Source organism: Planktotalea arctica (assembly GCF_002105285.1).
Taxonomy (GTDB): domain Bacteria; phylum Pseudomonadota; class Alphaproteobacteria; order Rhodobacterales; family Rhodobacteraceae; genus Planktotalea; species Planktotalea arctica.
On sequence record NZ_MUHR01000005.1, the window covers coordinates 228210 to 343552 of the forward strand.

A 115343-nucleotide genomic window follows, 5' to 3' on the forward strand; every position below is an offset into this window, starting at 1 on the left:
CGATGCAAGGCGCATCTGTGAGAGCGCCATTCTGGTTGCTGAGGGGCGCGCGCATGCGCCTGTGGCGACAGATGAATTGCTGCGCAATCCGCCAGAGGCTTTGCGCGTATATCTAGGCCAATAAAAAACCCCTGCCGGATTGCTCTGACAGGGGTTTCGTATTGCTAGCCGTGTCGGATGGAACTTACGTTTCCTTACGACCCTTGGCTTTGACGGGCGCCCAGATTTTCTTGTTCGTCAGGTAGAGCAGAACAGAGAGAACTGTCAGGAAGAAGACCGAAACGAAACCGGCCTGCTTGCGTGCCATCAACTTAGGCTCCGCCGTCCACATCAGAAAGGCCGCAACGTCCTCGGACATGTTGTACAGATCGTTAGAATGACCGTCTGCAAATTCCACTTGCTCGTCCGACAAAGGAGGCGCCATAGAAATCCAGCCGCCCGGGAAGGCTTTGTTCTCGTACAGAACTGTGCCTGCCTCTTCCTTTTCCTCGCCCGTGTAACCCGTGAGCAAGGAAGCGATGTATTCAGAGCCGCCCATGCCTTTGAAAAGCTGGTTCAGACCTGTGCCGTAGGGGCCGTGAAAACCTGCACGCGCCTTGGCCATCAAGGATAGGTCAGGTGCTCCGGCTCCGGTGTTGGCGGGAAAGTGATCCACGGGTGTGGCCGCGCGGAAATCTTCCAAAGCCTCGTCGTAGACTTCGAAATTCTGCTCTGCATAGGCGCGAACCTGATCTGCGGGCAGGTGAGGTCCGCCCTTGTCAGCGAGTGTGCGCAGAGGAACGTATTTCAGACCATGACATGCAGCGCAGGCTTCGGTGTAGACCTGAAGGCCGCGCTGAAGCTGGTTCTGGTCAAACTTGCCGAATGGGCCCTCGAAAGAGAAATCGAAGTTTGTGATTTCCGTGTCATAGCTCCCCGCCGCAAATGCGCCGGAGGTCAGGGCTAGGGCTGTGACAGCCGCGATGCTGAGTGATTTAAGCATTGTCCTCAGTCCTTTCTATTCAGCCGGTGTCGTGTCGGACTTGCCGTAGTGGGAGGCAAAGTCTTCTTCGATGGTGGCAGGCTGTGGCAGTGGTTTTTCGATCACGCCCAAGAGTGGCAGGATTACCAGGAAGTAGGCGAACCAATAGGCCGAGGCGATGAGCGAGAAGGTGGCGTAGGGCTCTTCCGCTGGCATGGCACCAAGCCACATCAACACGATGAAATCGACGACAAGAAGTCCGAACCACCACTTGAACATGGGGCGGTAGCGACCCGAGCGCACCGAGGATGTATCGAGCCAAGGGGCTAGAGCCATCACGATGATCGCACCGAACATCGCAAGCACGCCGAAGAATTTCGCATCTACAATACCGCCGGTGAGGAACTCAACTGCGATTACGACCCAGACCTCTGAGGTGAAGGCACGCAGGATCGCGTAGAACGGCAGGAAGTACCATTCCGGAACGATATGCGCAGGCGTCACCAGGGCGTTTGCTTCGATGTAGTTATCCGGGTGACCCAAATAGTTTGGCATAAAGCCGACGATCGCGAAGAAGACGACTAGAATCACCGCAAGGGCGAAGAGGTCTTTCATCACGAAGTAGGGCCAGAACGGTAGAGTGTCTTTTTCCGCTTCTGCCTTGGACGTGCGGCGCACTTCGACACCTGTTGGGTTGTTGTTGCCCGTGGTGTGGAACGCCCAGATGTGAACAATCACCAAACCGGCAATCACAAAGGGGAGCAAATAGTGCAGCGAGAAGAAGCGGTTCAGCGTAGCGTTATCGACGGCAGGACCGCCAAGCAACAACGTCTGGATCGATTCGCCGATGAACGGGATAGCGCCGAACAGGCCGGTGATCACGGTCGCACCCCAGAAGGACATTTGTCCCCAAGGCAGAACGTAACCCATAAAGCCAGCGCCCATCATCAGAACGAAGATAAGCATGCCAATGATCCATGTGATCTCGCGCGGGGCTTTGTAGGAGCCGTAATAAAGACCGCGGAAGATGTGCGCATAGACCGCAACGAAGAACAGCGAAGCGCCATTCTGGTGCAGATAGCGTAGCATATGGCCGCCGTTGACGTTGCGCATGATATGCTCAACCGAAGCGAAAGCCATGTCCACGTGCGGCGTGTAGTGCATCGCTAGGATGACGCCGGTGATGATCTGCATCGCAAGGCAAAAGGTCAGAATGATACCCCAGATCCACATCCAGTTCAGGTTCTTGGGTGTGGGGGCCATGATTGTATCATAGAGCAAGCCGACGATGGGCAAGCGGGAGTGAACCCACTTTTGGCCTTTTGTCTTCGGCTCGTAATGGTCGTGAGGAATTCCAGACATCTCTAAGTCTCTCCCTTAACCGAGTTTAATTGTTGTGGCATCGACGAATTCCGCAGGCGGAATCGGCAGGTTCGTAGGCGCTGGGCCCTTACGAATCCGCCCCGACGTGTCGTAGTGCGAGCCGTGGCACGGGCAGAACCAACCGTGGTAGTCGCCAGCGCCATCACCGAGCGGAACGCAGCCGAGGTGTGTGCAAACGCCCATCATGACGAGCCATTCACCAGCCAATTCAGTCTCTGGCGGCACTAGAAAGCGGTTGTCGTCCGCGCCGTCGCCGCCGTTTGGCAGGTTCGCGTTGCGAGCGTCGTTGTCGATCAGAGCGGCAAGATCAACGGCATTCGCCTCTTCGATCTCCGTTTCGGTGCGGCGACGAATGAACACCGGCTTGCCGAGCCACTTTACCGTGATCTGCGTGCCTGGCACGACATCGGTGATATCGACCTGGATCGAGGACAAGGCCCTCACATCGGCAGAGGGGTTCATTTGATTGACGAGGGGCCAAATGGCGGCACCTGCCGTTACTGCGCCGGCACTTGCTGTCGCATAATAGAGGAAATCCCTCCGGGTGCCTTCATGGTCGTCTGCGTGGGACACGAGGTTCTCTCCATATCTGGGCCGCCAAGCAAAATTCAGGTCGGCAAATACGTGTCAGACCGCAAGGAAATCTCACGGCCGGTTCGGTGCGGTTATTAGCGCCACCTATCGCGCCCGTCCAGCAAGCAAAGCACTGGATTGTAATTAGCGCCGATGTGTCGCGGTTGAGAAGCCACACTTGGCACCCTATACCTCAGTGCAACCCGACCGAAAACCACCCTTGACGCGTTTGCTACCGAATTGGAGTTTCCATGCGCAAAACCCTGTCTTTCTTGGCCGCATTTGCCATTCCGTTCCTGTCCCAGCCTGCTTTCGCAGAAATGGAGCTGAGCATTTATGGCGGCACGCAAAGTGCGCCGCACAGCCGTGTGAGCGGAAAATACCCCGGAACAGGCGCAAATTACGACGCTTTGATCGGCTGGGAAGGCAAAAGCACGGCCCCTCCCCCCTATTACGGTGCCCGCGCGACATGGTGGCACCGCCCTGATCTGGGATTCGGCGTGGAGCTGACCCATGCCAAAGTATACGCGCCTGTCGCCGAGCGCTCTGCGCTTGGCTTTACGCGTATGGAGTTCACGGATGGGCACAACATCCTGACCTTTAACGTCACGAAGCGTTGGAACGATCGATTCGGTAACTTCACGCCCTACACGGGCGCGGGTATCGGTGTCGCGATCCCCCACGTGGACGTCACATCCGCGAACGGGCATCGCAGTTATGGCTATCAAGTGACCGGCCCCGCGATGCGCCTCACGGCAGGTGCCAAATATGATCTCAGCGACAGCTGGGCGTTGTTCGGGGAATACCAGTTCACCTATTCCTCAAACAAAGCCGCACTGCCCGCGGGCGGAAGCCTGAGCACGGATATCATCACCAACGCGATAAACTTCGGCATCAGCTACAGCTTTTAAAGCCATGCGCCGAGCCTCTCCTTCTTTGAGTGGGGCGCAGGTTTATGTGCTATTTTGATCAATAGATGCTCTTCATGCGCGAGCAGACAGGGTTGTGGTGGTTTAGCAAGATGCAGGCGAAAAGGGCCTAGCCCTCCGGAGGGCGAGTGGCTTGCATCGCACTGCGCTCGCTGAAATTCGCATGCCACGTGGCCAATGTGTCATTGCCCTTGCGCCAATCGCGATGGCCATGGCGAAAATCAACGTAGCCAAGAGCGCAGGCGACGGCGATCTGCCCCATGTCCAAAGGCCCAGCAAGATGGCTCATCCAGCGCGTGTTGAGCGCCGCACAGGCCGAGGTGATCTTGCCGAACTGCGCGTCGACAAATTCCTCCATGCGCAACGCTTCGGGGCGCAGCCGCCCCTCGTAGGTCATCAGCAAGGCAGCATCCATGATCCCGTCGCCTGTTGCCTCGAGCGTTAGCGTCTCCCAGTGGCGGTTGCCGCTCGGGTATAATTTACCTCCCGCGCGCGCATCAAGGAAGGCGCAGATCACGCGGCTATCATACAACGTTGCACCATCGGGGCGTTCGAGTGCTGGAATTTTGCCAAGGGGATTTTTCTGGACAGTTTCCGGGTTAGGTGCGAGCGGCGTGCCGGATCCCCCGATCAGTTCGACATCTTCAAGCTGACCTGTTTCGTGCAGCAGGACGAGAACCTTGCGCGCATAGGGCGAAGCGGGGCTGTAGGCGAGTTTCATAAGCGGCGTCCTTTTTCGGGGTTAGCGCTATGATGGCGGAGTTTGCATCCAATCTGCAAGAGTTGATGTACCGCTGCCAAGGCCGTGCTGCGCAACATGGCTGGCGGCTGCGGTGCGAACATGCTCGGGTTTGTTTTGACCCAGCTTCCACGTGCTTTGCATATCGGTGATGGCAAAGCGTATCGGTACGATTGCGCGCATCATCTTTTCCATGATGCCTTCGCTCATCTTCTCTGCGGTCCATGGGGTTTTTGGCAGCAGTCGGTTTTCAAAATGTGCGCTTTGATAAGCGAGCAGGTTATGCAGGGCCGCATCAGGCATCAATTCGATCTGTCCCGTGAAAACCACAGAGACATAGTTCCACGTCGGCACTTGGTCAGCAGCTTCGTACCAATCGGGCGAGATGTAGCTGTCCGGCCCCATCACGCTTAGCGCCGCGTCGAGCGGCCCGTCCTTCAAGCGCCTCGCAATGGGATTGGAGCGCACCAGATGCAATCCCGCATGGGTGGCACAGTCGCTCAGCAGGAAGGGGATATGTGCGAGCAAGGGCGTCGCGGTGCCATTCACGGCAAGCGTTCCAAAGCTGCGCGCGCGAGAAAGTGTGAGGCTGTGCTCGGCATCAGTGCCGCGGAAAACAGGGTTTGGGTGCATGGTGTCCGCCAGTTGAGATCGGGAGCAGGAAAAGTCTTAAGGAAGGCCTTTGCAATTCTTTTCGCAAAAGAATTGTACCTCTTGGCTGGCCTCAAGCAGTCAATTGTGTGCCGAGCGCGCCTGTGATCCGTGCGCTCACGATCAGCCCCTCGCGCTGTTCGGTCTCAAAGCTGACTTCGGTGAACTGTTCCGTGCGCCCCATATGTGCGTTTTCCATCAGGATATGGTGCGTCTTGCCGCGCTGGGCCTTGAGATGTGCGCTGACCTTGGCGTCCCCTGCAGCGCGCAAAGCAGCTGCGCGGGTCTTAATGATTTTACCGTTCACCGCGGGCATCTTTGCTGCTGGTGTGCCGATACGCGCAGAATAGGGAAAGACGTGTAGCCACGTCAGATCGCAATCCTCGACCAGTTTTAGCGAGTTCTCGAACATCGCATCCGTTTCCGTTGGAAACCCCGCGATGATGTCGGCACCGTACGTCATATCGGGGCGCAGGCGCTTGGCCTCTTCGCAAAATGCAATCGCATCGTCGCGCAAATGGCGGCGCTTCATGCGTTTGAGGATCATGTCGTCCCCCGCTTGCAGGCTCAGATGGAGATGCGGCATGAGGCGTGGCTCTGTCGCGATGGCCTGCATGAGGTTTTCGTCCACCTCGATCGAATCAATCGAACTGATCCGAAGGCGTGGAAGATCCGGCACCAGCTTGAGAATGCGCATGACCAGATCGCCCAGCTTTGGCTCTGCCGGCAGGTCCGCGCCCCAAGACGTCAGATCGACGCCTGTGAGAACAACCTCGTTGTAGCCCTTGGCAACCAATCGCTTTATCTGCTCCACAACCACGCCCGCAGGGACAGAGCGCGAATTGCCGCGACCGTATGGGATGATGCAAAATGTGCAGCGGTGGTCGCAGCCGTTCTGGACCTGCACATAAGCGCGGCTGCGCGTGCCGAAGCCGTCGATGAGGTGGCCAGCGGTTTCTGTGACGGACATGATGTCGTCGACTTGCACCGCTTCTGTTTCACCAATGAAGTCTGCGGCGAGACCTTTCCACGTATCCGCCTGCATCTTTTCGGTATTGCCGATCACGGCATCGACTTCTGCCATGGCGGTAAACGTCTCTGGCTCCGTCTGCGCGGCGCAGCCCGTCACGATCAGCCGTGCATCGGGATTTTCGCGGCGCAGTTTGCGGATTTCCTGACGGGCCTTGCGCACGGCTTCTGCGGTGACGGCGCATGTGTTGATGATGACCGCGTTTTGCAGACCCGCCGCGCCAGACAGCTCTTTCATCGCTTCGGTTTCATACGCGTTCAGGCGGCAGCCGAGTGTGGCGAACTTGGGTGCGCTCATGTCAGTGCGTCCAGAAATTGCTTGGTGAGGATGCCGTTATAGGCGTGCATTGTTGCACCCGTCATCCATACACCATCTTCGCGCCAATCAATGTGCAGTGTGCCGCCGTCCAAATCAATTTGCACTTTGCGCCCTGTTAGCCCTCTGCGCGCTGCCGCCACGGCTGTGGCGCAAGACGACGAGCCGGAGGCAAGCGTAATGCCAACGCCCCGTTCCCAAACGCGCATGCGTATATGATCGCGGCCGATGATTTGCGCAATTTGCACATTGGTGCGCTGCGGATAGAGCGGGTGGTGCTCGTAGCGAGGGCCGAATTGATCCAACAGAATCGCTTCGGCATCCTCGACGAAAAAGGTGCAATGGGGATTGCCCATGCCGGTGGCGGTTGGTGCGCCCTCTATGGGTAGCTCAAGCGTGTCCATCTCTTCGAGCAGTGGGATATCCTGCCACTCCAGCTGTGGTGGCCCCATGTTCACCGACGTCAATCCACCGCCTGCATCCAGCGCGTGCAACGTGCCGCGCTCGGTTGTGAGTGTTAGGGCAGTTTTGCCCGTAAGCTCCATCAGATAGCGCGCAATGCAGCGGGTCGCGTTGCCGCACGCACCTGCGGTTGATCCATCCGCGTTGTAAAACGTCAGATGCGCATCACCCGTGCCCGTTTCAATCACCGCCAGTTGATCGAACCCGACACCACGATGCCGGTCCGCCAATGCGATTGCCAGCTCATGCGTCACCGTCACGTCGCCAGCGCGTGCGTCGATCACGACAAAGTCGTTGCCCAGCCCGTGCATCTTCATGAACGGCAGTGTTCGGTTCTCAAGAGTCTTCATATCGGCGCATATAGTAGGGCACGCAAAATGAATCTAGCCATAGAGCGCATTTACGTGATTTTCGGGGTTGACCCCATGGCCCCCACTTTCTAGATACCGCGCAATGTGGGCCGTTAGCTCAGTTGGTAGAGCAACTGACTTTTAATCAGTAGGTCGATGGTTCGAACCCATCACGGCTCACCACTTTTTCTTCCGCACATCAAATATTTGAAGCGGAGATATGATATTTATACCTTCCGGCCGTAATCTGGGTTGATACCTTCTTCTCTCACCGCTTGTTGTAAACAACTGCCGCGCGCGGCTCGAGCGATCGTGAGGGTCACTGGAACAGGCGCAATCCTGTCATGAAATCAGGGTCGGAGTAGGGTTGCGGCGTCTAGACGTCAGTTTTGGCGTAGTGGCTTGTTTACGTGCGCCAGTCGAAGAAGCCGGGGCCTGCCTCTGCGAGCAGTTTGGCTGCCATCGCACGGCCCATTTCTGCGCCGTCCTCAATAGTGCCTGTGACGTCGTCGCCGATTCTATCGGAGCCATCGGGACGCAAAACTTCGCCGCGTAGGCGCAGGCTTGTGCCGTCCAGTTCCGCAAGTCCCGCGATGGGCGTTTCGCAGGATCCATCGAGGGCCGCGAGAAAGGCGCGCTCGGCGGCAAGGCGTTGGCCGGTGGGTGTGTCATGGATCGCCCCGAGCATTTCAGCGGCGCGCATATCATCAATGCGGCGCTCGATGCCGATGGCACCCTGGGCAACGGCTGGAAGCATTTCAGTGGTTTCAATCGCGCTTTTTGCGACATGCGCCATATCAAGGCGGCGGAGACCCGCCATGGCGAGGAAGGTGCAATCGGCAACTTTGTTCTCGAGTTTTTTCAATCGGGTCTGCACATTGCCGCGAAATTCCACCACATTCAGGTCAGGGCGAAAATGCAAAAGCTGCGCACGGCGGCGCAAGGATGAGGTGCCGACACTTGCACCCGCAGGCATGTCCGCGAGCCGCGCATGATGGGGCGACACGAACGCATCGCGGACATCTTCGCGCGGCAGATAGGTATCGAGCGTGAGGCCCTCGGGCTGCAAAGTGGGCATGTCCTTCATCGAATGGACCGCAATATCAATCGCGCCGGAGAGCATGTCATCCTCGATCTCGCGCGTGAACAAGCCCTTGCCGCCGATCTCTTTCAACGGGCGGTCAAGGATCTTGTCGCCTGTGGTTTTGATCACGATGATTTCGAATGCGGCCTCTGGCAGATCAAATGCTGCACACAAACGACGGCGCGTTTCGTAGGCTTGCGCAAGCGCGAGCGGAGAACCACGTGTGCCGATTTTCAGCGGAGAAGCGGGGGAAGGAAGTGTGATAGCCATGGTTTACCTTTATTGGGGCGTCGGGTAGTTGACAACTGCCCTTGCCGCGCAAATTTGCACATAAGGGCAAGACGATACGCGAAAAGGGAAATTGCTATGACCACATCCAAAAAACTGCTGCGCGCACTGGCAGGCGAAACACTGGACACGCCGCCGATTTGGATGATGCGACAAGCCGGGCGTTACCTGCCCGAGTACCGCGCAACGCGCGCGCAGGCCGGTGATTTCCTCAAGCTATGCTACAATCCCGAACTGGCCGCAGAGGTTACGTTGCAGCCTATTCGTCGCTACGGGTTTGACGCCGCGATCTTGTTCGCGGACATCCTTTTACTGCCCCAAGCGCTTGGCGCTGACCTGTGGTTCGTCACGGGCGAGGGCCCGCGTCTGTCTATCATCAGCGATCAGTCGGGCGTGGATGCGCTGGGCAGCGTGGACAACATTCACGAGACGCTGAACCCGATTTACGAGACCGTGCGTATCCTGCGCAAAGAGTTGCCCGAGGAAACGACGTTGATCGGTTTTGCGGGCGCGCCCTGGACCGTGGCGACCTATATGATTGCAGGTCGCGGTACGCCTGATCAAGCGCCTGCGCACGCGATGCGTGTTGGTGCGCCAGAGGCGTTCGATGCTCTGATGGAGCGGATCACGCTTGGCACGATCGAATACCTGTCCAAGCAGATCGATGCGGGAGCGGAAGTGGTGAAAATCTTTGACAGCTGGGCAGGCTCGCTCAAGGGCGAAGCGTTCGACAAATACGCGATCGAGCCGACGCGCCAGATTATTGCAGCGCTGAAAGTGCGCCATCCGAACACGCCCATCATCGCCTTCCCGCGTGAAGGGGGCGACAAATACATCGGTTTCGCCAAGGCAACAGGTGCGGATTGCGTCGCGTTGGACAATTCTGTCGATGCCGCGTGGGCGGCGCAACATGTGCAAGTCGATGGCTGCGTTCAGGGCAACCTTGCCTCGCGCCATATGGTGACGGGCGGACAGGATTTGATCGACGATACCCGAGCGATCGTGAAGGCCTTTTCCAAGGGGCCGCATATCTTCAACCTCGGCCACGGCATCACCCCCGATGCGGATCCTGAGAACGTGCAGTTGATGATCGACACTGTGCGAAACGGCTAGGGATCAAAGCGCAATGAACATTGTCGCACTTGGCATCGATTTAGGCACCTCAGCGGTGAAATGCGTTTTGACGCGCAATGGGCAGGTCATTGGAACTGGCTCGTTCGATCTGCGCGTTAGTTCGCCGCAGGCAGGCTGGTCGGAGCAAGACCCGGCCGATTGGATCGACGCAGTTCAACGCGCGGCGCAAAGCGCAATTCAAGCGGCGAAGATCTCTGCGCAAGAGATTGGCGGGATCAGCCTGTCAGGACAAATGCACGGGGCGGTCATACTCGGCGCGGACAATGCCGTGCTGCGCCCTGCGATCTTGTGGAATGACAACCGCAGTATCGCAGAATGCGCCGCATTGTTGCAGCGGTTGCCAAACATCGGAGAGATTGCTGGCGTGCCGCCATTGCCGGGCTTTACCGCGCCGAAGCTCATGTGGTTGAAAACCCATGAGCCTGAGGTTTTCGCGCGTATCCGCACTATTCTTTTGCCGAAAGACTATATCGCGTTGTGGCTGAGCGGCGAGCGTTCCTGCGATCGCTCTGACGCGGCAGGGACGCTTTGGCTAGATCAGAGCGCACGTGCGTGGGGGCCAGAACTGATTGCGGCAAGCGGTATCGACGCGGCGTGGTTGCCACCCTTGCACGATGGCTGCGATCCTGTTGGCACGCTTACGCGGCACGCGGCAGACGCGCTTGGTATTGCGGCGGACATTCCTGTTTTTGCGGGTGGGGGCGATGCAGCAGCGGGTGCCTTGTCAATCGGGGCGGCCTCGGCGGGAAAGTGCTTCATTTCGCTTGGCACCTCTGGTCAGCTTTTGGTGGTAGACAATGCGTATCGTCCGAACCCTGGCCAATATGTTCACGCATTCTGCCACACTTTGCCGGGTCTTTGGTATCGCATGGCGGCCATGCTGAACGGCGCGCGGCCTTTGTCGTGGTTTGCGGGCGTCCTCGACTGCTCCGTCACCGAATTGCTCGAACAGGCCGAGTGCGCGAACCCCGCCCGCGTACCTCTTTTCCTGCCCTATCTCACGGGTGAGCGTAGCCCGCACGGTGATCCCGATATTCGCGCGGCGTTTTACGATCTCGATGACGCGACGGGGCGGCCAGAAATGTGCCGCGCTGTGGTCGAGGCGATCGCCTTCATGATGCGCGACGCGCGTGATAGTTTCGGCGATAGCTTTGCGCCCCTTGGCCCCATTCCCGTGATTGGCGGCGGCTCTCGCAGTGATCTTGTGCTGCAAACGCTGGCCAATGCGCTTGATCATAGCGTCGCGCGCACCAGCGGCGGCGCGGAGGGCCCGGCCTTTGGCGCGGCCCTTTTGGCAGAGGTCGGGCTAGGCCTTCGCAGCATTGACGCGCTGTCGTTCGACACGCCGCTGACAGATGTCTTCGAGCCTTGCTATGATCCATTGCTTGATCTCAGGCTCGCTCGCTACCGCAAGTTCTATCAGACGCTAAAGGCTGGAATTTAAAGTCCGCTCAAAGGGCTTAGCTCGCGTTTCATCGGACGGTTGAGGATTGCGTGAATTGCCTCTTCGAGTGTGATACGTTGGCTGAGCAATGCCGATACCATGTAAGTGACCGGGAGTTTGTCATAGGCATTTCGATCACGCGCTGTTTCCGTTTGAACAATTGCATGGGCGGTCATCACGCCCTCTACGGTCACTCCATGCTGCAAGGCTTCGCCAGAACCAAATGCAAACCCGTGACGAAAATTCCGCGATTGTGTCGATGTGCAGGTCAGTACGAGATCCCCGAAACCAGACAGGCCGTAGAGCGTTTCAGCGCGTGCGCCGCGCGCTTGCGCGTACCCTGTCATCTCGGCAAACGCTCGTGTCATGAGGGACGCGCGGGCGCTTTCACCAAGGCCGGCACCAATCACGATACCGGCTGCGATGGCGACCACGTTTTTCAATGCGCCCCCAAGCTGCGCTCCAACAAGATCGTCGGTCAGATAGAGGCGTAGGTTGGGCGTGCTCAGCAATGCCTGTAGCTGTGTGTCTGCCTGATCTTTTAGCGCGAGTGTCAATGCTGTGGGTTTGCCGACGGCGATATCGCTCGCAAAACTAGGGCCTGTCAGCAGGCCAACCCGCGTAGCGGGAATGACGTCATTGATCACTTCGCTCGGAAGAAAACCTGTGCCTTGCTCGATCCCTTTGCAACATGTGATAAGGACACTGCCCTTTAGCGCCTCGCGGTGCTTGCTTACATGCGCGCGCAAGGATTGCGTTGGAACCGCCAACAAAATCACATCGCTCTTGCTTGCCAGCGTAATATCGGGCGTTGCAATCAAGTTTGATGAAAACGTTGCGCCGGGCAAGTGCTTGCGGTTCTCGCGATCCCGTTGCATTGCGATTACTGCCTCAGCGTCGCGCCCCCAAAGCAAGGTTTTTCGCCCTGATGCTGCAAGCGACATTGCAATTGCAGTGCCAAAGGCCCCTGATCCAAAGACACTGATGGTTTGCATTTTTCTCTTCCTGTTTCGTGTCTGGCGGAGGGGCTATTTGCCCGTCACGGAAATGCTTGGGCCAAGTCTTCCACGTCCTGCAGTGGCGCGCAATGCGCCTGAATAGGTCTAGGTCAAGCGCATTGTCCCAGACCACACGCTCACCGCGCAGTTTTACTCTGGCGTTGACACACGAGCCTACAACAGTGTTTTGCATAGTCCTGATCGTCGAATGCGCGAACAAACCTACCACTCAGTTTGAATTTTGCTCAACCCACCCAAGGAAGCTGTTTGGACGTAGCGACCAAGTGATCCAAAAAAATCGCAAGCGCGTAGATTGAAATCGGTTTGGTGGAACCACAGAAAAAATCTCGCGATTGGGCCAAGTCGTAAAATTTGATAAGATAATTTGCAGGTTTTTGCTTCCCAAATGTTCTGAGACTTAGAAGATCGGCAAGATAACGACCCCAACATCTTGAAGAGCCGTGCACTACCAAACCGAAGCCTTGACCTGCGGTATCGACAAGGCGACCATCAAGGTTCACATCCAGTTCGACTTTGGTGTGCGGCACCGCGAAAGTGGCAATGGCAAGGTCTTTTGATCGTGCTTTTCAAAACGCAATGAAAACGAGTGCGGCAAAGCCGACTTGCCTGTCGGTCGAAAAGGCTGGGTTCAAGTTGCGGACGGATCTGTCTATGCGAACGCGGTCACTCTGAATAAAGGTGACAGCCTGGTGGTTGTCGGTCAGGCACTTTGACTTTTGACCAAGGCCAAAACGCCGAGTTCTTGGTCTTTGACCCGATGGGCCTTGCGTAGTCTATTGATGAGGGCGGCATAAACGTGCGCCCATACCCACATATCGATCTTGGAACTGTAACATATCTGTACGATGGCGAGTTTGAGCATTGCGATAGCATCGGCGCGCACCAGGTGACCTACCCTGGTGAGGTCAAGTGGATGACAGCCGGTAAAGACGTGACTAATTCCGAGCATACAAGTGAGGAAACACGTGCCTTTCAACAAATATTAGGGTCAATAGGGGTCAAACGCGCAGATCAATCTATGTAACCATTTCGGGTCGACGAGGCCTCAATTTATTAAGGACGTCCCATCATGATTGCTCTTCTTTTTGGCTCTATCGGGAGCATCGTTGAAACGTCAGACTTGCAACGCCGTGCGTTCAATATGGCGTTTGCAGAACACGGTCTCAGCTGGAGTTGGGACGTGCTTAGTTACAAGGCGTTGCTTGCGAAGGCAGGTGGTGCAGCGCGTATCCACGACTATGCGTCTGCGGCGAATGAAACGGTTGATGCCAAAGCGATCCATGAAACTAAAACGCGGTTGTTTTGGAAGCTGTTGGAACAGACGGATCTTGCGCCGCGCTCGGGTGTGATGGATCTGGTGTCGTTCGCCAAAGACAGCGGTATCAAAACAGGGTTCGTCACAACCACACAAAAAGCGACGACCGCTCTGATACTCGATAAACTTGGTCTTCCAGAATTTGATGTCGTCACACATCGCGGACTTGGGCTACCTGATAAGCCCGACCCTGCGATCTATGGTTATGCGTTGAATATGTTGTCGGTGGCTCACAACCGGGCAATTGCTGTCGAGGACAATATCGATGGCGCGGCCGCTGCACGTGGCGCGGGTCTGACGGTCCTTGGCTATGCGGGCGAGTTTGGCTCCGCCGCTTTGGGTGATATCACTCACACGGTGAAAGATCTTGGACGTGAGGGAAAAAACGCGCTGCAAACCCTTGTCCGTGGCACGGCATGAGCGGTCACACGGCAGAATAGTCCGATCAATCGGGCACGGTGCTTCAGGCGCTAAGGTCCAGTTGCTGCAAAATCGAGGGAATGCTTTTTTTCATCTTGAAAAAGCCCTTGGTGGCGTGTGGCCAAGCAATTGTGTCAAACGGCCGGCGCACATGTTGAACGGTGATACCCGCTTTGTCCAGATCGGGGGCAGCGTTAGATAGGGCCGTCGCGACAGGTCCTACTGGCGCATAACCTGTAACGACTGTTTTAACCCCAGCGGTGCCGCAGGCCGAGATCAGCGCATTTGACCATACAGGCGTTTCAATAATCTCTGTGCCAGCGCAAGCATCTTGCATGGCTCTGCGCGCAAAGGTCTTTGCGGCCGTGCCCAACGGAAGGGGGGAGCGTGCATCTGTCGCTAACGCACCTCGTTTTGCGACCGGGGCATGGGGTAAAATATCCGCAATCTGCATATCTTCTTCGGTGATCAACAAAAGGTAATCACCTTTGATGTCTGTGGGGTGAATAGCGTTGGGGATGTGCACAAGCAGATGTTCGGTATCCTCGGACAATGCCGTAACATTCGTATTCAGCTGGTGCGTCGGGCAATAGCGTTTGTCCGTAAATTTCGAAATATTTGAAACCCGCGCGATATAAGGTCGCCCTTTGGTTTGCAAACCAGCGACCCAGCGCCACGCCAGCGTGTTGGATGCAGGGTCCCCGTCCATCAGGTTGCGCAGGAAAAAGTCTGCGCCCAACTCCCAAGGTAGTCGCAAGGTGAATATCCAGATCGAGGCGAACCACATGCGTGCGTGGTTGTGCAAATATCCTGTTTGCGTCAACTCATCTACCCAAGCATTAAAACAGGTGATCCCTGTTTGTGCTGCAATGGCCTCGTTGTATGACGCAGACAAACGACGGTCTTTTTCAAGACTGTTGATCTGGCGTTGCAGACCGGTTTGATAGGTGGGCCAAACGCTGGGGTGATGTTCTAACCAACCTTTGAAATAGGTCCGCCAGAAGATTTCATTTACAAACCGTTCGGCGGCCTCAAATGTATGACGGGCTAGAATAGTGTTTAAAACCTCGGTTTCTGTAATCAAACGATGCCGTATCCATGGCGACAAGGCCGAGACGTTTGTACGTTGCTGCGGCCCCAAATCATAGTTGCGGCAACGATCGTATAGATCGCCCGCGCGCTCGACAAACAGATCAAGCCGCGCAAGCCCTGCGGCCCGCGTTGGCGTAAAGTCCGCTCGTTCGGATGTGCCCATCATATCTGCAATAAAGTCGTTGGTTTTCACATTACATCCTTAGGTTTTTTTGCGCAGTATGCGGGGAATGGCATATGGAACATCGCGCTTATAATCCACGAATTGCGCGCCATACCGCCGTGCAAAACGCTTTTCTTTCAGACGGGGCGCAAGCAGGCAATAGGTGGTTAATGCCACTGCTAGGCACAGCTGATCGGGGGTCCAAACGGGAACGAACCACGTTGTTAGGGCGAAAGACACGTAAATGGGTTGGCGCATTAGGCTGAACAGACCCGCCGTTGGCATATCCGGAAATACTGGCTTGATGTTTTGTGCCAAAGACATCCATCCGAGCGCGCCAGATTGCACTTCAGCGCCCGCATCATAGCTTGCCCAGATCAACATCAGCCATGACAGGCCGTAACAGAAGCATATCAGCGTAAACGCGGCCCCGTTTGCCTGCCACCATATGATCCCGCTGGGTGTCCATAGGGTAAACAGTGCCAGCAATTGCATAGATGCTATGATGGCATAGGTCGTGGTGGACAGCGATTGTGCAAACGCGCGAGGTGCCAACTTTGCAAGGGCCCGGTTGCCGCGCGGTGACAATAGCAGCGAATGTGCCAGTGGGAATTGCACAATGAGGGCGGCGTTCGCGCCAACCGCCCAAAACCCCGGTGCTGTGCCAAAACTTTCAGACATCCCGAAAAACATAGCACTCATCATGGCAAGCACAGCAGCCGCAAACGTCAGATGGCAAATCACACCATACACAAACGCAACGGCGATACGCCATGCACCGGCAGGCGGGCGCAGTGTCCCGAGTGCGAGGGTCAGGAATCGGCGCAAAGGTTGGGTGTCTGTCGCTCTCATGATCCACGATCTAGCCGCGATGTCTCATCCGTCGAGAGCGATAGGCTGCTCCCATGGACCTTTGACAAGATATCTTGCGAGCTAGCTAACTAGAATATTTCTCGAGGATCGAAATGACAAAAACTCAACTCCGCACCGCAGATCTCGTGTCGCGTTACATGGAGCTCACAAAAGAGATCATGCCGGCTCTTGCTCGGACATCGCACACCTCTTGGCCTGTGCGCAACGATCACTGCTTTCAACGCATTGTGCTAGACACCGTTTGCCGCGGCACTTGGTACGAGCATATCGCACGCCCCGCCTACAAACATCTAACACGCGAACAAGCCGTACAGGCCGTAGCTCTATGCGATGATATCATATCTGGTGCTGTCGATTTGGCACAGTTGAACCGGCAGTCCTTGAATTGGCGCTGTAAAATAAGTGCGCCTGAATAGCAAATGCTAGAGGCAACGCCGTACGGCGAATTTAAATATGCAAATGATTTTGTCTCAGCGCTTCAGAAACACAGCCTGCTGATCCCAGCGGTTACAAATGCTGGCAGACAATTGGGAGCCACAGAAAGTCCTACCGGGGCTGCGAGAATAGCCCTTGATAGCCGCCAAAAGCTGATCGCGCATTAAAGGGTACACTGCTTTCGGGCTAAATCACTGCCAACAAAGCTCTCCTTGGTAGGTCTCCGCTGGCTGAATGGTTCCACCATCGACGTTAGAGATGTCTGGAATCGCTCAACCCGGGTCCGCTGCAGACCCGCCGTTGCCGCTTCTTGAAGCATAAAAATATCAACGTTCACCGCCGTGGTCCCGACTGCCAGATTGGCGTATATAAACGCTTCTCTGGTCAACAAATACCTCGGGGGAGGCTTAGCTTTGCTGAGACGGGGGCAGCGCCCCCAGCTACTCTGGCAAAACTTTCCCGGGATTCATGATGTTGTTTGGATCCAGCGCCGCCTTGATAGCCTTCATCGCCGCGATTGACACGGGATCCTTGCGCCGCGCCATCGATGGCAGCTTGCTCACCCCGATCCCGTGCTCTGCAGAAAAACTTCCGCCAAGTTTCAGCGTTTCATCCTCGACCGCCTCTGTAATTGCATCATGTACCTCGGGGTCCTGGCTTTTGCCCCAGACCGCGTAATGCACATTGCCGTCGCCCAAATGCGAGACGATCATCGGCTTCGCACCTGCATCAATTAGGGGCAAGCGCTGCTCCATGGCTTCGATAAATGTGGCAACCTTGTCCAGCGGCACAGCAATATCGTGGTTGATCAGTGGCTTGTGCGTTAGCGCGACCTCTGCCGCTGCTTCGCGCCGCTCCCACATGGCTTTGCGCTGGGCTTCGTTCTGCGCGACTGTGGCATCCAGAACCGCACCGCTTTCGAAAAGCCCTGCGAGGATGTTCTCGAACTCCGCCACGAGAGGCACTTGCCCTGCCGCATCGGGTTGCGCTTTGGCGGCGATCGTCGTTCCTATCTCAACCATGATATTGACTTCATGCGCGGCATCGAACGGTTCGCGCGCTGCGCTGTTCAGAGCCAGGTGCCGCTCGACATATGCCCGCGGCATGTACTCGAACGCCTCGACCGCGCCGCCCGTGGCGTCCTGCAACTGATTGAGCAGTTCCAGACCGTCGCCAATCGACGGTGCTGCGACCATCGCGGTGGCATAGGCCAGCGGTTTGGGGGACAGCTTGAGCACAGCCTTGGTAATAAGCCCAAGCGTACCCTCCGCGCCGATCACCAGATGTTTGAGATTATAGCCCGAATTGTCCTTGCGCAGCTCGGACATTAAATCCGCGATTTCGCCGTTTGGCAGGACGACTTCCACACCAAGCACCAGATCGCGCGTATTGCCGTATCGCACCACATTTGATCCGCCCGCATTGGTGGACATGCAGCCCCCGATTAAAGCGGTGCCACGCGCGCCGAACGTCAGTGGAAAAACCAGCCCTTCGGCCTCTGCCGCTGCGTGAATGTCCGACAGCACGACCCCCGCATCGACGACGGCAATGCGCGCGTCTTTGCGCACTTCATGGATTCGGTTCATTCGCTCCATCGAAACCATGATGTGACCTTTGCCCGATACACCGCCTGCAAGGCCGGTGTTGCCGCTGACCGGGATGATCGCGGTTTTGCGCGCATTGCCGAGTTTGACGATGGCGCCGACTTCGGCGCTTGAGCCTGGGCGTACGACGGCAATCGGATCGGAGGTATATTTGCCAAGCCAGTCCTGACGCCAGCGCGCGGTATCCGCGCCGCTCAGGACATGTTCGGGTCCGACAATGGTGCTCAACTCTTGGATCATATCGTCAGGCATCGGGCTCTCTTTCGCAGGATATAGATGGTTTTGGCGCAAGTTTTGGGTCAGGCGGTAAGGGCTGTCAACGCCGCGCGCAGCGGGGCGGCGTCCTCCCACTCCAAGCGCACAGGCACGGTGACGACTTTCTGGCGAAAAGATGCGGGCAGGCGCACGGCGTCCTTTTCGGTAGTGACAAGCTGGGCATCGCGCAAAAGTGCTTCGTTCTCCAGGCGCGCCATCAATGCGGGGGTCAAGGTTTGGTGATCGCTCAAGCCTTCTGCGCGCAGGATATCCGCTCCCATGTCGCGCAGCGTGGCAAAGAATTTCTCCGGATGGCCGATGCCTGCGAAAGCGATGCAGCGCATGCCATCAAAGGCGATTCCCGTCTGCAAGGGTGTAAGATGCGCGCGCAGGCGGTGCAGGGTGGTGGGCCATGCGGCATCAAAGCGCGCTTGCGCTGCGCTGGACCCGATGGAGAGCAGGAAATCCGCGCGCGCAAGGCCTTGCGCGACCGGTTCACGCAGCGGGCCGGCGGGTAGGCAGCGCCCGTTGCCAAATCCCTTGTCAGCATCGACCACGATGATGGACAGTGACTTGGCGACGGCAGGGTTCTGAAACCCGTCGTCCATCAAAATATGGCTTGCGCCTGCTTCGCTCGCTGCCTCGATCCCGCGGGCGCGGTCCTTGGCGATCCAGGTTGGCGCAAAGGCGGCCAGTAACAAAGGTTCGTCGCCGACCGCGTTTGCTGCGTCGCGCGCCATCACGCGGTGAGGGCCGTCCAGTTTGCCGCCATAGCCGCGCGAGACCACATGCGGCGCTGCGCCCATTTCGATCAGCATTTGCACAAGAGCGATGGTTGTCGGCGTCTTTCCAGTGCCCCCCGCGTTCAAATTGCCGATGCAGATTACCGGAACATCTGGTGTGCACTGCGCAGGCCGGGCGATGCGGCGCGCGCTCAGCGCGCCGTAAAGTGCGCCAAGCGGAGCGAGTGCGCGGGCGCGCCAGTTTGGCGCATCGGGTCGCGTAAACCAGAAATCGGGGGTCTTCATGCGCTGTTTTCCAACGCATCAAGGCGCTCTTGAATTGTCTCGATGACCGCATCGCTTGCCTCTGCGCCCTGCGATATCGCGGCCCAGGCGGCATGTGCCATGCTCGCTGTCTGGTCTGCTCCAAGCAGCTGCGCTATCGCGCGAGCGAGGCTATCTGCGTCCTTGACGATGCGCGCCGCTCCAACTGCGGCAAGGCGCGTGTAATTATCCATGTAGGGGCCTACGTTTGGTCCATAGATGATCGCAGAGCCGAGCGAGGCCGCAACATAGGGATCGCAGCCACCATGTCCCGCTTTCAGCGAACTGCCCAAAAAACAGAATGGTGCGATGCGATACCACAGGCCCATTTCCTCGGGTTCTTCTACAAAAATGACCTGCGTACTTTCGTCGATCGGGTCACCATCCTCCCAATGGCATACGCGCCAACCTTGGGATTTGAGCAAGCCGCGCGCCTCGACGCTGATCGGAAAAGAGGCGGCAACCAGAATTAGCGTCAGGCGATGGGTGATTTTGATCGCGGTGCGGTGCGCCTTGAGCACGTCTTTCAATTCATCCTCTTGCACCTGTGCAGCCAGCCAGACCGGTCTGCCATTGAGATCGCTGGAGACCTCTTCGAACACGCTCTCGTTGGCGCTGGGTGGTAGCACCGCATCTTGCAGCGGGCCTTGCACGGGAATGTTGTGGCGTGCGCCGTCCATCTTGCGCAACTGGCGCTGCGCGTTCGCATCATATGCGTTGATCACGCTGAACGCATCCAAACTCTCGCGCGCGAGCGAGGGTAGCCATCGCCAAATCGGTTGGTCAAGTAGCGCGGCTTGCCCGCTCAGCAGCGACATCGCAAGACCGCTCTCTTTGGCGCAGGCGATCAGCGCCGGGCGCAGATTGCCGCCAAACCAGAGGCATATGGACGGCTGCCAGTGATCTAGAAAACTGCGTGCCGCTTCGAGCGTATCCACGGGCAGGGGGTGACAGAATGTGGATTTGTGTTTCGGAACGCGCGGTGGCGTGTCGCTGTAGGTGATCAATAGGCAGCACGGACCGCGCAACATGCGCAAACGCTCCACAAGATAAATCAGCGCGCGCGCAGAGGCGTCGTCATGCACCACGCCCCAGACCATCGGCCCATCAGGGCGCGCGGGATAGCTTTGAGGTTGCGAAGCCTTGGTGCCGCGCGCCAGCGCCTTATAGGCAGTCAGGCTGAGCGAGTTCATGGCGCCTACCCGAGTTCTTCCGTGGACGACGCTTCGGCCTTTTCGTCGCGCAGGCGGTGCAAATGGGCGATAAAATAGCGCATATGCGCGTTATCCACGGTGCGCTGCGCTTCGGCTTTCCATGCGTTGAACGCGGCTTCGTAGTCGGGAAAAATGCCAACTACGTGCAAATCATCCACGTCCTTGAAGACGTTTTTCGTCGGGTCCACCAGTTCGCCGCCGAACACCAGATGAAGTCGTTGTACCATGAAACGGTCCTTTGATTGAATTGGCTTGAGGGTATCGGATGGGGTCGTCGTGGGTCAAGCGGATGCCAGTTCCTGCAAAAGTGGGCGATGTAACTGCGCGCCTGCTGCAACCACGCCGTTCAAACGTGGATCAAGGCCATTGAACCGCAGCGCACGCCCCGTCTTGTCGCTGATCCGGCCACCTGCTTCGGTGGTAATCAGCGCGCCGGCAGCGATATCCCACTCCCAGCTCGGCCGCAGTGTCAGCATCGCGTCGAACTTTCCCTCTGCGATCAACGCAAGGCGATAGGCGAGCGAGGGGCGATGATGGCGTGCAAAATCAGGGGCACCATCCGCTTTCCAATGTTTGCTCTCTAGCGTCGGTTTCGTGGCAAGCACTTGGGAGGCACCGATCTGCGACTGCCGCGACGCGGCGATGCGCGCGCCGTTCAGATGTGCGCCCTCGCCCTTAGCCGCCGAGTACAGCAGATCGCATACCGGTAGCAAAATCACCGCAGCGGTGATTTCGCCGTTGCGCGCGATTGCCAGCGAATGTGCCCATGTTTTCGCGCCCTCGATAAAGCTGCGCGTGCCGTCGATCGGATCGATGATGAACACATGTTCGCTTGATTGGCGCGCCGCGTTGTCTGTCGATTCCTCGCTTAGCCAGCCATACTCTGGGCGCGCGCTGCGCAGGGTTTGCTCAAGCAGATCGTTCACCGCGATATCGGCCTCAGTCACAGGCCCTGCGCCATCCGGTTTTTCCCAGATCTGGTGGTCGCTTTGAAAGAAGCCTTTGGCGATGCGGCCCGCCGCCTCCCCCGCACGGATCAGCAGGCTGAGATCAGTTTCCTGCAAGGGTCATCCCTTCGATTAATAGCGATGGAACGACGCGCGATAGATGCGTGCGCGCATCATTTGCCGGTGTCATTCGCATCAGCATGTCGCGCAGATTGCCGGCAATTGTGCATTCGTTGACAGGATAGGTGATTTCACCGTTTTGCACCCAAAAACCGGCGGCCCCGCGTGAGTAATCGCCCGTGGTCGCGTTGATCGTGGAGCCGATCATCGACGTAACCAGTAGCCCTGTCCCCATGTCACGCAGCAAGTCGTTTTGCGTCTTTGCGCCCTGGGTCAAGGCGACGTTCCACGAACTTGGCGAGGGCGGCGCAGAAGTGCCGCGCGCGGCGTTCGCAGTCGATGTCATCCCGAGCTTGCGCGCGTTGGCCAGATCGAGCGTCCACCCTGTAAGCACACCCTTGTCGATGATCGCACGCTTTTGTGTCGCCAATCCTTCGGCGTCGAACAGGCGTGAGCCGGGGACGCGGACGCGGTGGGGATCTTCGATCAGGCTGAGGTGTTCTGGCAGAACCTGCTCGCCCAAGGCACTGCGAAGCCATGACGAGCCGCGCGCGATCGAGCCGCCGTTCACAGCGGCAATCAAGTGCCCGATCAGCGTCGAGGAAATCCGCTCGTCAAAGAGGACGGGATAGCTTCCCGTGGGCGGCTTGCGCGCGCCCATACGCGCCAGAGTCCGCTTGGCGGCGATAGCGCCGATATCCTCGGGGCTGCGTAGATCGCTCTGATAAATACGGCTGTCACCGTCGTAATCGCGCTCCATATCCGCGCCTGTGCCGCCGATCGCGACGCAAGATATTGCACGGTCCGTGCGTGCGTAGCCGCCGGTAAATCCGTTGCTTGCGCTGATATGCACCTCGCGCGCGCTGTAGCCGGCGCTGGCGGATTGCACCTGGCTGATCCCCGTATGGGCCAGCGCTGCCGCTTCGGCGCGCATTGCGTCCTCTTGCAACATCGCGGGATCAGGTTCGGCGCTCGGATCGCAAAGTTCGAGGCCTTCCGCGTCGCGTGCATCTGACAGCATCGAAGGGTCTGCAAGGCCGGCATAGGGGTCTTCGGGGGCCTCGCGTGCCATGGCGATCGCGCGCTCGCACATGGCATTGATCGTCGTGCTTGACGTGTCGGAGGAGGATACGCAGGCTTGGCGCTGCCCGATCAGAACACGCAGTCCGATGTCGATCCCTTCGGAGCGTTCGGCCTGCTCTAACGCACCGCTGCGCACGTCGATTGATAGGGCTGTGCCTTTGACGGCCATCGCATCTGCGCTTTGTGCGCCTGCCTTTTTCGCGGCCAATAACAGGGCGTGGGTCAGTTCTTCCAGATTTTGAGACATTTGCGCTCCGCACTCAGGTTCTCTGAGGAGGTAGACCGCCATGTGCCCTGATACAAGGCTGCACGAAAAAGGCCGCGCAATGACACGCGGCCCCAGTGTTTAAAATTCAGAGGTTTTATCGAATGCGCTGACCGTTTGCAAGGATGTGACCTTCTGCATTGATCTCGATCTTCGAGGTTAGGCTGTCCTCGCCCTCGCCGGGACGCGCGAACAGACCCATCATCATGCGGGCACCCATCGCCTGTTCCTGTGGCAGCAGGCCCATTTGCACCAGCTTGTCCATCAAACCATTGCCACCGATCAGGGACAGGTCGATGCCGCCCGTTGGCTTCGGAAAGCCGTCAAAGCTCTCTGTGTCGCTGTTGTCGAAGGTGAAATCACCCGTGCCGGACAGCGTTGCACCAACCGCGGAGATGAGCAACTTGTTCAGCGTCAGCGCTTGCAATTCCGCCGGCATGGCCTCTCCGTCCTCTACCGCACTCATCTGTTCAGGATCGAAGAAATCGACCAGCATCTTCGCCTTTCCCGTCAGATCGAGCGATATCGTTGCTGGATCGCGCGGCAGAACATTTGCGGAATCGAGCATCGCCCAAAGTGCGTCCGAGGTTTCGAAATTGCCCAAGGTCAGCCCGAAGGCAAAATCGCTGGCGCTTTCGGATTTGGCGACTGGCATCAGCAGGTTGAACGCCACTTCGCCAAATTCGGCCACGATGGGCAAGGGGACTGAGCCGCCCACAATATTGAAGCGCGCGTCCTTGCTGCCGCCTTTGTATTCCAGCAAATCCTTGTTCAGGCGAACTTGGACTTCGCTAGAGGCGGCACCGACGGAGCCGCCCATGGTATCGCTGTCATCAGTTACGGAAAATTCGGTGGAGGAGCCTGTGTAGCTAAATCCGCCAACGATCGACATTCCGTCCCTCAAAGCGCTCGCCACGTTTTCGGGATCGACGCTGAGGGGGATCGACGTATCACCGGAAAAGCGCATGGTCTCGATCACACCGTTGAACACCATGCCATCGCTGCTGTCGGGGTCTTGAAAATTGATCTGATAGTTGGTTTCGCCCGCGCGCATGTTCTGACTGATCTTGCGCAGCGCGCCGGGCTCCATCACCGATTGCCCGCTTGTGTCATTGACTGTCAATGCGGCCTTAAGCGCGCCTTCGGGAAGGGTTTCACCGTCTACTGTAAGCGTGCGCAGGGTGATGCTCATTTGCTCTGCGGTGTGATCGTAGATCATCTTGGATGGATCACCGCTGGCGCGCATCTCCATGCCCTTGATAGTATACTCAAGCGAGCCGGAAACCGCTTCGCCTTCGGGGCCTTTTGCTGCAAATTGCATCGGTGTGACCTCGGGGAACACCACGTTCACCGTGCCATCGCCATTCTCGACAAAATCGATTGTGCTCATGCTCATCGCGAAACTGCCCGCGCCGTCGGGCATGGGCACGCGCATGGTCACATCGTTCACGGTCAGCGTGTTGCCACTTATAACTTCCTCGGCGTCCACGCTGTAGCCGAAAGCGGACATGTAGGACTTCCAGTCGTCCCAAATTTCTTTGGCTGTCACGTCGGCGGCGCTGGAGGTAGCCAAAAAAACAAATGATGTGGTGCTGAAAATTGCTGCCTTGAGCGACATGAGACGCGTCCTTTTGGAGATAATTCGCCTTGCAGCTTCAACCGAGCTTAGTGCAACGTCAAGCTAAAGTGCCGTTTGCTAGCCCAGGCGGCGATAATCCCCCAAAACACGAGGAGATGGGTAAATGCAGGATATGGCTGGAAAAACAGTCGTCATCACAGGGGCGAGCCGTGGTATCGGTGCCGCTACCGCGCGCCTGTTTGCAAGCAAGGGTGCAAACGTCGCCCTTTTGGCGCGCAGCACGGGTGATATTGAAGGGCTAGCGGCTGAAATCGGGCCGCAAGCGCTCGCGCTGGGCTGTGATGTCAGCCGCTTCGCGGATATAGAGCACGCGATCGCGCAAACGCGGGCGCGGTTCGCAGCGGTGGACATTCTGATCAACAACGCAGGTGTGATCGAGCCGATCACCCATCTGGCTAACGCGGATCCCGTGGCTTGGGCCAAAGCAATCGAAATCAATTTGACGGGCGTTTTCAACGGGGTGCGTGCAGTTTTACCCGCCATGCGCGATGCTGGACAGGGCACGATCATCACTGTCAGTTCCGGCGCGGCTCACAACCCGATCGAAGCCTGGTCCTCCTATTGTAGCTCTAAAGCGGGCGCGGCGATGCTGACGCGCTGCGCGCATCTGGAAAACGCCGCGCGCGGTTTGCGCATCATGGGGCTGTCCCCCGGCACGGTTGCCACGCAAATGCAGCGCGATATCAAGACCTCTGGCATTAACCCTGTTAGCCAGCTCGATTGGGAGGTGCATGTCCCCGCTGAATGGCCTGCTGAGGCGCTTGCCTGGATGTGCTCGGCGGATGCAGATGCGTGGCTTGGCGAAGAAATATCGCTGCGCGACGAGGCCATTCGCGCGCGGATCGGCTTGTCATGATTGCGCTTGCCAAAACGGGCGGGATCTGGACCGCGACCATCGATCGGGCTGAGAAAGCGAATTCGCTCACTTCGGAGATGTTGCGTGATTTGATCCGCATCGCCAAGGAGGCGCAAAGCGCGCGTGCCCTTGTTCTCACGGGACGCGGCAAAGTGTTCAGCGCTGGCGCGGACCTTGACGAGGCGCGCGCGGGTCTGGCGGTTTCCCCGCTCTGGGAAGAACTTTCTGGTGCGATTGCGGCGCTGCCTTGCCTGAGCATTGCGGCGCTGAACGGTACCTTGGCCGGGGGTGCGATGGGAATGGCGCTGGCGTGCGATTTGCGTTTGGCCGCGCCGCATGCCAAGTTTTTCTACCCAGTGATGAAGCTCGGTTTTCTGCCACAACCCTCCGATCCTGCCCGCATGTGCGCGCTGATTGGTCCTGCGCGCACCAAGCTGATCCTGATGGGTGGGCAAAAAATATTGGCGCAAGACGCCCTACAATTCGGCCTGATTGATCGGATTTGCGAGCCCAGCGCACTTTTGCCGGACGCATTCGAAATCGCCGCCGATAACGTTGCCGCCGACCCGGTACTGAGTGCGCAGATCAAAGCGCTCTGTAGCTAGTTGTCCTGGCGCGCGATATCGGTGACGAGCACGTCGTTAACGATATCGCCTAGCACCGCGACTGCGCGTTCCTTCAAAGAGCGCCGCATGCGGATCAAATTCTCGGTGGTCGCAAAGGCTCCGTCGAACCCGCCAAGGCTGGCGTGATCGAAAAGCGCCTGCAAAAATACATCGCGCAGCTTTGGCTCGACCAGATAGACTTGTTCCTTTGTTCCCATCTTCACCTCCAGGCTAAGCGCGACGATGGCGACTGAACTGACCAAATCGCCTTTGATGACCGGCACAATAAACTGGTTGTTCAATTTGACGTAGTCAAACGACACGTCCTGCGGGCGCTTGGGCGGGTCATCTTTCACGTGCGCCGTGTCCGCAATTTTTTCCTTATCGACGTTCGGATCATCACCGCAGGGACCCATTTCGCCATGTGTTTCTTTCGGTTTGGGCTTGAGCATATGGCCTGCGGCAATGCCCGCGGCACCAAAGATCAAGATTAACACGATGGGAAAAAGTTTCTTTATCATTTCAACGCTTTCTTAAAACGGCAGAATTGCTTCGAGGATTTGACGTCCGTATCTTGGCTGCTGCATGTCGGATATCTGACCTCGGCCCCCATAGGAGATGCGTGCCGAAGCGATCTTGTCGTAGGTGATTTCGTTTTGCCGCGATATGTCTTCGGGGCGCACATAACCGTTCACCAGCAATTCGCGCATTTCAAAGTTAACGCGCACTTCCTGCGTCCCTTCGATTGCTAGAACACCGTTTGGCAGGACCTCTACCACGGTCGCTGCGACGCGCAGGGTCAGTTTTTCCTTGCGGCGTACCGAACCATCACCCTTGGACTTGCTCTTGCTGGACAGATCTACGGCTTTTTCAGGACCGGAGCCATCCGGCCAACTCTTTCCGATGCGCTGCGGAACGCCGAACAAGTCGGGCACGCTCATGTTGTCAGAGCCCTCGCGCGAGCGTGATGTTGTGTTGGAAATTTCGGCCTTGTCGTCGATTTCGATGACGACCGTCATGATATCCCCTTTTTGCAGAGCGCGTCGATCCCCGAGCAAGGATTTACTATCCGCACGCCAAAGGGAAGATTCCGTGATGAAGGTCCGATGCTCGACGGTTTGCGGCAGGCCGGGGTAAACCATCGCGGAATGTTCGCGCGAGGCCATCGGCTCGGAAAACGACGGCGCTTTGCCCAAATGATCTGCACTGGAGCAGGCGGCAAGTAGGCTCGCTCCGAGAATAAGTGGAAAACGGCGCATGACGGGCGTTCCTTATTTGCTGACCAACACGGTTCCATTGTGCTGGATCGTTCCGAAAATTGATGCCTTGGAGGCGAGATTCATCACGCGTATGCGTTGTCCTTCTGCGCCGCGCCCAAGCGCACGGCCTTCGGTGCTCATGGACAGGCCATCGACCGCGTAGATCAATTCGATGATCTGATTGCGCTCTACGCTGGCCGCGCGCGTGACTTGTGAGGTCAGGATCGTGCGCCCCGCATAGAGCGCGACTTTTGCTTCGAGGCCGATGAGACTGTTGGTGTCGCCGAAACCATCCTGCACCTCACCGCGCATGAGAATTATATCGCTCGCCGTTAGGACCGCGCCGGGGCGAATGTTGCGCGCCGCGACAGCAATATCGGCGGCGAGCGGCACGGCGGCGCAGCAATAGAGCATGATATACAAGAACAAACGCATCAGCGGATCTGGGTCGTCGCGCCGAGCATTTGGTCAGCAGCGGTGATGACTTTAGCGTTAAGTTCATAGCCGCGCTGTGCCTCGATCAACTCGGTCACTTCGCGGACGGCATCGACGGAACTGTCCTCTAGATATCCCTGACGCAAGGTGCCGAGCCCGTCAGTGCCGGGCGTGGTAACGAGAGAGGGGCCAGAGGCTTCGGTTTCCAGAAACAGATTGCTTCCGATCGCCTCCAAGCCTTTGGCATTGGTAAAGCCTGCCAAGGTGATTTGACCCAAAAGCTGCGCTTCAGCAGTTTCGTCGAAATAGGCGAAGACCTCGCCTGCGCCGTTGATGGAGATGCTCTTGGCTTCGGGTGGAATAACGATTTCTGGCACAACAGGATAGCCGTCGTTAGTGACGATCAATCCCTCCGCGTCGCGTTTTAACCCGCCGTCGCGCGTATAGGCTGACGTGCCGGAGGGCAGTGTGACTTCCAGATACCCTTGGCCGTCAATCGCCAGATCAAGGTCGTTGTTGGTCGCTGACAACGAGCCTTGGGCAAGGTAGATGGATACAGATGCCGGGCGCACGCCAAGGCCAAGCTGCACACCTGTAGGCAGAACCGTACCGTCCGCTGCATTGATCGTTCCGGCGCGCGACATTTGTTGGTAGTGCAGGTCCGCAAACTCGGCACGCCGTGCATTGTATCCCGTGGTGGTCATGTTGGCGAGGTTGTTGGAAATCACTTCCACGCGCATTTGCTGCGCGCTCATACCTGTCGCCGCGATCTTTAAAGCTCTCATTTTGTTGCCTCTTTGTTCTGGTTTATTTGATAATTGTCTGCATCGCCTTGCGAATGCGTTCGTTCTCGGATTCCGCGAAACTCTGCCCCATTTCATAGGCGCGCTGCACTTCGATCATTCGCGCGATCTGGGTTAATGGATCGACATTAGATCTCTCCAGATATCCTTGGCGCACGCGCGCATCCAGATTCGGCTCGTAAGGACCGTCAGCGCGAAAATGAACGCCGTCGTCGCGCAGAATTTGGGTACCTTCGCTTGGCTTGACGATGCCGACCTGTCCCAAAAGCTGACCATTCGCGCTTATTGTGCCATCTGGGGCGATCGAAATATTGCCGGTGCCTCGCGGAATGAACAGCGGTGCGCCCCCGGAATCAAGTACGCGGTGCCCATCTACTGTCACCAGATCACCCTGTGAATTGGGCATGAAATGCCCTGCGCGGCTAAGCCGCTCGCCTTCAGAGGTTTGAATCAGGAAGAAGCCCTGACCGTCGATCGCCATATCGAGCGGTCCGCCAGTTTGCGTCATTGTGCCAGGCATAAGGGAGGTTACACGCGCACGCGCCGTTGCCATGGACAAGGATGGAGCATCATCAATGCTTTGCACGACTTCCGAGAACACCAATCCTTCCTGGCGATACCCTGTCGTATTGGCGTTCGCGATATTATTGGCGATCACGCTCATCTCGCGCATCAAACCTGATTGGCGCGTCAGTGTGGTGTAGCTAGCATTTTCCATAAGAACGTTTCAGCCTCCGGTGATTTGCGGGATGATCGAGCTGTGGAAATAGCTCACCAAAATTTGTGTCATGAAGCCCATGGTCATCCAAAAAACGATAACGATAGCCCCCAATTTGGGTACGAAAGTCAGGGTCATTTCCTGCACCGAGGTCAGTGCTTGGAGCAAACCGATCACTACGCCGGCGACCAGCGCCGCGCCAAGGATCGGAATGGACATGAGCACAGCCACCCAAAGCCCGTGTTGTAATGTGTCGAAGAAAACGGCTTCACGCATCGCTTAGACCGGCATCCGCAGGATTTCCTGATAGGCTTCCACGACCTTGTTGCGCACGGTGACTGCGGCTTCGACGGCCAGTTCGGTCTGTGCGAGGGCCTGCACCAAGGCATGCGGATCCGCGCCGCCTGTCATTGCGGCCTTAGCGATATTTTCGCTTTGTGCGAGGGTCGCAGAAAAGTCCTTGAACGTATCGGTAAAGCGCTCAGTGGCGCTGTGCTGCGCGGTTTGCCCTGGATCGACGGCTGGTTTGCTGGCTGCATAGCGCTGCGTTGCGAAGAGGGATTTCACATCCATATTCGTGGTCCTTTCGTGTGTTTCTGGGAATTATCGGCGGAGCAGGTCCATCAAACTGCTGGACATTTGCCGCGTTTGATCGAGCATCTTGAGATTGGCCTCATAACTGCGCTGTGCCTCGCGTGCGTCGGCGATTTCGATAATCAACTCGACATTGGAGCTTGCGTAATAGCCGGTCTCCCCGGCAAGCGGATGCGCCGGATCATAGATTTCGCGCAGATCGCTGGGATCAAGCGACAATCGCCCCAAAGAGACCTCTCCGGTTTCGCGCGAAAGATTGAAATCGACGACCTTACGTTGATAACCGGGCGTGTCCGCGTTCGCGATATTTTCAGACACATGACGTAAACGTGCGGATTGGGCCTTGAGGCCGCTGGTTGCGATGGAGAGAGCATTGGAAAAGTCATTCATAAGGGGGTTCCCGAGTTAAGAGCGGCCGATTGACGTGCGAAGAATGTTGAGCGACGAGCGGTAGATCGCGAGAGCGCGATCGTGCTGGCGTTTGGCATCCACGGAGAGCAAGATTTGATCTTCGATCGCTACGGAGTTTCCGTTTGGGTCGCTTTTCGCGCGTTCATCTATCTGCACTTGCGCCTGCGCACTTGGAGGGCCGTCTTGTGTGCTACCGTTCAGGTGCCCGCTGCGCGTTGAACGCTGTGCAACCCCCAGCCTCGCATTGGCGAGCGTGTCTTTGAAGGGCGTTAGGCGCTTGGCCTTGAACCCCGGCGTATCCGCGTTCGCCATGTTTTGCGCCGCCACCGATTGTAGGCGTCCAGCATGGCTCGCCATGGCATGTGCCACCTGAAAAATTTCTAGTTTTTGAAACATTACGCTCTGCCTCCGTCGAAAAAATCTGTCTCGCTTCAACCAAGGCTTAACCCTGATTCCTTTAGAAAAAGTTTTCATGGGATTTGAGGAGAGTTTGATGACAACGCTGGGACTAGACGGGCTATTGCAGGATATTCGTGATATTCACGCAGCAAAGACCTTTGGAACGATTATCCATGTGGGCGCGGGTCTGGTGCATGTGGGGGGCATCGAAAAACGCGCGCAGGTGGGCGATCAGGTAAGTCTTTTCGCAAGCTCCGGCGCGCGAATGGGCGGGGAGGTGCTAAGTCTTTCTCGCAACGAGACAATTATTCTACCCGATGCCCAACTCAATGGGGTCTCGATCGGTGATGAAGTGCTGCTGGACGGCCCTTTGCGCCTTGCGCCTTGCGATCATTGGATCGGGCGTATCATCGATGCGTCTGGCAGGCCGATGGACGGGCGGTATTTACCACCTGGGGGCGGTGCGCGCTCGGTGCAGGGAAATGCGCCGAATCCTGCACGAAGACGTGCGCTGGGCACGCGCTTGGAAACGTCGATGTCGATCTTCAACACGCTTTTACCGGTGGTGCGCGGGCAGCGCCTCGGCCTTTTTTCCGGTTCGGGCGTAGGGAAATCATCCTTGCTCGCACATTTTGCAGGCCACATGCAGGCGGATGTGATCGTGATCGCGTTGGTCGGGGAGCGGGGCCGCGAGCTTAGGAATTTCGTGGAGAAAGTGCTTGGCCCGAAGGGCATGGCGCGCACGGTGGTTATCGCCGCGACCTCTGATCAAAGCCCGTTGCTGCGCCGTCGATGTGCGTTGACGGCGATGACCGTGGCCGAACATTTCCGCGATCAAGGCAAACATGTGCTGCTCTTGGCCGATTCGATCACCCGCTTTGCCGAAGCGCACCGCGAAATTGCGGTGGCGAGCGGCGAAGCGGCAAGTTTGCGCGGCTTTCCCGCGTCGACCGCGCATACGATCATGTCCTTGTGTGAGCGCGCGGGGCCGGGGCTTGAGGGATCGGGCGATATCACGGCGATCTTTTCGGTGCTCGTTGCGGGCTCCGACATGGAAGAACCGATCGCGGATATGATGCGCGGGGTGCTGGACGGGCATGTGGTGCTGGACCGCGCCATTGCCGAACGCGGCAGGTATCCCGCGATTGACGCGGTGCGCTCTGTCTCGCGCAGCCTGCCCGACGCGGCGAGCGAGAAAGAGAACCAGTTGATCAGCACCGCCCGCCGCCTGCTCGGCAGTTACGATGAAAGCGCGCTGATGATCCGCGCGGGGCTCTATAGCGCTGGCAGCGATCCGGTTCTCGACATCGCGGTCAAGGCCTATCCCGAGCTCGACCGTTTCATCGGTGCGCATGAACGCCTTGATGTGTATAACAGCTTTCAGCGTCTTGAACTGATCCTCAGAAAAGCAGGTGCATTAGAACCGAGCGGGCCAATTACCCTAGCATAAGTGGCGCAGGTATCTATATTCTCGAGTAAGGGCGCGGCAGGAGTTCACGGTTATGGTTTTACGTTTCACTAAACGGCTTGCTGCCTTTGCAGTGGCGCTTTCTGCTGTATTTGGCACGTCTGTCGCTGCGCAACAAAAAAGCGAGCGGGCGTATGTTTTTGGCAATTCGCTCATCCATCACCTAAGTGACAGCGATGAAACCACCGTTCCGCATTGGATGGCTCTTATGGCGCGCGAGGGGGGGCACGAATTTGCCCTGAGCGGTCAATGGGGCTTTATGCGCGATTTTATGCGCACACTGCCGCCCCAGCCCAACTGGTCGTTCAAAGCGGTCAATGACGCCTGGAACAGCGAGCGGCGTCAATTCAAGGATGCGAGCCTGACGAACATCTGGATGGTGCCCGGCAATTTCATTCAGTACCAAACACCCGATGCACCCTATGACGGCGAAAATCCCGAAAACCTGTCCCCCGTCGATGCGGCCGCTGCAATCGTGAATTGGGTGGCTGATGCCGATCCGAATGTCGGTGTTTACCTGTTTGAGGGTTGGCCAGAAATGGCGGCGGTTTCGGGTGCTTTTCCCCCAAATGCCAACGGGCTACGTGCCTATCACGAGTTTGCGACTGGCGATTACGCGGCATGGTACGACGCGTTTGCATTGGGCATTTCAGGCGCAGCGCAGGGCCGCGAGATCACGTTGATCCCTGTGTCGCGCGTCTTGTCGTCGGTCATGATGGAGACGGCTTTGTCCGAACTGGCGGCAGAGACCTTTTACGAGGACGACGCGCCGCACGGCACCTCTGCGCTTTATCTGATGGCGGCGATGGTGACGTACAACACGATCTACGGTGAACCTGTCCCCGAGAGTTTCCGCCCTCCCAGCAGTGTCGCGCCTGAGTTGCGTGCGACCTTCCCGATGGTGCGCGATGCCATTTGGGAGCGGGTTTCTGCCTTGCCGCGCGCCCAAGCGGCGGCTGCAACGGACGCGCCAATGCAAGCGTCAATACAAACACCCGAGCCAATGCCTGAACCAGTGCAAAACGAAACACATCAGGCCCCTGCGATCACCTACGCCGATGGTGTTACTGCGCCTTCGCTGGCGATGGGTCTGAACGGTATCGCCGATTGGTCGGTGCAACATCCCTTCCTTGATCTGATGAAAACCGCGCGCCCTTGGGTCGGGCACACGAATGATCAATGGGGCGCGTTCGATGCCGAGGCATTGGAAGCTGGCGGCTATCTGGATGAATTCGGCTGGCCCCTGCGTTTGCCAGATGGCGCACGTGCGATTGAGGCGTTTATGCTGACAGATCAACCCGTTGAAGCAACGGCGCTTGCAGGGCGCTACGTGGCCACCTTCGAGGGTCAGGGCAAACTTGATATCGCGGGGCGGGCCAAGAACGTGCGCCGCTCGGAGGGCGAAATTCGCTTTGATTACACCCCCGGTGAGGGCCTGATCGCGATCGCCATCACCGAAACCGACCCGAGCGATCACATTCGTAACATCAAGGTATTCCGGGAAAGCGACGCCGAGCTTGTCGCTGCCGGTGTGATTTTCAATCCGGCCTGGCTCGCGCGGATCGAAAATCTGCGATCGCTGCGCTTTATGGACTGGATGTCGACCAACGGCTCCAAATCGAGCACGTGGGACAAGCGCGCCAACCTTGCCGACTATACATATGTGCGGCGCGGCGTTCCTGCCGAAGTCATGATCGAGCTGTCCAACATGGTCGGTGCGGACCCTTGGTTCAACATGCCCCACATGGCCGATGATGGCTATTTCCGCGCGTTTGCCGAGTTGACGGAACAAACCCTGCGCCGCGATCTGCGCGCCTATGTGGAGTATTCCAACGAGGTGTGGAATTTCATCTTCCCCCAAGCGGTCTATGCGAACGAGCAATCAAAGGAACGTTGGGGCCGCGCTGCAGGGGACGATTCATGGATGCAGTTCTATGGCATGCGCTCGGCGCAAATGGCGCAAATCTGGACGGAGGTTTTCGGTGAAAATACCTCTGACCGCCTCGGCACGGTGATCGGCACACACACGGGCTGGCTCGGCCTTGAGGAGGCATCACTTAACGCGCCGCTCTGGGTTGAAGAGGACCCTGATAAGAACTGGCCGCCCTACGTCTATTTTACCGATTATGCGATCACTGGCTATTTCGGCTTCGAAATGGGCAGCGATGAACAAGCGCCAACCGTTCTGGGCTGGCTCGAGGATAGCGAGCGCACGGCAGTTAACGATGCGGCGGTCAAAGGCCTTCTGGGCGCAGAGCGCGACGCCTACGTCGAGCAACACAAATATGTCGCTGCGAACAAGCTGGTGGACGCGGCCCTGCGCGAGGGATCGATCAAGGAATTGATCGAGGTGATTTTCCCCGAGCAAGCGAAGGTCGCCGAAGACCACGGGCTGCGCCTTGTCATGTACGAGGGTGGCACGCATGTGGCCGTTAGCGGAGAGTGGTCCACGAACGAAACGCTGATCGAATTCTTCAAACAGTTCAACTATTCACCCGAAATGGGCGGTATCTACGCCGATCTGATCACAGGTTGGAAGGATGCGACGGGCACGCTTTTCAATGCGTTCGTCGATGTGGCGAAGCCAAGCCAATACGGCAGCTGGGGCGCTTTGCGCCATTTGCAAGATGAAAATCCACGTTGGGATGCGCTTATGGCGTTTAACGCGAATACGCCTGCGTGGTGGGAAGAACGCCAGCCCGACGCCTTTGAGGGCGGGCGCGTGATCGTCGGTGATGGCGGCGCAAACGACATCAAAGGCACGCGGCGTGCGGATGTTCTGGTTGGCGGCGACGGTGATGATGTGCTGCACCCGATGGGCGGCAACGACAAGCTGCTCGGCGGCGGCGGCTTTGATGCGGCACTCTTGCCGGGGGGGCCGTCTTCGTACACGTTTTCGCAGATCGAAGGTGGCATTCGGGTGCGCAGCAATTTCGTGGATGCGGAATTGCGCGATGTGGAAATGCTCTGGTTCGAAGCGGATGAAGACCTTGCGATCATGGTCGAAGACCTGCGCTAGGCGCGGTTTGCCCTGATCCCTTCAATCAAAGTTTCTGCGCCCATGGAAGCATGGTAATGCGCCTCGATATGTGCGCGCCCTGCGGCGCTGAGGCGGAGCAATTCGCTTTGGTCCTCGCTCAATTGCAGGATTGCATCGGCCAGTTTTCCAGGTTCTTTGGGGGGTACCAGAATAGCGGTTTGCCCGCTTTTGATCATTTCCGTAACGCCGCCCGCATCAGTGCCGATCGTCGGCACGCCGCAGCTCATCGCTTCCATATAGGCGACGCCAAGTGGTTCGTGCCACGAGGCGAGAACGAACAGATGCGCATCGAGCAGCTTGGCTTTCACCGCCCCAGCGTCGATCGCGCCAAGCAGGCGCACGTGATCCTGCAGGCCCAATGCGCTGATCCGCTCTTCCAGAACGCGGCGATACCCGCTGCCACCCGCATCATCCTCGCCCGCAATTTCGAGATGCACATCCACGCCCTTTTGGCGCAGCATGTATACCGCTTCCATCGCATCCTGATGGCCTTTGACGATGTTCAAACGTGCACAACTGAAAACCCTAAGCGGCGCGCCATTTGCCGGGGCGATATAGGGCACCGTGCGTTTCAAAACCTCGGTGTCCACGCCCATTGCTCGAATGTAGATTTGCGCAGGCATCGTATCTCCCAAGGCCTCGCGCGCCTCTGCTTCGAGCTTGCGGGTGATGATTGTGGCAAAGCGCGCGGCGCGCCATTTGAGCGGTTGCGCGCGCCCGTAATCAGACATCGGCCCATGCAGTGTGACGCTATACTCCGGCCCGCCCATATGTTTGCACATGGCCGCGATCAACGCCGCGCGCGCGCAGGAATGCACGTGAATATGATCGAGGTTTTGTGCCTGCGCATAATCAAGTAAACGTGTGGCGGCAGGCAGGCAAATCGCGATATCCTTGGCGACGCTTGCCCCATCAAGCCGCATTTGCGCGATGAATTGAAACCAGGGTTGATGCAGCGCAGCGCGCAGCATGTTCAACGGGTTTTTTGAGGCAAGATAGGTCGTGCGCGCTATCGCCTCTTTTGACCACTCATGCGCGATAAGGCCAGTAGGGGGCGGCTGCGTGCTTAGTATATGGACATCGATGTCGCGCGCTTCCAACTCGGCAATCTCTCGCCAAAAGAAAATATGGGTCTGACCGGGGAATTGCGGCACCAGATAGCCTAGGCGCATAGGGTGGGCAGTGTTCATAACGACAGCTTCATTAGGGCGGTGCCTCGGCAGACATAATTTCAACAAATTGAACCAATAACGGTATCAGAGTACGTAGGAGCCTTGGGAACAAGGGACACTTAGTCATCTAACATGAAAAGATGTCCACAATTTGACCTGTTTGTTTGGAAGTTCGCAAAATGAGTGCCATCACCCCTGCATTGAGCCTGATTTTGCCAGCTAACAACGAGGCCGCCCATATCGGGCGTTGCCTTGACGCTGTCTTGGCCAGCGATTTTCCGCGTAACGATGCGGTTCAAATTATTGTCGTCCCCAACGGGTGTCGCGACGAAACCGCTGACATTGCGCGTAGTTTCCAAATGCGCGCACAGGTGCTGGGATGGCAACTGGATGTGATCGAGCTGGAGCACGGCAGCAAGCTCGCAGCGCTTAATGCTGCTGATTGCGCGGTCAAAGCGCCTTTGTGCGCTTATCTCGATGCGGATGTGATCGTCAGCCGAGCCTTGCTGGCAGAAATCACCGATGTGCTTGGTGGCAACAAACCTGCCTATGCCAGTGGCGCGGTGCGTCTGAGCCGTGCGAAAAGCTGTTTCACCCGCGCCTACGCGCAGTTCTATCTGCAAACACCGTTCATGAAGCAACCCGCCCCAGGATGCGGCTTTTTCGCGATGAATAGCGCGGGCCGCGCGCGCTTTGGCAATTGGCCTGCGATCATTTCCGACGACACTTTTGCGCGCCTGAAATTTGCACCGGATGAGCGTTACGAGGTGAACGCCGGCTATGACTGGCCTCTTGTTGATGGCATGAAAAACCTGATCCGTGTGCGCCGTCGCCAAAATGCTGGTGTGCATGAGTTGAATACAAAATTCCCTGACTTACTGCGCAATGATGCGAAGTTGCGCTTCGCCCCAAGCGCCGTGCTAAAGGCTGTTTTGCGTCATCCCATTGGCACGCTCGCCTATGGTATCGTCTCGCTTACCGTGAAATTAACCCCAAGCAGAACAAGCACTTGGGAGCGCGGCAGATGAGACGGATCACAGCGCTTTTTCAAGGCTCGAACTTGCGCGCGCGAGCGATGCGCAGCTCGTTTCTGACCGTTGGCGGCTTTGGCGCTAGCCAGATGATCCGCCTTGCGTCCAACCTTATTCTGACACGGCTTTTGTTCCCCGAGGCCTTCGGTATGATGGCCCTTGTCATGGTCTTTATTCAAGGCCTTTACCAATTTTCCGACGTCGGCGTCGGCCCCGCGATCATGCAAAGCAAACGCGGCGATGATCCGCGCTTCCTGAACACTGCTTGGACAATCCAAGCAGGGCGCGGTGTGTTGTTGTGGCTTGCGGCCAGTGTGCTGGCCTACCCCATGGCGCTTCTTTATGGCGAACCGCAGTTGATGCAAATCTTGCCTGTTGCCGCGCTGACTTTGGTTATCCAGGGGTTCAATCCGACGCGGCTCATGCTTGCCAACCGGCACTTGCAATTGGGGCGCGTCACGACCATCGATATTGTCACTCAATTGACTGGAATTGTCAGCGCAGTTGTTCTCGCATACTTAACGCAATCGGTTTGGGCGTTGGTTTTTTCAAGTGTTATCAGTTGTTTGGTGCAGCTTTTCCTGTTTTGGATATATTTGGTGGGCCACCGCGATCGGTTTGAATGGGAAAAGCCCGCCGCGCATGAGTTGATCAATTTTGGCAAGTGGATTTTCCTCAGCACGGTCGCGGGATTCCTGTTCAACCAAAGTGATAAAATGCTGCTTGGTGCGTATCTACCGCTCGATCAGTTCGGAGTTTACAACATCGGCTTTTTCCTCGCGAGCTTCCCTCTGCTCTTGGGCATTTCCGTCACTCATAAACTGCTGATCCCGCTCTATCGCGAACGCCCTCCACGCGAGAGTGCCGCGAATTTCGCAGCCCTTCGCAAGATGCGTTTTGTGGTAAGCGGTGGCCTTCTTTTCGGTGTTGCGATCCTTTCTTTTATCGGCGTGCCGCTTGCTGAATTTCTCTACGATCCGCGCTATCATGAAGCGGGCATCATCGTCGTGATCATCGCTTGCATGCAGGTGCCGCAGATCATCGTGCTGACCTATGATCAAGCGGCGCTGGCCGCGGGCGATTCCAGACGCTTTTTCGTGCTCGCCGCCACGCGCGCCGTCATCATGCTGGGTGCGATGTTTCTTGCGCTCGAGATGTTCGGGTTGATCGGCGCGCTGTTCAGTATCGGCATTGCGATGGCGGTGATTTATCCCGTCGTGGTCTGGCTTGCGCGGCGCATGGGCGCGTGGGATCCGCTGCATGATTTGACCTTTGCCGTGCTTGGCGCGGGCGTGGGATCCGCTGCGCTTTGGCTTAATTGGGATGGTGTCGTTCAATTGGCCGCATCAAGCTAGCCCCGAAACGGGTAGCCAGATACCGCAAAGCGACGTAAGTTTTTTACCGAATGCCTCAAAATCTTCTTATTCTTGCGGGATAAAGACCCCTGAAATGTGATGCTTGAGTGGTGGTATGTCTGAGTTTGACGCGTCCAAATCTATAATGTCTGGCGATATTGCTATCGTTGGAATGTCCGCGCAATTGCCCGGCGCTTTAGGGCTGGATGCCTATTGGGACATGCTGCGCAGCGGCACCTCCGCAATCAAGCGGCTCTCGGTTGAGGACATGATCGCCGCTGGCGTCGATCCGGCGACGCTGGCTGACCCCAACTATGTTCCCTTTGCCGCCAATCTTGAGGGCTACACAGAATTTGACGCTGATTTCTTCGGGCTTAGCCCCAAAGAGGCGGCCATCATGGACCCTCAGCACCGTAAGTTCCTCGAAGTCTCCTGGCATGCGCTTGAAAACGCGGGTCACATGCCCGAGAATTTTGACGGCCCCATCGGCGTTTATGCAGGCTGCGGCATGGGCAGCTATTTCTATTTCAACATCTGCTCCAATCGCGATCTTGTCGACAGCACAGGCATGTTTCTGCTGCGCCACACGGGTAACGACAAGGATTTCCTCAGCACGCGGCTTAGCCATTTCCTTGATCTGCGCGGCCCCTCCATTTCGGTGCAAACCGCTTGCTCCACCTCTCTCGTTGGCGTGCACTATGCGTCCGCTGCGTTACTAAACGGTGAATGTGACATGGCCATTGCCGGGGGTGTCACCATCGATCTGCCGCAAGGGCAGGGATATCTGTTCAAAGAGAACGAAATCCTTTCGCCGGACGGTCAATGCCATGCCTTCGATCATCGCGCAAAGGGCACTGTTTTCGGTTCTGGTGCAGGCGCCTTGGTGCTGCGCCGCCTTGAAGACGCAATCGCGGATCGCGACCACATCTGGGCGGTGATCAAGGGTACGGCAGTCAATAACGATGGCTCCGACAAGGCGGGCTACCTCGCACCTTCCGTGGGTGGTCAAGCGGCTGCGATTGCAGAGGCGCAGGCGATTGCGGGCGTCACAGCGGATAGCATCGATTACGTGGAATGCCATGGCACGGGAACATATTTGGGCGATCCTATCGAGGTCGCCGCCCTCACAGAGGCCTTTCGCGAGAGCACGGACCAGACAGGGTTTTGCCGCATCGGTTCAGTCAAAACCAACATCGGCCACCTCGACACAGCCGCTGGTGCGGCGAGCCTGATCAAGACGGCATTGGCGCTGCACAACAAAAAAATGCCTCCGAGTATTGGTTATGAGGCCCCGAACCCTGCGATTGATTTCGACACTAGCCCGTTCTTTGTGAACGATAGGTTAACCGATTGGACCGCGCGAGGTGGCCCGCGCTGCGCTGGTGTAAACTCCCTCGGCGTTGGCGGCACGAACGCGCATGCAGTGGTCGAAGAAGCACCTATACGCGCGGCGTCAGCGCCGTCCGATTGGCCCTTCCAGCTCCTTACTGTTTCAGGCCGTAATAAGGCCGCGCTTGATGCCAATACCTTAGCGCTCAGTGCCTTCCTTAGCGCGAATCCCGACGCTGATCTGGCCGATGTCGCCTATACCCTCAAGCAGGGTCGCCGCGCGTTTGAACGCCGTCGTGTGGTCGTTGCAGAAACGCCTACGCAGGCCGCTGATAAGTTGAACAAATCCGACCCGCGCGAGGTGTTCACCCACCGCGCGCTTAGCAATCCCGAAGCGGTTTTCATGTTCCCCGGCGGCGGCGCGCAATACGCCGGCATGGCGCGCGATCTTTACGAGACCGAACCGACTTTCGCCGAATGGATTGATGCGGGACTCGATATTCTAGGGCCGCGTCTCGACTATGACATTCGCGCGCTTTGGTTGCCCAAAGAGTTGGAGCGCCAGCGCGCCGATGAGGCTTTGAAAAAACCCTCAATCCAACTGCCGCTGATCATGATTGTCGAATACGCATTGGCGAAACTACTGGAAAGCTGGGGCGTCACGCCAAGTGTTCTGATCGGGCATTCCATGGGCGAAAACACTGCTGCTGCCCTCGCCGGTGTGATGAGTTTCGAGGACTGCATCGGCCTTGTCCACTTGCGTGGCCAACTCTTTGATACGGTTCCCACAGGCGGCATGCTAAGCGTTTCGCTATCCGCGGATGATCTGCGCGCGCATCTTGGCGGCAGGCTGGATCTCGCTGCGATCAACGGCCCGAACCTCTCGGTCGCGTCTGGCCCCCAAGACGCCCTCGATGCTTTGCAGTCCAAGCTAAGCGCGCTCGACATTGACTGCCAGCGCATCCCTATCGACATCGCCGCGCATAGCCGCATGTTAGAGCCCATTTTGACCCGTTTCGGCGATTATCTGCGCTCGATCCCACTAAATGCACCCCAGATACCGATCATCTCGAACCGCACGGGCCACCCGCTCACGGATGAGCAGGCGATGGACCCTGATTACTGGGTGCAACACCTGCGCGGCACGGTGCATTTCGCCGATGGCATCACGCATCTCGCCAGTACCGCGAACCGCGCATTTATCGAAGTCGGCCCCGGTAAAGCGCTTTGCTCGCTCGCGCAGCAATGCGAGAATATCCAGAGCGATCAAGTGATTAACGTGCTGCGCCATCCAGATCAGGATGTGGCGGATGATGCCTTCTTCATGTCTGTGCTTGGTCGTCTTTGGGCGGTCGGCCTTGACATCGACTGGCTGCAAATCTGGGGCGAGCACGCACGCAACAAGGTGGTTTTGCCGGACTATCAATTCCAGCGCAGCCCTTACTTCATAGCCCCCGCCGCTCCGCAAGAGACGCGCGCGCCAAGCCGTATCATGCGCCGCGAGGACATCGCCGATTGGGGCTATGTGCCCCATTGGCAAAAGTGCTATGCAGATTGCCCCCTAGATATCGAGGCGGACCTTGGCACCCCGATGACATGGCTTGTCTTCGCGGATGAGGCGGGTCTCTCAAAACCCGTGACCGGGCGGTTGCGCGAGGCTGATCACACCGTCATCGAAGTTGTCGCCGCAGACGCCTTTGCGCGCTTGTCCGAGGACCGCTACGCCCTTGCGCCCGAACAGGGCCGCGATGGCTATGATCGGCTGATTTCCGAACTCGTTGCAATCGGCCGCACGCCCGAGCGCATCGCGCATTTCTGGTCGGTGACGCAGGGCGAAAGCTACCGCCCCGGCTCCAGCTTTTTCCACCGCAATCAAGAGCAGGGCTTTTATTCCCTGATGTTCCTTGCCCAAGCGATCAGCGGGGAAGGTCTGCCCACACCGCTGCACATTTCGGTGATCTCAACCGATGCGCAAAGCCTTGCAGGCCAACGCGCGCGCTACCCAGAAAAGGCGACGCTCAATGGCCCCGTCAAAGTTACCCCCGCCGAATTCCCGGGCCTGACCGTCTCATGGCTCGATCTCGCGATGCCGGCGCAAACGCCGCAATCCTTCTTCGGTAAAACCACCGCGCGCGAAGATTTGACAACGCCCTTGCTCGAAGAGCTGCTAAGCGCGCCGAGCAACACCATTGCCGCGCTGCGCAAAGGCACGCGCTATGTGCAATCCACCAAGGTGCGCAGCCTGCCTGACCCTTCCGAGCCATGGTCCCTGAAACAGGGCGCAACCGTTCTTATCACAGGCGGTTTCGGCGGCATTGGTCAAAGCCTCGCGCGCGATTTCATCACCCGCTTCAAGGCGCGCATCGTGCTGGTGTCGCGCAAAGCCCTACCCGATCGCGAAATGTGGAGCAATCTCGCCCCAGCCGATCCCGCCGCGCACTACGTCGAAGCTGTGCAGGCGCTTGAGGCGCTGGGCGGCGAGGTTCTGTGCCTTGCAGGCGACGTGTGCAACGCCGAGGACATGCGCGCGGTGCGTAAGCAGGCCGAGGCGAAATTCGGCGCGATCACAGGTATTATCCACGCCGCTGGCGTGATCGACGATGCGCCGATTTTGGCCAAGGGCGCGGGCTCTGTCGAGGCGGTGTTCACGCCCAAAATTCACGGCACGCAGGTGCTGGGCAAGGTCTGGGAGGACGGCGCGCTCGACTGGCTCGTACTGTTCTCGTCCTCCTCCACCGTCACCGCGCCTGCGGGTCAGATCGACTATGTGGCCGCCAATGATTTCCTGAACGCATATTCCGCGGCGCGCGCATGCGACGCGACGCGCGTGATCGCGCTGGGGTGGGGCATTTGGACGGATGTGGGCATGGCTGCTGATGCGATGGCCGCGCGCCTTGGTGCGCCGCTAGAAATGCTCGTGCGCGATGTGGATCAACCCTTGCTCGACACGCTCACAGGCGATGGCGAAGGGCGGCATATTTTCGAGACGGAGCTTTCAGCAAAAACCCACTGGATTCTGTCCGAGCACCGCACCACAGAGGGCATGATCCTGATGCCTGGAACGGGCTATCTGGAACTTGCCAGCGAGGCCCTGCGCGCCCTCGGGATCACCAGTGCGTTTAGCATTCGCGACCTTTATTTCCTGCGCCCTTTGGATGTGGGCGAGAGCGACACACGCCGTATGCGCCTGCGCCTTAGCACGACGGATGCAGGCTTCGACATGGAGGTTCTGAGCGCAGTTGAAGTGCAAGGGCGCCCCGCATGGCAGTGCAACGCGCAGGCCAGCCTCGTCCTTAGCAAACTGCCCGAGCCTGAGTCGATCGACCTGACTGCAATCCGCGCGAACCTGCCTGAACCGACCCGCGCAAAGGCAGGCGAAACGCTCATCTCCCCGCAAGAGGCGCATCTCGATTTCGGACCGCGCTGGCGCGTATTGCAATCAACGTCCATGGGTCAGGGCACTGGAATCGCAGAGCTTTCCCTGCCGCAAGAGGCGCAAGGCGACACGAGGTTTGCCCTGCATCCCGCTCTCATGGACCTTGCGACAGGCTGGGGTATGCAACTCATCGAGGGCTACAAAGGCGATCACCTCTGGGTCCCCCTTAGCTATGCGGACATGCGGGTTTACCGCGGCCTTCCTGCGCGGATCGTGTCCTGCGTCAAGGCCGTCACACGCGACGGCGAGATCGTGCGCTTTGACATCACGCTTTGCACGCCAACGGGTGAGGTTTGCGTGGAAATCAATGGTTTCTCGATCAAGCGTATGGCCGACAGTGCCAGCCTTGGCCGCGCCCCTGCGCCCCATCCCAACGAGGTGGAATTCGAGAAAAGCGACAGCGCCCAGCCGCTGTCCGCTGCAGAAGAACGCCTGCACCACAACATCGCCCAAGGTATCCGCCCGAGTGAGGGCGCGCAGGCCTTTGCGCGCGTCATGGCGAGCGATGTTTCGCAGATTACCGTGTCCTCGCTCGATCTCGATGCGCTCAAAGCGCAAAGCGCGCTGGATATGGTGCAAAGCAGTGCCAGCGCAGGGTTCGAACGGCCTGATCTTGATAGCGATTACGCCGCCCCCGAAACTGAAATAGAGCGCACGCTGGCGTCCATGTGGCAGGACCTGCTGGGCGTGTCGGATGTGGGCATCGATGACAGTTTCTTTGATCTTGGCGGCCATTCCCTGATCGCCGTGCGCCTGTTCGCGCAAATCAAGAAAGCCTATCGCATCGACTTCCCCATCTCTGTTCTGTTCGAGGCCCCGAGCATCCGTAAAATTGCTGCGCTGATAGATGTGCAGATCGGCTCGCAAGACGTGGGAGACGATGCTCCCGCGCCAAAAACGCCCGAGCGCAGGTTCACCCATATCGTGCGTATGCACGAAGGCAATGCAGGACAAAAGCAACCTTTCTTCCTGGTTGCGGGCATGTTCGGCAATGTGCTTAACCTGCGCCACCTTGCGCATCTGCTCGGTGCGGATCGCCCGTTTTATGGCCTGCAAGCGCGTGGTCTTTATGGTGATCAAGAACCCCATCGCAGCATCGAGGCGGCGGCGCGCGATTACATCGAAGAGCTACGCCAAGTGCAGCCAAGCGGACCCTATATGCTTGGCGGCTTTTCCGGCGGCGGGATCACTGCTTATGAAATCGCGCGCCAACTGGAAGACGCGGGTGAGGTGGTCAGCCTGATCGTGCTGCTCGACACGCCTTTGCCGCTGCGCCGTCCTTTAGACCTTATCGACCGCCTCTATATCCAAGGCGCAGAGCTGAAGCGCGGCGGTATCCTCTATCCATTCCGCTGGATTGCGCGCCGCGTGGCGTGGGAAGTCTCAAAACGCCGCGCGCCGGACTTGGGTCAAACGCAAGAACACCAGTTCCACAATGCCGAAATCGAAGCGGCGTTTCTCGAAGCTGTCGGTGCCTATGAGGTGCGTCCATGGAACGGAAATCTGCAACTTTATCGCCCGCCGCTGGTGGGTCATTGGAGCGTGTCGGGCGGCAAACAGGTCAACTCTGAACGCGCCTATGTGTTGCACGACAACGACTGGACGCAGCATGCGCCGAACGTGCAAGTGAGCGAAGTGCCGGGGGATCACGATTCCATGGTGCTGGAACCTAATGTGCGTGTGCTCGCCGAGCGCATGAAAGCGGCGATAGAGGTGGCTGAAATGAAGCCCCACGCGCCCACGCAGATATTGGCGGCAGAGTGATCATGCCCAGCATCTTGACCATCATCCTGAACTACAAAACGGCGGACATGACCCTGCAATCGGCAGAGGCAGCCCTGCGCGAAATGACCGCTTTGGAGGGTGAGATTGTCATCGTTGATAACGCCTCTGGCGATGGTTCTTTCGAGGCGATGCAGGCCCATGCAAGCGCTCAAGGTTGGGCGCGCGTGCGCGTGGTGCAATCGGAACGAAATGGTGGCTTTGGCGCTGGCAACAATGTCGGCCTGCGCCTTGGTCTCAGCGATGGTTCCAAGCCGGACTACTACTATGTCTTGAATTCTGACGCCTTCCCCGATGCGGGCAGTATCAAGGCGCTTTTGGACTACCTTGAAGCCCATCCAAAGGTTGGTTTTGCAGGCAGCTATATCCACGGCCTAGACGGCGCTGCACACCTCACGACTTTCCGATTCCCTTCGATCGCATCAGAACTTGAGGGTGCTGCGCGCTTTGGCCCGATCTCGCGTTTGCTTGCGTCCAAGCGCGTGCCGATCGATGTGCCCGACCGCACGCGCGAGGTGGATTGGCTTGCAGGTGCCAGTCTGATGATGCGCCGCGATGTGCTTGAGGATATTGGTCTTTTTGACGAAACCTTCTTTCTATACTTTGAGGAAACTGACCTCTGCCGCCGTGCCAAGCTGGCGGGCTGGCCAACAGTGTTCGTGCGGACAAGCGAAGTGACCCATATCGGGTCTGTTTCTACGGGGATGAAAACTTGGGCGCGCATGCCGCAGTACTGGTTCAATTCGCGCCTGCATTATTTTACCAAGAACCATGGCTGGCTCTACGCTGTGCTCGCCGTGAAAGCCCATGTGATCGGTGGCCTGCTCTGGCGCATTCGCCGCGCGCTTCAGGGCAAACCGCAAGCTGATCCAGATCATTTTCTGCGCGATCTGATCGTGCATGATACCCGCCATCTGCTTGCGCGCGCGCGCCCTGCAAACGCGCCGCATTTGTGCGATTTAAAGAGTGTTGGAGACAGTTGATGAGTGCCCCCCTAAGCGTGATCCTGATTGGTTCTGAAAGCCTGACAATCGAAGCGGGCCGCCAAATGCGCGCGCGCGGTTACAATCTGCACGCGGTCGTCACCCATAGCGCGGATGTGCGTAAATGGGTGGCGGGCGAAGGGCTGGATGTGCTGGGATTCGGCACCGGGCTCGCGGCGCGTTTGGGCGATCCGGTCGACTGGATATTCTCGGTCGCGAACCTTGAATTGCTCTCTGCGGATCTGCTGGCGCTGGGTCGTAAGGGCGCGGTGAATTTCCATGATGGCCCGCTGCCGCGCTATGCGGGTTTGAACGCGCCGGTCTGGGCCTTGCTCAATGGCGAGGTTCAGCACGGCATCACATGGCATATGATCGAGGGCGGCGTGGATGAGGGCCGCATCATAGCGCAGGAAATGTTCGATATTCGCGCCTCCGACACGGCCTTCACGCTTAACACCCGCTGTTTCGAGGCGGGGGTGCAAAGTTTTGCGCGCGTGCTGGACGCGGTCGAAAACGGTGCCTCTCATGCTCAAGTGCAAAACCTCGGCGAGCGCAGCTATTTCGCATTGGCCGAACGCCCCGATGGCTATGGTTTTGTCGATCACACCCATCCGCGCGATGACGCCTTGCGCCTTGTGCGCGCGCTGGATCACGGTCCCTATTGGAACCCGCTGTGCACCGCGAAGCTGCGCATTGGCAGCGCGATCTTGCACCTTGGCGGGGCGGAGATCGACGGCGCGCAGGGCCGTGCAGGCGAAGTTCTCGCGCTCGGAGATCAAAGCCTGATCCTCGGCTTTCCCGATGGCGCGCTGCGCTTTACGGGCGTTTCGGGCGATCTGGCAAGCGTGTCTGTCGGCGATCTGGCTGCGCTTCAAACCCCCACTGATGCGATCCATGCGCAAATGGCGAAAGCGGCAAAGGCGGATATATTCTGGCGCAGGCGCTTTGACTACTTCACGCCTTGCAGCTTGCCCTTGGCACAGCAAACGGGCCTGCAAGGCTGGCAAAACCTGCGCGTTGACACCGACCATATAGCGCATTTGCCAAGGGCGCTTTTGATACTGGCCGAGCAGATGACAGGCGGGCCTTGCGATATTGCATTGGGCATTGCGCGCGATACGCCGTTGATCTGCGCATGGGTTCCCCTGCGCGATGTGACGCAAATCGACGCCAAGCGCGAAAAGGGCGGTTTCGCTGTTGATCTGCTGATCCGCGATACGGCCCTGAGTGCGATCAAGGCGCCGCCGCTTGGCCTTGCGGATACGCCGATCAAGGCGAGCGCTGCAACGCTCTGTGGCAGTGATTTGCACTTTGATGCGGCCCGCCTTAGCCCAGAGGCGGCTGCGCTCATCGTCGCGCGCCTTGCTCATATCGCGTCGCACCTCAGCCATGGCGCCGTGCCGCGCGACATCCCCGCAGTACCGCCAAGCGAAGCGGAGTTGCTCGCGTCTTGGAACGCGACCGAAATACCGTTCGATCAGACTTGCCTGCCGCAAATGATCGAAGCGCAGGTGCGCAAAACGCCCGATCAAATCGCGCTGGTGGTCGAGGATCAATCCCTCACCTATGCAGAACTGAACACGCGCGCCAATAAGGCGGCGCATGTGCTGCGCGAGATGGGGGTTAAAGCCGATACGGTGGTGGGGCTGTATACGTCCCGATCGCTTGACATGCTCATCGGTGCGCTGGCTATCATGAAGGCGGGGGGGGCTTACGTGCCGCTTGATCCCGCCTATCCCGAACATCGCCTGATGGGCTATCTTGAGGACAGCGGCGTCGCAGTCATCGTCGCTCAAAGCGCGATATCTTCCTTCCTGCCTGCGCACAATGCCGAGGTTTTGGAGTTGGACCGTGATCCACGTATTGCGAAGGCCAGCGCCGAAAACCCAAGCCCACTTGCAGGGCCGGAAAACCTCGCCTATCTGATCTTCACTTCCGGCTCCACGGGTCGCCCCAAGGGGGTGATGGTCGAGCACCGCAACCTGAGCAATTTTTTCACGGGCATGGATCAACGCCTTGCCCATGATCCAGCGGGGACTTGGCTTGCCGTCACCTCGCTCAATTTTGATATTTCCGTGCTTGAGTTGTTCTACACACTCGCGCGCGGCTTCAAACTGGTCGTGACCTCGGATGAAGGCCGCGCAGTGCTGTCCAATGGTCCCGTCCTCAGCTCGGACGCTGAGATGGATTTTTCGATCTATTACTGGGGCAACGACGATGGCGCAGGGGAAAAGAAATACGAACTTTTGCTTGAGGGTGCGAAATTCGCGGACGCGCATGGCTTTTGTGCAGTCTGGACGCCCGAGCGGCATTTTCATGCCTTTGGCGGCCCTTATCCCAATCCCTCCGTCACGGGTGCAGCCGTCGCAGCGGTGACGAAAAACATCGGTGTGCGCTCGGGCTCCTGTGTCGCACCGCTGCACCATCCTGCGCGCATCGCAGAGGAATGGGCGGTCATCGATAATCTCACGAACGGGCGCGCAGGACTTGCCATGGCCTCTGGCTGGCAGCCCGATGATTTCGTGCTGCGCCCTGAAAATACGCCCCCCGACAACAAGCCCGCGATGATGGACACGATCGAGAAAGTGCGCAAACTCTGGCGCGGCGAGGCGGTTGAATTCCCCAAGGTTGACGGATCGATGCACGCGGTCATTACCCAGCCGCGCCCTGTGAGCCGCGAATTGCCCGTTTGGGTGACCACCGCTGGCAATCCTGAAACGTGGAAAGAGGCGGGGCGCATCGGTGCGAATGTTCTCACGCATCTGCTGGGTCAAAGCATCGACGAGGTCGCAGGCAAGATCACGCTTTATCACGAGGCGCTGCGCGAAGCGGGCTTTGATCCGCGCGATTTCAAAGTCACGCTGATGCTGCACACCTACATTGCTGAAACCCGCGAAATTGCCCGCGAAGTCGCGCGCGAACCGATGAAGGATTATCTGCGCTCTGCTGCGGGCCTCATCAAGCAATACGCCTGGGCTTTCCCCGCATTCAAACGACCTGAGGGCGTGGATAATGCGTTCCAGCTTGATCTTGGTTCGCTGGAAGAGGAGGAATTGGAGGGCATTCTTGATTTCGCCTTCCTGCGCTATTTCGAGGATTCTGGCCTGTTCGGCACGGTGCAGGATTGCGCCGCCAAGGTCGATGCGCTGAAACGCATTGGCGTGAACGAGGTCGCCTGCCTGATCGATTACGGCATCGGAACAGCGCAGGTTCTGGAAGGGCTGCGGCCCTTGGCAGAGGTGGTGCGCCGCTCCAATGCTGTGCAGAAGATGGCGGAGGATGATTTCTCCATCGCGGCGCAACTGGTGCGCCACAAAGTCAGCCATCTGCAATGCACGCCTTCGATGGCGCGGATGATCTGCATGAACGATGAAGCGCGCGGTGCGCTTGCCGGCCTGTCGCATATCATGGTGGGCGGGGAGGCATTGCCGGGCGCTTTGGTGTCTGAATTGAAGGCTGCCAGCGGCGCTGACATCACCAATATGTACGGGCCGACCGAAACTACGATCTGGTCGTCAACGCGGGCCGCGACGCAGCAGGGCACAGTTCCCCTTGGCCAACCTATTGCAAACACGAAGTTTTATGTGCTCGACGTCGCTGGCGCGCTTTGCCCGATCGGCGCTGCGGGCGAGCTGTGCATCGGCGGCGCAGGCGTGACGCGCGGCTATTGGCAGCGCGATGATCTGACGGCAGAGCGATTTGTGAGCAACCCTGATGGGGACCGCATGTACCGCACGGGCGATCTGGTGCGCTATACCGCATCGGGTGAATTGGAATTCCTTGGCCGCGTCGATAACCAGATCAAACTGCGCGGCTACCGCATTGAACTTGGCGAGATCGAGAGTGCTTTGGAAGCGCAAGCCGGTGTCACCCAAGCTGTCGTGATCGCGCGCGAAGATACACCCGGGGACGTGCGTTTGGTGGGCTATGTCACCGGTCAAGCGCTCGCGCCCGAAGGTATGCGCGCAGCGATGAAAGCCAAGCTGCCGCAGCATATGGTGCCCTCCGTGATCGAGCCGATCGAACACTTTCCCCTGACCCCGAACAAGAAGGTGGACCGTGCTGCTTTGCCTTCTCCGAAACCTGTGAAAAAGCATGAAATTGTGGCGACTATGGCCGCGTCCAGTGCGTTTGGCCCTGATGTCACCGTGCAGATTTCTGCAATTTGGAGTGGAATTCTTGGCGTGCAAGGCATCGCGCCGAGCGATAATTTCTTCGACATCGGCGGACATTCCTTGTTGGCGGTGCAGGCGCATCGCGAAATTCGTGACAAGTTGGGTGCGCAAATTTCGATTACGGATATCTTCCGCTTCCCCGTCCTATCCGCTTTGGTGGAGTGCGTCACTGCAAGTGGCGGGCAGGCGGCCAATATTGCAAGCACACCGCTGGCCGCCACGGGAACCGATGGGCCAAGCGTACGTGCAGAAGGACGCGTGGCTGCGATGGCGAAGCGGCGCGCGATGCGCGCGGCGCGTTTGCGCAAATGAGTTTGTCGATGGAACTTGAAGGTTTTTTGCCTGCTGGCGTGCAATTTACCCTGCGCGATCCGAGGCGAAATTATCCGCTGATCGGTGCAGAGCAGCAGGCCGTTGCTCGTGCGGTCACCAAACGCAAAAATGAATTCAGCGCGGGTCGTGACGGCGCGCGCGCCAGCCTTGCCGCCCTAGGCGTTGCGCTTTGTGAAATCCCTGTCGGTGTGCGCCGCGCGCCGGTCTGGCCGGACGGTATTTGCGGTTCGATCACCCATAGCGCTCACCTTTGCATTGCGCTCGCTGCGCGTAAAATTGAAATCGCGTCCATCGGGATTGACGCCGAGCCCGACGCTCCGTTGAAGCCTGAACTGCGCAGCGCCATCTTGCACGAGAGTGAGTTGCATGTGAGCGGCGCGGAGGCGATCGCGCTGTTCAGTATGAAAGAGGCCCTGTTCAAAGCGCTGTTTCCCATTAGCGGTGAGATGATGGGGTTTCATGATGCCAAAAGTGATGGTGCCAGCACGTTGACGCTCACGCGTGATATCGGGGTGTTCAAAGCTGGGGAAGGGTTCAAAGTATCGACGCTGCACAGCGAAAACCACGTTATTTCGTTCTGCGCACTACCGGGAGACAATGAATGATTAGGCGCATTTTTGCAAAAATTCAACGTGGCCTGCGCAAGCGCCGCTTTCTTGGGTCGAGCGCGCTTTTGCTCCTGCTATCGGCCTGCGGTCTGGTGCGCTGCACGCCCGATCCTATGCCGCGCGCGGCGTTCGATGCGCTCTACGAGGTGCCGCTGAATGCACCGGAAAACGGTCTGCGGGTCTTTCATCTGGGGCATTCTCTGGTCAATCGCAACATGCCCGACATGATCCGCCAAATGGCGGAACAACGCGGGATTACCCATGTCTACGAGAGCCAGATCGGATGGGGCACGCCGCTCAAATCCCATTGGGAGCCGAGCGAAGAGATTTTCGGCTTTGAAAAAGAGAACGCCCATCCGCGTTATCGCGATGTGACGCAGGCGCTGCGGAGTGACGATTACGACGCTTTCATCATGACCGAAATGGTCGAAATCCGCGATGCGATTAAACACTTTGATAGCGCCGAATATGCGCATAAATTTGCCAGCCTTGCCCGCGAGGGTCGCAGCGATGTGCGTGTTTACCTTTATGAAACATGGCATAATGTCGATGATCCCGAGGGCTGGCGCACGCGTCTCGAGCAGGATCGTACGCGTTATTGGGAGGACGGAATTTTGCGTCTTGCCCTAGCTTATGACACGCCGCCCCTGCCGATTTACGTGATTCCCGTGGGGCAGGTTCTGGCCGAGGTCGCGCGCCGGATCGAGGCGGGAACGCTTGAGGGGTTAAGCACCGCCGAGGCGCTCTTTGCCAAGAACGAGGACGGCACGCTGGATACGATCCATGTGGATCATCTGGGGAACTATATCGCTGCGCTGACTCACTATGCGGTGCTGTATCATCAAAGCCCTGTCGGCTTGGGATATAGTGTTAATTTATACGATGAAAATGACCTGTTTTCAGTGCTTTCACCACTTTTGGCCCAACAGTTGCAACAAATCGTATGGGATGTTGTTCGCCTTGATCCGATGACTGGGGTGATGCAAAAATAGGGAAACAGTTCGGGTGGATTGTTTCTGTGAAAATGGGACAAAATCTTGGTAATTTTTGCCTTTTTGATATACCTTTGACGGAGACGTATCGGCTGCCACCGATTCCGTGGGGGACTTTGCTGGCAGACCTATTCATAGGTTTGCCGCATAGGCGGGGCAATTGCCTCGTGTGCGATGACGTCAGATCGGCAGCGAGTTTTGATGGACCGGGGGCTATTGATTGGCTCTTGCTTGGAATGAATAGTCATGGCCGCGTGTTTGGCTAAGGAGAGTTGCTTTGGATCAGATCAGAACCGTCGGCGAGTTTTTCGGTGTGCTCAAGCGCCGCTTCTTCTTGATGGCGCTCATTATCGGATTGGGAACTTTGGCTGCGATTTATTACGCACTCAACCAACCTAGCCTCTATGAGACACATGCGGCTCTGCAGATCGAAAGTGCGTCGGTGTCCAGTCAATCCTCTGGCGTGGCTGCAGGCAACAACGGCGCGGCGCATCGCCTGACTTTGATCGAACAACGCCTCATGGCGCGCGAAAGTTTGGTGCGCGTTGTCGAAAAGCTGCAACTGTTCGGGGACGGACCTTTGATGCCACTGAACGAGAAAGTCGACGCGCTGCGTTCGAGCGTTCAGATCGTGCAGATCAAGGACGGCGCACAGGCTTGGCAACCCAACATCACCCCATCTGGCATGCTGATCACGGTTACCTTTGGTGATCCGGTTATGGCGGCGAACATCGCAAATGAATTCCTCGGCGCGGTGCTTGAGCAGAACCGAAAGCGCAAGGAAGAGCGCACGCAGGGCGCGCTTGCTTTCTTCACCAGTGAAGAGCAGCGCATCGGTGCAGACATCTTGAAGGTCGAGGAAGAAATAGCAATCTTCAAAAGCGCAAACTCCGATGCTTTGCCAAATGGAATTGCTTCGCAGCGTGACCAATTGGGAACCCTGCGCGAGACAGAGCTGGAGATAGATCGTGAGATTATCTCAGCATCCAGCAATACATCGCGCCAGCGTCAATCCGTTGTCGACCTGCAGATCGCGCGCCTGGAAGAACAGAAAGCGCTGATTTCCCAGCGAATTAATCGAATCGAAGCGGTGATCGCCGCCGCGCCAGAAGTAGAGCGGGAGCTGGGTTCGCTGAACCGCCGACTACGCCAGTTGCAAGATCAGTACAGCGTCATCACCACGGGCCGCGCCGAAGCGGAGATGGGCCAGTTGCTTGAAACGGCTGATCAATCAGAGCGTTTCGTTGTTTTGGAAACGGCGCTTGTGCCTGAATATCCGGTCTCGCCGAGCCGCAAGAAAATTGCCATACTTGGCCTCATCGGCAGTGGCTTTCTCGCTTGCCTCGTGGCGCTTGGCCTTGAAATGATGAACCCCGCCATTCGCACTAGCGCGCAACTCGAGCGTCAACTCGGCATGCAGCCGGTTGTGTCGATCCCCTACGTGAAAACCACCTGGGAGCAGCGCCGCCGAAAACTGGTTTGGATTACTGGATTGCTTGCACTGATCCTATCGGCTGCATTGCTGCTGCGCAGCTACGCGGCAAAAGGGTTGGGTGGAATGCTTAGTGGGCTCTTCAATCGCGAAGCAAAACCCTAGACAGAAAAATGGTGCGCCTTGCATCGGGCGCGCCATTTGTAACGAGACAGTCTTCGGGTAATTAGTAGCTGTAGTGACTGATCGACAGGCCTTCGGCCTTGTTTAGAATGACACCTAACAGTGGTTTGTCATCGCCAAAACGTCGCTTGAGTTCGCGAATTTCATTTGCCTTCGTCGTTCCGCCGCCAACAACCAGCAAAACGCCGTCATAGTGTTCGCGAAAGGCCATGACGTCATCGTGGTACAGCGCGGGGGGCATGTCGTAGATCACAACATCCGGTTCTAGTTCCGCTTCCATCTGTGCAATTGCATCGGAGGTCGCCGAAGATCCAAGCATTTCAGAGGCATAGGGTTCACGCGTGCTATTGAGCCCAAACGCAACGTTGGACCCGATCTTGAGCATATTCTGTCCCATACGTTTGAAGTGCCCCGCAACAGGCACGTTCCCACGCAGGAAATCTCCCATATCTCCCGGTTGATCGACGCCCAAAAGCGGCGCGACCGACGGATTGCGTAAATCGAGGTCCATGAGAACCGTGCGCAGGCGTTCCTGTCGTGACAGGCTGATGGCGAGATTGGTCGAGATAAAGGTCTTTCCGCAGTCCTTTGTTGGTGAGGTGATAACGACCCGGCGCCACCCTTTTTCGGCAAGGCCTTGAACCAAGCGTGTGCGCAGCACATCGAAGGCAACATGCGCAGGATTATGGCGGCTTGCACTTATAATACGGTTCTGCTCCAGATGGGCTTCGTTCACTGGAATACTGGACAAGCGATCCCACGTATCCGGTGCCATCTCTTGCGGAGCTTGGGATGTCATCGGCTTGATAAGGCGGCGACGCATTTCGGCCGCTTCGGTTTCGGACAATCGCATGCCGCCGCTGGAAAACCTGCGACGGGTTCCAGTGTTCTGCGTTTCTAAATCCACACGTCTGGAATTTTCGTTGCTCATAACCTGCCTTCGTCCTTTTTTGCGCGCATCGGAAACGATACGCGCATTTGCCCTACCATAGTCTAAAAAATCAGGCGAAATCATGTCACCGCAAGGGGCAGAGCGTGAAACCTTGCGCAATTTCTTGTGAGTGTTGGCTCAATAGCCCAGCAAATTGGCCTCGATGATGCCTTTCCGGACAAAGGCGGTGCGATCACTTTCCGGCCGCCAGCCCAGTCGTTCCTTGCTTTGTCTGTTGTCGAAGGGGCTGAAATGCGCGCGCGACTTCCAATCCATTAATGAGGGGCGCAGCACGGCATGGCGGCGCAGCGCGTGTTTCTTCAGCTCGTATTTCACCGCATCCACGGCCCAGAAAAGGGTCGGATTGCCCCCTTTGACTTTGACCCGTGCCCCAAGCGCGCCGTAGATCGCATCGAAATATTCGCGCGCGGTGAACTGGATATCCCCCACCAGATTGAACGATTGCCCAAGCGCAGCGGGCGCGTGGCCCATGGCGATCAATCCCGCACTCACATCTTCGATCAGAACAAAGGGCAGCTTGTTGTTGCCCGCGCTCCAGAGCCGGACCGCGCCCGCGCCATGCCAACGCCCGATGCCCCAATGTTGCAGTGGCCCCCCTGCACCGATCACGATGCCGGGCCGCGCGATAGTCAAAGGCAGGCCGCGCTCAGTGTGCATTTTCATCAAGCGGCGCTCGCATTCCGCCTTGGAGCGCGCATAAAGATTGCGATCGGACATATCATCGTCAAACGCGGTATTCTCGCGAATGGTCACTGCCTCGCTCGACATATCGTAGGACGCGATTGTGCCGGTGTAGACCAACCGCTCGACGCCAGCCTCCAGCGCGGCTTCGGCGATATTCACCGCCACGCCGACATCATTTTGCAGGCACAGCTCCCACGTCGTATCCATGGATTTTGCAAGGCTGTAGACTAGTTCTATGCCCTTCATTGCCTTGATCAGTGCGGCTTTGTCTTTCAGATCGACGCCAACAGTTTCCACTTGATCGGGCAGATCGGGGAACGGTCCGCGTGTGCCGCGCGAGAGCACGCGCACATCATGTCCTTTAGCCACCAAAGCGCGGGTGAGATGCGAGCCGATAAAACCTGTGCCGCCGATGACCATCACATTAGGCTTGGGTTTTCGCGTTTGCGCCGGATGCACATGCGTTTCGGCACCTTGCGCAGGCAGGCGCTTGATCACCTGTTGCAAAGCGTCCATCACCCTCACGCCGCTCGCCGCGCTGTAACGTGGATCAATCGCAGATTTTTCGCGCAGGGCCGTGTAAAACGCATCGGTGATCCCGAGAAAACTAAGCCCGTAGGCGGACTTTCGGTTCAGCGACAGCGTTTGACGCACGGCATTCACCGCCCCCTCGCGCAAGTGCGCAAAAGACTGGGTTAACTGGCTCACCAGCGGGTTCACGATCAAGTCCGCCGCATTCTCAGAGCGGATCATCAGCGCATCCGCCGCATAATCATATCGCGCCATTCCGTTCGAGCCACGCAGCGTCAGCGAGCGATCGTCAAGCGTTTCGACCGTGCTCAGGTTCACCGTGATATCCACATGCCCCGCGCGCGCCAGAATGCGCCAGCTTTGCGCGCGCTCTGTGCCGCCCGGCAATTCAGTTGGATGGCTCAGATGCACATCCAGCACCTCGATCTCGCCAAACAGATCAGCGGCGAAGGCAAACAGATGCGGGGCAAGTTCCAGCAAAAGGTTCTTCGGTTCACGCAGCATCCACAGCCCGAACGGGCCCGAGCGCAGCGGCGCAAGTGGGAAGCACCAGTTGAACTCCGCCGCACTGATGCGCCCGATCTTGCCCGCCGCACGCGCGGCTTTAAGGCGCGCGTAGCCCGGCAAGCTCAGGAAATTATGTCCAACGGCCAGTAGGCTACCGCTCTCCTCGGAGGCCCGCGCCATTGCGCGCATTTCATCCGCTGAGACCGCGACAGGTTTCTCCACCAGCACGGCGACACCTGCGCGCAGCGCCCTTTCAGCCAGATCCGCATGGAACTGGGGCGGTGTCAAAATATGCACCGCATCCACCTTGCCGGAGGCGAGCATCGCATCGACGTCCGTAAATACCTTTGCGCCGTGCGGCGCCGCCAGATCGCGCGCAGCGCCTTGCGATACATCGCACACCGCCGCGAGCCGCACGCCCGCCGTCTGTTTGATCGCATCCGCGTGCCAGGTCGCGATATATCCAGCGCCGATGATCCCGGCGCGCAAGGGGCTACTCATAAAACTATCCTATTTATACTCGATAATGCGCATCGCGTGGCCTGCACGCTTGCGCCAATAATAGCGGATCATGCCCAGCATGTTGGGCAGTTTCGACAGCGACAAAAGCCCCGCGAGTTGATAAAGCAGCGGCCGCTCTATCACCCCTTCGCGCTTGAGGCCCAAAAGGGTGCGCCCGTAGGACAGCGCGTAGGCCAATATTACACCCAGCAAGAGCATGCCGGAAAACAGCAAGCCCAGCAGCGCAAGTGCGGGAAGGATCGCGCCGAACACCAGCACGCGTTTGCGCTCTCGGGTGAAGTAGGGCGGATGCAGATCACCGACCTGCGCAAAGCCGTGGCCGGATCGCTCCGCGCGCTTCCACCATTCGCTGAAATGCAGCATATTGGCATCGTGCAGGGTCATGTTTTCGGGAATGCGCAGCAATTGCCACTGCGCGCCCGCAAGGCGTTGGCAAAACTCGTCGTCCTCGGCTGCGATCACCGTCGGATCGAAGCCACCCACATCATCAAACGCCGCGGCGCGCACCATCATATCACCGCCGCAGGCCTTGATCAGCCCGACCGGACGGTTCCACTCCACATCGCACAGCGCGTTATAAATCGAATTGTCCGGATAAATCTCGCGCCGCCAACCGGTGACAAGACCAAGGGCGGGGTCGTCTCTCAGTTGTGCACTGGCTTTCGCGATCCAGTCAGGCTCTACGCCGCAATCGCCGTCGATGAACTGCACCAGCCCGCAATCGGCGATTTCCATCAACGCCTCGAATCCCTCATTACGTGCGCGCGCCGCTGTGAAGGGGGTTCGCGTATCAAGCTGCACGACCCGCGCGCCGATGGAGTGCGCGAATGCCACGCTATCATCGCGCGATCCGCTGTCCACATAGACCAGATGCGCAACTTGCGGCGCAAGGCTGGTAAGGCACCGCTTGAGGCGCGCACCTTCGTTGCGCCCGATGACGACGGCTCCGACAAGGCTCATGTGGTTCTCCTCACGGGTAGGTCTGGTGTTGGGCTTTTGTGATAGTGCGCCAGAATTTCCGCAAGCCAAGCGCCCTCGAGGGCGATGTTGAACTCTGCGCTGACCTTTTCGCGCCCTGCTTTTCCCATACGCGCGGCACTGTTCGGATCGCTCAGAAGCAGCGCGATCGCATTGGCGAGCGAAGCGCTATCGCCTGGCGGCGTCAATAGTCCATGCACGCCATGCTCGATCAATTCGGGAATGCCTGCCACATGGGTCGTGACCACCGGCACCTCGGCCGCCATGGCTTCCATCAACACCACGGGAACGCCCTCGGCGAAGCTGGGGAGCACGAAAATATCGGTGGTTTTGAGCGCTGTCGCCACCTCTGCCTGACTTTTGTAGCCGGTGAAATCTGTAATATCTGCCAAGCCCATCTCTTTCGCGCGCGCTTCCAGCATCGCCCGTTCGGGCCCGTCCCCGATAAAGGTGAGGCGCAGATCAGAGTGGTCCTTTTGCAGCGCACGAAGTGCGTCGAGCAACACAGGCACGCCTTTGACACCCGCCAAACGCCCGATAAACAACACCTCTTTTCCGCGTGTGCGCGCGCGCGGCGTGTAGCGTTCAGGCTCGATCCCGCAATGCACGATATGCAGTTTGGACCAATGTGCGCACTCAGAGAAATTCATCGCCTGCGCGCGGCAAAAATGGCTGATGCAGGCGACGAAACGCGCCGATGCAATCTTGGCGTCGAGCCGCCAGCGATGCGGCTCGAAAAAGATGTCGGGACCGTGCAATGTAAAACTGTAGGGAATTCCGCTTAGCGTGCTCGCCAGCATCGCGACGGTGCAGGATGCGGCGGCGATGTGGTTGTGCAAATGCGTGATCCCGCAGCTTTGCATGTGCCGCGCCAGCATGCCGGCCTCTGCGAAATAGATCATCTGATAAAGCGCGGCCTTGCCCCCCGGCGCGCGCGTATCCCAAGCCTGCTTCAACGCCCCGAAATACCGCTTCGGGTTTTGAGCGAAGAGGCCCACATGAGCGCCAAGGAGCCGCATCGGATTTTTCGCCGCCTCAAGCACATGAAACGTGCGTTCCGCCTCTGCGCGCTGCTCTGGCCCGACATGATGGCTGGGGTCCGTGCGCCGGATTGAGCAGGTTTCAACCTGCAGTCCAAGCGCGCGCAAGGCTGCGACCTCGCGCTGAATGAACGTGTCTGTCGCGCGCGGGTATTCACCGGTCAAATATGCGATGGGGCCAACTTCATTCATCGCGCATCGCCCGATTTATCAAGACCTCAAAGGCTGGCATCTTCACCTCATCGAACTGGGCGCGCATCAACGTATTGTCATAACCCAGTGGCTTCATGCGTGCATGCAGCACGCGCCGCCGTAGCAGCCCTGGACGCCTCTTCCAGAAACCCAGAAGCGTGCCGGGACCTACGAAAATCTGCCAGGGGCATGGGATAACCAGCTTTGGCCAGCCCGATGCGCTTAGCGCCGAAATAAAGCGGATACGATCGGGCAGATCGCTATCCAGCACATTGACCGCGCCACGCACTTTTTTCTCGGCTGCGCTGACGGCGATTTGCGCCGCAAGCTCCACATGCACCAGCGGAACTTGTCCGTGCGCAGCAAGGCGGAGCAGGATAGGTCCGAGCCCGATGCCCAGATGTGCGTTCGTGATCCGGCCTGCGCCATAGATCGCTCCGACGCGCAGCACGCTCGCATCTGGCCTCGCGTTTGTGATGATTTCTTCTTGCGTCAGCTTTGCGCGCACATAGCCATCGCGTTGTTCTGGCGCGGTCTCGATCGGGCTGTTTTCGTCGACGATAGCACCGACTTTGAGCGCTGCGAAATCATAGATCACGATGGAGCTGACATGCACCAGATGCGCGCCTAGCCCCTCTGCCAAGGCGCAGACAGAGCGCGCGGCAGGCAGGCTGGAGCGTTTATGCAGCGTCCAGTCGTCACTCATCTCCGAAGCTGCGTGTATCACTGAATCTGCGCTCTTGATCTGCTCGAGCAATGCTTTGGCTGCACCGTTCTCTGCAAGGTCCTGGGCAATGCCGCTTGCACCGCTGCGCACCACCTGCGTCACGCGGTGCCCGCGCGTCTGCGCCACCCTCACGATCGCGCGGCCCAGATAGCCCGCCGCGCCGGTCACGACGAAATGTTGCGCGCTCACTTTGCCCATGGCATCGGTTCCATCATCGCGCATGTGGTTTCCATTTGTTGAACGCCGTGCGTGCGCCCTGCGTTTTGTATCGCAAGTGTGACCTCGTTCAAATGCAGCGCAAAATCACCCGCAAGACGCGGCGCGCGCCCTGCCTCGATCGCTTCCAGCATTTCCATCGGGCCAAGCGCGAAATTCATCTCTGCCGCGCCCCAGCGTTTGACCTTGGGATGGCTTGCGCCGCCAAGTTTGATCCGCTTTCCAATGGGATGCTCCAGCAAGCGCCGCCGCAGGATCATGCGTTTGTGAAACTTCACGGGCGCGGAGTTGGCCCATGCTTTCTTGACGCTCAGAACACCCTTTTCACCGAACATCCGGATACGGTGATCATGTGGTGCGGTGATCGAACAGGTCAGGCGTACAGGCGGTCCGCCGTGCTCAAAAAACAATGTGGCGACGGAAAAATCGGCTGTGCCCTGTGCCCCCGGTTTGTCGGGAATCGTCTGTGCTGAGGCGGCGATCACCTCGGCAACGGGGCCGAACATCGCGATCAGCCAGCTCAGATAATAGCCCGCATGCTCCAGCGTGCAGCCCACGTGAAATTCATCGGCAAAAGGCCAGGGCGCACCGCTCTCGCTTTGCCAATCCTTATAGGGCGCTTGGGGGATATAGCCGTCATCCAACTCTGCATAGATCAGGCGAATAGCGCCAGCGGTCCCGCTTCGTGCGGCCTTGGCCAGTGTTTGCGCGGCTTCGCCCAAGACCGAGCAGGGCGCGCAGGCCAGATGTAGGTTCGAACGCGTTGCCAACTCCTGCAAATCGCGCGCATCGTTCATGCTCAAGGCGAGCGGCTTTTCCGAATAGGCGTGATGCCCCGCCTGCAAAATCGCGCGGTTGACGGCGCTATGGGCGGCGGGGTTTGTCAGGTTCAAAACGATGCTGCCTTTGGGCAAGTCATCCAGCAGCGCGCCTTGCGTCGATGCGCCGTTCAACGCCCAATAGCTACAAAACTGTGCCAAACGCGCTGAATTGGTGTCGTAAACGCTTGAAATCCGCTGATTTGGAAAGCTGGCAAAAGAGCGCATATAGAGATCGGCCACAAAGCCGCACCCGATGATCGCTATCTCCGTCATGCCCGTCACCCAAGAATTGCTGGTATCTGTTTACCATTTGCCCCAATCAATTCACCACACAATCATGGCCATTCTTGGGCCGATCTGGAAAAATCGGTACATTGGCGTGATAATTCTGGCGCAATTGGCCATCATAGGGTCAAACGCAGGTTCAAGAGTCGAAAAGGGGCGCATTTTGCGGCTGACTGGAAAAAATTTCGCGGTTGATATCAATGTCGCAACGCACGCCGATCTGATGGCGCAGGTCACGCACCGCTTTGAAGGCAAACAAGGCTTCGCGCTGGCCACGATCAATCTTGATCACGTGACAAAACTGGAAAGTTCTGCGCCGTTTCGCGTCGCCTATAGCGCGCAGGATCTGGTGGTTGCGGACGGCAATCCGATCGTCTGGTTGTCGCGCCTTGCCAAGGCTCCTGTCGATCTGATGCCGGGCTCTGAACTGGTCGTGCCCTTGGCGCGTCTCGCAGCGTCCGCTGGCGTGAGCGCCGCGCTCATCGGTAGTTCCAAGGCCTCGCTCGAAGCGGCTGGCAGGGCTCTCCAAGCGCAATCGAAGGGCCTGCAAATCGCCTACATTCACGCGCCTGAGTTCGGGTTCGACCCCACTGGAGAGGCTGCGCGCGCAATTCTGAAAGAGCTCGATGCAAGCGGTGCTGGGCTGGCTTTTCTCGCGCTGGGCGCGCCGAAACAGGAGGTGTTCGCGGCTTTGGGCCGTAAACTTGCGCCGCGCGTCGGCTTTGCGTCTATCGGCGCTGGCCTCGATTTTCTGTCAGGCACGCAAGTGCGCGCGCCCAAATGGGTGCGCAGGATTGCGATGGAATGGTTCTGGCGTATGGCTAGCAATCCGCGCCGCATGTTCATGCGCTACGCGCATTGCGCACTTGTCTTGCCGGGCCTTGCATGGCGCGCCTACAAGAGCCGCTAGATCGGGGTGATTGTCCGTGGCTTTGGTGCTCGGCTGAAGGTTAACGCAGCCTTTAGCCTGCGCTTCAAGCGGCTTCCGCCCAAAATTTCGCGATCCATTTCAAAGGTCGTTCCCGTCAGCGCAGGATCGTGCATGAGCGCCAGCGCCGCGCCCCATCCGGCAACCACCTCGGGCGCGAGACCATTCTCGATCCCCATTTGCGTCGCCAGCATGCCGGGCATCCAATCCCCGACGACAATATCGGGAAACCGATCGCCGATATCCGCGATCAGAGCGCGCGTGAAAATTCGCGCCGCACCTTTTGAGGTGCTGTATTCGCTGCTCATCGGCAGGGGCGACATATCGGCAAAAGTCGCCACATTCAAAATGCGCCCGACGCCATCGCCCACCATATGAGGCAGGGCCGCTTGCACTGTGTTAACCATGCCGCCAAGATTTATGCCCATCGTCTCCATGAATGCACCTTGGGGCAGATCGAGGATGTCGCGACGCGGATAAATCGCCGCGTTATTAACCAAGATGCGAACTGTGCCTAGCCGCTGCACGATCTGCGCTGTGCAGGCGTGAACTGCCGCGGCGTCAGCCACATCGCAAACAAAGGAATGGATCAGATCGGGATGCGCGCTGGCTGTCTCAAGCAGCGCTTTTTCCTGGCGCCCCATGATTGCGACGGGCGTGCCTTTTGCAGCCAACTTGCGCGCCAATGCGCGACCGAGACCCGAGCCTGCGCCCGTCACGATTGCAGGTCCGTTTGCGATGGTTTGCGATGGTGTCATGTGCTGGCCTCTTTCAGAATATGCTCGCCCACGCGCAACGCGTTCGCGGCGATTGTCAGCGATGGATTTACGCCGAAAGACGTGGGCATGAAGCTGCTATCAACGACCCAAAGATTGCTCAGATCATGGGCCTTGCAATTCACGTCAAGCACGGAGGTTTTCGGATCATTCCCGAACCGCAAAGTGCCGCAGGGATGGCCGAAATTCAATTCCGGTTGCAGGGATAAAAACAGCTTTCGGTGCACTCGGAATGCGCGCCTGATCGCACGGCGAAACGCACGACGACGCGCTTTGAGTTCAGGGGCGATGGTGTATTCGACGCGCAGATGATCGGGGCTTTTTGGGTCAAAAACAACGCGGTTCTCTGGGTAACCAAAGTCCTCAAGAAGGCCGACGAATACCTTTGCATTGCCAAGCATTCGAACCGCGATCGCGGCTGGAATACGCGTTAGGTCATGACTAAGCGGTACGTGGCGCAGGGGCGAGCGCGCCAGCATAAGCCTAAGATAATGCAGAATTTCACCGTAGCCTGCGCCGGTCCCCATGCTTTGCACCGTGCCAAAACGCGCGCCGCCTTGATGATAAAGATCGCGCAGGGAAATTGCCTTGCTCGCGCCGTCCCCCGCGTGCGCTACCTTGGGCCAAAGCGCAAACATTTCATTGAGGTGAAACATCAAATTGCGCCCCACCAGCCCGCTGGAATTTGCCAAGCCTGCGGGCTTGGAGGCAAGCATCAAATGGGCTGATCCAAGCGCGCCGCCTGCAAGGATCACACGTTTGACGCTCAGCGAGTGCTCCACGCCGTCACGCTTGATCGCAAGGCGCGTTGCACGCCCTTTGAAACTCTCGATCCCGGTGACTTCGGCGCGATCCAGCAAGGCCGCATTGCCGCTGGCAAGGGCAGGTTCGACCCCTGCGGACCGGCCGTCCATTTTACACGCCTTGGGGCATTTGGAGCCGAGGCACCCATGGCAGCCCTGCACATATTTGATCGCCGAATGCAGCCTGTAGGGATGCAGTCCCGCCTGCTGCATTTCGCCCATCAATCCCGCATCGCTCGCGTCCAGTTCCGGCGCTGCGCGCAGGGCCGCTTGGGGCTCGGGCGACAAGGGATCAGGCGCGCCGCAGACGTGATACATTGCCTCGGCGCGCGCATACCAAGGCTGCATTTCATCGAAACTGATCGGCCACTTCGCATGGGGGTGATCGTCCATATCATGCCGCTCCGGCCGCTCCAGAGTGGCCGCGTAGAATGCGGAACTCCCCCCGACGCCGGCCCCAAGCGGCGCGAAAAATTTACTCTCCTTGCCGTCAATTTTCGCGCGCAGCGGCGTCGGCCAAAACCCTCGCAAACTGCGAGCTTCAGGGGTGAACACCTTGCTATGCAGGGCTTGGCGTTCACTACGATGACCCTTTGGACCCTTCTCCAGGAAAAGTACCCTCATGCCGCCCTCGGCGAGGGCGCGCCCGATCGTGCCGCCGCCCATCCCCGTGCCGATGATCACTGCATCCCAGTCTTGATCAAGCAGGGCGCACGTCATTGCTGGGCCGCCAGCGCGAAGAGAGGCGCGAACAAGCTGCGAATGCGTATCGCGGCGGAATTGATGATGTGGTTGTTGTCGAAATATTGAGCCTTGCCGCCGTGCAGCGCTGAGCATGTGGTGTCAGAGCAAAAGAAGGGCGCAGGATCAAATAGGGTGACGCCGTCCGTCGCCATCGCTTCCAAAGCGGGGTCCAACCCCGCAGTGCGCGCCTTATGCGCGCTTAGGGGAAGGGTGGTCGCAGCGCTCAGATTGTCAGCTGACAATCGATTTCCTGCAAGCGCGCGTGCAACTTGGCGCGAGTCGTAATTGCCGATTTCAGGGATCGCCCGCAGGAGCGCAACGTCACTTCCAACTGCCTGCAGCGCACGCGTCGTCGCATGCAAACCCTGCGCAAATTGCGCATTTTGCAGCCCGTCAAACCCTAAGACTTCAAGCGCGACCCTATTTCCCGCGTCCAATCCTACACCGCCGCCATTCGTGTAATACCCCCAACGCCCGAGCAGTAGAACGCGCGCGAAGGGGCGTTCCAAAAGCGCCGTTTCGATCTGCGCATTGGCCTGCGTACAAGCCGTGTCTTGCACGGGCGTCGCGGTTGTTTCGTCCTTGATCAAGCCGAACACGGGCGCACATCCAGCGCGCCAGATCAGCAGGGCGGGGGCGTCTGCCTCATAAGCTGCGCGTTCCAAACCTTCCTTGAGCGCGCGTACATGGCTATCGCCCCAAATCAGGATTTTAGCCTCGCCCTCAGGTCCGATCGGGCAGACCTCCAAGCCGATCAATGGGCCGCGCTCTGGCACGGTGCAGCGCGACCAGTCTTGCAGGAAATCGGCTGATGCTTCGATATGGGTGCGCAGGGGTGGATCGAACCGATCCAGCATTCCGTCCTTGGTGAAAATAAAACCACCCACTGCGACAAGCGCGGCGCTAAACACCGCCGCCGCGCCAAATGTAGGCCAAGCGGTTATCTTCGAGCGGCGCACAGGGCGCTCGACAAAGCGCCACGACAGATAAGCAAGTTTGAGACTGAGCCCAAGCCAGAATGCGGTTTCCAGCCAGCCTGAATACCCCCCACGATAATAGCTGGAGAGCGTGAGAACAGGCCAATGCCAAAGGTAAAGCGAGTAGGAAATCAGCCCGATGCCCACAGGTAGCGGGCGCGCCAAGGCGCGATTGATCCAGTTGTTGTCCTGTCCATTGGCGATGATCAAAACCGTCCCAAGCACAGGGAATATCGCGTGCCAGCCGGGAAAACTGGCACCAGCCGGAACAAGTGCGATGCTGGCAAGGATCATCACAAGGCCAATGAGACTTAATGCTGGGGAGCGGGGGATCAGATCGGCGCGGCGCTGGGTCTCGATCGCGAGCAAAACGCCTGCCAAAAGCTCCCATGCGCGAAACGGGAACAGATAGAATGCAGCAGGTTGCGAGCGCTGGGTCATCCAGATGCAAGCGATGAGGGACAGCGCGAAACTTGCCCAAAGCACAGCGCGCAAGCCGAAGGGGCGGCGCATGAGCAACACCATAAGTATGGGCAGCACGATGTAGAACTGTTCTTCAACCGAGAGCGACCAGGTGTGCAGCAGCACTTTGTCCTCGGACGCGCTGTCGAAATACCCTGCCTCGCGAAAGAAATTGACGTTGGACAGATAGACCGTCGCCGCGATCAGGGATTTGCCAAATTCGCGAAACTCGAATGGCAAAAGCACGGTGTAGCCGACGATCAGCGCCGCAACGGCCATGGCGAAATAGGCGGGCGCAAGTCGCTTGATACGACGCATGTAAAAGCGTTTCAGATCAATCGTTTTGCGGCTCTGGGCCTCGCGCCAAAGCAAGCCGCCGATCAAAAATCCGGAAATCACGAAGAAGATATCGACGCCGACAAAACCGCCTTGCAGCCCAGAAACGCCAAAATGATAAAGCACGACCGCCAGTACCGCGATTGCGCGCAGACCGTCTATTTCGCGGCGATAGGGTGGAGGTATCTGGGTACTCATATGCACAGTCTAACAAGGGGCTCTCAGGGCGTCGCCTGTGAAATGAACGCCTTTTGTGGCGATTTCATGGAAGGGGTTTCGCAAATTGCGCGAAGCGCCTAGTTTGCGCGTGAACGAGTGAGACGCACGATGCAAGACAGCCCTGATTTGAATGTTTCGGCTAGTGTGCCGGATTGGAGCCGCGAGGCTGTGCGCGGATTTTGGGATCCGGGGCAGAAACTGCTGCGCTCGATCAGGCGCTATCAGGCGGCGCACGCGCGTGGTGGTGTGCTTGGAAAATTGACGTGCAAGCGCTGGGCGCTCTCGCATCTGTTCTGGTCGACGATCACCCAATGCGAAATCCATTTGAACACGCAAATCGAGGGGGGGTTGCGCCTCACGCATCCTACGGGAATCGTGATCCATCCTGATGCCAAAATCGGCCCGAACTGTATGATTTTCCAACAGGTGACCTTGGCAGGGGCGGTTGTTCTGGGTGGTCATGTGGATATCGGGGCAGGGGCGAAACTGCTAGGGCCTTTGAGCGTGGGCCATGATGCGCGCATCGGGGCCAACGCGGTGGTGACGGGGGACGTGGCCGCGGGTCAAACGGTCGTCGGTATTCCCGCACGTCCGATTTAGGGGGGGGGCGTCTTTTTCTAAAAAAATCGGGGCGCTTGGCCGGTGTTTTCAAGCCAGTCATAGACCTGCAAGATTTGCTCCGCTTTGCGCTCCCATGTGAAATGGCTTTGCACGCGTGCGATCGCCGCATCGCCCATTGCTGGCAGCGCGCTGTGATCTTTGCAAAGTGCTGTAAGGCGTGCTCTGAAATCGTCAACAATCTTGTCGCGCCTGCCAAGCGGCACTTTCATACCCCAAGCATCACTGACCAATTCGCCCGGGCCTGCGTAATCCACAATCAGGGGCACCGCGCCAAGCGCCATCGCCTCTAGAACTACCCCGCCGCCGAATTCGCGGATCGAGGGAAATGACAGCAGATGGCAGGTTTTCAGCACGCTTTGCACGTCTTCATGCGCCATCCACCCGCGCCACGTGACGCCCTGATCGCCGCGTGCCTTGAGCGGCTCCAGCATCGGTCCGTCGCCGATCATTTCGATTTCGAGCGCGCCGGAGGCAAGCAGGGGTGCTGCCGCGTCCAGCAGCATGTCAGGGCCTTTGTAGGGCACCATGCGCCCGATGAAGCAAGCGCGCAAAGGGCCGTCCTTGGGCGGAGCTGCACGCCCTGTGAAACGGGCAGGATCAATGCCATTCTCGGGCAGGTAGATACATTTTTCGCGATAGCGCGCAGGCACTTCGCTGGCGGTATGGTGCGAGCCTGTCAGGATCGCACTGGCATATTTTAGCGTCGCCTTGCGCCCCGGCATAGCCTTGTAGGCAGAGCGCAGATAGGACAGCCATTCGCGTTCGCGCCGCCGCTCGCTATCAAACCCCTTCGGCCATGGCACACCGCCATTGAGCGGGCCAAGTATGAACGGCACCCCCGCGCGCGCGCATTTGGCGGCGAGAGGGCTGGAAATCGTCGGGCTAAGGGGCGTGATGCGATGCACGACGTCATACTCGCCCGCCTTGATCGCGGCGCCGAAGCGCTGCCAGATCAGGCGTTCGAAATAGGGATAGCTTAGCGCGTTGATCACTTGCAGCGTAGTAAACCCCTTGCCTTGCCCCATGCGCAGCTTTTCCCCAAGCGCCCAGAGCGGGCGCGCGAAAGCCTCAGAATCGATTGCGGTGAAATCGACACCCTCGATCAAGCCCGCACGCAAAAACGCATCGCGGTTGCGTACCTGGGTGACGATATGCGCGTCGCATTTGGCGGCGATGGCTGTCGCTAAAGACCAGCCCACCAGCGGCACGCTGACCCATTCGGGGTTTGCCGCTTCGGCGATGATCAGGACGCGTTTCAAGCGGCTCATCTACAAAATCGTCCGCCAGCGAAACGGCTCCATCCCCGGCGTATTTGCGATGCGCTCTGCGCGCAAAGATTCCGCGTAGCCAATCAGGGCCCCCGAAAACAGCCAAGTAAGCGGGGTCAGCGTCGCGTTGGGTATCATGTCGAGCACGTTGATCGCCAGCAAAAGCGAAATCGCGCCCGCATAGGGCGTGATCGAAGCGCCGAAACTCGGCTTGGCTTCGCGCCAGATCATGAAAATCGGCAAGGTCAAAAGTCCGAACTCCGCAAGGAAGCCGACCCAGCCGTAAACGCCAATCGCAATGATCCAGCGTCCGTCCGTCACGGTCAGCAATATGCCGCTGACAGGATCAAGAATATGATTGCGCCCCCAACTGCCCCAACCGAACAGGGGTTTGAGCATGGCGCGCTCCATCAGGATAATTTCATTGTCGAAGCGAAACTTTAGCGAGGCAGAGCGATCCTCGCTGACGGCTGCGGCCTGATCCAGCATCCATTGCACGGGCACCACGTCAAACCCTTTGAGCAGTGGATAGCCGACGGCAAGCGCCGCAACGAGCGCCGCGATCTTGATCTGCGCATTGCGCTTGAATAGGAGGATCACGGGGATCAGGAACACGGCGAAAATCAGTGAACCCATGGATTTGCACAGCACCAGAACGACCAACATATAGGCGCCTGCGCAATAGGCCATCAGCCTTTCCTTGCCTGATTCCGCCTTGGCAATGGCAAGCGCGGCGATGACCACCGTCATGGCAAAAAGTGCGACCCAGAGGCCGTGATAAAGGAACACCAAGGGGCGATAGCCACCAAAGCGCACCGATTGGCCGAAGACGTGCTGGAAATAGCCGTAAATCCATGTGTTGAGTTGCGGGCTGAGGCGGATTTCAATCAGCATCAACAGCGAATAGGCGAGGCCGCTGAATACGAATATCTTGAGGATTTCTTTCTGGCTTGCCGCATCTACAAGGAACTTACGCGCGATCAGAAAGGGGATGACGGTGATGAATTGCAACATGCACAGCGCCAACATGTCCGTCATGCCAAGCCCGCGAATACCGACCTGGCCATAGAACACTGGCTCACCGTTGGTGAGAACCGTGAACATCGGGCTAAGTATGAACGTGCCAAGCACGATGCGCGGCAAAAGCGTGTCGGGCATCAAAGAACCGCGATGTCCATACATGAAAAAGCAGATCACAAAGACCGAAAGACTGGGAATCGTATCCTTGTCGAAGGCGGGCAATAGCGGGAAATCAAAGCCCGCAGGGGGTGGCGGCAAGATCAGATAGCCAGCGACGATCGCCCAGATGAACGCCTTTTCGACGGGCAAGCGGCGAAACATCACCAAGGTGACTAAGGGCCAGATGGCCAGCATCCCGAATGCGATGATATTCGGCATTGTCGCGCTTTCGTCCTTTTGCCTTGCGCAGATGCGCCCCGATTTCGTTATGCTTTATAGGCGCGCAAAAGCGGCGACACTATGACACCAGCACGGATGCGCGCAAAAGTGACCGAAGTTTCGATCTGGCCTCGCAAATGCCACGTTTGCCTCATAGCTTTCGGGCATGACAGATCGCTCTCTCAAAATCGCCTATCTTTGCGATATCACACCGCTCGATGCAAACCTGTATTCGGGTGGTAATGCGCGCATGTACCATGCGCTTCGCCGGCACGCGGGCGAGGTCACGATCCTGAGCAATTCATGGCATCTGGTAGAGCCTTTGCGCCGCCTTGTGCATCGGCTTCCTGAAGCGATTAACCTGCGCCTGCGCTGGCGCTTGCATTTGGTGCTGGGTCGCTTGATCGCCCGTGATTTGCGCCGCGAGCTAGCGCGCGGCGATTTCGATGTGCTGTTTTGCGCCTATTCGATCCAGTCGCTCGCAGGGCTTGGTGCGACGCCGAATATGGTCACAGCCTTCACCACGGATGCGACACCGACCACCTATAAGCGCTCGCTGGTGGGACAGAGCTTTGGCTCGATGCTTTCGATCTCGCGGTATTTCGATCCTTGGGTTGCTGCGCAGGAAAGGCGGATTTTAGCAGAAACGGACCTACTTTTACTTCCGAGCGATTGGCTGAAGGAGGGGATTGAGGAGAGTTTCGCCCTTCCCGGCGACGCGCATCACGTGGTGCCATGGGGCGCCAATATCGGCGAGGTCGCCGCATTGGACAAGATTGCTCCGTTGCGCGCGGATGCCGTGATCGAGCTTTTGTTCATGGGCCGTGACTGGCATGCCAAAGGCGGCCCGATCGCGCGCGATGTGCTTGATGCGTTGATTGCACGGGGGCACAAGGCGCGGCTGACCATTCTGGGATGTTATCCCGATGGGATGCAGGAAAGCGATACGATCAGGATCATTCCGCAACTGGATAAATCTAAGCCCGAGGAGATGGCCCGCTTTGCGGCGCTCTTTCGCAGCGCGCATTTCCTGATCAACCCCTCCTTCGAGAGCTACGGTTTCGCCTATTGCGAGGCTTCGGCCTATGGGCTGCCCTCGCTCTCGTTTCGTGTCGGCGGCGTTCCGGTGCGCGATGGAATAAACGGCCATGCACTGCCGCTTGGCACGGATGGAGACGGGTTTGCCGCGGTGATTTCAGAGTATATCGCAAATCCGTCCGCGCATAAGGCTTTGCGCAAATCTTCGCGGCGCGAATATGAAGAGCGTTTGAATTGGGATGCTTGGGGTCGGCGCGTCTCACAAATCTTGCGAGACGCGGTCAGGTCTAAGGGCTAGTATCCGGTTCCCGCGAACACGACGCCGACAGTCTTGACCATCACCTGCAAGTCCGTGCGAAGCGACATGGCGCTGAAATAGGACGCATCGAACGTGGCGCGCTCGGCAAAGCTGCTCTCGTTGCGAGAGGATGTCTGCCAGAAACCAGTGATGCCGGGGCGCATCGCATAATATGCGACGCCCGGGTAAAGCATGCGTTGGTCCAGCATCATGGGGCGCGGCCCAACGAGGGACATGTCGCCGCTGAAAACGTTGAACAGTTGCGGCAACTCGTCGATAGACGTTTTGCGAATAAAGCGGCCAATCGGGGTGATACGAGGATCGTTCTTCAGCTTTTGGGTCAGATCCCACTCACGGCGCGCCTCGGAATTAGATGCTAAATACTCCTCAAGCACAGCGTCCGCGTTGGGAACCATGCTGCGCAACTTCCACATTCTGAACGCGCGGCCGTTCTTGCCGATGCGACTTTGGCGGTAAAAAGGGTTGTGGCCGTCGCGCATAACGATCAAGGCGAAAAGAGCCACGATGATCACCGCAGGAAGCGCAATTACGAGCGCCAGAGCGAGATCAAGTGCGGGCTTGATAAAAGATGCGTAAATCGATTGCGTCTGCAATTCGGAAGTTGCCCGCGGCAGTCCGCTGATGATGTCGGCGTATGTGTTCAAACGCCTATCATGTGATGCCATGTGTCCGATCCCCTCAACACATCTTGCGGCTACAGTGCCGCATACTAAAAACATTGATGATTGCTTTTTGCTCGGCGGCCAGCAGCGGCTCGCAAGGCGTGATTGGGATAATGTCCAATCTGGGCAAACATCTTTTCACCATTCTGTGTGCAATAGGTTTGACAGCTTGCAGCTTTGAATAATGTGTTGAAAACTTGTCTCAACGTCTTATCAATTGCACGAATTCGACACTTTCGTCAATGTTTTGCTTGCGTTGTCGGGCTGCTCACGCAGATATGACGACCCCTAGAAGCGTGAATTTTTTTCAATTTGCTTCACAATTTTTTTGAAGTTTAGTCGTTGCGAGCGCACCTCCTGGTTGTTCTTGGCTGTATTCTGAAGTGCTCTGGAAATGCCGCGCATTGGGCCCGAATTGGAAACAGATGCGCTATGGTAGATTATTGTTTCTAAAAATGGTGCTGCAGGGCAGATTTACCTCAAACTCCGAGGTGGTTGCGTCACAATCTCGTCGCCGCTTTAGGTGCGCATAGTGCTTAGCCACTAAACTGTGTTTCAAGCTAGGGTTTCGTTTCATGGGCAAAGCGGGGAGCTCGAATACAGGTTATTAACCCTCTTGGGGAAATTTCGCAGCGCTGCGTCATTTTGGAGGTTTTACGCAAATTGTAGGAAAATGATGCGGATAAAACGAATCATTTTTTAGGTGGTCAGCCTGAACTTCAGCCGCTTGCAGTTAAGCCGAGGCCATAGGCCTGCTCGGCAGTGTAGGGTTTGATCGGGAATTGTGAGGGCCATGGTGCTGCTAGAGGGCATTGTAACCCTATATCTAGGGGTGCCTTGGTGCATCGCGCTTTCGCGTTTTGCGAGCTTTTAAAGGGTTTTGTTGCTCCTTGGTGCTTCACAGTACCCCACCCCATACTATATATAGAAGGGGGATAAAAAGGGGGATTGAGAAATGACCCATTCATTGCACAAGCTTGCGGCTCAGACAGTCAAAACCGCGAACGCTGGGAAATACTCTGATGGAGGGGGGCTTTGGCTCTACAAGCGCGAGGACGGTGGCGCGCAGTGGGTGTTGCGCGTTCATGTTCATGGCAGGCGTCGCGAAATGGGGCTTGGTTCTTATCCAGCAACGACACTGAAACAAGCGCGCGTTCATGCGGAGCAATGGCGGGTTGTCGCGCGCGAAGGCCGTGACCCGATCAAGGAACGCGCACAAGCCAAACTCGACAAAGCGCGCAACATGCACCTTCTTTCAGACATTGCGCATGATGCTTTTGAAAGTCGCAAAGCTGAGTTGAAAGGCGACGGCAAAGCAGGCCGTTGGTTTTCGCCGCTGGAATTGCACGTCCTCCCCAAACTTGGCAAAATTCCTGTTTCTGAAATAGATCAGCGCGATATCCGCGACACGCTTGCACCGATCTGGCATGACAAAGCGCATACCGCAAAGAAGGCCGCAAACCGTTTGGGCATCTGTCTCAAACATGCGGCGGCGCTGGGCCTGGAGGTTGATCTGCAAGCGGTGGATAAGGCCAAGGCGCTCTTAGGCCAGCAACGCCATGTGACCGAACATGTGCCCGCGCTGGATTGGCAGGACGTGCCAGAATTTTACCAATCACTTAATGAGGGCACAGTGACCGAGCTTGCATTGCGGATGCTCATTCTAACAGGCGTGCGCTCCAAAGGGGTGCGCTTTATGCGCCTTGATCAGATTGAGGGCGATGTTTGGACCGTGCCAGCCGAAAATATGAAAGGTCGCAAAGGCGCGACAACTGACTTTCGCGTGCCCCTCTCGACAGAAGCGCTTGCGGTCATAGAGCAAGCCAAGCCCTTTGCGCGCGACGGGTTCTTGTTCGCTGGCGTGCGTCGCGGCGTTATCTCGGATGCGACTATGGCGAAATATATGGACAGACGCGGATTAGAGGCGCGTCCACATGGGTTCCGTTCTTCTATGCGGGTTTGGTTGGCAGAGGCAACGAACGCGCCCCATGACGTAGCAGAGACATGCCTAGCGCATGTAGCAGGCGGCAAAGTCGAGCGCGCTTATAAGCGGACCGATTTTCTAGAGCAAAGGCGGGTGTTGATGGAGCGTTGGTGTGACTTTCTAGGCAATTCATGGTCGGACGTTCTTGGATTTGCCATCAAATGAATAATTATTTGGCAGCTACGACATACGTTTGCGACACTTTCGAAGAAGATATTGTTGATGGGCGGCTCAATTATCCGGAGAGCACGTTTGCAGAGAGCGTTTTTGGCGGCAGCGCACAACTTGATTTGCAAACAGGATATAATCTGAATCGTTTGCATCCAGATTATGAAATCTCAAAAGTAGAGTACTACGAACTCAAGTTGCCCGTCGCACAATATCTGGTTGCTTTGGCGCATTCAGATGGAGATTTCTATGACTTTTGCTGCAAGATTGCTGCTGCCAATTTGCGCGCAAAGCGAAGTATCCCAGAGCCTTTAGTTGCATTTGCGAGCCTCGTTTTGGAAGGCTTGGTTTCGAAGCCAAAGAAACGGAGCAGGCCGCGTAAAAAAGATTGGTCGGAAAAGTACAGCCTGTGGAACGTCACACTTCAAGTTGTTGAGAAGTTTGATTTGGAACTTACGAGAAACGACGAGACGGCTGGGCACATAAGCGCGTGCGACGCGGTGGCGGAGGCCTTGACCCTTTGCGGGAGGCCTACAACTTATGGGCAAATAAAGAACCTAATGGTTCATCCAGATCACTCCCGTCTGCGAAAAGAATTTATTGTCTCGACTAAGATCAAGTCACGCTGGAGAGACGTCAATCCGCCGCAAAACGCACTAAGTCCAAACTACTTCGACTACTGGTTTAACGCTGCAAAAACCGATGTGATGGATATATTGGGTACTTTTCCTAGCCAATCCAAGAAAAGTGACTGACTTAGCCAACATGCAGAACCAATGACGGTATGGGAGAAGTTTCCAATGCAACCATTGGAGCATCGACATGCGCTATCTCACTTTCAAAGACCTTCAAGATAAACTCGGTGGCCGTGGCCGCACGACGATATATAGGGACTGCGAATTGGGCCGATTGCCCAAGCCCATCAAAATCGGCTCTCGCCTGTATTGGAACGAAGCTGATATCGACGCCGCGCTTGCGGCACACGCGGGATAAGACCCGCCCCACCTGCGCAAGTGCGCTGGCGTTGGGGTGGGAATATATCTGGCATGATACTCTCAACACCTACGCCCAGTGCCTTCGTGGATCAAGAAGGATAGCTGAAAATGGCTAAACAAACTGACTTCAAATCTGCCCGAACTCAAGTTGCTTGGGCGTGCGATGCCTTAAGGGCTTGGCGTAAAATTTCACACCAAATGCAACAAACCGAAGTGGGTGGTTGGCGCTTGGGTTCGATAATTCATCGACTTAAGCATGACTTTGATTGGCCGATTGAGAAAGAGGAACGCGGCCCGCAAAACGTGGCATTCTATTTCTTGAAAGCTGGCACAGATCTTTCCAAGCTCAAGATGCCGCCTTCTGCATTGTCTCTAAGCGACGATGGTGCCGCATGAAAAAGCACATCTATAACCCCGCACCGCCCAGCGCTTTTGCGAAAGAGATTAGACGTCGCGCACAAGTCGCTACCGCATTGGCTCAAGTCAAAGCCGATCTGTTCACAGGTGCAATCTATGGCGACTAAACCTTATAAGAAGGGCAAGAAGGGGGCTGGGCGTCACGTCCAGCTTCCCGAATGGCTGCAAGCGTGTGAGGCGTGGGCAACGCTCAAACCCGGCCCGCGCGCGCTCTACGTCGAAATAAAGCGGCGCTACAACGGAAACAACAACGGGCGGATTGTTCTAAGCCACAGAGACGCGGCAAAGGCGCTGCACGTCCATCGCAACACTGTTGGGCCGTGGTTCAGAGAACTGGAAGAACGCGGTTTCATACGCATGACCCAAGCGCCCTATCTTGGCCCGTCAGGAGTAGGGCAATCGTCACATTGGGCATTGGATGAAATGCAAGGAGCGGACATGAAACCCGCACGCAAGGCGTTCATGGCGTGGCAAGTTGCCACGACCTTGTAGTTTCCCCAGTTGGGAAGAATCTGTTTAGCGCTAGAACTCATTCGCAAGGGAAAGCTTCGCCCATCGATAACCAGACCAGCATTCTCGCTGAGTGATGGCGACTTTGCGGATGTGTCCGCATGTAGTTCATGACTATGTCCGTTACTTGTTTGTTTGCCAGATTATCGGGAAAGCAAATATCCAGCGCTTTTCTCGCAAATTCGGTTGCCTCTTGAGCAGTACCGTTGCCGTCGGACGCCTGCATTTGAACGAGCGAAGCCCCGAGAGTTATTCCTTCCCAAGAGCCGATAATGTGGCCAAGGCAAAATGTTTGTTCAAAAATCTTTTCCGATGAACACGCTGCAAAAATCTCGTTGCCGCTAGCGTTTTGGGCAGTCAAGGGACTAGGAGGTGACAACAGAATGGCTGCCAAAGTGAAAGCTTTGCAAAGTTTGTAGATCAAAAAAGCCACTCCCTCAGTTGACGCTTTTCCAGTTCCACTCAAGCTAGCCAAAGTTCCTTTTCAATTCTAGTGTTAGAAAATGGTTAGAATTCAGCATTTACCAAAACAAAAATCCCCGCACAAAAGTTGGTACAGGCTGTCACAAAATCAGGGCATGCGTTAGTGGATCTACTCGCAAGGCAGGTGAAACCGTCCTGAAAATTGTGACGTGAGAGCGCGAATTGGGAAAATCAGCGTCATACAGATTGGGACATATATAGATATGCCAGGGGGAAGAGCTGTTGTGAGATTTCTTTTGATGGTCGCGCGCGTTTCAATCCAGTCACTTGGAAACCCCTACCCCCGTTTGCGCTGGGTCGCCCTGTCAACGAAGCAGGGGCATTCGGTTCCAAGACGCAGCAGGTGGAGTTTTGAAGCCCCCCTTTACGCAAGGGGTAGTTCAATCTTTACGCATGGTAGATCGAAACCACTCTACATCGTTAAATTATCGCGCCGTCAGTTCCAAGGCAAAAAGTTGGGAAGTGACCAGCACCGATAGACCCTAAAATTGCTTAATGATTTCGTAAAATATTGGAGACTCATAATGGGCGGATATGGCTCAGGACGACCAAGCCACAAGCAAAAGGCAGAGGATTGCCGCTCGTTAGATGTGAACCGTTTGCAGCGTGAGGGATGCTTGACGAATGGGCGCGCTGGGCATTGGGTTTGGCTTAGGAATGAAGAGGAAGTTGGTCGAATTGGGTACAGCTCGAACAATGGACGTTTGAACCTAGACTACCGTGTGCGCCTGTATGGGGGCGATTGGGAAAGCGTGAGCCAATCAATCTGCATCCACCAAGCAAGCTGCCACTATGGTGGTGAGAGGCCCTATTTTCGCTGCCCGGGCATTGTGAACGGAAGGCATTGCGGAAGGCGGGTCGGCAAGCTCTTCTCAGGTGGGAAATACTTCTTGTGCCGCCATTGCTACAATGTGGCTTATTCCAGCCAATCAGAACTACGCTATGACCGCATGTTACGCCGCGCGAACAAATTGCGGACGGAGTTAGGCGGTGAACCCGGCTCCGCCCATTGGATAGCGCCAAAACCTAAAGGCATGTGGCAACGGACCTACCAGCGCAAACGCTTTGAAATTCAGTGGTGCGAGAACCAAGCTGACCGACTGTTTCTTAGGAAGTTTAGCCACCTACTGAGCAAAAGCGAACAGGCGTTTCTGTTTGATTAGTCGGCTTTCGTGCATCCTGCTTTTCCAAGTTGTTTTTGACACGACCTGTGCCGCTATGCATTCTGAGCGTGTTTGAAACTGATATGCTTGGTATTTCTACGTGCTCAATTTATTTAAAGCCCTTATCCTCAGTATGCTTATTTGGTGCGCGCCTGATGATGCGAAGGCGCAAGATTTTGAAAGCCTTTTCCAAGACTTCAATGCGTCCAGTTTAACCCGATCCGAAAAGCGGTTCTTGCAAACGGCTCTAGCCTTTGAGGGGCACTATGTTGGCTTGCTCGATGGTGCATGGGGCAGGTTAAGTCGTGATGCGCTTGGGCGATATTCTTGGGCGAAGTTTGGGACTGGATCAGCAAATTGGCATATGGCGATGCTCGCGCATTCGTTTTTTAATTTCATAGAGCGCGATGGTTGGGACTATTTTTACATTGAGCCTGCTAGAATTTCGATTCTTTGGCCCTTTGACTCTATTGTGAGAGACGCCCCGACAGATGGTTTTGTGAACTATCGCCATGCAAAGTCGAGTCTGGGCATCTCAATCGCAATTCAGAGTCAAAAAGCTGCACAGAACTCGCATGACTACGTTCAAAGCAGGCATGAACAAGCAGATGCGCCCTACTCTGTTCGAAAGAAGCAACTCGCGATATCGACGTCTAAGCGTCGGGATGGTTTTATACTTTATGCGCGTTCGAACTTTGTAAATGGCGCATGGTCAACGGTTCTTTTGTCAGCGCAAAAAGAAGATGAAGCTCTGTTAACGACCATGGCCGCTAGCATGAAAGTAGGCAGGCTTGATAGCTTTAGAATCACGCGAAATGGCGAATTAGAAAAAGCGATCTACAAGACCGCTGCTTTGCTGGAGCAAGCAGAGCGGGATGCAAACGTGAATACTAAGCCTGTTGCTGGTTCAAACTCAGATGCAGAACAAGCTAAGCCACGAACTTCAGGGTCAGGCAGCGGGTTTGTTGTGTCATCAAAAGGGGTCGTAATGACGAACGCGCATGTCGTAGACGGTTGCACCTCTGTTTTCGTTGATAATGTACCTGCCAAAGTTTTGGCCGAATCTGATGATTTCGACTTAGCGTTGCTCAGCACCGATCAAGGGGCAGACAACGTTGCAGTTTTTTCCGCAGGAAGCGCAAATTTGAATGCAGACGTCACAGCAATCGGCTTTCCATATGGCGGGTTACTCGGAGGATTAAACGTCACCCGTGGGTCGGTGTCTGCTTTGAAAGGGTTGTCTGGTGATGCAACGACAATGCAAATTACAGCGCCTATTCAAAAGGGCAATTCTGGCGGCCCTGTTCTAGCCTCTGACGGCGAAGTCGTAGGTGTTGTCGTCTCAAAGCTTAACGCGCGTAGAACGGCGGAGCTTATGGGCGACACGCCTCAAAACGTAAATTTTGCAGTCCGAGGGGAAATTGCAAGATTGTTCATGTCCCAAAATGGCGTCGAACCTTTGTTGAGTTTGGAAAACGAAACGCTTGGACCAGAAGCGCTCGCCCAAAAGGCAGCTAAATTCACTGTCTTTGTTGAATGCAAATAAAATATTCTAGCTGCTTTTGGCTCGCATGAGCGTTTCGATAAAGGGGGATTAGAAGGGGGATTGATTAACTGATAAATAATCTATCAATTTGATATAATTATATTTTTTTGGAATTTATGGTGCTGCTAGAGAGAATCGAACTCTCGACCTCTCCCTTACCAAGGGAGTGCTCTACCTCTGAGCTATAGCAGCGCCGTGTGGGCGGCTGAGTAGACCGAATTTCGCACTCGCACAAGCGTAATCTAGACCCTTCTGGACGCCTGCGTTAGAGAAGGCGTATGACACAACAAAACGACCTCAAAAATCAAGCGTCCAAGCAGCCCTCTCGCGAGGAGAGGTTGAAGGCAGCGTTGAAAGCGAATTTGGGGCGGCGCAAGGCGCAGGCGAAGACGCGCGTCCAAAGTGAACAAGCGCCAAAGGTAAACACGCCTGAGGGCGATACATAAGAGTTAGGCAGGTAGATGGATTCAATTCTGGTCAGAGGGAATGGCGCGCTAAACGGGCAAATCCCGATTGCGGGTGCGAAAAACACAGTTCTTAAACTGATGTGCGCGGCGCTTTTGACAGAAGAGCCGCTGACGCTCACCAATGTGCCGCGCTTGGCGGATATAGGCACGCTGAGCGATGTGCTGGAATCGCTGGGCTGCGAGATTGCCCAACTCTCAAGCGGGCGTGTTCTGGCGCTGAATGCGGGAACGTTAACCTCGCATAAAGCCGACTATGATCTGGTGCGCAAACTGCGCGCGTCCTTCAATGTGCTCGGGCCTTTGCTGGCGCGTGCAGGCGAGGCGATCGTGTCGATGCCGGGTGGTTGCGCCATCGGCGCGCGGGCGGTGGATATGCACCTCGATGCGCTGGAGCGGATGGGCGCGGTGATCGAACTCAAGGACGGCTATGTCCACGCATCTGCCCCGAACGGATTGAAAGGCGCGGAAATTCCGCTGCGTTTTGCGTCGGTCGGTGCAACGGAAAATGCGATGACTGCAGCGACGCTGGCCAAGGGAACGACCGTGATCAAGAACGCCGCACGCGAGCCCGACACTAAGGCGCTGGCAGATTGCCTGATCGCTATGGGCGCGCAGATCGAGGGTGCAGGCACCGAAACCATTACCATTACCGGCGTCGATAAACTGCATGGCGCGACGCAGGCTGTGATCCCCGATCGTATTGAAATGGGCACTTTCATGATCGCGCCGATGATCGCGGGTGGCTCTGTCGAATTGCTTGGCGGTCGCTTTGATCTGATCCCGTCCTTCGCGGAAAAGATGCAAGAGGCAGGCGCAATCATTGAAGAAACTGCCCTTGGTCTGCGCGTCACCAAACCTGACGGTCCGATCAAACCCGTCAATGTCACGACCAAGCCGTTTCCGGGCTTTCCTACAGATCTGCAAGCACAATTCATGGCAATGATGTGCTTTGCGGACGGTGTCAGCGTGCTTGAGGAAACCATTTTCGAGAACCGTTTTATGCACGCACCGGAGCTTTTGCGCATGGGTGCACGCGTCGAGGTGCATGGCGGCACGGCGACAGTCACGGGCGTTGACAAGATGAACGGCGCGCAAGTCATGGCGACTGATCTGCGCGCCTCCGTGTCTCTGATCCTTGCGGGTCTGCGGGCCGAAGGGGAAACTCAGGTGAACCGCGTGTACCATCTCGATCGCGGCTATGAGCGGATCGAAGAGAAACTGCGCGCCGTCGGCGCCGATATTGAACGGGTCAAAGGATCATGAGCGAAGACGCACGTTTCGAGGACGGCGCAGAGCGCCCTTTGAACCTTGGTGCGCTGGAGGCGGGGGATCTGAAAGTGCTCTCTGCCTTGGTGCAGGACGCGGTATTTCCGGCATCCGAAATGCGCTACGTCAAGGCGGGTGGACGCTTTGCCTTGCTGCTCAACCGCTTTCGCTGGGAGGGCGGGGCGCGCGCGCCTGAGCGCGTTCAGTCGGTGCTGATGATCGCCAACGTCGACAAGGTCGTCAGCAGCGGCGTGCCGCGCGGCGACGGCGATACGATTCTGTCCTTGCTTTCGGTGGAATTCAGCGAAACGGACGCGCCGTCGGGCCAGGTCACCCTGACCCTCGCGGGGGATGGTGCGTTACGCCTTGATGTGGAAGCGCTCGATGTGACACTCAAGGACGTGACGCGCCCCTATCTGGCGCCGTCCAAGAAGACCCCGGATCACGGCGTATAAGGCCCGCTCGCTCCCAAGTGCTCTTGAGGCTGCCCATGGTGCGCGCTAAGTCAGGGCGCAAGCCATGAGGGATGCCTATGCCGCAATTTCTAAGCACCGCCGACGCCGATTTTGAAACCCGCTTTACCGCGCTTCTGAACGCCAAGCGCGAGGATAGCCCTGATGTGGACGCGACTGTTGCGCAGATCATCGCCGATGTGCGCGCACGCGGCGATGCGGCGGTCATTGATCTAACGCGCAAGTTTGATCGAATGACTTTGACAGCTGAGACTTTGGCCTTTTCATCTGAAGAGATTGAAGCGGGCTGCGCTAAAGTGCCCGAGGCCGAGCGCGCCGCGCTCGAACTCGCTGCTGCGCGCATTCGCGCCTATCATGAACGCCAGATGCCCGAGGATGCCAGTTGGACCGATGATGCTGGGGCAACATTGGGCTGGCGTTGGAGTGCGGTGTCCGCCGCAGGGCTCTATGTGCCGGGTGGCCTCGCCTCTTATCCATCCTCCGTTTTGATGAATGCGATCCCAGCAAAAGTCGCGGGTGTCCAACGACTTGCCATCGTCGTGCCGACGCCGGACGGCATTGCCAATCCTGCCGTTTTGCTGGCCGCGCGTATTGCCGGCGTTGATGAAATCTATCGTATCGGCGGCGCGCAGGCGATTGCTGCGCTGGCCTATGGCACCGAAACGATTCCGCCTGTGGACAAGATAACCGGCCCCGGTAACGCATTCGTCGCCGCTGCCAAGCGCCGTGTGTTCGGGAAAGTCGGCATCGACATGATTGCCGGACCGTCCGAAATCCTCGTGATCGCTGATAAGGACAATGATCCTGACTGGATCGCGCTCGATCTGCTCAGTCAGGCTGAGCATGACGAGAGCGCGCAGTCCTTGTTGATCACCGATGATGCTGGCTTTGGCCGCGCTGTCGCGGATGCCGTCACCAAACGCCTTGAGACGCTGGAGCGCCGCAAGATCGCGGGGGCAAGCTGGCGTGATTATGGCGCTGTTATTACGGTAGAAAACCTTGATGAGGCGGCAACACTTTCCAATCGAATTGCTCCCGAGCACCTAGAGCTTTGCGTCGCCGATCCCGACGCGCTCAGCGCCAATTGCATTCACGCAGGCGCGATATTTCTGGGTCAGTGGACGCCAGAAGCCATCGGCGATTACATCGGCGGACCGAACCACGTTTTGCCCACCGCCCGCTCCGCGCGTTTTTCCTCTGGCCTTTCTGTGATGGATTTCGTCAAACGCACCACATTGGCGCGCATGACGCCCGAGGCCTTGCGCGCGATTGGCCCATCTGCTGAAGTGCTGGCAACATCCGAAAGTCTCGAGGCGCATGGCCTTTCCGTCACCGCCCGCCTGCAAAAATTGAACGAGTAGCCCTATGTCCCGTATCGCCCATATTGAAATCGACGACAGTAACCTGCCAGTCCCCACGCCCGAAATCGAGCAGGAACGAAGGGTCGCCGTGTTCGATCTGCTCGAGGATAACTCTTTTGTTCTTCCGAGCCGCGACGAGCGTGCTGCGCCCGATGGTCCCTATGATCTGACGTTGGCGATCCGCGAAAAGCGACTGGTGTTCGACATTAAAACCGCAGGTAAAGAACCGGCTGCCGAATTCCACCTCTCGCTCGGCCCGTTCCGCCAAGTGGTCAAGGATTACTTCCAGATTTGCGAGAGCTATTTCTCCGCCGTCAAGAACCTGCCCCCCAGCCAGATCGAAACCATCGACATGGCCCGGCGCGGCATTCACATGGAAGGCAGCCGCATTCTGCAAGAACGCCTGGAGGGCAAGGCCGAGATTGACATCGACACCGCACGCCGCCTGTTCACGCTGATCTGCGTTCTGCATTTTGGCGGATAAGATGACTGGCGGCCTTCCACAGTCGGTTCTTTTTTGCTGCGATCACAATGCTGTACGCTCGCCCATGGCCGAAGGCATCATGAAGAAATTCTACGGCACGCAGACCTATGTGCAGTCCGTCGGCGTCTATAACGATCTGGAAATTGACGGTTTTTCCATTACCGTCTGCGCCGAAATGGGGGTGGAACTGCACCGCCACCGCTCGCGCTCTTTCGATGAAATGGAAGAGTTCGGTGATGATCTTAGTTCTTTTGACCTGATCATCGCCCTGTCCCCCGCCAGCCAGCATCGCGCTTTGGAATTGACCCGTGTGTTCCATCTGGAGGTGGAGTACTGGCCTATCGTCGATCCGACTGGCCTTGGGGAAACCCGCGAGGCGAAGTTGCATGCCTACCGCCAGTCGCGCGATCAGATCATCGCGCAATTGACTGGAAAATGGGGTACAGCGCGCGGTTAATCGGTTTCTGAAAGTGCGATCATTAAATCGGTCAGGGTTGCCAAGGGCGCAGCGCTCGCGCCGTCATCGCCATCGGCAATTTCCTGCAAGCCGATTAATCCTGCGTAAAACAGGCGCGGCAGATCGGGGTTGGTCAGCTTCATGTCCGCGAAAATCGCGCTCAATTGGGTCAATCGCGCTGCATCGACGCGCCGGACCGCTGGGGCAACGTTTTGATCGCTTTTGGCCCAGGCCCGGATCGCAGGCTCGGCTCCGATGCCGCCATGTGTGCCTTGCGGCTCTGTCGCGATCTGCGAAAGCGTACGCAGTTTTGAATCCGGCGTGGGCAGGGCGTCGAGCAATGTGATGATCTCGCCCGTCGCTTTTTCTTCCCAAAACGTGATCATCGCGGCCTGAAATGTGGGGACATCCTTGAAGTGCCAGTAGAACGATCCTTTGGTCGTCTTCAAATCACGCGCCAAGGGCTCAGCCTTGAGCGCTTGCGGCCCCTTGGACGCTAGTGCGCGAAATCCTGCGGCGACCCAGTCGCGTTGTGATAATCTGGTCATGCCTCAACATACGTAGGCGTACTGAAGAGATCAAGATGTCTGACATACGAAAGCGTATGGTCGCAAGATTACAAGATACATCGTGTAAAGCGGCGCACTCTTCCTGTTCTACAACCTGCCCATGCCCAGTGGAGTTTTCACATTATGCCATGGGCAGTTTTAGTAACGATCCCAGCGCTAGCGATGCTCATACGCTCAATTCTTCAAAACAGTTCAGCGCTTTGGCGGCGTACATCATCGAGGGCCCGCCGCCCATCTGGATGCTCATCGCCAGAACGTCGCTGATCTCTTCGCGCGATGCGCCAGTGCGCACGAGGGCTTCGATGTGTAGTGCGATGCAGGCGTCGCATTTGGTGGCAACGGCAATGCCGAGGGCAACGAATTCCTTGGTTTTGAATTCCAGAACGCCGCCTTCTTTGACGGTTTTGCTAAGCGCGCCGAAGGCTTTTGCCGTCTCGGGCATTGCCTTGTTCAAGTTGCGCAATCGATCGCGCGTGTCGTTCAGTTTCTCGCTCCAAGCCATGATGTGCCGCCTTTTGAAAATTGGTTTCGGTTGAGCTACATGCGGCGCACCTGCGTGGCTTTGATCTCGATCAGAAATGCGCGGCACCGCAGTCTGCTAAACTATAAAAAGACCCCCGGTGGTACGCACCGGGGGTCGCTCAAGGTTTAGGCTAGGATACACACGCTAACCGAGGAGGCGACGTGCGATTACCTGAGCTTGAATTTCTGCTGCGCCCTCGAAAATATTGAGGATACGTGCGTCGCACAGAATGCGCGAGATTTTGTATTCCAGCGCGAAACCGTTGCCGCCATGGATTTGCAGCGCGTTATCCGCCGCTGCCCATGCCACGCGCGCGCCTAGCAGCTTGGCCATGCCCGCCTCCAGATCACAGCGCCGGCCTTCGTCCTTCTCGCGCGCACTGAAATAGGTGAGTTGACGCGCCACCATGATTTCGACGGCCATCATCGCCAATTTGCCCGATACGCGCGGAAAATCGATCAGGCTTTTGCCGAACTGCTTGCGATCGATCGCATATTGCATGCCAACATCCAGCGCCGATTGCGCCACGCCAATCGCGCGCGCTGCTGTCTGGATGCGTGCACTCTCGAACGTCTCCATAAGCTGTTTGAAGCCTTTGCCCTCTTCGCTTCCCAGCAGGTTTTCGCCGCTCACCTTGAAACCGTCGAACGCCAGTTCGTATTCCTTCATGCCGCGATAGCCAAGCACTTCGATCTCGCCCCCTGTCATCCCCTCGGTCGGGAATGGGGCATCATCCGTGCCGGGTGTCTTTTCGGCCAGGAACATCGACAGACCTTTGTAATCGGACGTGTCCGGATCGGTGCGCGCTAGCAGCGTCATCACATGGGTGCGCGAAGCGTGGGTGATCCAGGTCTTGTTGCCTGTGACCGTGTAATCGCCATCCGCGCCTTTCACCGCGCGGGTGCGCAATGCCCCGAGATCAGAGCCTGTGTTTGGCTCGGTAAACACCGCCGTTGGTAGCGTTTCAGCAGAGGCCAGTTGCGGCAGCCATTTCTGCTTTTGTGCTTCGGTTCCGCCCGCAATAATCAATTCTGCGGCGATTTCAGAGCGCGTGCCAAGGGAACCGACCCCGATATAGCCGCGCGACAGTTCCTCAGAAACGACGCACATCGACGCCTTGGACAGACCGAAACCGCCGTATTCTTCCGGAATGGTTAGGCCGAACACGCCCATTTCTGCCAGCTCGTCGATGATTTCCGTTGGGATCAATTCGTCTTTGAGGTGCCACTCATGCGCAAAGGGTTCCACCTTTTCGAGCGCATAGCGGCGGAATTGATCGCGAATCATCTCCAATTCGTCGTCGAGGCCGGAGGCACCATACAATGTTGCGCCGGATTGCTCTTGCATCAACTCGACAAGCCGCGTGCGCGCCGCTTGTGTATTGCCGCCCTGCGTCAGCGCCATCACGGCAGGATCCATCATTGGGCGCATGTCGCCCTGACTCAGGCCAATATCTTGCAGGCGCAGAATCTCGCCCTGGTTCATCGGGATGCCGCCGTAGATCTGCCAGAGGTATTCGCCGAAAGCGATTTGGTGGATCAACTGTTCCGTCTCGCCGAACTTGCCATCCGCCTGCTGGCGCTCGGCCCAGCCCTGCATCTGGCGCAGGCTTTCCACATAGGTCGCTAGCCAGGCAAGGCCGTGGCTAGCCGTTTGATTTTCCTCGATAAGTGCACCTGAAATACGTCCACTTTCGGTGACCTGCGAGCGCAGTTTTTCGCGGGCGATCTCCAAAATGGCTTCGACTGGGCCGATTGCGGCTTTGGTCATTTGCAGTAGATCGGGAAGGATCACTGGTGTCTGCATTATCATATCCTGTCCATCATGGGCCATCGGAAGTCTCCTTGAAACGGTTCTGGTCCAAATAATCCTTTCGCAGCTGCAGCGCAACAAAAATACGAAATACATCAAGTAATTGTTTTTATATTACGCGCTCTGCTGTAACATTTCTGACCTACGCAGTTAGGGCGCGCGCTGCTAAGAGCAAGCATGGATATGCTTTTACAGATTCTTCCGCCCGACCTGCTGCTCGCTGCATTCGCGGTCGCGTTGCTTGCAGGGGTTGTCAAAGGCATCGTTGGGTTCGCGATGCCGATGATCCTGCTTTCGGGGTTGAGCATGTTCATGTCGCCCGAATTGGCACTTGCCGCGCTCTTGCTGCCTACGGTCGTCACCAATGGTATGCAAATCCTGCGCCACGGGCTGCGCGCGGTCTGGCAGGTCACGGTGCGCTTTCGCATCTTTCTTATGGTCGGCGGGGCCATGCTTTTTGGCGCGGCCCAGTTGGTGCCGCAATTGCCGGTACAGCTATTTTTACTGGCGCTCGGCGTCGTTGTAACAGGTTTCGCACTCTGGCAGCTTTCGGGCCTCGCGCCTGCCCCGGGCGCATGGCAGCAAAGCCGTAAACTCGATATTACAGTTGGGGCCTTTGCAGGGTTCGTTGGTGGTATTTCGGGTATTTGGGGGCCGCCCACAGTTGCCTATTTGACCGCCATGGGCACCGAAAAGCGCGCGCAGATGTTGGCGCAGGGGGTGATCTACGGCCTCGGCGCGGTGCTTTTGGTCATCGGGCATCTGCGCTCTGGTATTCTGAATGCGCAGACCCTGCCCTTGTCCGTTCTCTTGGTGGTGCCTGCGATCGCGGGCATGATGCTGGGCGGGCGTATATCGGACCGTTTCGATCAAGCGACGTTCCGCCGCGTGACGTTGATCGTGATGACCCTTGGCGGTTTGAACCTGCTGCGTCGCGGCATTTTCGGCTAGCGACCGCTGGAAAAGACCTGCAACAACTGATGCGGCGCGGTACGCGCGAGGCGAAGCGCCGGCCATGCCGCCGCGATAACTGCGGCGCAAACAGCGATACCGCTCAGGATCAGGTAGGACATCGGAAAGACGAACATCGGCAATTGCCAGCCAAACGCGGCGACGTTCACCACCGCAAGCAAGGCCCATGACAGCGCCAATCCCAAGGGGATCGCCAGCACTGTCACACAAAGCGCCAGCACCATCGAGCGGAGCAACTCCAGCCGCCCCAATTGCGCGCGCGTTACGCCAAGCGCCCAAACGGGTGCGAGCTGGGGCAGGCGCATCTGGCTTAGGGTGAGTAGGCTCATCATGATCGAGAACCCTGCCACGCTTAGGGTAAGGATATTCAGCGCCGCCGTCACCGTGAAGGTCTGCTCGAATATCCCGAGCGAAAGCGCCTTTATCCGCGCCTGATCTGCGATGGCGCCTTGGGGTAGGGAAAGCCGCGAGGTCAAAAGCTGGGTCACGTTCACGATATCACTTTTCGGCAGGCGCAAGCCAAAGCGGATCGCCTCCACCTCCGGGTATAGCGCGCGAAACGGTGCAAGGCCGATCATCATTTGCGGTGCGGGATTGCCGTAATCCGAATAGATACCGAGGATGCGTTGCCCCTGTGCGCCGGGAACCAGATCGCCCACAGACAGGTCAGCGCGCAGTGCGAGTTGTTCGTTGATCAAGGCGGTGCCGGGGGTTTGCAGCCTGTCCCAGACCTGCGGGCTCTGGCTCAGTAGGGGCCAGTTGTCGCGGTATGTGGCATGATCTTCGATTGCAAAGACTTCGCCCGCTTGCTCGTTCAATTGCACCACTGCGCTCATGATTGGCAAAACAGCTTCGACGCGCCCGTCCAGCAGTGTGCGCATCTGCGCCGCTTGCTCAGTGCTCTCAACCGTCACATAAAGCTCCGCCGCGAGCCGCTGATCGAGCCAGCCGGTAAAGGTCAGCCGGAAACTCGACACCATCGTGCTGACACCGACATTCGTCGCAATAGCCAAAAGCAGCGCCATCAAGGCCATCGACAGCCCCGGCACCTGACTGCGGCTGTCGGCCCAGAACCAATGGGGCAGTGCGGCGGTGCTGATCCGCTCCATCACGGCCAGTGCGCGATCAAGTAGCCAAGGCAGCAAGAACGCGGCCCCAACAAGCAGACAACCCAAAAGGATGAAGCCCTGCACCAAACCCGTCGCTGTGGAGCTCAAGCCTAGTGCGATCAGCAGCAAAAGAACACCAAGGGCGCAGAGCCAACCCATCACGCGCCGTGACGCACGCGCCCAGGCTTGCGGTGTGCCTGCTTCCATCAAGGGCAAGCGCGCCAATCGCCCGAGCGCACCTGCACTTGCGATCAAGGTACCGCCGATGGCCATGCCCAGCCCTGAAAGCCACCAGGACGCGCGAATTTGCACGGTTCCAGCAAGGTCCGCGCCATATAATCCCCGCAGTGTCGCCGCCACGTCCGGCAAAAGTGCCGCTGCGATCAGGTAGCCCAAGGCAATGCCGCACAGCCCTGCGATGCTCGCGAAGATTAGCAGTTCCGCCATGAGCAACCCGATGAGCGTTCTGAGGGAAATCCCCAAAGCGCGCAGGGTGCGAAACATCGCGCGGCGCTGCTCGAACGCCAGCCCGATGGCACCGTAGACGATGAACAGGCCGACGACAAAGGACAGCAGGCCAAAGGCGGTGAGGTTTAGGTGAAAACTATCCGTAAGACGCGCAATGTCATCGCCGCTGCTGCGCGCCGCGATGCGCTCCAGATGCGGCGCGATGGCGCTCAAAGGGGGGCGGCTCTGCGGTTGCTCCCGTAGCAGGATTAGCCGATCGACGGTATCACCGCGATCGAGCAAGCGCGCGGCCACACCGATATCAAGCAGCACAGTGCCGCTGGACAGGGACGGCTCGATGCGAAACGCCATGCCTAGATTTGTGGCGACCTCGCTCAGATCACTTGCCACCAAGGCGAAACCACTCGTGGAGAAGAACTGATCGAGCGGCAAGTCCTGTAAATTCTGGCTTGCGGTGACGGCGGGCGCTGTCAGCGGCTCGATCCCAAGGATGCGAAAGTTTTGCCCGGCCACGACGAGCGCGCCGTCGATCTGTGGCGTGACCAGCCAGCCGGCACGGCGCAGTGCCGCGAAGTCCTGCACACGCAGTTTTTGTCCCTGCGCTGCAACGATCTGGTCAAGCTGCCCTTGTGCCACGCGGTCCGCCGCTACGCCGTAACTCGCACGCGCTTCGGCGTTGATCGCCTGCACGCCGGACCACAGCGCCGTGGCCAGTGCCAGTCCGACCAGCAGCGTGAAAAGCTGCAAGGGATTGCGCCACCAATGCGAGAGCAGCGCGCGCAAGGCAGGTCGCCAGATCATTGGGCGATGATCCCGCCGCGCAGGGTCATTTGTCGATCGAGCGCGCGGGCATGTACCGCCGAATGCGTCACCATCAAGACCGATGTGTCGGTTTCGCGCGTGATCTCTAAAAGCAGGGCCAGCACGCTTTGCGCAGTGTCCTCATCCAGATTGCCGGTCGGTTCATCCGCCAGCACCAGTGCCGGTTTTGCCGCCAGTGCGCGGGCGATCGCGACGCGTTGTTGCTGCCCTCCCGATAGCGCTTCGGGATATTTCGCCAGATGGGCATTCAGCCCCATTTGCGTGGCCAGTTGTGTGCACCAGACTGGGTCATGGCGCCCGGCCAATTGCGCCTGAAACGCAATGTTGGCGGCGACGGTGAGGCTGGGGATCAGATTGAATTGCTGGAAAATAAGGCCGACCAGATGACGCCTGCGCTCTGCGCGTTTGCTGTCGCTTGGCTCGGACATGATTTGCCCGTCCAGGGTGATCTGCCCGCTTTTTGGCACATCAAGACCTGCAATCAGATGCAAAAGTGTGCTCTTTCCTGAACCGGATTCGCCCATGAGCGCAAGGCTTTCACCGCGCTCCAGCGTCAGTGAAATACCGCGCAGAACCGCGGTTTCGATGCCGCCTGCGACGTAGCTTTTGTGAAGGTTTTCGATGGTCAAGAGCATAGGTGCCTCCGTGGCTTCCTCGGTCAATAGATAGGCGCATGCGGCGGGTTTCAAGCGAAGCTCTGCCAAGGGGTGCAGGCAACGTTTACGAGCACGGCCAATTCGTCTAAAAGCCAGCAAGAGTTTTCTAACCATCTGTGTGGATTTTCGATTGATCAGGCCCTTTCTAGTTTTTGCCACCTGCACAATTCTTGTGGGCTGCGGCGATCCTCTTGCCGATGTGGACAGGTTGTCCTCGGTTGATCTGGCTGATGATGTGGCCAGTGTTGGCGCGTTACAGGCCCCTGAAAGCGCCGAAGAGACGCGTGGTCTGCTCTCGGGTCTGTTCGGGCGGCGTAATGCGCCTGCTGCGATAAGCACGGACATTGCCGTTGAAGCTGCGCCAGCCAAAGACGGTGACGTCGCCCCCGCTGTTGAGACTGCGCTTGTGACTGCACCGGTGCGCGAACGCCGTGGTCTTTTCGGGTTCATGCGCGCGAAAGAAGTCTCTGCTCCGGCCATGCCCATGATTGAGGCCAGCGCGCCTTTGCCGGATGCGCCCTCTGATGGGTTGATCGAGCAAGCGGTCGCCGTCGCGCCGGACAAGGCGCTCGACGTTACGCAAGGCGCGCCCGAGGCCAACGCCAGATCGCGCAGGGGTCTGTTCGGCCTGCTTGCCGGTGCGCGCGCCAAGGATCAAGCGGAGACAGCGGGCGTGCAGACCGCTTCGCTCGGACCCGTGCAAGCCCCTGCGCGAAACAACGATAAACCTTCGCTTTTCGCCAAGCCGCAACGCGCACACAAAGGCCCTGATGCGCAGATCGTACCGTTCGGCACCACTTTGCCTGCCGGCGCGGTCGCGCGCGTCTGCGATCTCCCGAAGGGGCGTCTAGGCAAGGAAGTCGGAAAGTTCCCAGAGCGCGGACGCGGCTATAAGATGTTCGATAGCAATTCCGGTGCTTCCGGCGCGCGGCCCTTTTACGTGACGGGCTTCGACGATGGTTGCGCACGCACGTTTACCGCCGCTCTTGCCCTCTTCGGCAGCCCGACCATGCACGAGCAACTGCGCTATGGTCTGCCAAGTACCGTGCAGCCCTACAGCACCACGGACAAGGCTTATGAGGGGATCAAACAGTCGATCTGCGGTGTTGCGCGCAAGAAAGCTTGCGGCGCGAAAATCGGATTGCTGGAGAAAGACACAGCTTTCATTTCGATCTATGACCGGATCGGCAGCAACTCCAAATGGTCAAATTTGCTGCTGCACAAGGGCTGGCTACTGGCCGCTGATCGCAAAGGGTGAGCAGCGCTTGGAAAAGCACCAGCGGAGCTTTTTAGCCGCGAATGGACGGAACTCCGGCGCAGCGCGCCTTGCCCTAGTAATGTGGCGGACGTTCATCTCCGAGAACGATCCCGCCGCCGCCTTGCGCGTCGCGCTCGCCCTCGCGTGACATCAACATTTGGACGCGGTGGGTCAGCACTGCAATTTCGCGTTCTTGACGCGCAATCACATCCGACAATTCATCGGTTGTTTTCAGTAGCTCCGCTACCTTTTCTTCGAGGGTCTGAAGGCGTGTATCACTCATGAGGCCCGCGCTATCATGGCAACCGCGCTTGCGCAATTCGCGCGTTGCTGTTGCCCCCTTCGCCTGTGGGCGGTAAAGGGCAGGCAACAAGCTGGCGAAAGTGAGATCCATGGCCAAAGTGAAAAAAGCCCCCCGTCCCAAGGCGCAAGCGCCGAAGGGATTTCGCGACTATTTCGGCGCGGAAGTTACGCAGCGCAACGAGATGCTGCAAAAGATCGCAGGGGTTTATCATCGCTACGGGTTTGACGCGCTGGAAAGCTCTGCCGTCGAGACGGTCGAGGCGCTGGGTAAATTCCTTCCCGACGTGGATCGTCCGAACGAGGGTGTATTTGCGTGGCAAGAAGATGAGACAGCCGATTGGCTGGCGCTACGCTATGATCTGACGGCGCCTTTGGCACGGGTTTACGCCGAAAACCGCAATGAGCTACCGACGCCCTATCGCCGCTATGCGATGGGCCCCGTTTGGCGCAATGAAAAACCGGGTCCGGGGCGGTTTCGCCAGTTCTATCAATGCGATGCGGATACGGTCGGGGCTGGTTCTGTTGCGGCAGACGCAGAAATTTGCGCGATGCTCTCTGATACGCTCGAAGTCGTCGGGATCGAGCGCGGTGACTATATCGTGCGCGTGAACAACCGAAAGGTTTTGAACGGTGTGATGGAAGTTTGCGGCATCGCAGGTGACGATAAAGAAGCCGAACGTGGCATTGTTCTGCGGGCGATTGATAAGCTGGATCGCCTTGGTGAGGATGGCGTGCGTGCGCTGCTTGGCGAGGGCCGCAAGGATGAAAGCGGTGACTACACCAAAGGTGCTGGGCTAAGCGCTGATCAAGCCGAGATCGTCATGGGCTTCATGTCTGCGAAACGCAGCAGCGGCGCTGAAACTGCTGCGCGTCTCAGCGAATTGGTTCAAGGGTCCGCGATCGGTGAGGCAGGTGTTCAGGAATTGCTGACGATTGCAGAGTTGCTTGAAGCGCAGGGTTATGGGCCCGATCGGATCGAGATTGATCCATCTGTCGTGCGCGGCCTTGGCTACTACACAGGTCCCGTTTTTGAGGCCGAACTCACTTTTGAGATCGAGGACGAAAAGGGCCGCCCGCGAAACTTTGGTTCTGTCGCGGGGGGGGGGCGTTATGACGATTTGGTCAAGCGCTTCACGGGTCAGGAAGTCCCTGCCACAGGTGTTTCGATCGGTGTTGATCGTCTGCTTGCGGCCTTGCAGATGAAAGGGCGTTTGGAGAGCCATTCCGCCGGGCCCGTCGTGGTCACTGTCATGGATAAGAACCGCATGGCTGATTATCAGGCGATGGTTGCGGAGCTGCGCAGTGCAGGCATCCGCGCGGAGGTGTATTTGGGCAATCCCAAGAACTTCGGCAATCAGCTTAAATACGCTGACAAGCGCAACTCCCCCATCGCGATTATCGAGGGCGGGGATGAAAAAGAAAACGGTGTTATCCAGATCAAGGACTTGATCCTTGGCGCGAAGATCGCTGAAAGTGCGACGCTGGAAGAGTGGAAAGATCGCCCAAGCCAATACGAAGTGCCGCGCGGCGACTTGGTTGTGAAAGTGCGCGAAATTCTGGAAAGCCAAGGCTGATGAACGGGGTTACAGCAAGGGCTGGACAGTTGCGTGCGCGCTTTGAAGCAGCGGGCGCAGTACATGTAGAAACGGCGATTTTGCAACCTGCGGACACGCTTCTAGACCTTTATGGAGAAGATATTCGCGGGCGCGCTTATGTGACGTCCGATGCACTGCGCGGGGAGCAAATGTTGCGCCCAGACTTTACTGTTCCGGTCGTGCAAATGCACATGGCGGGCGGCGCTGATCCGGCGCGCTATACCTATGCGGGCACCGTGTTTCGCCGTCAGGAAGAGGATGAAACGCGCGCGAATGAGTATGAACAGGTTGGTTATGAGGTGTTTGATCGCGCCGAGCCGATTGCTGCAGACGCGGAAGTTTTCGCGCTGATCGCGCAGGCCTTGAGCGACGCGCCTGTGCGTGCTTCTACGGGGGATATCGGGATTTTGGTTGCGGCGGTTGCGGCGCTGGAAACGTCGGAGGGTCGCAAGGCGGCGCTACTGCGTCACATCTGGCGTCCTCGCAAGTTTCGCGCACTGCTGGAGCGGTACTCAAAGCCCGTGATTGTGCGAGACGTTCTGACGGCGAGTGATCCGTTTAAAGGCGCTGGGCCAGAAATTGGGCTGCGTAGTAAACGCGACGTTGAAGAGCGCCTTGCAGCGCTTCGCAAGGATGTTGAGACTCCGCCGGTTTCCGCTCGTGAAATCGAGTTGATAGAGGCGCTGTTGAATGTGCGCGAAATGCTGCCGTTCGCGCTTGAACAACTGCGCGACCTCGCGGTTGATTTGCCCGCGATCAGCCCTGCGGTGGAACGCCTTGGCGCGCGCATGACGGCGATGAAAACGCGCGGCATCGACGTGTCCAAGCTGGAGTTCGAAACCAGCTACGGGCGATCCTTGATGGAATACTATGACGGTTTCGTTTTCGGCTTTTACGCTGAAACGCGCGCTGATCTGCCACCTATCGCAACGGGTGGGCGCTATGATGCGCTCACGCGTCGCTTGGGGCAGGGCGCTGAAATTCCAGCGGTGGGGGGCGTGATTCGCCCTGATTTGTTGATGCTTTTGGAGGGCGCAGCATGAGTATCAAGCTGGGTGTGCCGTCCAAAGGCCGTTTGATGGAAAAGACATTCGAGTGGTTTGGCGAGCGCGGTGTCGAGCTTAGCCGGACAGGCTCGGACCGCGAATATGCGGGGGCTGTGAGCGGCGTCGAGGGCGTCGAGTTGGTGTTGCTCTCTGCAGGGGAAATTCCGCGTGAGTTGGCGGCAGGGCGTATTCATTTGGGCGTCACGGGGATTGATTTGATCCGCGAGAAATTGAGCGGCTGGCAGCAGCGGGTGAGCGAGCTGGCGCCACTTGGCTTTGGCCACGCTGACCTTATTATTGCGGTGCCGGACTTCTGGGTTGATGTGCGCACGCTGGATGATCTTGATGCCGCCGCCGCAATGTTTCGCGCGCGAAACAGCTTTAGGCTGCGCATCGCCACGAAGTATCACCGCCTGATGCGCGAATATCTGCGCGCGAATGGTGTGGCGGATTATCAATTGGTAGACAGTCAAGGCGCGACCGAGGGCACAGTTAAGAACGAAACGGCAGAGGCTGTGGCGGACATCACTTCAACAGGCGAAACGCTACGTGCAAATCATCTACGGCTGCTTGATGATGGGCCCGTTTTGAAATCGCAGGCGACTTTGCTGCGTTCTAAAACAGCGGAGATGAGCACCGCAGAGCGCGCCGATTTGGCCGCTTTGTTGAAGCAGCTAAAACTTACCTGACGCCGATTTCGGCCAACGCGGCGCTGAGTTCGGCGGGCAATGGTTCCTCATGGGATTTGCCCGCGGGAAGATCGGCAGGGGCGTCTGCATGGGTGAGATAACGCCAGCCTTGGAATGGTCGTTTCAGGGCGTGCTGAGTGAGAATAAGGCCCGGTTTCATCACGATGGCGCAGCGGCGGATACCGTCTGGGCCAGTAACTTCATCAAGGCGTAGAATGGGTTGGCGGGCCTGAATGATGCCCTTGATAACCCAGTAAATTGAGCCGCCGTTCAGGATTTCCTCCCCACGTTTGGGCCACATACGGGTAACATGACGGTGCAGCCCGTCCGTCGCGGCCGCGCGCATCTGTTGCCAGCCTTCAAGATCCTCGACAGTTTCGGTGCCGACGCTGAGTTTGACTATATTGATATATTTAGACACAATTTTCTCTCTTTAGACACAACATGTGGTATGAGGTGGTATATTTTCATCAAGGGGTTGTGGTTTTGAGCATATCATTTTATTCGCTGAAAGGAACGCTGGTATCGCATTGTTCGCCAAGGACCATGAATATAGTAGTCTGACTTAATCAATCGCCAACCAAGGGAATCGCCTGATGAACCGTTTTGCTGCCCCAATCGCCGAGCAAATTTGGGATATGAAGTACCGCTTTAAGGAAGCGGGTGGAACACCCATTGATACAACGGTCGAGGATACCTGGGGACGCATCGCGAAAGACCTTGCGCGCGTGGAAAATGATTCGGCACATTGGGAAGAGCAGTTTTACGCGGCACTTGAAGACTTTAAGTATCTCCCCGCAGGTCGAATCACCGCAGGCGCGGGCACAGCGCGTAATGTGACGCTGTTTAATTGCTTCGTCATGGGCACGATTCCCGATTCCATGGGTGGCATCTTTGAGATGTTGAAAGAAGCGGCGCTAACCATGCAGCAAGGTGGCGGCATTGGTTATGATTTCTCTACGATTCGTCCCAAGGGCGCGGATGTGAAGGGCGTGGCGGCGGATGCCTCCGGGCCGCTGAGCTTCATGGATGTGTGGGATGCGATGTGCCGCACGATTATGTCAGCCGGCTCGCGCCGCGGTGCGATGATGGCGACAATGCGCTGTGATCACCCAGACATCGAGGATTTCATCACAGCCAAATCAGACGCCGCGCGTTTGCGGATGTTCAACGTATCTGTGTTGATCACGGACCCCTTCATGGAAGCGGTGAAAGCAGATGCCGAGTGGGAGTTGAAGTTTGACGGCGAAGTGTTCCGTACTGTGCGCGCGCTCGATCTGTGGAACAAAATCATGCAAGGTACTTATGATTATGCCGAGCCAGGTGTGATCTTTATCGACCGCATCAACAAAGCCAACAACCTTGGTTATTGCGAAACGATCGCGGCAACAAACCCATGCGGTGAGCAGCCTTTGCCGCCCTATGGCGCGTGTTTGCTGGGCTCGATCAACATGGCACGCCTTGTTGCGGACCCGTTTGAAGCGGAAGCATCGCTTGACGTTGTTGCGCTGAACGAATTGGTCGCGACGGCCGTGCGCATGATGGACAATGTCGTTGATACGTCGAAATTTCCGCTGGAAGCGCAAGCGCGTGAAGCGCAGGCGAAGCGCCGGATCGGCCTTGGCGTGACGGGTCTTGCGGATGCGCTTTTGATGGTTGGCCTGCGCTATGGTTCTGAGGAAGCGGCACGTCAAACGGACGAATGGTTGCACGCGATCGCCCGTGCCGCATATCTGGCGTCGGTCGAATTAGCCAAGGAAAAAGGCGCGTTCCCGCTGTTTGACGCTGAGGCATATCTGGCCAGTGGCGCGATGATGGACATGGACGAGGATGTGCGCGAGGCCATTCGCGAGCATGGCATTCGTAATGCTTTGCTGACCTCGATTGCGCCGACAGGTACGATCAGCCTCTATGCGGGCAACGTCAGCTCTGGCATCGAGCCTGTGTTCGCCTACGCCTACACGCGCAAGGTTTTGCAGAAAGACGGATCGCGCACGGAAGAGGAAGTTGTTGATTACGCTGTGCAAATGTGGCGCGACAAGTTTGGCGATAAAGAGCTGCCCGACTATTTCGTGAACGCGCAGACGCTTGCCCCGCTTGATCACGTACGTATGCAGGCGGCGGCGCAGAAGTGGGTCGATAGTTCCATTTCCAAGACGATCAATTGCCCTGAGGACATCAGCTTTGACGACTTCAAAGAGGTCTACATGGAAGCGTGGGATACAGGCTGTAAGGGTTGCACCACCTACCGCCCGAATGATGTGACCGGCTCTGTTTTGACTGTGTCCGAGACGAAGGACGCGCCCGAAGTGATCGCGAACACCGACGCAGAGCCGATGCGCCCGCACGGCGATGTGGTCTACATGACAGAGCCTTTAGATCGCCCGCAGTCCTTGGAAGGTGCGACGTATAAATTGAAGTGGCCCGATAGTGAGCATGCGATTTATCTGACGGTGAACGATGTGATCGTTGGCGGTCGTCGCCGTCCGTTCGAGGTGTTCATCAACTCCAAAAATATGGAGCATTTTGCGTGGACTGTTGCGCTCACGCGGATGATGTCAGCAGTATTCCGTCGCGGCGGTGATGTGACATTTGTTGTGGAAGAGCTAAAAGCGGTGTTCGACCCGCGCGGCGGCGCTTGGGTTGGCGGGAAGTATATCCCCTCCATTCTGGCCGCGATTGGCGGGGTGCTGGAACAGCATATGATCGAAATCGGCTTCCTCGAGGGCGAAGGCATGGGTCTCAAGACCGATCCGCAGGCGCAGGTCGTCGGGATGACGCCAAAGCGCGGCAAGTCTTGCCCAAGCTGTGGGCAATTTGATTTGCGCATGGTCGAGGGCTGCATGACGTGTGGCAGTTGTGGTCATTCGAAGTGCGGCTAGTTTTGTGATCTGAAGTGCTTGTGTGGGATACTCCATAACTTGGCCATTCCACACATACCAAAAAACCACCGACCTTTTTAAGGTTGGTGGTTTTTTAATGTTTTCAGTGGGTTGTGTGGTTTCTGCTTTCGACCGTCTACAACATCAGCTCTATAGGCATGGCGCCGCCGCGAGCTTGCGTTGTCACTTCGTTTATTCCTTAAATGTTCCACAGATTCTGGAACCTTTCATAACTCATAAGCCCGACAGTTCCGAATTGTTGGGCGGCAGCGCAAGGCCTACCTTGCGCGATGAAAGGTAACGACATGACCACCGCCCAATCTACGATTCCGTTTCACAAGCGGACCTTCAGCGATGACTTGCCTAAGCTGCGAGATGTTGAGAAGCGATTAACATCCTTCCTCAAGACCACCTGCGAGCGGGCCGAAAGTACCGAGATAGAGGCGGGGCGCATGGAGGACGAAGATTGGACTTATCCGTACGATTTGGTGGATGAAGAGGACATGCGTCGGATCAAGCGGCGCGAGAAGGGCTGCCTGGGCTGCGTTTCAATCCGCTGGTTTAAGTTGGATCCCCTGGTATCGGCAAAAGCTATTTGGCGCACCGCGTTGCACACCATCTGACGGTGCAGACGACTCTCATTGATGCTACGGGTGAGCCATCAACTTTTGCGTTGGTTGGCGCTCAACGAGGGTGGTCCAGCGCCACGCCAGGAAAGCTGATACAGACCGTCCGGAGAGATCGTCGTTCTGGCCGATCTGCACTACGACACGTGGCGCCGCTTCGCGCTGGTTCCGTCTGACGTCTGGGGTCTGCAGGATATGGTCTGGAATGCTGACGCAAAGCGTTTGAATGATGCGGCGCACTAAGCGCGCTCGCTTTATCGGGCGCGATTTTCGTTTTGCGCGCGTTCGATATCGAGATGGGCGTGGTTTTCGGAAATAACGCGGCGCAAGTGACAGTCTTGTGGCAGTCCAAGAATGCTACTGGCATATTTTTGGTGGGCCCCGAGATGAGCGTCGCCGAGATTATGTGCGTCGAATGTGAGGATCAAAAGTTCTTCGGGCGAATAGCGCGGCGCAAGCGTGTCAAGCGCGATAAGAGATGAGCTAATGAAGGGCTTTTGCGTGCGTGCGGCAAGGTGGTTTTGCCAATAGGAGAGAAAGCCGCAGGAGGTAACGATTAACTCTCCACTTGCGCTGTGCAAAGCAGCTTCAAAAGGCGCGATGTCGATGTCCTGTGGTTTGTTTGTGACCACTTTCGCCACTGTCGCAGCTTTGATGCGCAAGATTTCGATGTCGCCCAAATAGGTCTTTCGTGCGCCGACATCCCCCGCGATACGGGGGAAATCGGTATCAAGTTGCAGAACCGTTAGGGCATGGGGCATCGTTATTGTTTTAGATTGTTCGGCAGCCACGTCGCCAGTTCCGGGAAGGCGACGAGGATGATGACCATGAGTAGCATAAGGCCGACCATCGGGATCGCGGTTTTGGAGGTGTAGCCGATCTCGTGTTTGGTCATGCCTTGCAACACGAACAGGTTGAAGCCGATGGGCGGTGTAACCTGCGCCATTTCCACGACGACCACGATGAAGATACCGAACCAGATTACGTCGATGCCGGCTTGGCGGATCATAGGCACTACGATTGCCATAGTTAAAACGACTGATGAAATTCCGTCGAGGAACATTCCGAGAATGATGTAAAACACGGTTAACGCCGCGATCAAAGTGATCGAGGAAAGTTGCATTTCGTCGATCCAGGCAGCCAGTGCGCGAGGCAAACCGGTAAAGCCCATTGAGAGCGACAAGAAAGCCGCGCCCATAAGGATCAACGCGATCATCGCCGATGTGCGCGTGGCCCCATCAGGCTTTCCAGGAACACACCAGCGGTCAGAGAGCGTTGAAAAGCGGCAAGGGTGAGCGAGCCGATAACACCAACGGCGGCGGCCTCTGTTGCGGTTGCCCAACCGAAATACATGGAGCCGATAACCGAGAAAACGAGCAACAGCACGGGGATCAGAAACCGGCTTTCTGCGAGCATATTTGCGGAGCTCATTTTTGGCTCAGGTGGGGGGCGTTGATCGGGGCGTAAAAAGTGCCAGGCCATGATGTAGGCCATGAAAAGACTGGCGAGAACGAGGCCCGGAATGATGCCTGCTATGAACAGTTTGATGATGCTTTCATTGATCGAAACGCCGTACACGATCAGGGTTAACGATGGCGGGATCATCAGGCCCAGCGTTGCGGCCCCCGCCAGCGTGCCGATAATCATATATTAAGGGTAGCCGCGCTTGCGCAGCTCTGGGATCGACATTTACCAACCGTTGTGAGGGTCGCAGCGGACGAGCCTGTGACAGCTGCAAAGATCGTGCAGCCAGCGATATTGGTGTGCAAGACGCCACCAGAGAGCCAACGCATCCACGGCGCCAATCCGCGAAACATGTCTTGGGATAACCGTGTTCGATAGAGGATTTCACCCATCCAGATGAACAGCGGCAGTGCGGTTAATGTCCACGAACTCGACCCGGTCCAGATGGTGGTGATCATCGCGTCTCCAGCAGGGCGCAGGGTGAACATTTCCATCCCCACCCATGCCACGCCCATAAGAGCGAGGCCAATCCAGATAGACGATCCGAGCAGTGTGAACAGCACGAACAGAAAGACGATTGTGGCATATGCTTCGGTCATTCGACGGCCTCCGAGACGATGGGGTTCTTGCCAGTGACAAGCAGGCGAATGAGCGTGTCCCAAAGCGCGAGCGCTAATAGAATTGTGCCGATGGACATGGCAAGTTGCGGAATCCACACGGGTGTGAAGACCAGTTTCGTGCTGCCCTCCAAAGCGCCGGAGATATCGAGCTTGAAGAGACTGACCAACCATTCAGGGATTTGATCTTGCCCCTGTGTGCGGTCATTCAGCATTTCGGAAAAGAAATTGGTTTTGACAGCGTAGCGGGCGAAATAGGTGGCGATCACGGCGGCGGCGAAGACGGCAAAGATATCGAGCCATTTTCTCAGGAAGGCCGTGGAATTAAGGATGATCGACACGCGGATATGTGCACCGCGTATCATCGCGTGGCTAAGCGCGAAGAACGATGTCGTGGCCATGACGTAGCCCGCAAATTCGGTTGTTCCGGGTAGGGCGATGCCCGTCCAGCGCGCGACCATTTGCGCAACGATTAGCAAAAGAATTGTAATCATAAAAAAGGCAGCGACTACGCCGCTTGCAAAATACACACCGTCCAATGTGCGCCAGATCGGTCGCAAGAACCGCTCGAGCCGTGGGCCTGCGAGGAAGCAAAGTACAGCGATCAAGCTGGGAAGAACGAAGAGCCAGACCCAAAGGGGAAGGCCCATGACAGGCGAGCAGTCGCGCATGATAAACTCTTGAATTTAGAAAAAGAAATTGCCAGCATCAGCGCGGTGCAAAGGCTGGCAAAAACGCTTAGTTTGCGTTGTATGCGTCGAGGATCTTCTGACCGCCAGCGCCAGTTGTTTCCAACCATTCAGCCGTCATTTTCGCGCCGTTTTTCTCAAGCTCTGCAAGGAACTCAGGGCTCGCGTCTTCGACTTTCATGCCGTTCTTGGCCAATTCGTCAAAGTAGAAATTCGCGAGGTCCGCAGATTTCGCAGCGCAGCTTGCAGCGGTTTCGTCATCTGCTTTTTGGATGCCTGCCTGAACCTCTGCATCAAGGCCTTCCCAGACCTGGGTGTTCACCATCACATAGTTGCGCGGCAGCCATGCGTTAACCTTGTAGTAGTTCGACACATGTTCCCAGAGTTTAATGTCCTCCCAAACTTTTACGAGTGCGAAGAGAATTTTCGCGGATCAAATGGGGCCAAATCTATGTTTGGCTTTTTACCATCAATCAGATCAGCGATGATTCGGCCCGTTTTAGGCCCACCTGTCAAGCCGACGTGTTGATGGCCAAAGGCGCTATAGCTTTTTCCGCCCACATCATTGGCCCCGATCAGCGGCAGGCTATCGGCGGGGGCAGGGCGGTGGCCCATCCACTCAACCGTGCGGTCATAGGAGATATCGGGCAGAAGGCGCGCGATCTGACGTTTGAGCATGTCGATGGGCGCTTTGCTTGGGCCTGCGTCCAGCCCGCCGAATTCGACGACGCCAGCGGCGCGCAGGCGTCCCTCCATCGGGGTCAGCACGAATTTACCGGACGCGATCATCATCGGGTTCTTGGGCATCACCGAGGGGTTGATGAATTCGATGTGATAGCCGCGTTCGCTTTCAAAGGGGACTTTGACGCCAAGCTTATGAGCGATCGCTTTGGACCACGGGCCAAGCGCGAGCACGATGCGATCTGCAGTAAGGCGGCCTGCGCAGGTGTCGAGCGCGATGATCGCTTTACCCGAAAGTTCCACGTCATTGATCGTGGCGATTTTTAGCGTGCCGCCCTTCGAGACGAAATGATCGGCGAGCGCTTGTACATATGCGCCCGGATCGGAAATACGACCATGGTTCTTGCACCTCACCACGGTCTCAAAGGACTTGCCGAAGATTGAATCTTCGCGCGCGTACTCTTCCCCTGAAACGATTTCGAACACCGCGCCTGCCGCACGCCGCTTGTCCCAGCCGTAGCTGTCAGCAAGGAAATCGCCATGGGTGGTATAGCCAAAGCAATAATCCTCTGCACCGACAAAACGCGCAGCGGGGGTGCCCTTGGCAAGGTCCATGTGCTGGTCATAGGAATCGTGCAAAAGCGCGGACATGGCGTGCGCGTAGTAATCCACATGCGCATCGGTGGCATAGCGCATGTATTTGACAAGGAAAGGCAGCAAACTTGGCAAGTAGCCCCACCTCAGAAACAGGGGCGAGTCGCGGCGCAAGAGCATGCCGGGCGCAGATTTGAACAGGCCCGGAGTCGTCAGGGGGATGATGGCGCTGGCGGCCAAGACGCCGGCATTGCCATGGCTCGTGCCGCTTGCGGGGCCTTGGCGGTCTACGATGGTGACGTCGTGTCCCGCACGTTGCAGCCAGATCGCGCTGGACACTCCGACAATGCCCGCGCCTGCGACGATAATTTTCATGAAGGTGATCCTGTGCTGCGTTTCCGCGTTAAGAGGATCATGTTTTCCGCGAGCTTTCAAACGCGCATATGGGCAGGGTTTGAAACTGCCCTTAGAGTGCGACGCCCAAGACTGCCGCGCAATCGCCGAGTTGCACCAGCCCCGGATGATGGCGCGCGATAAGAATACCATCGCGCTTGGCAAGGATCATCTTGGGGGCGCCGCCGTTGCGGCTAATGTCCCAGACCTGCGCCAGTTCCTGACCGCGCGCAACGCTCTCGCCCAGCTCGACGTTGAAGGCGATCATCCCATGCTCCATAGCAAAATGAAAACAGGCATCATCGGGCTGGGTCATTTGCACGCTTGGTCGCAACTCTGGCTCGCCCGCCAGAATGCCCGCGTGGATCAGCACGTTGCGCAAGCCGCGCCGGGCGATTTCGATCGTGGCGGGGCGCGCAGTGCCGCCGCCGCCAAGTTCCGTCGTGACAAAGGTTTTGCCCTGCGCCTCGGCCGCGTGGTCATACATGCCAAGCGCATCGATTTCGCGCATTTCAACGCTAAAAGGCGCATTGAAGGCATCACGCGCGGCGCGGCAACGGGCCTCTTGCGCCTTGTCGTCCAGCACGTGATGCGCGGCGAAGGGCAGGAAATCCAACGTTTTGCCGCCAGAATGGAAGTCGAGCACGAGATCGGCCATGGGCAGCAAGATGCGCTCGAAATAATCGGCGATCTTTTGTGATGCCGTGCCATCGGGAAGGCCTGGAAACGCGCGGTTCATATTGACGCCATCAATCGGCGATACACGCGTTCCGGCGCGCACAGCAGGGTAGTTCATGTAGGGCAAAATAAGGATTGTGCCGCTCACTTGCACGGCGCTGAGTTCATGGGCGAGCGCGGCAAGAGCGATTGGACCCTCGTATTCATCACCGTGATTGCCGCCGGTGAGCAGCGCGCAAGGACCGCTCCCGTTGCGGATTACGCTGATCGGAATCTGGATTGCCCCCCAGGCGCTTTCATTGCTGGAATGGGGCAGGCGCAAATGGCCGTGTTGTATCCCGTCTTGGGTAAAATCGACGGTGCTGAATATAGGATTGTCGCGCATGCTTTACCCTTTGATCACGAGTTCACGGGGGGTATTGCACAGGCACTCATAGCCTGTTTCCGTGATCACCAATGGTTCCGTGATCTCCAGCCCACCATCATCGAGCCAGAGTGCAGGCATGAAATGAAAAGTCATCCCTTCCTGCAAAACCGTCTTGTCGCCTGCGCGAAAAGACATGGTGCGCTCGCCCCAATCAGGGGGATAGCTGAGGCCTATGGCATAGCCACAACGGCTATCTTTTTCAAAGCCCAGCTTGTTGAGCGCCGCGTTGAAGGCGAGTGCGATATCCTCGCACAGATTGCCGGGTTTGGCTTGCTCTAGGCCCGCGTCCACGGCTTCCAAAACGGCCTTTTCCGCGTCGAGATACTTCTGCGGCGGTGTGCCCAGAAAAAGCGTGCGTGACTGCGGGCATTGATAGCGTTTATGCGCGCCTGCGATCTCGAAGAACGTGCTCTCGCCAGCCTTCAGCGGGCTATCATCCCACGTTAGATGCGGCGCGGTGGCGTCCATGCCCGAGGGGGCCATGGGCACGATGGCGGGGTAATCGCCCCAATGCCCGTCCGCGCCTGTGACGGAGGCGTGATAAATGTCGGCGATCAAATCGTTCTTGCGCATGCCGACTTCTGCGCGCTCGCGCACGACTTCGTGCATGCGCTCCACAATGCGCGCTGCGCGGCGCATATAGGTGATTTCCGTCTCGGATTTAACCGCGCGCTGCCAGTTCACGAGGCCGGTTGCATCATTGAAACGCGCCGTTGGGAGGGCTTTGGTCAGGGTCATAAAGGCGGAGGCAGTGAAGTAGTAATTGTCCAACTCTAGCCCAATTGTGGCACGCTCGGGCCCATGTTCGGCAAGCACGCGTGCGAGGTCCTTCATCGGGTGTTTGGCGGGGTTCTGCACATAGGTATCATCGTAGCCACGAATATTGTCATGGTTCAGATAGGTGGTGCGCTGCGCCCCGATCGCGTCCATTGCGCGGCCCCACCAGATCGGCTCGCCCGAATGGGTCAAAAGCACGCCCTGATGCACGTAGAAGGACCAGCCGTCATAGCCTGTCAGCCATGCCATATTCGATGGATCGGTGATGAACAGCGCGTCCAGATTGCGGGCGGCCATTTCGGCGCGGGTTTTGGCAAGGCGGGCGGCATATTCTTCGGGGGCAAAAGACAGGGCGGGCATGGCGAATCCTTGATTGCGTCCCTCAAACCCTACCTGTGGTTTGAAAATCCTATGTTCGGTTTTCGCCTAAAAAATGCAAAAGGGCGACCTGTTTTGCAGGCCGCCCTTGAGAAGTGTCACTGCTTCGCTCCAATTAGGATGCGCCGATGAGACCCATGCTTTCCAGCTTCAAGAGCACCTGATGAGCGCAGTTGTCGACTTCGATATTGATGGTGTCGACACTGAGTTCCGGGTCCGCAGGAACGTCATAGGGATCGGAAATCCCGGTGAATTCCTTAATTTTGCCTTCGCGCGCTAGCTTGTAGAGGCCTTTTCGATCGCGCTTTTCGCATTCTTCAATCGAGGTTGCGACGTGAATTTCGACGAAAGCACCGAAGGCTTCGACATCTTCGCGCACCGCTCGCCGCGTCGTTGCATAAGGGGCGATAGGTGCGCAGATCGCGATGCCGCCGTTCTTGGTGATTTCAGACGCAACATAGCCGATGCGGCGGATGTTCAGGTCGCGGTGTTCTTTGGAAAAACCCAATTCTGAAGACAGGTTCTTGCGAACGATGTCACCATCCAGCAGCGTCACTGGGCGGCCACCCATTTCCATCAGCTTAACCATCAGCGCGTTCGCGATGGTGGATTTGCCCGAACCGGAAAAGCCTGTGAAAAAGACGGTAAAACCTTGCTGGGAGCGTGGCGGTTTGGTGCGGCGCAACTCTTTCACGACATCAGGGAAGGAAAACCATTCAGGAATTTCAAGACCTTCGGACAAGCGGCGACGCAGCTCTGTGCCGGAGATATTGAGGATCGTGACGTTGTCCTTGTCCTCGATCTCGTCAATCGCTTCATATTGCGCGCGCTCTGCAACCCAAACCATGTGTTTGAAGTCAACCATTTCACAGCCGATTTCGGACTGGTTCGCGCGGTAGAGGTCTTGCGCATCGTAGGGGCCGTAGAAATCTTCGCCCTGCGAGTTGTTTCCGGGGCCTGCGTGATCGCGGCCAACGATGAAGTGAGTGCAACCATGGTTCGCGCGGATCAACCCGTGCCAAACCGCTTCGCGGGGACCGGCCATGCGCATAGCAAGGTTCAGAAGGGACATCGAGGTTGTGGAGCTTGGATATTTATCCAGAACCGCCTCATAGCAGCGCACGCGGGTAAAATGATCGACGTCACCGGGTTTGGTCATGCCAACGACAGGGTGGATCAACAAGTTTGCTTGCGCTTCTTTTGCAGCGCGGAACGTCAGTTCCTGATGTGCGCGGTGCAGCGGGTTACGTGTCTGGAACGCAACCACTTTGCGCCAGCCCATTTTACGGAAATAGGCGCGCAGCTCGTTAGGTGTGTCGCGGCGAGCGCGAAAATCATAGTGAACCGGCTGCTGAATGCCTGTGACAGGGCCGCCAAGGTAGATCTTCCCAGCGGTGTTGTGCAGGTAGTTGACCGCAGGGTGCGCATCGTCGTCGGCGCCGAATACTTTTTCGGCTTCAAGCGCCTTATTCGGCTCCCAGCGGTCGGTGACGGTCATCGTGCCAAGGATCACACCCTCTTGATCGCGCAGGGCGATGTCCTGACCAAGCTCAATTGAGGCCGCAAAATCTTCGGAAACATCAAGCGTGATGGGCATGGGCCAAAGCGTGCCGTCAGCAAGGCGCATATCTTTGACAACGCCGTTGTAATCGTCCTCGCCAAGGAAACCTTTGAGCGGGTTGAAGCCGCCATTCATCAACAGTTCCAGATCGCAAATCTGACGTGGGGACAGATCATGCGAGGTCAATTCAGCCGCTTCGACCTTCAGCTTTTGCGCGCTGTCGTAGCTGACGTAGAGTTCCGGGATGGGGGCAAGGTTATTTTGCATAAGTTTGGTCCTGTGCTTGAAAGGTTCCAGTCCGCTCGTCGTACCTGTCAGTTCGGCGTGAAGAGCGTCATATTCCGCGAATTTTCGAGTTAGAAATTGATCGGTGAGGCGCATTTTTTCGGCTGCGCCCTTTAAAGTGATCTCATAGGCAAAGCGTTGGCGTTTGTCGGGGCCGGCGCGCTGGCTAACTTTGATGTAACCTGCATCGCTGGCACCGCGCAGCAGTGCGTTGAGGCGACCAAGCGAGATGTTGAGCGCCGCCGCAGTTGTGCGCTGCGGTGCATCCGGCGCCAGATCAAGCTGGCGCAGAAGGCGAAAGAGCTGATCCTCTTCCTGTGGCGGTGTTTTCAAATCGCTTGAGTACATCGGGCTTGCTCTTAAGTGTGTTCATTTGTGAACATACTTCGTATCGTGCAAAATACAGAACACCGCAATAAATCAAATGGGGCTATTTCTGGGCGTGACCGATCCGCAACAAAAAAGCGCCCGACCGTGCAGGCTGGGCGCTGTCCTTGACTTTAATTCAATAGGTTAAGCGCTACTCGTCGACCTCGGCAAGGAAACGCTCGGCCTCAAGAGCCGCCATGCAGCCCATACCGGCAGAAGTCACCGCCTGGCGATATTTGTGATCCGTCAGATCGCCCGCTGCAAAAACGCCGGGAATCGACGTCGCCGTACTGTCGGGCTGTGTGACCACATAGCCACCCATATGGGTTTCAAGCACGTCGCTGACCAATTCGCTTGCCGGAGCATGGCCGATCGCGATGAACACGCCCTTGCACGGCAGGTCAGTGATCTCGCCAGTCTTGGTATGTTTGACCTTGACGCCTTCGACGCCTAGCGGCGCATCGGTGCCATAGACCTCCTCGATTTCATGGAACCAGAGGGTTTCTATCTTGGGGTTCTTAAGCAGGCGGTGTTCGAGAATTTTCTCGCTTCGCAGCTCGTCGCGGCGATGCACAAGCGTTACTTTGGAGGCGAAATTGGTGAGAAACAGCGCTTCTTCCACGGCCGTGTTGCCGCCGCCGACCACAACGATTTCCTGTCCGCGATAGAAGAAACCATCGCAAGTGGCGCAGGCCGAAACGCCAAATCCTTTGAACCTGTCCTCGCTCGGAAGGCCCAGCCATTTTGCGCGTGCGCCCGTCGCCAGGATCACCGCATCGCAGGTATAAAGCATACCACTGTCGCCCTTGGCCTTGAACGGGCGTTCGGACAGATCGAGATCGGTGATGATATCGCCAACGATTTCACAGCCCATTGCCTTGGCGTGCGCTTCCATACGGATCATCAGATCAGGGCCTTGCACTTCACTGTCGCCGGGCCAGTTTTCGACTTCGGTCGTGGTGGTCAATTGTCCACCCGGCTCGATCCCCTGTACCAAAAGCGGCTCAAGCATGGCGCGGCTTGCATAGACGCCGGCGGTATAACCTGCGGGACCGGAGCCGATGATGAGAACTTTGACGTGACGTGTATCGGCCATGATGGATGCCCTTCGCTGAATTTCGCCCCTCCTATAGCGGCGAATCGAGCGCGCTAAAAGCGCCAAGCGCGAGGTTCACAGTTTTGCGAACGTCGCAGCAGTATCTTTTGTTTTGGATAATTTTCTTGCGCAATTGCGAAAGATTATTGCGTATCCGGTGTTAAACGTAGTAGATCGCGCAATGCAAATAGGGGAACACGGATGGCTGGTACGCGCCTTGATCCGATCGATCGGAAAATTCTAGCAGAGCTGCAAGCAGACGGGCGCATGACCAATGTCGAGCTTGCCAAGCGCGTTGGCATTTCCGCGCCGCCGTGCCTGCGCCGCGTGCGCACGCTGGAGGAAGCGGGTTTCATCAAGGGCTACCACGCGGACGTCGATGCGCGTGAACTTGGCTTCGAAGTGCAGGTTTTTGCCATGGTCGGTCTGCAAAGTCAGGCCGAGGCTGATCTCAGCGCGTTCGAGCAGCAATGCCGCAACTGGCCGCTGGTGCGTGAGTGTCACATGCTCAACGGCGAGGTGGATTTCATCCTGAAGTGCGTCGCGCCCGATCTGAGTTCGTTTCAGAGCTTTCTAACGTCCGATTTATTGACGACGCCTAACGTGGGCAGCGTCAAAACTTCGCTGGTCATTCGGGGTGCCAAGGATGAACCGGGCGTGCCTTTTGATGTGCTCGAAGCGCGGTTAAGCAAAAGCGAATAGGCGGGCCGTCTAACTGCGGGTCAGGCTTTCGAGCGTCTCTTTGGACATGCGCGGATAGGCGAGGGGCCCGAAGTCTTCGAAGTTCTCGATGTCGGGAAAGAGCGACAGGAACAGCGTCCGCATGTTCTCGCCCAAAAGATCCTCGACGCCCTTCCCGGGATGATAGGTTTCCACAGGACGCCCGCTTGCGTAGATCGCAGTATGGCGCGGCAGACGCAAATGGAACAGGCGCACGGCGCTGGGCGGCGTGACGAGAAACGCGGAATGCCCGTCCTCCAGATCACGCACGGGCGTGAGCACGGATTTCACCCCGATCAACTGCTCCAGCGCAGGGCGCGATTGCAGTAAGCGCGCGTTTGGCCCTAGCATCAGATCACCGAGCGCTGCAGACTTGGAATAGCCATCTGCTATAAGTCGCATCAGGCCTTTGATCGACGTATTGGGTAGGTTTTGCGAAGGCGCAAAGCTGGTCGAGCCGATCCAAACCAGAGGTTCAGGATTTCCACCGACTGTGTCGATCAGATTACCAGGATAAAGGTCTTCGATGGCTACAGGTCCGCTTGGCGTGGAAATGAGCGTGCCGCGTGCAAAGGCGGAGCTACTCGCCTCGAAAAGATCCGTGGCAGGCGCAAGGTGATGAGAGGTGCGCGCCGCCCCGCAGGGAAGGAGAACAGCGATCTCGAACTTGCGCATGAGAGGCTGGGTGCGCTGAGATCGCTCTTGTGAATGAGCAAACCGATCGATCTTGATCGGGAGGGAATATGTGTTGTCAGCCCGCAATGCGGGAGAGAGGTCAATAGCCATGCGAATACCTGTCTCTAGGTAAGTCACAACCGCGTCGGCCCCCACCGACAACGACAGAAGGACAAGTCACTTCAAATCTGTAATATGAATGTACGACCGCAGTCGCAGTGTCAAAATTTATGAAAATTTTGTCATTATTGATCACCAATCTTACTCATTACACGCAGACTGTTTCGCCACAAAAAGGCAAAGCTGCCACAATCTTGCCCAAAAGTGGGCGATTCACACAAAAGGCAACGCCGAATCGCGGCGGTGCGTAGGCCCTGTTGCAGGGCTAATTGTCTAATGTCAGGCGGACTTGAGCGCTGGCGCGTCTTTCGTGCGCTTGGCGATGAAGGCCGTGCGACGTGCGCCGCGCGCAAATGGAAGGGCGGGCATTTCAGTTTTTGCCGTGTTGACGATCGATGCGATAAAGCGTGCCTTGGGTTTCATGACGAATCCTGCCTAATGCTGATTTTTGTTTACGAACTGGCATCAGTTTTGCCGCCCGATTGGGGCGCAAACGTGGCGGGCTTTGGGTGGATTTAGGTTAATAGCGCGAAAACAATGTGATTGTTCACAAACGGATAACAGAGATCAGGCGCCCGTAATCTGCCTCGTTAAGGTGCGTGGTCCGCCGATAAGAATAAAAGCGCGCATCGTCGCTATAGGTGCAATGGCCGATCCATGCGGTGTGGCCCACACCTGCCTCGCGCAGCATGTGCAGGCCGAAACCGGGCAGATCGAACTGCATGCGATCCTCGTTGCCGCCCGCGAAGAACTGCGAATAGCCATGGTCTTGCGCGATAAAATCCTCGAAGAACTCCGGTCCGACCTCATAGGCTTTTTGTGAAATGCACGGGCCGATCGCGGCGCTAATGTCTGCGCGCGCCGCGCCAAGCGCTTCCATTGCTTCAACCGTGCGCGAAAGGACGCCGTCAAGCGCGCCCTTCCATCCCGCGTGGGCTGCGCCGATCACACCAGCCTTGGGGTCGGCAAACAGCACCGGCTGGCAATCGGCGGTCAGAATTCCCAGCGCAATATTTGGTTGGTTCGTGACCATCGCATCGGCCTTGGGGCGGGCATCGCTTGGTGCGTCGATCACAACCACGTCCGCGCTATGATATTGATGCACGCCCACCAGAGCGGTCGGCGCAACGCCCATATCGCTGGCCACGCGGGCGCGATTGATCGCGACGATATCGCGTTGATCCGAAGATCCGACGCCGCAGTTCAGCCCTTGAAAGATACCAGAAGAGGCCCCGCCCTTGCGCGTATAAAATCCGTGCCGAACCGCGCCCAGATTATCGGCCTTGAGGCGCTCCAATATCATGTCTCATATCCCGCAGGTGGGTTCGCACCTTCAGGAAACAGCGCGAGGGTCTTGAATATCGTTCCCATTTCATCCGCATGGGTCAAGCGTTTGTGCGCGGCGATATGTTGATCCAGCGCCGGCCCGCTCAGGGATTTCGCAAGCGCCTGCGCGCGCTGCGTAATGCCGAGACGTTCGAGAAATATCCCCTGAAGGGTGAGCCGGGAGTGGTGGCAGTGCAGATCGGCGATCAGCGCTTCGAAATCCACATGCGCGCTTAGATCGCTTTGCCCGGGCCTGTGAAGCGGGTCGACCATTTCGTGGTCTCGCACGGCTTGCAGTGTATCGCCAAGCGAGCGCCAATCGCCGTAATCAAAGATCAGCGCCGCACCGCCATTGGCCTCGATCCGCGCACCAAGCGTTTGCATGATTGCGCTTGCCGCAGGGCAGTGCTCGACCAGATCGCCGTCTTTCGTATCCTCCAAACGATGCGCAAGCGCGTCTAACGGTGCCACCTCGCTCAGCCCGAAGGACAGCGTATCGCCCTCAAGCCCGATCATGCGCTCGCGCCAGCCATCGCCGTTGCGGATCATTTGACGGATCGGCAGCGCGTCGAAAAATTCGTTCGCAGCGCAGTAGATCGGCTGATCGTCGGGCAGGGTAGCAACGCTATCGTGCCATGTCGGAATATAGCCTGTCAGTGTGTTTTTCTGAGCGGCGCGCAAGTGGGGCGAAGCTTCGATCAAATGCACATCGCAAGCTGCGGCAAAGCCGGGGACCGCGCGGATGGTACGCAAGATATCTGCCATCAGCGTGCCGCGCCCGGGGCCAAGCTCGACCAAAGCGACTTTTGCAGCCTGGCCCTGATCTATCCAGACCTGCGCCAAACACAGGCCAATCAATTCGCCGAACATCTGACTGATCTCTGGCGCGGTAATGAAATCGCCGCCGGTGCCTAATGGATCGCGCGTACTGTAGTAGCCATGCTTGGGGTGCAGCAGGCAAAGGCTCATAAATTGCGCCACGCTCATCGGGCCTTGCGCGCTGATCTGCGCTTTCAGGATCGTTTCGAGGGCTGTCATGCTTTGCGCGCGCGCAGAATGAACCAGATGCCCAAAAGGATCATCGGGATCGACAAAAGCTGGCCCATGGTAAAGCCGTATCCGCCCGTTTGCAGCGCGAGGCCAAGGGGATTGTCGAGCGAAATGAATTGTGCGTCTGGCTGGCGGAAAAATTCGACGATGAAGCGCGCAAGACCGTAGCCCGCGAAAAACGTGCCCATGACGAGGCCCGGCGTTTGAAGTGCGCCGCGCCGCCATGCGAGCCATAAAAGCAGTGTGCCAAGCAACACGCCCTCTAATGCGGCCTCATAAAGCTGGGATGGATGACGCGCGCAAATCTCGATCAACGGGCCGCACTCCTGCGCCGCCTGTCCGGGGAAAATCACGCCCCAAGGCATGTCGGTCTGACGCCCCCAAAGTTCGGCGTTGATGAAATTTGCGATACGGCCCAGCAACAGCCCTGGCGCGACGGCCAGCGCCATCATATCCGCGGCTTGCAGTTTGGGCACACCGTTTCGCGTGCAGAAATACAGCCCTGCCGCGATCACGCCAAGCAGGCCGCCGTGAAAGGACATGCCGCCTTGCCAGATCATTAACGCTTCGGCAGGATGGGCGAGATAATAGGCAGGCTGATAGAAGACTACATATCCGATGCGCCCGCCGACGATTACGCCAAGGATAACCATGGTTAGCAAATCTTCGACCTGCGCAGTGCTCATCGGGGATTTGTCCTCGGGCCACAATCGCGCGGTTTTCACCGCCATCAAGGCGAGCCGCCAGCCGATTAGGATGCCGACGATATAGGCCAGCGCATACCAGCGCAGGGCGAAGTCGAGGCCGAAAAGTGTGACCGAAAAAATGTCCGGCGAAATGGGAGGAAATGGAATTGCTGCGCGCATATTTGCTGCCCTATACCTTCATGCGCCCAGTTGACGCCTTGTGACCTGCTACGATCAGGCCCATATATCACTCAAATGAATGGCCGGAGGCAACTATGCAAACGCGAAACAAAGTTTTGGACGATATCTCGCAGCTTATGACCAACGCTATGGGCGTGGCGCAGGGCGCCAAGAGCGAAGCAGAGACGGCGATGAAGTCTTTGGTGGACCGCTGGCTGGCCGATCGCGATTTCGTAACGCGCGAGGAATTTGATGCGGTGCGCGCCATGGCGCAAAAAGCGCGTGAAGAGAACGAAGCGCTGAAAACGCGACTGGACGCGATGGACGCCGCCAGCAAGTAACACTTCGTTAACGCTGATATGCTATCGAGCCTGCCGCATCTTGTGGCGTGCTTTGTTTTGTCCACAACTTATTGCGGTTATCCCCAAGTTATAGCTTTACACAGGCCCTGCGCGCCCTCACGATATGTGGTATAGGTTGTCGTGATACACGCGATATCTAAGTGTAGCACCCAGACCTAGAGGCCAAAAGGCCCACCGGTTGAGAAGGCATAGGGGCAGAGCAATGGCAAGTCTTGAGCAATTTATCGAGGATGATATCCACCCGATTGATCTGGTGGAGCATCTGGCCGAGCATCACGACTGGGAATTTGACCGCATCCATGACGATCAGATTGCGATGCAGGTCGAGGGCCAGTGGCGCACTTATTCGATTACGCTGGCCTGGTCGGGTTATGACGAAACTCTGCGCCTGATTTGCACCTTTGAGATGGAGCCACCAAAAGCCGCGCTTCCGCGCCTTTACGAAGTGCTGAACGCGATCAACGATCGTTGTTGGGCCGGTTCGTTCACCTATTGGGAAGACCAGCAGTTGATGGTTTACCGCTACGGGCTGGTTCTGGCGGGTGGCCAAGTCGCGGGCCCCGATCAGATCGATACGATGATCAACGCAGCGGTAATGAGCGCAGAGCGGTACTATCCCGCGTTGCAACTGGTCGTTTGGGGCGAGCGCAGTGCAGAAGATGCGCTCCAGGTCGCCATTGCAGAGGCTTATGGTCGCGCGTAACCTTTCCTTAAATGTTTAATTTCGGGGGCTACATGACATTAGAGACTGTTGCTGAGCGCGGGCTTGTCCTGCTGGGATGCGGAAAAATGGGCTCTGCCATGTTGGTCGGATGGCTTGATGGCGGCCTGCCTGCTGGATCGGTCTGGGTTCAGGATCCGTATCCGTCCGAG

The 115343-nt window shown here is 57.4% G+C and carries 104 protein-coding genes, 2 tRNA genes and 3 pseudogenes (2 of these 109 cut by a window edge); 46 read left to right on the top strand and 63 right to left on the bottom strand.

Features of this window, described 5'->3' with window-relative positions:
* Positions 1-124: the 3' end of a thiamine ABC transporter ATP-binding protein gene (locus B9P63_RS05740; protein ID WP_085307886.1), read on the top strand. The gene continues 572 nt to the left of window position 1, outside the view; only the last 124 of its 696 coding nucleotides appear in the window; its start codon lies off the left edge, out of view; it ends in the stop codon at positions 122-124.
* Positions 125-184: 60 nt separating this feature from the next.
* On the opposite strand, the gene B9P63_RS05745 is transcribed toward B9P63_RS05740, so the two are convergent.
* Genes B9P63_RS05745 through petA form a run of 3 tightly spaced genes read right to left on the bottom strand, consistent with a single transcriptional unit; the run spans position 185 to position 2917 of the window.
* Entirely contained in the window at positions 185-982 is a 798-nt protein-coding gene (locus B9P63_RS05745) for a cytochrome c1 (RefSeq protein ID WP_085307601.1), read from the bottom strand.
* 15 nt (positions 983-997) lie between these two features.
* A complete protein-coding gene (locus B9P63_RS05750; RefSeq protein WP_085307602.1) occupies positions 998-2323 on the bottom strand; it encodes a cytochrome b in 1326 nt (441 codons plus the stop codon).
* A gap of 15 nt (positions 2324-2338) precedes the next feature.
* Positions 2339-2917 (bottom strand): ubiquinol-cytochrome c reductase iron-sulfur subunit, encoded by a 579-nt coding sequence (gene petA, locus B9P63_RS05755; protein WP_085307603.1) that lies wholly within the window; start codon positions 2915-2917, stop codon positions 2339-2341.
* A 251-nt stretch (positions 2918-3168) separates the two neighbouring features.
* Between petA and B9P63_RS05760 the strand changes: the two genes are divergently transcribed.
* On the top strand, positions 3169-3828 hold the full coding sequence (locus B9P63_RS05760) for an outer membrane protein (RefSeq protein ID WP_085307604.1): 660 nt from the start codon (positions 3169-3171) through the stop codon (positions 3826-3828).
* A gap of 127 nt (positions 3829-3955) precedes the next feature.
* On the opposite strand, the gene B9P63_RS05765 is transcribed toward B9P63_RS05760, so the two are convergent.
* The 4 genes from B9P63_RS05765 to dapF form a co-directional block, all read right to left on the bottom strand.
* Positions 3956-4567, bottom strand: a complete 612-nt coding sequence (locus B9P63_RS05765) for a glutathione S-transferase (RefSeq protein ID WP_085307605.1) — start codon at positions 4565-4567, stop codon at positions 3956-3958.
* Between the two features lie 27 nt (positions 4568-4594).
* On the bottom strand, positions 4595-5218 hold the full coding sequence (locus tag B9P63_RS05770; RefSeq protein ID WP_085307606.1) for an FMN-binding negative transcriptional regulator: 624 nt from the start codon (positions 5216-5218) through the stop codon (positions 4595-4597).
* 91 nt (positions 5219-5309) lie between these two features.
* Entirely contained in the window at positions 5310-6563 is a 1254-nt protein-coding gene (gene mtaB / locus B9P63_RS05775) for a tRNA (N(6)-L-threonylcarbamoyladenosine(37)-C(2))-methylthiotransferase MtaB (RefSeq protein WP_085307607.1), read from the bottom strand.
* Positions 6560-7393, bottom strand: coding sequence for a diaminopimelate epimerase (dapF, locus tag B9P63_RS05780; protein ID WP_085307608.1), 834 nt, complete (start codon positions 7391-7393; stop codon positions 6560-6562). Before dapF ends, mtaB begins: the two co-directional genes overlap by 4 nt.
* 107 nt (positions 7394-7500) lie before the next feature.
* On the opposite strand from dapF, the gene B9P63_RS05785 reads away from it, so the two are divergent.
* Positions 7501-7576: transfer RNA gene (locus B9P63_RS05785), tRNA-Lys, on the top strand.
* Between the two features lie 223 nt (positions 7577-7799).
* Here B9P63_RS05785 and hemC read toward each other — a convergent pair.
* A complete protein-coding gene (gene hemC, locus B9P63_RS05790; RefSeq protein ID WP_085307609.1) occupies positions 7800-8747 on the bottom strand; it encodes a hydroxymethylbilane synthase in 948 nt (315 codons plus the stop codon).
* 96 nt (positions 8748-8843) lie between these two features.
* On the opposite strand from hemC, the gene hemE reads away from it, so the two are divergent.
* The gene (hemE, locus tag B9P63_RS05795) at positions 8844-9878 is read left to right on the top strand and encodes a uroporphyrinogen decarboxylase (RefSeq protein ID WP_085307610.1); all 1035 of its coding nucleotides are present in this window, start codon (positions 8844-8846) and stop codon (positions 9876-9878) included.
* Between the two features lie 13 nt (positions 9879-9891).
* Positions 9892-11343, top strand: coding sequence for a xylulokinase (gene xylB, locus B9P63_RS05800; protein WP_085307611.1), 1452 nt, complete (start codon positions 9892-9894; stop codon positions 11341-11343).
* Here the strand turns inward: xylB and B9P63_RS05805 are convergent.
* Positions 11340-12338: an NAD(P)H-dependent glycerol-3-phosphate dehydrogenase gene (locus tag B9P63_RS05805; protein ID WP_085307612.1), complete on the bottom strand. Its 999-nt coding sequence runs from the start codon at positions 12336-12338 to the stop codon at positions 11340-11342. The two genes, xylB and B9P63_RS05805, sit on opposite strands and share 4 nt — an antisense overlap.
* Before the next feature lie 626 nt (positions 12339-12964).
* Here B9P63_RS05805 and B9P63_RS19625 point away from each other — a divergent pair.
* The 3 genes and pseudogenes from B9P63_RS19625 to B9P63_RS05820 all read left to right on the top strand — a co-directional run bounded on the left by B9P63_RS19625 (position 12965) and on the right by B9P63_RS05820 (position 14097).
* A complete protein-coding gene (locus tag B9P63_RS19625) occupies positions 12965-13075 on the top strand; it encodes a pirin family protein (RefSeq protein WP_176219107.1) in 111 nt (36 codons plus the stop codon).
* A 26-nt stretch (positions 13076-13101) separates the two neighbouring features.
* Positions 13102-13329 (top strand): annotated as a pseudogene (locus B9P63_RS05815) (pirin family protein); the annotation flags it as partial.
* A 102-nt stretch (positions 13330-13431) separates the two neighbouring features.
* Positions 13432-14097 (top strand): HAD family hydrolase, encoded by a 666-nt coding sequence (locus B9P63_RS05820; RefSeq protein WP_085307614.1) that lies wholly within the window; start codon positions 13432-13434, stop codon positions 14095-14097.
* A gap of 43 nt (positions 14098-14140) precedes the next feature.
* Here the strand turns inward: B9P63_RS05820 and B9P63_RS05825 are convergent, their stop codons facing one another.
* The 9 genes from B9P63_RS05825 to B9P63_RS05875 all read right to left on the bottom strand — a co-directional run bounded on the left by B9P63_RS05825 (position 14141) and on the right by B9P63_RS05875 (position 24812).
* Positions 14141-15382, bottom strand: coding sequence for an FAD-binding domain-containing protein (locus B9P63_RS05825; protein ID WP_085307615.1), 1242 nt, complete (start codon positions 15380-15382; stop codon positions 14141-14143).
* A 9-nt stretch (positions 15383-15391) separates the two neighbouring features.
* On the bottom strand, positions 15392-16204 hold the full coding sequence (locus B9P63_RS05830; RefSeq protein WP_085307616.1) for a methyltransferase family protein: 813 nt from the start codon (positions 16202-16204) through the stop codon (positions 15392-15394).
* Positions 16205-17100: 896 nt separating this feature from the next.
* Positions 17101-18516, bottom strand: a complete 1416-nt coding sequence (locus tag B9P63_RS05845) for an FAD-binding oxidoreductase (protein WP_245830559.1) — start codon at positions 18514-18516, stop codon at positions 17101-17103.
* Between the two features lie 47 nt (positions 18517-18563).
* Positions 18564-19547: a tetraacyldisaccharide 4'-kinase gene (gene lpxK, locus B9P63_RS05850; protein WP_085307618.1), complete on the bottom strand. Its 984-nt coding sequence runs from the start codon at positions 19545-19547 to the stop codon at positions 18564-18566.
* The gene (locus tag B9P63_RS05855; protein ID WP_085307619.1) at positions 19544-20758 is read right to left on the bottom strand and encodes a 3-deoxy-D-manno-octulosonic acid transferase; all 1215 of its coding nucleotides are present in this window, start codon (positions 20756-20758) and stop codon (positions 19544-19546) included. The genes lpxK and B9P63_RS05855 overlap by 4 nt, the downstream gene beginning before the upstream one ends.
* Before the next feature lie 5 nt (positions 20759-20763).
* A complete protein-coding gene (locus B9P63_RS05860) occupies positions 20764-21006 on the bottom strand; it encodes a DUF4170 domain-containing protein (RefSeq protein WP_085307620.1) in 243 nt (80 codons plus the stop codon).
* A gap of 54 nt (positions 21007-21060) precedes the next feature.
* On the bottom strand, positions 21061-21843 hold the full coding sequence (locus tag B9P63_RS05865; RefSeq protein ID WP_085307621.1) for a 3'(2'),5'-bisphosphate nucleotidase CysQ: 783 nt from the start codon (positions 21841-21843) through the stop codon (positions 21061-21063).
* Entirely contained in the window at positions 21830-23176 is a 1347-nt protein-coding gene (locus B9P63_RS05870; protein WP_085307889.1) for a TldD/PmbA family protein, read from the bottom strand. Before B9P63_RS05870 ends, B9P63_RS05865 begins: the two co-directional genes overlap by 14 nt.
* Positions 23177-23291: 115 nt before the next feature.
* Positions 23292-24812: a DUF2125 domain-containing protein gene (locus B9P63_RS05875; protein ID WP_085307622.1), complete on the bottom strand. Its 1521-nt coding sequence runs from the start codon at positions 24810-24812 to the stop codon at positions 23292-23294.
* Positions 24813-24936: 124 nt separating this feature from the next.
* On the opposite strand from B9P63_RS05875, the gene B9P63_RS05880 reads away from it, so the two are divergent.
* Positions 24937-25689, top strand: coding sequence for an SDR family oxidoreductase (locus B9P63_RS05880; protein ID WP_085307623.1), 753 nt, complete (start codon positions 24937-24939; stop codon positions 25687-25689).
* The gene (locus B9P63_RS05885) at positions 25686-26294 is read left to right on the top strand and encodes an enoyl-CoA hydratase/isomerase family protein (RefSeq protein WP_085307624.1); all 609 of its coding nucleotides are present in this window, start codon (positions 25686-25688) and stop codon (positions 26292-26294) included. Before B9P63_RS05880 ends, B9P63_RS05885 begins: the two co-directional genes overlap by 4 nt.
* Here B9P63_RS05885 and B9P63_RS05890 read toward each other — a convergent pair.
* From B9P63_RS05890 to B9P63_RS05930, 9 genes are read right to left on the bottom strand one after another with little or no spacing between them, the layout of a single operon-like run.
* Positions 26291-26815, bottom strand: a complete 525-nt coding sequence (locus tag B9P63_RS05890) for a flagellar basal body-associated FliL family protein (protein WP_085307625.1) — start codon at positions 26813-26815, stop codon at positions 26291-26293. The genes B9P63_RS05885 and B9P63_RS05890 overlap by 4 nt on opposite strands.
* A 12-nt stretch (positions 26816-26827) precedes the next feature.
* Positions 26828-27553: a flagellar basal body L-ring protein FlgH gene (gene flgH / locus B9P63_RS05895; RefSeq protein WP_085307626.1), complete on the bottom strand. Its 726-nt coding sequence runs from the start codon at positions 27551-27553 to the stop codon at positions 26828-26830.
* 12 nt (positions 27554-27565) lie between these two features.
* A complete protein-coding gene (flgA, locus tag B9P63_RS05900; RefSeq protein ID WP_085307627.1) occupies positions 27566-27988 on the bottom strand; it encodes a flagellar basal body P-ring formation chaperone FlgA in 423 nt (140 codons plus the stop codon).
* The gene (gene flgG / locus B9P63_RS05905) at positions 27988-28773 is read right to left on the bottom strand and encodes a flagellar basal-body rod protein FlgG (RefSeq protein WP_085307628.1); all 786 of its coding nucleotides are present in this window, start codon (positions 28771-28773) and stop codon (positions 27988-27990) included. The genes flgA and flgG overlap by 1 nt, the downstream gene beginning before the upstream one ends.
* 22 nt (positions 28774-28795) lie before the next feature.
* Positions 28796-29509, bottom strand: a complete 714-nt coding sequence (locus B9P63_RS05910) for a flagellar hook-basal body complex protein (protein ID WP_085307629.1) — start codon at positions 29507-29509, stop codon at positions 28796-28798.
* Between the two features lie 9 nt (positions 29510-29518).
* A complete protein-coding gene (locus B9P63_RS05915; RefSeq protein ID WP_085307630.1) occupies positions 29519-29785 on the bottom strand; it encodes a flagellar biosynthetic protein FliQ in 267 nt (88 codons plus the stop codon).
* A gap of 3 nt (positions 29786-29788) precedes the next feature.
* A complete protein-coding gene (gene fliE / locus B9P63_RS05920) occupies positions 29789-30082 on the bottom strand; it encodes a flagellar hook-basal body complex protein FliE (RefSeq protein WP_085307631.1) in 294 nt (97 codons plus the stop codon).
* Positions 30083-30112: 30 nt separating this feature from the next.
* Complete coding sequence (gene flgC, locus B9P63_RS05925; RefSeq protein WP_085307632.1) at positions 30113-30493, bottom strand: flagellar basal body rod protein FlgC; 381 nt, start codon at positions 30491-30493, stop codon at positions 30113-30115.
* Positions 30494-30508: 15 nt separating this feature from the next.
* The gene (locus tag B9P63_RS05930; RefSeq protein WP_085307633.1) at positions 30509-30910 is read right to left on the bottom strand and encodes a FlgB family protein; all 402 of its coding nucleotides are present in this window, start codon (positions 30908-30910) and stop codon (positions 30509-30511) included.
* 97 nt (positions 30911-31007) lie between these two features.
* On the opposite strand from B9P63_RS05930, the gene B9P63_RS05935 reads away from it, so the two are divergent.
* Positions 31008-32363, top strand: a complete 1356-nt coding sequence (locus tag B9P63_RS05935) for a FliI/YscN family ATPase (protein ID WP_085307890.1) — start codon at positions 31008-31010, stop codon at positions 32361-32363.
* Between the two features lie 52 nt (positions 32364-32415).
* Complete coding sequence (locus B9P63_RS05940) at positions 32416-35400, top strand: calcium-binding protein (protein ID WP_085307634.1); 2985 nt, start codon at positions 32416-32418, stop codon at positions 35398-35400.
* On the opposite strand, the gene epsE is transcribed toward B9P63_RS05940, so the two are convergent.
* Positions 35397-36593, bottom strand: a complete 1197-nt coding sequence (gene epsE, locus B9P63_RS05945; RefSeq protein WP_085307635.1) for an exopolysaccharide biosynthesis GT4 family glycosyltransferase EpsE — start codon at positions 36591-36593, stop codon at positions 35397-35399. The two genes, B9P63_RS05940 and epsE, sit on opposite strands and share 4 nt — an antisense overlap.
* A gap of 179 nt (positions 36594-36772) precedes the next feature.
* On the opposite strand from epsE, the gene B9P63_RS05950 reads away from it, so the two are divergent.
* The 8 genes from B9P63_RS05950 (at position 36773) to B9P63_RS05985 (ending at position 54214) form a co-directional block, all read left to right on the top strand.
* Positions 36773-37621 carry a glycosyltransferase family 2 protein gene (locus tag B9P63_RS05950; RefSeq protein ID WP_342743561.1) on the top strand — a complete coding sequence of 283 codons (849 nt, stop codon included), beginning with the start codon at positions 36773-36775 and terminating at the stop codon, positions 37619-37621.
* Positions 37618-38979 (top strand): oligosaccharide flippase family protein, encoded by a 1362-nt coding sequence (locus B9P63_RS05955; RefSeq protein WP_085307636.1) that lies wholly within the window; start codon positions 37618-37620, stop codon positions 38977-38979. Before B9P63_RS05950 ends, B9P63_RS05955 begins: the two co-directional genes overlap by 4 nt.
* Before the next feature lie 115 nt (positions 38980-39094).
* On the top strand, positions 39095-45508 hold the full coding sequence (locus B9P63_RS05960) for a type I polyketide synthase (RefSeq protein WP_085307637.1): 6414 nt from the start codon (positions 39095-39097) through the stop codon (positions 45506-45508).
* A gap of 2 nt (positions 45509-45510) precedes the next feature.
* Complete coding sequence (locus B9P63_RS05965) at positions 45511-46509, top strand: glycosyltransferase family 2 protein (protein ID WP_085307638.1); 999 nt, start codon at positions 45511-45513, stop codon at positions 46507-46509.
* Positions 46509-50996 (top strand): MupA/Atu3671 family FMN-dependent luciferase-like monooxygenase, encoded by a 4488-nt coding sequence (locus B9P63_RS05970; RefSeq protein WP_085307639.1) that lies wholly within the window; start codon positions 46509-46511, stop codon positions 50994-50996. Before B9P63_RS05965 ends, B9P63_RS05970 begins: the two co-directional genes overlap by 1 nt.
* 8 nt (positions 50997-51004) lie before the next feature.
* Positions 51005-51622 carry a 4'-phosphopantetheinyl transferase family protein gene (locus B9P63_RS05975; RefSeq protein WP_176219108.1) on the top strand — a complete coding sequence of 206 codons (618 nt, stop codon included), beginning with the start codon at positions 51005-51007 and terminating at the stop codon, positions 51620-51622.
* Positions 51619-52617: a hypothetical protein gene (locus B9P63_RS05980; protein WP_245830562.1), complete on the top strand. Its 999-nt coding sequence runs from the start codon at positions 51619-51621 to the stop codon at positions 52615-52617. Before B9P63_RS05975 ends, B9P63_RS05980 begins: the two co-directional genes overlap by 4 nt.
* 277 nt (positions 52618-52894) lie before the next feature.
* Complete coding sequence (locus tag B9P63_RS05985) at positions 52895-54214, top strand: GumC family protein (RefSeq protein ID WP_085307641.1); 1320 nt, start codon at positions 52895-52897, stop codon at positions 54212-54214.
* Between the two features lie 61 nt (positions 54215-54275).
* Here B9P63_RS05985 and B9P63_RS05990 read toward each other — a convergent pair whose 3' ends face one another.
* The 6 genes from B9P63_RS05990 to B9P63_RS06015 all read right to left on the bottom strand — a co-directional run bounded on the left by B9P63_RS05990 (position 54276) and on the right by B9P63_RS06015 (position 61675).
* Positions 54276-55163 carry a CpsD/CapB family tyrosine-protein kinase gene (locus B9P63_RS05990; protein WP_245830564.1) on the bottom strand — a complete coding sequence of 296 codons (888 nt, stop codon included), beginning with the start codon at positions 55161-55163 and terminating at the stop codon, positions 54276-54278.
* 138 nt (positions 55164-55301) lie between these two features.
* Positions 55302-57407 carry an NAD-dependent epimerase/dehydratase family protein gene (locus tag B9P63_RS05995; RefSeq protein ID WP_085307643.1) on the bottom strand — a complete coding sequence of 702 codons (2106 nt, stop codon included), beginning with the start codon at positions 57405-57407 and terminating at the stop codon, positions 55302-55304.
* Positions 57408-57416: 9 nt separating this feature from the next.
* On the bottom strand, positions 57417-58388 hold the full coding sequence (locus B9P63_RS06000) for a glycosyltransferase family 2 protein (protein WP_085307644.1): 972 nt from the start codon (positions 58386-58388) through the stop codon (positions 57417-57419).
* A complete protein-coding gene (locus tag B9P63_RS06005; protein ID WP_085307645.1) occupies positions 58385-59638 on the bottom strand; it encodes a glycosyltransferase in 1254 nt (417 codons plus the stop codon). Before B9P63_RS06005 ends, B9P63_RS06000 begins: the two co-directional genes overlap by 4 nt.
* Positions 59631-60587, bottom strand: coding sequence for an NAD-dependent epimerase/dehydratase family protein (locus B9P63_RS06010; protein WP_085307646.1), 957 nt, complete (start codon positions 60585-60587; stop codon positions 59631-59633). The genes B9P63_RS06005 and B9P63_RS06010 overlap by 8 nt, the downstream gene beginning before the upstream one ends.
* Entirely contained in the window at positions 60551-61675 is a 1125-nt protein-coding gene (locus B9P63_RS06015; RefSeq protein WP_085307647.1) for a Gfo/Idh/MocA family protein, read from the bottom strand. Before B9P63_RS06015 ends, B9P63_RS06010 begins: the two co-directional genes overlap by 37 nt.
* Here B9P63_RS06015 and B9P63_RS06020 point away from each other — a divergent pair.
* Complete coding sequence (locus B9P63_RS06020; protein WP_342743562.1) at positions 61656-62597, top strand: WecB/TagA/CpsF family glycosyltransferase; 942 nt, start codon at positions 61656-61658, stop codon at positions 62595-62597. The two genes, B9P63_RS06015 and B9P63_RS06020, sit on opposite strands and share 20 nt — an antisense overlap.
* Here the strand turns inward: B9P63_RS06020 and B9P63_RS06025 are convergent.
* Genes B9P63_RS06025 through B9P63_RS06035 form a run of 3 tightly spaced genes read right to left on the bottom strand, consistent with a single transcriptional unit; the run spans position 62594 to position 66911 of the window.
* Positions 62594-63373 (bottom strand): SDR family oxidoreductase, encoded by a 780-nt coding sequence (locus B9P63_RS06025; protein WP_085307648.1) that lies wholly within the window; start codon positions 63371-63373, stop codon positions 62594-62596. The genes B9P63_RS06020 and B9P63_RS06025 overlap by 4 nt on opposite strands.
* Positions 63370-64914 carry a GMC oxidoreductase gene (locus B9P63_RS06030; RefSeq protein WP_085307649.1) on the bottom strand — a complete coding sequence of 515 codons (1545 nt, stop codon included), beginning with the start codon at positions 64912-64914 and terminating at the stop codon, positions 63370-63372. The genes B9P63_RS06025 and B9P63_RS06030 overlap by 4 nt, the downstream gene beginning before the upstream one ends.
* On the bottom strand, positions 64911-66911 hold the full coding sequence (locus B9P63_RS06035) for an acyltransferase family protein (protein WP_085307894.1): 2001 nt from the start codon (positions 66909-66911) through the stop codon (positions 64911-64913). Before B9P63_RS06035 ends, B9P63_RS06030 begins: the two co-directional genes overlap by 4 nt.
* 129 nt (positions 66912-67040) lie before the next feature.
* Here B9P63_RS06035 and B9P63_RS06040 point away from each other — a divergent pair, with 129 nt between their 5' ends.
* The gene (locus B9P63_RS06040; protein WP_085307650.1) at positions 67041-67532 is read left to right on the top strand and encodes a serine O-acetyltransferase; all 492 of its coding nucleotides are present in this window, start codon (positions 67041-67043) and stop codon (positions 67530-67532) included.
* A gap of 17 nt (positions 67533-67549) precedes the next feature.
* On the opposite strand, the gene B9P63_RS06045 is transcribed toward B9P63_RS06040, so the two are convergent.
* A complete protein-coding gene (locus B9P63_RS06045; protein ID WP_085307651.1) occupies positions 67550-68821 on the bottom strand; it encodes a glycosyltransferase family 4 protein in 1272 nt (423 codons plus the stop codon).
* A complete protein-coding gene (locus B9P63_RS06050) occupies positions 68822-70219 on the bottom strand; it encodes a hypothetical protein (protein WP_085307652.1) in 1398 nt (465 codons plus the stop codon). It lies immediately after the preceding gene.
* 166 nt (positions 70220-70385) lie between these two features.
* On the opposite strand from B9P63_RS06050, the gene B9P63_RS06055 reads away from it, so the two are divergent.
* Positions 70386-71555 carry a glycosyltransferase family 4 protein gene (locus tag B9P63_RS06055; RefSeq protein WP_085307653.1) on the top strand — a complete coding sequence of 390 codons (1170 nt, stop codon included), beginning with the start codon at positions 70386-70388 and terminating at the stop codon, positions 71553-71555.
* Here the strand turns inward: B9P63_RS06055 and B9P63_RS06060 are convergent.
* Entirely contained in the window at positions 71552-72241 is a 690-nt protein-coding gene (locus B9P63_RS06060) for a sugar transferase (protein ID WP_085307654.1), read from the bottom strand. The genes B9P63_RS06055 and B9P63_RS06060 overlap by 4 nt on opposite strands.
* Positions 72242-73193: 952 nt before the next feature.
* Here B9P63_RS06060 and B9P63_RS06065 point away from each other — a divergent pair.
* From B9P63_RS06065 to B9P63_RS06085, 6 genes are all read left to right on the top strand, one after another.
* Positions 73194-74387: a tyrosine-type recombinase/integrase gene (locus B9P63_RS06065; RefSeq protein ID WP_085307655.1), complete on the top strand. Its 1194-nt coding sequence runs from the start codon at positions 73194-73196 to the stop codon at positions 74385-74387.
* An 8-nt stretch (positions 74388-74395) separates the two neighbouring features.
* The gene (locus B9P63_RS06070; protein WP_139816212.1) at positions 74396-75145 is read left to right on the top strand and encodes a hypothetical protein; all 750 of its coding nucleotides are present in this window, start codon (positions 74396-74398) and stop codon (positions 75143-75145) included.
* A 67-nt stretch (positions 75146-75212) separates the two neighbouring features.
* Positions 75213-75383, top strand: a complete 171-nt coding sequence (locus B9P63_RS06075) for a helix-turn-helix transcriptional regulator (RefSeq protein WP_085307657.1) — start codon at positions 75213-75215, stop codon at positions 75381-75383.
* Between the two features lie 110 nt (positions 75384-75493).
* Positions 75494-75781 (top strand): hypothetical protein, encoded by a 288-nt coding sequence (locus B9P63_RS06080; protein WP_085307658.1) that lies wholly within the window; start codon positions 75494-75496, stop codon positions 75779-75781.
* Positions 75778-75909, top strand: coding sequence for a hypothetical protein (locus B9P63_RS19530; protein ID WP_281252309.1), 132 nt, complete (start codon positions 75778-75780; stop codon positions 75907-75909). Before B9P63_RS06080 ends, B9P63_RS19530 begins: the two co-directional genes overlap by 4 nt.
* The gene (locus tag B9P63_RS06085) at positions 75899-76294 is read left to right on the top strand and encodes a helix-turn-helix domain-containing protein (protein ID WP_085307659.1); all 396 of its coding nucleotides are present in this window, start codon (positions 75899-75901) and stop codon (positions 76292-76294) included. The genes B9P63_RS19530 and B9P63_RS06085 overlap by 11 nt, the downstream gene beginning before the upstream one ends.
* Positions 76295-76331: 37 nt before the next feature.
* Here B9P63_RS06085 and B9P63_RS06090 read toward each other — a convergent pair whose 3' ends face one another.
* The gene (locus B9P63_RS06090) at positions 76332-76736 is read right to left on the bottom strand and encodes a Rap1a/Tai family immunity protein (RefSeq protein WP_139816213.1); all 405 of its coding nucleotides are present in this window, start codon (positions 76734-76736) and stop codon (positions 76332-76334) included.
* Positions 76737-78058: 1322 nt separating this feature from the next.
* Here B9P63_RS06090 and B9P63_RS06100 point away from each other — a divergent pair.
* Positions 78059-79504 carry a S1C family serine protease gene (locus tag B9P63_RS06100; protein WP_245830566.1) on the top strand — a complete coding sequence of 482 codons (1446 nt, stop codon included), beginning with the start codon at positions 78059-78061 and terminating at the stop codon, positions 79502-79504.
* 117 nt (positions 79505-79621) lie between these two features.
* Here the strand turns inward: B9P63_RS06100 and B9P63_RS06105 are convergent.
* Positions 79622-79696 (bottom strand) — tRNA-Thr (locus B9P63_RS06105).
* 269 nt (positions 79697-79965) lie between these two features.
* Here B9P63_RS06105 and murA point away from each other — a divergent pair.
* From murA to B9P63_RS06130, 5 genes are all read left to right on the top strand, one after another.
* Positions 79966-81234, top strand: a complete 1269-nt coding sequence (murA, locus tag B9P63_RS06110) for a UDP-N-acetylglucosamine 1-carboxyvinyltransferase (RefSeq protein ID WP_085307663.1) — start codon at positions 79966-79968, stop codon at positions 81232-81234.
* Entirely contained in the window at positions 81231-81692 is a 462-nt protein-coding gene (locus B9P63_RS06115) for a DUF2948 family protein (RefSeq protein ID WP_085307664.1), read from the top strand. Before murA ends, B9P63_RS06115 begins: the two co-directional genes overlap by 4 nt.
* Positions 81693-81769: 77 nt before the next feature.
* Complete coding sequence (gene hisD / locus B9P63_RS06120; RefSeq protein ID WP_085307895.1) at positions 81770-83071, top strand: histidinol dehydrogenase; 1302 nt, start codon at positions 81770-81772, stop codon at positions 83069-83071.
* A 4-nt stretch (positions 83072-83075) separates the two neighbouring features.
* Positions 83076-83555, top strand: a complete 480-nt coding sequence (locus B9P63_RS06125; protein ID WP_085307665.1) for a UPF0262 family protein — start codon at positions 83076-83078, stop codon at positions 83553-83555.
* 1 nt (position 83556) lies between these two features.
* Complete coding sequence (locus B9P63_RS06130) at positions 83557-84012, top strand: arsenate-mycothiol transferase ArsC (protein WP_085307666.1); 456 nt, start codon at positions 83557-83559, stop codon at positions 84010-84012.
* Here the strand turns inward: B9P63_RS06130 and B9P63_RS06135 are convergent.
* The 3 genes from B9P63_RS06135 to B9P63_RS06145 form a co-directional block, all read right to left on the bottom strand.
* On the bottom strand, positions 84009-84560 hold the full coding sequence (locus B9P63_RS06135) for a TetR/AcrR family transcriptional regulator (protein ID WP_085307667.1): 552 nt from the start codon (positions 84558-84560) through the stop codon (positions 84009-84011). The genes B9P63_RS06130 and B9P63_RS06135 overlap by 4 nt on opposite strands.
* Positions 84561-84747: 187 nt before the next feature.
* Positions 84748-85083: a carboxymuconolactone decarboxylase family protein gene (locus B9P63_RS06140; protein WP_085307668.1), complete on the bottom strand. Its 336-nt coding sequence runs from the start codon at positions 85081-85083 to the stop codon at positions 84748-84750.
* 165 nt (positions 85084-85248) lie between these two features.
* Complete coding sequence (locus tag B9P63_RS06145) at positions 85249-86937, bottom strand: acyl-CoA dehydrogenase family protein (RefSeq protein WP_085307669.1); 1689 nt, start codon at positions 86935-86937, stop codon at positions 85249-85251.
* Between the two features lie 156 nt (positions 86938-87093).
* Here B9P63_RS06145 and B9P63_RS06150 point away from each other — a divergent pair, with 156 nt between their 5' ends.
* Positions 87094-87867, top strand: a complete 774-nt coding sequence (locus B9P63_RS06150; protein WP_085307670.1) for a sulfite exporter TauE/SafE family protein — start codon at positions 87094-87096, stop codon at positions 87865-87867.
* Here B9P63_RS06150 and B9P63_RS06155 read toward each other — a convergent pair.
* Positions 87864-90266, bottom strand: a complete 2403-nt coding sequence (locus B9P63_RS06155; RefSeq protein ID WP_085307671.1) for an ABC transporter permease — start codon at positions 90264-90266, stop codon at positions 87864-87866. The genes B9P63_RS06150 and B9P63_RS06155 overlap by 4 nt on opposite strands.
* Complete coding sequence (locus B9P63_RS06160) at positions 90263-90922, bottom strand: ABC transporter ATP-binding protein (protein ID WP_085307896.1); 660 nt, start codon at positions 90920-90922, stop codon at positions 90263-90265. Before B9P63_RS06160 ends, B9P63_RS06155 begins: the two co-directional genes overlap by 4 nt.
* Before the next feature lie 151 nt (positions 90923-91073).
* Between B9P63_RS06160 and B9P63_RS06165 the strand changes: the two genes are divergently transcribed.
* Positions 91074-92201 (top strand): hypothetical protein, encoded by a 1128-nt coding sequence (locus B9P63_RS06165; protein WP_139816214.1) that lies wholly within the window; start codon positions 91074-91076, stop codon positions 92199-92201.
* Between the two features lie 73 nt (positions 92202-92274).
* Here the strand turns inward: B9P63_RS06165 and B9P63_RS06170 are convergent, their stop codons facing one another.
* On the bottom strand, positions 92275-92484 hold the full coding sequence (locus B9P63_RS06170) for a SlyX family protein (protein ID WP_085307897.1): 210 nt from the start codon (positions 92482-92484) through the stop codon (positions 92275-92277).
* A 109-nt stretch (positions 92485-92593) separates the two neighbouring features.
* On the opposite strand from B9P63_RS06170, the gene hisS reads away from it, so the two are divergent.
* The 3 genes from hisS to hisG are packed head-to-tail and all read left to right on the top strand — an operon-like array spanning position 92594 to position 95834.
* Entirely contained in the window at positions 92594-94078 is a 1485-nt protein-coding gene (gene hisS, locus B9P63_RS06175; protein WP_085307673.1) for a histidine--tRNA ligase, read from the top strand.
* On the top strand, positions 94078-95142 hold the full coding sequence (locus B9P63_RS06180; RefSeq protein ID WP_085307674.1) for an ATP phosphoribosyltransferase regulatory subunit: 1065 nt from the start codon (positions 94078-94080) through the stop codon (positions 95140-95142). The genes hisS and B9P63_RS06180 overlap by 1 nt, the downstream gene beginning before the upstream one ends.
* The gene (gene hisG / locus B9P63_RS06185; RefSeq protein WP_085307675.1) at positions 95139-95834 is read left to right on the top strand and encodes an ATP phosphoribosyltransferase; all 696 of its coding nucleotides are present in this window, start codon (positions 95139-95141) and stop codon (positions 95832-95834) included. The genes B9P63_RS06180 and hisG overlap by 4 nt, the downstream gene beginning before the upstream one ends.
* Here the strand turns inward: hisG and B9P63_RS06190 are convergent.
* A complete protein-coding gene (locus B9P63_RS06190) occupies positions 95827-96255 on the bottom strand; it encodes a DUF1489 family protein (protein ID WP_085307676.1) in 429 nt (142 codons plus the stop codon). The two genes, hisG and B9P63_RS06190, sit on opposite strands and share 8 nt — an antisense overlap.
* A gap of 175 nt (positions 96256-96430) precedes the next feature.
* On the opposite strand from B9P63_RS06190, the gene B9P63_RS06195 reads away from it, so the two are divergent.
* Together B9P63_RS06195 and B9P63_RS19150 are read left to right on the top strand one after the other, a co-directional pair.
* Entirely contained in the window at positions 96431-98716 is a 2286-nt protein-coding gene (locus tag B9P63_RS06195) for an adenosylcobalamin-dependent ribonucleoside-diphosphate reductase (protein ID WP_085307677.1), read from the top strand.
* A 290-nt stretch (positions 98717-99006) separates the two neighbouring features.
* A complete protein-coding gene (locus B9P63_RS19150) occupies positions 99007-99339 on the top strand; it encodes a hypothetical protein (protein WP_085307678.1) in 333 nt (110 codons plus the stop codon).
* 257 nt (positions 99340-99596) lie between these two features.
* On the opposite strand, the gene B9P63_RS06210 is transcribed toward B9P63_RS19150, so the two are convergent.
* From B9P63_RS06210 to trxB, 9 genes and pseudogenes are all read right to left on the bottom strand, one after another.
* On the bottom strand, positions 99597-100103 hold the full coding sequence (locus tag B9P63_RS06210; RefSeq protein ID WP_176219109.1) for an aspartate/glutamate racemase family protein: 507 nt from the start codon (positions 100101-100103) through the stop codon (positions 99597-99599).
* Between the two features lie 2 nt (positions 100104-100105).
* A pseudogene (locus B9P63_RS06215) lies at positions 100106-101405 on the bottom strand (TRAP transporter large permease).
* On the bottom strand, positions 101402-102094 hold the full coding sequence (locus B9P63_RS06220) for a TRAP transporter small permease (protein ID WP_085307679.1): 693 nt from the start codon (positions 102092-102094) through the stop codon (positions 101402-101404). Before B9P63_RS06220 ends, B9P63_RS06215 begins: the two are co-directional and overlap by 4 nt.
* Positions 102095-102161: 67 nt before the next feature.
* Positions 102162-102506, bottom strand: a pseudogene (locus B9P63_RS06225) (type 2 periplasmic-binding domain-containing protein); the annotation flags it as partial.
* Positions 102507-102517: 11 nt separating this feature from the next.
* A complete protein-coding gene (locus B9P63_RS06230) occupies positions 102518-103762 on the bottom strand; it encodes an NAD(P)/FAD-dependent oxidoreductase (RefSeq protein ID WP_085307898.1) in 1245 nt (414 codons plus the stop codon).
* Between the two features lie 91 nt (positions 103763-103853).
* Entirely contained in the window at positions 103854-104843 is a 990-nt protein-coding gene (gene doeB / locus B9P63_RS06235; RefSeq protein WP_085307680.1) for a N(2)-acetyl-L-2,4-diaminobutanoate deacetylase DoeB, read from the bottom strand.
* Between the two features lie 3 nt (positions 104844-104846).
* A complete protein-coding gene (gene doeA, locus B9P63_RS06240) occupies positions 104847-106022 on the bottom strand; it encodes an ectoine hydrolase DoeA (RefSeq protein ID WP_085307681.1) in 1176 nt (391 codons plus the stop codon).
* 133 nt (positions 106023-106155) lie between these two features.
* On the bottom strand, positions 106156-108234 hold the full coding sequence (locus B9P63_RS06245; protein ID WP_085307682.1) for a bifunctional sulfate adenylyltransferase/adenylylsulfate kinase: 2079 nt from the start codon (positions 108232-108234) through the stop codon (positions 106156-106158).
* Between the two features lie 172 nt (positions 108235-108406).
* Entirely contained in the window at positions 108407-109351 is a 945-nt protein-coding gene (gene trxB, locus B9P63_RS06250; protein WP_085307683.1) for a thioredoxin-disulfide reductase, read from the bottom strand.
* A 201-nt stretch (positions 109352-109552) separates the two neighbouring features.
* Here trxB and B9P63_RS06255 point away from each other — a divergent pair, with 201 nt between their 5' ends.
* Entirely contained in the window at positions 109553-110053 is a 501-nt protein-coding gene (locus B9P63_RS06255) for an Lrp/AsnC family transcriptional regulator (RefSeq protein WP_085307684.1), read from the top strand.
* 9 nt (positions 110054-110062) lie between these two features.
* Here the strand turns inward: B9P63_RS06255 and B9P63_RS06260 are convergent, their stop codons facing one another.
* From B9P63_RS06260 to lgt, 5 genes are all read right to left on the bottom strand, one after another.
* Positions 110063-110746 carry a Hint domain-containing protein gene (locus tag B9P63_RS06260; protein ID WP_176219110.1) on the bottom strand — a complete coding sequence of 228 codons (684 nt, stop codon included), beginning with the start codon at positions 110744-110746 and terminating at the stop codon, positions 110063-110065.
* Between the two features lie 399 nt (positions 110747-111145).
* Entirely contained in the window at positions 111146-111289 is a 144-nt protein-coding gene (locus B9P63_RS19155; RefSeq protein ID WP_176219111.1) for a hypothetical protein, read from the bottom strand.
* A 124-nt stretch (positions 111290-111413) separates the two neighbouring features.
* Positions 111414-112169: a peptidoglycan editing factor PgeF gene (gene pgeF / locus B9P63_RS06265; RefSeq protein WP_085307686.1), complete on the bottom strand. Its 756-nt coding sequence runs from the start codon at positions 112167-112169 to the stop codon at positions 111414-111416.
* Positions 112166-113230, bottom strand: coding sequence for a class I SAM-dependent methyltransferase (locus B9P63_RS06270; RefSeq protein WP_085307687.1), 1065 nt, complete (start codon positions 113228-113230; stop codon positions 112166-112168). The genes pgeF and B9P63_RS06270 overlap by 4 nt, the downstream gene beginning before the upstream one ends.
* The gene (gene lgt, locus B9P63_RS06275) at positions 113227-114108 is read right to left on the bottom strand and encodes a prolipoprotein diacylglyceryl transferase (protein WP_085307688.1); all 882 of its coding nucleotides are present in this window, start codon (positions 114106-114108) and stop codon (positions 113227-113229) included. Before lgt ends, B9P63_RS06270 begins: the two co-directional genes overlap by 4 nt.
* Positions 114109-114203: 95 nt before the next feature.
* Here lgt and B9P63_RS06280 point away from each other — a divergent pair, with 95 nt between their 5' ends.
* The 3 genes from B9P63_RS06280 to proC all read left to right on the top strand — a co-directional run.
* Positions 114204-114449 (top strand): accessory factor UbiK family protein, encoded by a 246-nt coding sequence (locus B9P63_RS06280; RefSeq protein WP_085307689.1) that lies wholly within the window; start codon positions 114204-114206, stop codon positions 114447-114449.
* A 223-nt stretch (positions 114450-114672) separates the two neighbouring features.
* On the top strand, positions 114673-115173 hold the full coding sequence (locus tag B9P63_RS06285) for a type III secretion system chaperone family protein (protein WP_085307690.1): 501 nt from the start codon (positions 114673-114675) through the stop codon (positions 115171-115173).
* Positions 115174-115205: 32 nt separating this feature from the next.
* Positions 115206-115343, top strand: the 5' portion of a protein-coding gene (gene proC, locus B9P63_RS06290; RefSeq protein ID WP_085307899.1) for a pyrroline-5-carboxylate reductase. It continues 675 nt past the right edge of the window; 138 of the gene's 813 nt are visible here — the first part of the coding sequence; its start codon is at positions 115206-115208; its stop codon lies beyond the right edge, outside the window.

Coding starts and splice junctions, on each gene's coding strand:
- B9P63_RS05745 (WP_085307601.1), bottom strand. CDS start 982: ATGCTTAAATCACTCAGCATCGCGGCTGTCACAGCCCTAGCCCTGACC.
- B9P63_RS05750 (WP_085307602.1), bottom strand. CDS start 2,323: ATGTCTGGAATTCCTCACGACCATTACGAGCCGAAGACAAAAGGCCAA.
- B9P63_RS05760 (WP_085307604.1), top strand. CDS start 3,169: ATGCGCAAAACCCTGTCTTTCTTGGCCGCATTTGCCATTCCGTTCCTG.
- B9P63_RS05765 (WP_085307605.1), bottom strand. CDS start 4,567: ATGAAACTCGCCTACAGCCCCGCTTCGCCCTATGCGCGCAAGGTTCTC.
- B9P63_RS05770 (WP_085307606.1), bottom strand. CDS start 5,218: ATGCACCCAAACCCTGTTTTCCGCGGCACTGATGCCGAGCACAGCCTC.
- mtaB (WP_085307607.1), bottom strand. CDS start 6,563: ATGAGCGCACCCAAGTTCGCCACACTCGGCTGCCGCCTGAACGCGTAT.
- dapF (WP_085307608.1), bottom strand. CDS start 7,393: ATGAAGACTCTTGAGAACCGAACACTGCCGTTCATGAAGATGCACGGG.
- hemC (WP_085307609.1), bottom strand. CDS start 8,747: ATGGCTATCACACTTCCTTCCCCCGCTTCTCCGCTGAAAATCGGCACA.
- hemE (WP_085307610.1), top strand. CDS start 8,844: ATGACCACATCCAAAAAACTGCTGCGCGCACTGGCAGGCGAAACACTG.
- xylB (WP_085307611.1), top strand. CDS start 9,892: ATGAACATTGTCGCACTTGGCATCGATTTAGGCACCTCAGCGGTGAAA.
- B9P63_RS05805 (WP_085307612.1), bottom strand. CDS start 12,338: ATGCAAACCATCAGTGTCTTTGGATCAGGGGCCTTTGGCACTGCAATT.
- B9P63_RS05820 (WP_085307614.1), top strand. CDS start 13,432: ATGATTGCTCTTCTTTTTGGCTCTATCGGGAGCATCGTTGAAACGTCA.
- B9P63_RS05830 (WP_085307616.1), bottom strand. CDS start 16,204: ATGAGAGCGACAGACACCCAACCTTTGCGCCGATTCCTGACCCTCGCA.
- B9P63_RS05845 (WP_245830559.1), bottom strand. CDS start 18,516: ATGCCTGACGATATGATCCAAGAGTTGAGCACCATTGTCGGACCCGAA.
- lpxK (WP_085307618.1), bottom strand. CDS start 19,547: ATGAAGACCCCCGATTTCTGGTTTACGCGACCCGATGCGCCAAACTGG.
- B9P63_RS05855 (WP_085307619.1), bottom strand. CDS start 20,758: ATGAACTCGCTCAGCCTGACTGCCTATAAGGCGCTGGCGCGCGGCACC.
- B9P63_RS05860 (WP_085307620.1), bottom strand. CDS start 21,006: ATGGTACAACGACTTCATCTGGTGTTCGGCGGCGAACTGGTGGACCCG.
- B9P63_RS05870 (WP_085307889.1), bottom strand. CDS start 23,176: ATGTCTCAAAATCTGGAAGAACTGACCCACGCCCTGTTATTGGCCGCG.
- B9P63_RS05875 (WP_085307622.1), bottom strand. CDS start 24,812: ATGTCGCTCAAGGCAGCAATTTTCAGCACCACATCATTTGTTTTTTTG.
- B9P63_RS05880 (WP_085307623.1), top strand. CDS start 24,937: ATGCAGGATATGGCTGGAAAAACAGTCGTCATCACAGGGGCGAGCCGT.
- B9P63_RS05885 (WP_085307624.1), top strand. CDS start 25,686: ATGATTGCGCTTGCCAAAACGGGCGGGATCTGGACCGCGACCATCGAT.
- B9P63_RS05890 (WP_085307625.1), bottom strand. CDS start 26,815: ATGATAAAGAAACTTTTTCCCATCGTGTTAATCTTGATCTTTGGTGCC.
- flgH (WP_085307626.1), bottom strand. CDS start 27,553: ATGCGCCGTTTTCCACTTATTCTCGGAGCGAGCCTACTTGCCGCCTGC.
- flgA (WP_085307627.1), bottom strand. CDS start 27,988: ATGCGTTTGTTCTTGTATATCATGCTCTATTGCTGCGCCGCCGTGCCG.
- flgG (WP_085307628.1), bottom strand. CDS start 28,773: ATGAGAGCTTTAAAGATCGCGGCGACAGGTATGAGCGCGCAGCAAATG.
- B9P63_RS05910 (WP_085307629.1), bottom strand. CDS start 29,509: ATGGAAAATGCTAGCTACACCACACTGACGCGCCAATCAGGTTTGATG.
- B9P63_RS05915 (WP_085307630.1), bottom strand. CDS start 29,785: ATGCGTGAAGCCGTTTTCTTCGACACATTACAACACGGGCTTTGGGTG.
- fliE (WP_085307631.1), bottom strand. CDS start 30,082: ATGGATGTGAAATCCCTCTTCGCAACGCAGCGCTATGCAGCCAGCAAA.
- flgC (WP_085307632.1), bottom strand. CDS start 30,493: ATGAATGACTTTTCCAATGCTCTCTCCATCGCAACCAGCGGCCTCAAG.
- B9P63_RS05930 (WP_085307633.1), bottom strand. CDS start 30,910: ATGTTTCAAAAACTAGAAATTTTTCAGGTGGCACATGCCATGGCGAGC.
- B9P63_RS05935 (WP_085307890.1), top strand. CDS start 31,008: ATGACAACGCTGGGACTAGACGGGCTATTGCAGGATATTCGTGATATT.
- B9P63_RS05940 (WP_085307634.1), top strand. CDS start 32,416: ATGGTTTTACGTTTCACTAAACGGCTTGCTGCCTTTGCAGTGGCGCTT.
- epsE (WP_085307635.1), bottom strand. CDS start 36,593: ATGCGCCTAGGCTATCTGGTGCCGCAATTCCCCGGTCAGACCCATATT.
- B9P63_RS05950 (WP_342743561.1), top strand. CDS start 36,773: ATGAGTGCCATCACCCCTGCATTGAGCCTGATTTTGCCAGCTAACAAC.
- B9P63_RS05955 (WP_085307636.1), top strand. CDS start 37,618: ATGAGACGGATCACAGCGCTTTTTCAAGGCTCGAACTTGCGCGCGCGA.
- B9P63_RS05960 (WP_085307637.1), top strand. CDS start 39,095: ATGTCTGAGTTTGACGCGTCCAAATCTATAATGTCTGGCGATATTGCT.
- B9P63_RS05965 (WP_085307638.1), top strand. CDS start 45,511: ATGCCCAGCATCTTGACCATCATCCTGAACTACAAAACGGCGGACATG.
- B9P63_RS05970 (WP_085307639.1), top strand. CDS start 46,509: ATGAGTGCCCCCCTAAGCGTGATCCTGATTGGTTCTGAAAGCCTGACA.
- B9P63_RS05975 (WP_176219108.1), top strand. CDS start 51,005: ATGGAACTTGAAGGTTTTTTGCCTGCTGGCGTGCAATTTACCCTGCGC.
- B9P63_RS05980 (WP_245830562.1), top strand. CDS start 51,619: ATGATTAGGCGCATTTTTGCAAAAATTCAACGTGGCCTGCGCAAGCGC.
- B9P63_RS05990 (WP_245830564.1), bottom strand. CDS start 55,163: ATGAGCAACGAAAATTCCAGACGTGTGGATTTAGAAACGCAGAACACT.
- B9P63_RS05995 (WP_085307643.1), bottom strand. CDS start 57,407: ATGAGTAGCCCCTTGCGCGCCGGGATCATCGGCGCTGGATATATCGCG.
- B9P63_RS06000 (WP_085307644.1), bottom strand. CDS start 58,388: ATGAGCCTTGTCGGAGCCGTCGTCATCGGGCGCAACGAAGGTGCGCGC.
- B9P63_RS06005 (WP_085307645.1), bottom strand. CDS start 59,638: ATGAATGAAGTTGGCCCCATCGCATATTTGACCGGTGAATACCCGCGC.
- B9P63_RS06010 (WP_085307646.1), bottom strand. CDS start 60,587: ATGCGCGATGATGGAACCGATGCCATGGGCAAAGTGAGCGCGCAACAT.
- B9P63_RS06020 (WP_342743562.1), top strand. CDS start 61,656: ATGATCGCTATCTCCGTCATGCCCGTCACCCAAGAATTGCTGGTATCT.
- B9P63_RS06015 (WP_085307647.1), bottom strand. CDS start 61,675: ATGACGGAGATAGCGATCATCGGGTGCGGCTTTGTGGCCGATCTCTAT.
- B9P63_RS06025 (WP_085307648.1), bottom strand. CDS start 63,373: ATGACACCATCGCAAACCATCGCAAACGGACCTGCAATCGTGACGGGC.
- B9P63_RS06030 (WP_085307649.1), bottom strand. CDS start 64,914: ATGACGTGCGCCCTGCTTGATCAAGACTGGGATGCAGTGATCATCGGC.
- B9P63_RS06035 (WP_085307894.1), bottom strand. CDS start 66,911: ATGAGTACCCAGATACCTCCACCCTATCGCCGCGAAATAGACGGTCTG.
- B9P63_RS06040 (WP_085307650.1), top strand. CDS start 67,041: ATGCAAGACAGCCCTGATTTGAATGTTTCGGCTAGTGTGCCGGATTGG.
- B9P63_RS06045 (WP_085307651.1), bottom strand. CDS start 68,821: ATGAGCCGCTTGAAACGCGTCCTGATCATCGCCGAAGCGGCAAACCCC.
- B9P63_RS06050 (WP_085307652.1), bottom strand. CDS start 70,219: ATGCCGAATATCATCGCATTCGGGATGCTGGCCATCTGGCCCTTAGTC.
- B9P63_RS06055 (WP_085307653.1), top strand. CDS start 70,386: ATGACAGATCGCTCTCTCAAAATCGCCTATCTTTGCGATATCACACCG.
- B9P63_RS06060 (WP_085307654.1), bottom strand. CDS start 72,241: ATGGCATCACATGATAGGCGTTTGAACACATACGCCGACATCATCAGC.
- B9P63_RS06065 (WP_085307655.1), top strand. CDS start 73,194: ATGACCCATTCATTGCACAAGCTTGCGGCTCAGACAGTCAAAACCGCG.
- B9P63_RS06075 (WP_085307657.1), top strand. CDS start 75,213: ATGCGCTATCTCACTTTCAAAGACCTTCAAGATAAACTCGGTGGCCGT.
- B9P63_RS06080 (WP_085307658.1), top strand. CDS start 75,494: ATGGCTAAACAAACTGACTTCAAATCTGCCCGAACTCAAGTTGCTTGG.
- B9P63_RS19530 (WP_281252309.1), top strand. CDS start 75,778: ATGAAAAAGCACATCTATAACCCCGCACCGCCCAGCGCTTTTGCGAAA.
- B9P63_RS06085 (WP_085307659.1), top strand. CDS start 75,899: ATGGCGACTAAACCTTATAAGAAGGGCAAGAAGGGGGCTGGGCGTCAC.
- murA (WP_085307663.1), top strand. CDS start 79,966: ATGGATTCAATTCTGGTCAGAGGGAATGGCGCGCTAAACGGGCAAATC.
- B9P63_RS06115 (WP_085307664.1), top strand. CDS start 81,231: ATGAGCGAAGACGCACGTTTCGAGGACGGCGCAGAGCGCCCTTTGAAC.
- hisD (WP_085307895.1), top strand. CDS start 81,770: ATGCCGCAATTTCTAAGCACCGCCGACGCCGATTTTGAAACCCGCTTT.
- B9P63_RS06125 (WP_085307665.1), top strand. CDS start 83,076: ATGTCCCGTATCGCCCATATTGAAATCGACGACAGTAACCTGCCAGTC.
- B9P63_RS06130 (WP_085307666.1), top strand. CDS start 83,557: ATGACTGGCGGCCTTCCACAGTCGGTTCTTTTTTGCTGCGATCACAAT.
- B9P63_RS06135 (WP_085307667.1), bottom strand. CDS start 84,560: ATGACCAGATTATCACAACGCGACTGGGTCGCCGCAGGATTTCGCGCA.
- B9P63_RS06140 (WP_085307668.1), bottom strand. CDS start 85,083: ATGGCTTGGAGCGAGAAACTGAACGACACGCGCGATCGATTGCGCAAC.
- B9P63_RS06145 (WP_085307669.1), bottom strand. CDS start 86,937: ATGGCCCATGATGGACAGGATATGATAATGCAGACACCAGTGATCCTT.
- B9P63_RS06150 (WP_085307670.1), top strand. CDS start 87,094: ATGGATATGCTTTTACAGATTCTTCCGCCCGACCTGCTGCTCGCTGCA.
- B9P63_RS06155 (WP_085307671.1), bottom strand. CDS start 90,266: ATGATCTGGCGACCTGCCTTGCGCGCGCTGCTCTCGCATTGGTGGCGC.
- B9P63_RS06160 (WP_085307896.1), bottom strand. CDS start 90,922: ATGCTCTTGACCATCGAAAACCTTCACAAAAGCTACGTCGCAGGCGGC.
- B9P63_RS06170 (WP_085307897.1), bottom strand. CDS start 92,484: ATGAGTGATACACGCCTTCAGACCCTCGAAGAAAAGGTAGCGGAGCTA.
- hisS (WP_085307673.1), top strand. CDS start 92,594: ATGGCCAAAGTGAAAAAAGCCCCCCGTCCCAAGGCGCAAGCGCCGAAG.
- B9P63_RS06180 (WP_085307674.1), top strand. CDS start 94,078: ATGAACGGGGTTACAGCAAGGGCTGGACAGTTGCGTGCGCGCTTTGAA.
- hisG (WP_085307675.1), top strand. CDS start 95,139: ATGAGTATCAAGCTGGGTGTGCCGTCCAAAGGCCGTTTGATGGAAAAG.
- B9P63_RS06195 (WP_085307677.1), top strand. CDS start 96,431: ATGAACCGTTTTGCTGCCCCAATCGCCGAGCAAATTTGGGATATGAAG.
- B9P63_RS19150 (WP_085307678.1), top strand. CDS start 99,007: ATGAAAGGTAACGACATGACCACCGCCCAATCTACGATTCCGTTTCAC.
- B9P63_RS06210 (WP_176219109.1), bottom strand. CDS start 100,103: ATGCCCCATGCCCTAACGGTTCTGCAACTTGATACCGATTTCCCCCGT.
- B9P63_RS06220 (WP_085307679.1), bottom strand. CDS start 102,094: ATGCGCGACTGCTCGCCTGTCATGGGCCTTCCCCTTTGGGTCTGGCTC.
- B9P63_RS06230 (WP_085307898.1), bottom strand. CDS start 103,762: ATGAAAATTATCGTCGCAGGCGCGGGCATTGTCGGAGTGTCCAGCGCG.
- doeB (WP_085307680.1), bottom strand. CDS start 104,843: ATGCGCGACAATCCTATATTCAGCACCGTCGATTTTACCCAAGACGGG.
- doeA (WP_085307681.1), bottom strand. CDS start 106,022: ATGCCCGCCCTGTCTTTTGCCCCCGAAGAATATGCCGCCCGCCTTGCC.
- B9P63_RS06245 (WP_085307682.1), bottom strand. CDS start 108,234: ATGTACTCAAGCGATTTGAAAACACCGCCACAGGAAGAGGATCAGCTC.
- trxB (WP_085307683.1), bottom strand. CDS start 109,351: ATGGCCGATACACGTCACGTCAAAGTTCTCATCATCGGCTCCGGTCCC.
- B9P63_RS06255 (WP_085307684.1), top strand. CDS start 109,553: ATGGCTGGTACGCGCCTTGATCCGATCGATCGGAAAATTCTAGCAGAG.
- B9P63_RS06260 (WP_176219110.1), bottom strand. CDS start 110,746: ATGCGCAAGTTCGAGATCGCTGTTCTCCTTCCCTGCGGGGCGGCGCGC.
- B9P63_RS19155 (WP_176219111.1), bottom strand. CDS start 111,289: ATGAAACCCAAGGCACGCTTTATCGCATCGATCGTCAACACGGCAAAA.
- pgeF (WP_085307686.1), bottom strand. CDS start 112,169: ATGATATTGGAGCGCCTCAAGGCCGATAATCTGGGCGCGGTTCGGCAC.
- B9P63_RS06270 (WP_085307687.1), bottom strand. CDS start 113,230: ATGACAGCCCTCGAAACGATCCTGAAAGCGCAGATCAGCGCGCAAGGC.
- lgt (WP_085307688.1), bottom strand. CDS start 114,108: ATGCGCGCAGCAATTCCATTTCCTCCCATTTCGCCGGACATTTTTTCG.
- B9P63_RS06280 (WP_085307689.1), top strand. CDS start 114,204: ATGCAAACGCGAAACAAAGTTTTGGACGATATCTCGCAGCTTATGACC.
- B9P63_RS06285 (WP_085307690.1), top strand. CDS start 114,673: ATGGCAAGTCTTGAGCAATTTATCGAGGATGATATCCACCCGATTGAT.